Origin of the sequence: Alkaliphilus metalliredigens QYMF (assembly GCF_000016985.1) — a bacterium.
GTDB classification, from domain to species: domain Bacteria; phylum Bacillota; class Clostridia; order Peptostreptococcales; family Natronincolaceae; genus Alkaliphilus_A; species Alkaliphilus_A metalliredigens.
The window spans coordinates 1614800-1730142 of sequence record NC_009633.1; the positions used below are offsets into that span (position 1 = coordinate 1614800).

Annotated in this window: 102 protein-coding genes, 3 tRNA genes, 2 pseudogenes, 1 riboswitch and 2 other annotated features (1 of these 110 cut by a window edge); of the genes and pseudogenes, 75 read left to right on the plus strand and 32 right to left on the minus strand. The window is 35.6% G+C overall.

Annotated features, from left to right (window positions below):
- The first annotated feature begins 59 nt into the window (after window positions 1-59).
- Window positions 60-209, plus strand: a complete 150-nt coding sequence (locus tag AMET_RS25660) for a hypothetical protein (RefSeq protein WP_330368718.1) — start codon at window positions 60-62, stop codon at window positions 207-209.
- A gap of 293 nt (window positions 210-502) precedes the next feature.
- Here the strand turns inward: AMET_RS25660 and AMET_RS07615 are convergent, their stop codons facing one another.
- Window positions 503-994 carry a hypothetical protein gene (locus tag AMET_RS07615; RefSeq protein WP_012062767.1) on the minus strand — a complete coding sequence of 164 codons (492 nt, stop codon included), beginning with the start codon at window positions 992-994 and terminating at the stop codon, window positions 503-505.
- Window positions 995-1882: 888 nt separating this feature from the next.
- Here AMET_RS07615 and AMET_RS24225 point away from each other — a divergent pair.
- A complete protein-coding gene (locus AMET_RS24225) occupies window positions 1883-3790 on the plus strand; it encodes a CPBP family glutamic-type intramembrane protease (protein WP_012062768.1) in 1908 nt (635 codons plus the stop codon).
- Window positions 3791-4080: 290 nt separating this feature from the next.
- Complete coding sequence (locus tag AMET_RS07625) at window positions 4081-4884, plus strand: ABC transporter ATP-binding protein (RefSeq protein ID WP_012062769.1); 804 nt, start codon at window positions 4081-4083, stop codon at window positions 4882-4884.
- 116 nt (window positions 4885-5000) lie between these two features.
- Here the strand turns inward: AMET_RS07625 and AMET_RS26205 are convergent, their stop codons facing one another.
- Together AMET_RS26205 and pdxR are read right to left on the minus strand one after the other, a co-directional pair.
- On the minus strand, window positions 5001-5210 hold the full coding sequence (locus tag AMET_RS26205) for a nitroreductase family protein (RefSeq protein WP_041720497.1): 210 nt from the start codon (window positions 5208-5210) through the stop codon (window positions 5001-5003).
- Between the two features lie 43 nt (window positions 5211-5253).
- On the minus strand, window positions 5254-6651 hold the full coding sequence (gene pdxR, locus AMET_RS07635; RefSeq protein WP_012062771.1) for a MocR-like pyridoxine biosynthesis transcription factor PdxR: 1398 nt from the start codon (window positions 6649-6651) through the stop codon (window positions 5254-5256).
- Between the two features lie 155 nt (window positions 6652-6806).
- Here pdxR and AMET_RS07640 point away from each other — a divergent pair, with 155 nt between their 5' ends.
- The 3 genes from AMET_RS07640 (at window position 6807) to AMET_RS07650 (ending at window position 7835) form a co-directional block, all read left to right on the plus strand.
- Window positions 6807-7217, plus strand: a complete 411-nt coding sequence (locus AMET_RS07640) for a DUF2000 domain-containing protein (protein WP_012062772.1) — start codon at window positions 6807-6809, stop codon at window positions 7215-7217.
- A gap of 71 nt (window positions 7218-7288) precedes the next feature.
- Window positions 7289-7501: an amino acid permease gene (locus AMET_RS07645; RefSeq protein ID WP_198135410.1), complete on the plus strand. Its 213-nt coding sequence runs from the start codon at window positions 7289-7291 to the stop codon at window positions 7499-7501.
- A gap of 127 nt (window positions 7502-7628) precedes the next feature.
- Window positions 7629-7835: a hypothetical protein gene (locus tag AMET_RS07650; RefSeq protein WP_198135411.1), complete on the plus strand. Its 207-nt coding sequence runs from the start codon at window positions 7629-7631 to the stop codon at window positions 7833-7835.
- Window positions 7836-8033: 198 nt separating this feature from the next.
- Here AMET_RS07650 and AMET_RS07655 read toward each other — a convergent pair whose 3' ends face one another.
- The 6 genes from AMET_RS07655 to AMET_RS07680 form a co-directional block, all read right to left on the minus strand.
- A complete protein-coding gene (locus AMET_RS07655; protein ID WP_012062773.1) occupies window positions 8034-9995 on the minus strand; it encodes a flavocytochrome c in 1962 nt (653 codons plus the stop codon).
- 126 nt (window positions 9996-10121) lie between these two features.
- Window positions 10122-10952, minus strand: a complete 831-nt coding sequence (locus AMET_RS07660) for a MerR family transcriptional regulator (protein WP_012062774.1) — start codon at window positions 10950-10952, stop codon at window positions 10122-10124.
- A 362-nt stretch (window positions 10953-11314) separates the two neighbouring features.
- On the minus strand, window positions 11315-13054 hold the full coding sequence (locus AMET_RS07665) for an ABC-F family ATP-binding cassette domain-containing protein (RefSeq protein ID WP_012062775.1): 1740 nt from the start codon (window positions 13052-13054) through the stop codon (window positions 11315-11317).
- 393 nt (window positions 13055-13447) lie between these two features.
- Window positions 13448-14659 (minus strand): ABC transporter permease, encoded by a 1212-nt coding sequence (locus AMET_RS07670; RefSeq protein ID WP_012062776.1) that lies wholly within the window; start codon window positions 14657-14659, stop codon window positions 13448-13450.
- Entirely contained in the window at window positions 14659-15351 is a 693-nt protein-coding gene (locus tag AMET_RS07675; protein WP_012062777.1) for an ABC transporter ATP-binding protein, read from the minus strand. The genes AMET_RS07670 and AMET_RS07675 overlap by 1 nt, the downstream gene beginning before the upstream one ends.
- Window positions 15344-16672, minus strand: a complete 1329-nt coding sequence (locus AMET_RS07680) for an efflux RND transporter periplasmic adaptor subunit (protein ID WP_012062778.1) — start codon at window positions 16670-16672, stop codon at window positions 15344-15346. The genes AMET_RS07675 and AMET_RS07680 overlap by 8 nt, the downstream gene beginning before the upstream one ends.
- A gap of 308 nt (window positions 16673-16980) precedes the next feature.
- Between AMET_RS07680 and AMET_RS07685 the strand changes: the two genes are divergently transcribed.
- From AMET_RS07685 to AMET_RS07710, 6 genes are all read left to right on the plus strand, one after another.
- Complete coding sequence (locus AMET_RS07685; RefSeq protein ID WP_012062779.1) at window positions 16981-17676, plus strand: histidine kinase; 696 nt, start codon at window positions 16981-16983, stop codon at window positions 17674-17676.
- A 15-nt stretch (window positions 17677-17691) separates the two neighbouring features.
- Window positions 17692-18165, plus strand: a complete 474-nt coding sequence (locus tag AMET_RS07690; RefSeq protein ID WP_012062780.1) for a sensor histidine kinase — start codon at window positions 17692-17694, stop codon at window positions 18163-18165.
- Entirely contained in the window at window positions 18152-18814 is a 663-nt protein-coding gene (locus tag AMET_RS07695; RefSeq protein ID WP_012062781.1) for a response regulator transcription factor, read from the plus strand. Before AMET_RS07690 ends, AMET_RS07695 begins: the two co-directional genes overlap by 14 nt.
- Window positions 18815-18943: 129 nt before the next feature.
- Window positions 18944-20185, plus strand: coding sequence for a DUF418 domain-containing protein (locus AMET_RS07700; RefSeq protein ID WP_012062782.1), 1242 nt, complete (start codon window positions 18944-18946; stop codon window positions 20183-20185).
- 145 nt (window positions 20186-20330) lie between these two features.
- The gene (locus tag AMET_RS07705) at window positions 20331-21464 is read left to right on the plus strand and encodes a serine hydrolase domain-containing protein (RefSeq protein WP_012062783.1); all 1134 of its coding nucleotides are present in this window, start codon (window positions 20331-20333) and stop codon (window positions 21462-21464) included.
- A gap of 223 nt (window positions 21465-21687) precedes the next feature.
- On the plus strand, window positions 21688-23043 hold the full coding sequence (locus tag AMET_RS07710) for a YjiH family protein (protein WP_012062784.1): 1356 nt from the start codon (window positions 21688-21690) through the stop codon (window positions 23041-23043).
- Window positions 23044-23577: 534 nt separating this feature from the next.
- Here AMET_RS07710 and AMET_RS27325 read toward each other — a convergent pair.
- A complete protein-coding gene (locus tag AMET_RS27325; RefSeq protein WP_157047379.1) occupies window positions 23578-23730 on the minus strand; it encodes a helix-turn-helix domain-containing protein in 153 nt (50 codons plus the stop codon).
- 266 nt (window positions 23731-23996) lie between these two features.
- Here AMET_RS27325 and AMET_RS24920 point away from each other — a divergent pair, with 266 nt between their 5' ends.
- The 3 genes from AMET_RS24920 (at window position 23997) to AMET_RS07720 (ending at window position 26132) form a co-directional block, all read left to right on the plus strand.
- On the plus strand, window positions 23997-24173 hold the full coding sequence (locus AMET_RS24920; protein ID WP_198135412.1) for a hypothetical protein: 177 nt from the start codon (window positions 23997-23999) through the stop codon (window positions 24171-24173).
- Window positions 24174-24436: 263 nt separating this feature from the next.
- Entirely contained in the window at window positions 24437-24775 is a 339-nt protein-coding gene (locus AMET_RS07715) for a PadR family transcriptional regulator (RefSeq protein WP_012062785.1), read from the plus strand.
- Window positions 24759-26132, plus strand: a complete 1374-nt coding sequence (locus AMET_RS07720; RefSeq protein WP_012062786.1) for an FtsW/RodA/SpoVE family cell cycle protein — start codon at window positions 24759-24761, stop codon at window positions 26130-26132. The genes AMET_RS07715 and AMET_RS07720 overlap by 17 nt, the downstream gene beginning before the upstream one ends.
- A 443-nt stretch (window positions 26133-26575) precedes the next feature.
- Here the strand turns inward: AMET_RS07720 and AMET_RS24230 are convergent, their stop codons facing one another.
- Together AMET_RS24230 and AMET_RS24930 are read right to left on the minus strand one after the other, a co-directional pair.
- Complete coding sequence (locus AMET_RS24230; protein ID WP_083760898.1) at window positions 26576-27097, minus strand: alpha/beta fold hydrolase; 522 nt, start codon at window positions 27095-27097, stop codon at window positions 26576-26578.
- Window positions 27098-27190: 93 nt separating this feature from the next.
- A pseudogene (locus AMET_RS24930) lies at window positions 27191-27394 on the minus strand (DUF4180 domain-containing protein); the annotation flags it as partial.
- Window positions 27395-27411: 17 nt separating this feature from the next.
- Between AMET_RS24930 and AMET_RS07735 the strand changes: the two are divergent.
- From AMET_RS07735 to AMET_RS07765, 7 genes are all read left to right on the plus strand, one after another.
- Window positions 27412-28185: a hypothetical protein gene (locus AMET_RS07735; protein WP_157047194.1), complete on the plus strand. Its 774-nt coding sequence runs from the start codon at window positions 27412-27414 to the stop codon at window positions 28183-28185.
- A 113-nt stretch (window positions 28186-28298) separates the two neighbouring features.
- Window positions 28299-30512: a catalase/peroxidase HPI gene (gene katG, locus AMET_RS07740; RefSeq protein ID WP_330368720.1), complete on the plus strand. Its 2214-nt coding sequence runs from the start codon at window positions 28299-28301 to the stop codon at window positions 30510-30512.
- Window positions 30513-30770: 258 nt separating this feature from the next.
- The gene (locus AMET_RS07745) at window positions 30771-31046 is read left to right on the plus strand and encodes a hypothetical protein (protein WP_157047196.1); all 276 of its coding nucleotides are present in this window, start codon (window positions 30771-30773) and stop codon (window positions 31044-31046) included.
- Window positions 31047-31157: 111 nt separating this feature from the next.
- On the plus strand, window positions 31158-31571 hold the full coding sequence (locus AMET_RS07750) for a TIM barrel protein (protein ID WP_083760900.1): 414 nt from the start codon (window positions 31158-31160) through the stop codon (window positions 31569-31571).
- Window positions 31572-31848: 277 nt separating this feature from the next.
- Window positions 31849-32994, plus strand: coding sequence for a GGDEF domain-containing protein (locus AMET_RS07755; RefSeq protein ID WP_012062790.1), 1146 nt, complete (start codon window positions 31849-31851; stop codon window positions 32992-32994).
- 431 nt (window positions 32995-33425) lie between these two features.
- Window positions 33426-34106 (plus strand): helix-turn-helix domain-containing protein, encoded by a 681-nt coding sequence (locus AMET_RS07760; protein WP_012062791.1) that lies wholly within the window; start codon window positions 33426-33428, stop codon window positions 34104-34106.
- Window positions 34107-34197: 91 nt separating this feature from the next.
- Window positions 34198-34283: riboswitch (cyclic di-GMP riboswitch) on the plus strand.
- A 143-nt stretch (window positions 34284-34426) separates the two neighbouring features.
- Window positions 34427-36415 carry a methyl-accepting chemotaxis protein gene (locus tag AMET_RS07765; protein WP_012062792.1) on the plus strand — a complete coding sequence of 663 codons (1989 nt, stop codon included), beginning with the start codon at window positions 34427-34429 and terminating at the stop codon, window positions 36413-36415.
- 135 nt (window positions 36416-36550) lie between these two features.
- Here the strand turns inward: AMET_RS07765 and AMET_RS07770 are convergent, their stop codons facing one another.
- The gene (locus AMET_RS07770; RefSeq protein WP_012062793.1) at window positions 36551-37549 is read right to left on the minus strand and encodes a questin oxidase family protein; all 999 of its coding nucleotides are present in this window, start codon (window positions 37547-37549) and stop codon (window positions 36551-36553) included.
- Window positions 37550-37786: 237 nt separating this feature from the next.
- On the opposite strand from AMET_RS07770, the gene AMET_RS07775 reads away from it, so the two are divergent.
- The 5 genes from AMET_RS07775 (at window position 37787) to AMET_RS07795 (ending at window position 42050) form a co-directional block, all read left to right on the plus strand.
- A complete protein-coding gene (locus AMET_RS07775; protein WP_012062794.1) occupies window positions 37787-38491 on the plus strand; it encodes a hypothetical protein in 705 nt (234 codons plus the stop codon).
- Between the two features lie 201 nt (window positions 38492-38692).
- A complete protein-coding gene (locus AMET_RS07780) occupies window positions 38693-39427 on the plus strand; it encodes a sulfite exporter TauE/SafE family protein (protein ID WP_012062795.1) in 735 nt (244 codons plus the stop codon).
- Window positions 39428-39668: 241 nt separating this feature from the next.
- Window positions 39669-40607 carry a ring-cleaving dioxygenase gene (locus AMET_RS07785; RefSeq protein ID WP_012062796.1) on the plus strand — a complete coding sequence of 313 codons (939 nt, stop codon included), beginning with the start codon at window positions 39669-39671 and terminating at the stop codon, window positions 40605-40607.
- Window positions 40608-40674: 67 nt separating this feature from the next.
- Window positions 40675-41286 carry a flavin reductase family protein gene (locus tag AMET_RS07790; protein ID WP_012062797.1) on the plus strand — a complete coding sequence of 204 codons (612 nt, stop codon included), beginning with the start codon at window positions 40675-40677 and terminating at the stop codon, window positions 41284-41286.
- A gap of 83 nt (window positions 41287-41369) precedes the next feature.
- The gene (locus tag AMET_RS07795) at window positions 41370-42050 is read left to right on the plus strand and encodes a LexA family transcriptional regulator (RefSeq protein WP_012062798.1); all 681 of its coding nucleotides are present in this window, start codon (window positions 41370-41372) and stop codon (window positions 42048-42050) included.
- Between the two features lie 235 nt (window positions 42051-42285).
- Here the strand turns inward: AMET_RS07795 and AMET_RS07800 are convergent, their stop codons facing one another.
- Window positions 42286-43635, minus strand: a complete 1350-nt coding sequence (locus tag AMET_RS07800) for an IS701 family transposase (RefSeq protein ID WP_012062799.1) — start codon at window positions 43633-43635, stop codon at window positions 42286-42288.
- Between the two features lie 103 nt (window positions 43636-43738).
- On the minus strand, window positions 43739-44323 hold the full coding sequence (locus AMET_RS07805) for a pentapeptide repeat-containing protein (protein WP_012062800.1): 585 nt from the start codon (window positions 44321-44323) through the stop codon (window positions 43739-43741).
- A gap of 295 nt (window positions 44324-44618) precedes the next feature.
- Between AMET_RS07805 and AMET_RS07810 the strand changes: the two genes are divergently transcribed.
- Together AMET_RS07810 and AMET_RS07815 are read left to right on the plus strand one after the other, a co-directional pair.
- A complete protein-coding gene (locus tag AMET_RS07810) occupies window positions 44619-45257 on the plus strand; it encodes a response regulator transcription factor (protein WP_012062801.1) in 639 nt (212 codons plus the stop codon).
- Between the two features lie 269 nt (window positions 45258-45526).
- Complete coding sequence (locus AMET_RS07815) at window positions 45527-46591, plus strand: hypothetical protein (protein WP_012062802.1); 1065 nt, start codon at window positions 45527-45529, stop codon at window positions 46589-46591.
- 154 nt (window positions 46592-46745) lie between these two features.
- On the opposite strand, the gene AMET_RS07820 is transcribed toward AMET_RS07815, so the two are convergent.
- The 3 genes from AMET_RS07820 to AMET_RS07830 are packed head-to-tail and all read right to left on the minus strand — an operon-like array spanning window position 46746 to window position 48494.
- A complete protein-coding gene (locus AMET_RS07820) occupies window positions 46746-47531 on the minus strand; it encodes an ABC transporter permease (protein ID WP_012062803.1) in 786 nt (261 codons plus the stop codon).
- Window positions 47532-47534: 3 nt separating this feature from the next.
- Window positions 47535-48170: an ABC transporter ATP-binding protein gene (locus AMET_RS07825; protein ID WP_012062804.1), complete on the minus strand. Its 636-nt coding sequence runs from the start codon at window positions 48168-48170 to the stop codon at window positions 47535-47537.
- Window positions 48171-48185: 15 nt separating this feature from the next.
- The gene (locus AMET_RS07830) at window positions 48186-48494 is read right to left on the minus strand and encodes a PadR family transcriptional regulator (RefSeq protein ID WP_012062805.1); all 309 of its coding nucleotides are present in this window, start codon (window positions 48492-48494) and stop codon (window positions 48186-48188) included.
- Window positions 48495-48672: 178 nt separating this feature from the next.
- Here AMET_RS07830 and chrA point away from each other — a divergent pair, with 178 nt between their 5' ends.
- Entirely contained in the window at window positions 48673-49872 is a 1200-nt protein-coding gene (chrA, locus tag AMET_RS07835; protein WP_012062806.1) for a chromate efflux transporter, read from the plus strand.
- A gap of 232 nt (window positions 49873-50104) precedes the next feature.
- Window positions 50105-51055 (plus strand): beta-propeller fold lactonase family protein, encoded by a 951-nt coding sequence (locus tag AMET_RS07840; RefSeq protein ID WP_012062807.1) that lies wholly within the window; start codon window positions 50105-50107, stop codon window positions 51053-51055.
- Here the strand turns inward: AMET_RS07840 and AMET_RS07845 are convergent.
- Window positions 51036-51563, minus strand: a complete 528-nt coding sequence (locus AMET_RS07845; protein ID WP_012062808.1) for a DUF4364 family protein — start codon at window positions 51561-51563, stop codon at window positions 51036-51038. The two genes, AMET_RS07840 and AMET_RS07845, sit on opposite strands and share 20 nt — an antisense overlap.
- A gap of 129 nt (window positions 51564-51692) precedes the next feature.
- Entirely contained in the window at window positions 51693-51899 is a 207-nt protein-coding gene (locus tag AMET_RS07850; RefSeq protein ID WP_012062809.1) for an alpha/beta-type small acid-soluble spore protein, read from the minus strand.
- Between the two features lie 415 nt (window positions 51900-52314).
- On the opposite strand from AMET_RS07850, the gene AMET_RS07855 reads away from it, so the two are divergent.
- From AMET_RS07855 to AMET_RS07870, 4 genes are read left to right on the plus strand one after another with little or no spacing between them, the layout of a single operon-like run.
- A complete protein-coding gene (locus tag AMET_RS07855; protein ID WP_157047198.1) occupies window positions 52315-53376 on the plus strand; it encodes a tyrosine-type recombinase/integrase in 1062 nt (353 codons plus the stop codon).
- Between the two features lie 12 nt (window positions 53377-53388).
- Window positions 53389-54846, plus strand: coding sequence for a tyrosine-type recombinase/integrase (locus AMET_RS07860; protein ID WP_012062811.1), 1458 nt, complete (start codon window positions 53389-53391; stop codon window positions 54844-54846).
- Window positions 54847-54853: 7 nt separating this feature from the next.
- Window positions 54854-56413: a tyrosine-type recombinase/integrase gene (locus AMET_RS07865; protein WP_157047200.1), complete on the plus strand. Its 1560-nt coding sequence runs from the start codon at window positions 54854-54856 to the stop codon at window positions 56411-56413.
- Window positions 56400-56864: a DUF6262 family protein gene (locus AMET_RS07870; RefSeq protein ID WP_012062813.1), complete on the plus strand. Its 465-nt coding sequence runs from the start codon at window positions 56400-56402 to the stop codon at window positions 56862-56864. The genes AMET_RS07865 and AMET_RS07870 overlap by 14 nt, the downstream gene beginning before the upstream one ends.
- A gap of 144 nt (window positions 56865-57008) precedes the next feature.
- On the opposite strand, the gene AMET_RS07875 is transcribed toward AMET_RS07870, so the two are convergent.
- Window positions 57009-57245, minus strand: a complete 237-nt coding sequence (locus AMET_RS07875; protein ID WP_049765237.1) for a helix-turn-helix domain-containing protein — start codon at window positions 57243-57245, stop codon at window positions 57009-57011.
- 120 nt (window positions 57246-57365) lie between these two features.
- Here AMET_RS07875 and AMET_RS07880 point away from each other — a divergent pair, with 120 nt between their 5' ends.
- On the plus strand, window positions 57366-59006 hold the full coding sequence (locus AMET_RS07880; protein ID WP_242661468.1) for an ATP-binding protein: 1641 nt from the start codon (window positions 57366-57368) through the stop codon (window positions 59004-59006).
- Window positions 59007-59433: 427 nt separating this feature from the next.
- Here the strand turns inward: AMET_RS07880 and AMET_RS07885 are convergent, their stop codons facing one another.
- Together AMET_RS07885 and AMET_RS07890 are read right to left on the minus strand one after the other, a co-directional pair.
- A complete protein-coding gene (locus tag AMET_RS07885; protein WP_041720509.1) occupies window positions 59434-59781 on the minus strand; it encodes an integrase core domain-containing protein in 348 nt (115 codons plus the stop codon).
- A 26-nt stretch (window positions 59782-59807) separates the two neighbouring features.
- Complete coding sequence (locus AMET_RS07890) at window positions 59808-60869, minus strand: reverse transcriptase domain-containing protein (RefSeq protein WP_242661411.1); 1062 nt, start codon at window positions 60867-60869, stop codon at window positions 59808-59810.
- A 17-nt stretch (window positions 60870-60886) separates the two neighbouring features.
- On the opposite strand from AMET_RS07890, the gene AMET_RS25665 reads away from it, so the two are divergent.
- Window positions 60887-61204 (plus strand): DUF5372 family protein, encoded by a 318-nt coding sequence (locus AMET_RS25665; RefSeq protein ID WP_157047201.1) that lies wholly within the window; start codon window positions 60887-60889, stop codon window positions 61202-61204.
- Window positions 61205-61462: 258 nt separating this feature from the next.
- The gene (locus tag AMET_RS07895; RefSeq protein WP_012062817.1) at window positions 61463-63520 is read left to right on the plus strand and encodes a recombinase family protein; all 2058 of its coding nucleotides are present in this window, start codon (window positions 61463-61465) and stop codon (window positions 63518-63520) included.
- An 8-nt stretch (window positions 63521-63528) separates the two neighbouring features.
- Here the strand turns inward: AMET_RS07895 and AMET_RS07900 are convergent, their stop codons facing one another.
- The 3 genes and pseudogenes from AMET_RS07900 to AMET_RS07910 all read right to left on the minus strand — a co-directional run.
- Window positions 63529-63978 (minus strand): reverse transcriptase N-terminal domain-containing protein, encoded by a 450-nt coding sequence (locus AMET_RS07900; protein ID WP_012062818.1) that lies wholly within the window; start codon window positions 63976-63978, stop codon window positions 63529-63531.
- A 525-nt stretch (window positions 63979-64503) separates the two neighbouring features.
- The gene (locus tag AMET_RS07905) at window positions 64504-65058 is read right to left on the minus strand and encodes a DDE-type integrase/transposase/recombinase (RefSeq protein WP_012062819.1); all 555 of its coding nucleotides are present in this window, start codon (window positions 65056-65058) and stop codon (window positions 64504-64506) included.
- A gap of 20 nt (window positions 65059-65078) precedes the next feature.
- Window positions 65079-65363 (minus strand): annotated as a pseudogene (locus tag AMET_RS07910) (transposase); the annotation flags it as partial.
- Window positions 65364-65608: 245 nt separating this feature from the next.
- Here AMET_RS07910 and AMET_RS07915 point away from each other — a divergent pair.
- The 8 genes from AMET_RS07915 to AMET_RS07950 all read left to right on the plus strand — a co-directional run bounded on the left by AMET_RS07915 (window position 65609) and on the right by AMET_RS07950 (window position 82905).
- The gene (locus AMET_RS07915) at window positions 65609-65833 is read left to right on the plus strand and encodes a TIGR04540 family protein (protein ID WP_012062821.1); all 225 of its coding nucleotides are present in this window, start codon (window positions 65609-65611) and stop codon (window positions 65831-65833) included.
- A gap of 63 nt (window positions 65834-65896) precedes the next feature.
- Complete coding sequence (locus AMET_RS07920) at window positions 65897-68473, plus strand: type I restriction-modification system subunit M (protein WP_012062822.1); 2577 nt, start codon at window positions 65897-65899, stop codon at window positions 68471-68473.
- The gene (locus AMET_RS26215) at window positions 68473-69699 is read left to right on the plus strand and encodes a restriction endonuclease subunit S (RefSeq protein ID WP_012062823.1); all 1227 of its coding nucleotides are present in this window, start codon (window positions 68473-68475) and stop codon (window positions 69697-69699) included. Before AMET_RS07920 ends, AMET_RS26215 begins: the two co-directional genes overlap by 1 nt.
- 18 nt (window positions 69700-69717) lie before the next feature.
- The gene (locus tag AMET_RS07930) at window positions 69718-72801 is read left to right on the plus strand and encodes a type I restriction endonuclease subunit R, EcoR124 family (RefSeq protein ID WP_012062824.1); all 3084 of its coding nucleotides are present in this window, start codon (window positions 69718-69720) and stop codon (window positions 72799-72801) included.
- 418 nt (window positions 72802-73219) lie between these two features.
- The gene (locus AMET_RS07935; RefSeq protein ID WP_012062825.1) at window positions 73220-78247 is read left to right on the plus strand and encodes a sacsin N-terminal ATP-binding-like domain-containing protein; all 5028 of its coding nucleotides are present in this window, start codon (window positions 73220-73222) and stop codon (window positions 78245-78247) included.
- 745 nt (window positions 78248-78992) lie between these two features.
- Window positions 78993-80993 carry a hypothetical protein gene (locus tag AMET_RS07940; protein ID WP_012062826.1) on the plus strand — a complete coding sequence of 667 codons (2001 nt, stop codon included), beginning with the start codon at window positions 78993-78995 and terminating at the stop codon, window positions 80991-80993.
- A gap of 464 nt (window positions 80994-81457) precedes the next feature.
- Window positions 81458-82678, plus strand: a complete 1221-nt coding sequence (locus AMET_RS07945; RefSeq protein ID WP_012062827.1) for an IS256 family transposase — start codon at window positions 81458-81460, stop codon at window positions 82676-82678.
- A gap of 44 nt (window positions 82679-82722) precedes the next feature.
- The gene (locus tag AMET_RS07950; RefSeq protein WP_041720511.1) at window positions 82723-82905 is read left to right on the plus strand and encodes a hypothetical protein; all 183 of its coding nucleotides are present in this window, start codon (window positions 82723-82725) and stop codon (window positions 82903-82905) included.
- Between the two features lie 204 nt (window positions 82906-83109).
- Here AMET_RS07950 and AMET_RS24940 read toward each other — a convergent pair whose 3' ends face one another.
- Window positions 83110-83349 carry an ATP-binding protein gene (locus AMET_RS24940; protein ID WP_083760904.1) on the minus strand — a complete coding sequence of 80 codons (240 nt, stop codon included), beginning with the start codon at window positions 83347-83349 and terminating at the stop codon, window positions 83110-83112.
- A gap of 719 nt (window positions 83350-84068) precedes the next feature.
- Here AMET_RS24940 and AMET_RS07955 point away from each other — a divergent pair.
- Window positions 84069-84764, plus strand: coding sequence for a 4Fe-4S double cluster binding domain-containing protein (locus AMET_RS07955; protein ID WP_012062828.1), 696 nt, complete (start codon window positions 84069-84071; stop codon window positions 84762-84764).
- 16 nt (window positions 84765-84780) lie between these two features.
- Here AMET_RS07955 and AMET_RS07960 read toward each other — a convergent pair whose 3' ends face one another.
- Window positions 84781-84969, minus strand: coding sequence for a hypothetical protein (locus AMET_RS07960; protein ID WP_041720513.1), 189 nt, complete (start codon window positions 84967-84969; stop codon window positions 84781-84783).
- A 200-nt stretch (window positions 84970-85169) separates the two neighbouring features.
- On the opposite strand from AMET_RS07960, the gene AMET_RS07965 reads away from it, so the two are divergent.
- Window positions 85170-86270: a polysaccharide deacetylase family protein gene (locus tag AMET_RS07965; protein WP_012062829.1), complete on the plus strand. Its 1101-nt coding sequence runs from the start codon at window positions 85170-85172 to the stop codon at window positions 86268-86270.
- 27 nt (window positions 86271-86297) lie between these two features.
- On the opposite strand, the gene AMET_RS07970 is transcribed toward AMET_RS07965, so the two are convergent.
- Window positions 86298-87215, minus strand: a complete 918-nt coding sequence (locus AMET_RS07970; RefSeq protein WP_157047380.1) for a Na/Pi cotransporter family protein — start codon at window positions 87213-87215, stop codon at window positions 86298-86300.
- Between the two features lie 163 nt (window positions 87216-87378).
- Complete coding sequence (locus tag AMET_RS07975; protein WP_012062831.1) at window positions 87379-88611, minus strand: LL-diaminopimelate aminotransferase; 1233 nt, start codon at window positions 88609-88611, stop codon at window positions 87379-87381.
- A 152-nt stretch (window positions 88612-88763) separates the two neighbouring features.
- On the opposite strand from AMET_RS07975, the gene AMET_RS07980 reads away from it, so the two are divergent.
- From AMET_RS07980 to AMET_RS25670, 4 genes are all read left to right on the plus strand, one after another.
- The gene (locus AMET_RS07980; protein ID WP_012062832.1) at window positions 88764-89528 is read left to right on the plus strand and encodes a polysaccharide deacetylase family protein; all 765 of its coding nucleotides are present in this window, start codon (window positions 88764-88766) and stop codon (window positions 89526-89528) included.
- Between the two features lie 116 nt (window positions 89529-89644).
- Window positions 89645-91186: a Mur ligase family protein gene (locus AMET_RS07985; protein ID WP_012062833.1), complete on the plus strand. Its 1542-nt coding sequence runs from the start codon at window positions 89645-89647 to the stop codon at window positions 91184-91186.
- A gap of 126 nt (window positions 91187-91312) precedes the next feature.
- Window positions 91313-91972 carry a single-stranded DNA-binding protein gene (locus tag AMET_RS07990; RefSeq protein ID WP_012062834.1) on the plus strand — a complete coding sequence of 220 codons (660 nt, stop codon included), beginning with the start codon at window positions 91313-91315 and terminating at the stop codon, window positions 91970-91972.
- 61 nt (window positions 91973-92033) lie between these two features.
- The gene (locus AMET_RS25670) at window positions 92034-92174 is read left to right on the plus strand and encodes a hypothetical protein (RefSeq protein ID WP_157047203.1); all 141 of its coding nucleotides are present in this window, start codon (window positions 92034-92036) and stop codon (window positions 92172-92174) included.
- 275 nt (window positions 92175-92449) lie between these two features.
- Here AMET_RS25670 and AMET_RS07995 read toward each other — a convergent pair whose 3' ends face one another.
- A complete protein-coding gene (locus tag AMET_RS07995; protein ID WP_012062835.1) occupies window positions 92450-92917 on the minus strand; it encodes a GAF domain-containing protein in 468 nt (155 codons plus the stop codon).
- 178 nt (window positions 92918-93095) lie between these two features.
- Between AMET_RS07995 and hpt the strand changes: the two genes are divergently transcribed.
- The 14 genes from hpt (at window position 93096) to thrS (ending at window position 105190) form a co-directional block, all read left to right on the plus strand.
- Complete coding sequence (hpt, locus tag AMET_RS08000; RefSeq protein WP_012062836.1) at window positions 93096-93635, plus strand: hypoxanthine phosphoribosyltransferase; 540 nt, start codon at window positions 93096-93098, stop codon at window positions 93633-93635.
- 159 nt (window positions 93636-93794) lie between these two features.
- Window positions 93795-94958 (plus strand): M20 metallopeptidase family protein, encoded by a 1164-nt coding sequence (locus AMET_RS08005; RefSeq protein ID WP_012062837.1) that lies wholly within the window; start codon window positions 93795-93797, stop codon window positions 94956-94958.
- A 20-nt stretch (window positions 94959-94978) separates the two neighbouring features.
- Window positions 94979-95983: a type II CAAX endopeptidase family protein gene (locus AMET_RS08010; protein ID WP_012062838.1), complete on the plus strand. Its 1005-nt coding sequence runs from the start codon at window positions 94979-94981 to the stop codon at window positions 95981-95983.
- A 128-nt stretch (window positions 95984-96111) separates the two neighbouring features.
- Window positions 96112-97527: a phospholipase D family protein gene (locus tag AMET_RS08015; RefSeq protein ID WP_012062839.1), complete on the plus strand. Its 1416-nt coding sequence runs from the start codon at window positions 96112-96114 to the stop codon at window positions 97525-97527.
- 267 nt (window positions 97528-97794) lie between these two features.
- Complete coding sequence (locus AMET_RS08020; RefSeq protein WP_012062840.1) at window positions 97795-97995, plus strand: small, acid-soluble spore protein, alpha/beta type; 201 nt, start codon at window positions 97795-97797, stop codon at window positions 97993-97995.
- 77 nt (window positions 97996-98072) lie between these two features.
- On the plus strand, window positions 98073-98825 hold the full coding sequence (locus AMET_RS08025) for a class I SAM-dependent DNA methyltransferase (protein WP_012062841.1): 753 nt from the start codon (window positions 98073-98075) through the stop codon (window positions 98823-98825).
- 209 nt (window positions 98826-99034) lie between these two features.
- Complete coding sequence (locus AMET_RS08030) at window positions 99035-99235, plus strand: cold-shock protein (protein WP_012062842.1); 201 nt, start codon at window positions 99035-99037, stop codon at window positions 99233-99235.
- 293 nt (window positions 99236-99528) lie between these two features.
- Entirely contained in the window at window positions 99529-100407 is an 879-nt protein-coding gene (gene hslO / locus AMET_RS08035; RefSeq protein WP_012062843.1) for an Hsp33 family molecular chaperone HslO, read from the plus strand.
- A gap of 101 nt (window positions 100408-100508) precedes the next feature.
- Window positions 100509-100584 (plus strand) — tRNA-Val (locus tag AMET_RS08040).
- Window positions 100585-100660 (plus strand) — tRNA-Phe (locus AMET_RS08045).
- A gap of 18 nt (window positions 100661-100678) precedes the next feature.
- Window positions 100679-100753 (plus strand) — tRNA-Cys (locus tag AMET_RS08050).
- A gap of 245 nt (window positions 100754-100998) precedes the next feature.
- Window positions 100999-101910 (plus strand): putative sporulation protein YtxC, encoded by a 912-nt coding sequence (gene ytxC / locus AMET_RS08055; protein ID WP_012062844.1) that lies wholly within the window; start codon window positions 100999-101001, stop codon window positions 101908-101910.
- A gap of 326 nt (window positions 101911-102236) precedes the next feature.
- On the plus strand, window positions 102237-102839 hold the full coding sequence (locus AMET_RS08060; protein ID WP_012062845.1) for a DUF445 domain-containing protein: 603 nt from the start codon (window positions 102237-102239) through the stop codon (window positions 102837-102839).
- A 138-nt stretch (window positions 102840-102977) separates the two neighbouring features.
- Window positions 102978-103195: a binding site (T-box leader), on the plus strand.
- Window positions 103196-103285: 90 nt separating this feature from the next.
- Window positions 103286-105190: a threonine--tRNA ligase gene (gene thrS / locus AMET_RS08065; protein ID WP_041721498.1), complete on the plus strand. Its 1905-nt coding sequence runs from the start codon at window positions 103286-103288 to the stop codon at window positions 105188-105190.
- 57 nt (window positions 105191-105247) lie between these two features.
- Here the strand turns inward: thrS and AMET_RS08070 are convergent, their stop codons facing one another.
- A complete protein-coding gene (locus AMET_RS08070) occupies window positions 105248-106828 on the minus strand; it encodes an ATP-dependent metallopeptidase FtsH/Yme1/Tma family protein (protein ID WP_012062847.1) in 1581 nt (526 codons plus the stop codon).
- Window positions 106829-107173: 345 nt separating this feature from the next.
- Here AMET_RS08070 and infC point away from each other — a divergent pair, with 345 nt between their 5' ends.
- The 9 genes from infC to pheT all read left to right on the plus strand — a co-directional run.
- Window positions 107174-107692 carry a translation initiation factor IF-3 gene (infC, locus tag AMET_RS08075; protein WP_083760908.1) on the plus strand — a complete coding sequence of 173 codons (519 nt, stop codon included), beginning with the start codon at window positions 107174-107176 and terminating at the stop codon, window positions 107690-107692.
- Between the two features lie 20 nt (window positions 107693-107712).
- Window positions 107713-107904: a 50S ribosomal protein L35 gene (rpmI, locus tag AMET_RS08080; RefSeq protein WP_012062849.1), complete on the plus strand. Its 192-nt coding sequence runs from the start codon at window positions 107713-107715 to the stop codon at window positions 107902-107904.
- A 32-nt stretch (window positions 107905-107936) separates the two neighbouring features.
- Window positions 107937-108296 carry a 50S ribosomal protein L20 gene (rplT, locus tag AMET_RS08085; protein ID WP_012062850.1) on the plus strand — a complete coding sequence of 120 codons (360 nt, stop codon included), beginning with the start codon at window positions 107937-107939 and terminating at the stop codon, window positions 108294-108296.
- Window positions 108297-108563: 267 nt separating this feature from the next.
- Window positions 108564-109913 (plus strand): TrkH family potassium uptake protein, encoded by a 1350-nt coding sequence (locus AMET_RS08090; RefSeq protein ID WP_012062851.1) that lies wholly within the window; start codon window positions 108564-108566, stop codon window positions 109911-109913.
- A 13-nt stretch (window positions 109914-109926) separates the two neighbouring features.
- The gene (locus tag AMET_RS08095; protein ID WP_012062852.1) at window positions 109927-110571 is read left to right on the plus strand and encodes a potassium channel family protein; all 645 of its coding nucleotides are present in this window, start codon (window positions 109927-109929) and stop codon (window positions 110569-110571) included.
- Between the two features lie 14 nt (window positions 110572-110585).
- On the plus strand, window positions 110586-111404 hold the full coding sequence (locus AMET_RS08100; RefSeq protein ID WP_012062853.1) for a TrmH family RNA methyltransferase: 819 nt from the start codon (window positions 110586-110588) through the stop codon (window positions 111402-111404).
- A 103-nt stretch (window positions 111405-111507) separates the two neighbouring features.
- Window positions 111508-111597 (plus strand): YqzL family protein, encoded by a 90-nt coding sequence (locus tag AMET_RS24945; RefSeq protein ID WP_083760910.1) that lies wholly within the window; start codon window positions 111508-111510, stop codon window positions 111595-111597.
- Between the two features lie 2 nt (window positions 111598-111599).
- Window positions 111600-111826 (plus strand) — a binding site (T-box leader).
- Window positions 111827-111981: 155 nt separating this feature from the next.
- The gene (gene pheS / locus AMET_RS08105; RefSeq protein ID WP_012062854.1) at window positions 111982-113001 is read left to right on the plus strand and encodes a phenylalanine--tRNA ligase subunit alpha; all 1020 of its coding nucleotides are present in this window, start codon (window positions 111982-111984) and stop codon (window positions 112999-113001) included.
- Between the two features lie 23 nt (window positions 113002-113024).
- Window positions 113025-115343 carry the 5' portion of a phenylalanine--tRNA ligase subunit beta gene (gene pheT, locus AMET_RS08110; protein WP_012062855.1) on the plus strand. 75 nt of this gene lie beyond the right edge of the window, so the window shows 2319 of its 2394 coding nt (coding positions 1-2319); the start codon lies at window positions 113025-113027; the stop codon falls past the right edge of the window.

A 115343-nucleotide genomic window follows, 5' to 3' on the forward strand; every position in this document is an offset into this window, starting at 1 on the left:
GGGACGGGGGTGTTGCTTTGCGAAGCAAATCATAGTAAGATGAGCTTGAGGTGATAATTATGCCAAGAACAGCTAGAAAGAAGAGTGAAACTAGAATATATCATATAATGTTGAGGGGAATAAACCGACAGAGCATATTTGGGGATGATGAATTAAGACAGATAATAAAAAAACAATTTAAGGTAGAAGCATGGACGTTACAAAAATGAATCAAAAGAAAAGAAGGAAATGATGTTAAAGAAAGCCTTAGAGATAGAAGGCGTATCAACAAGGCAGCTGGCAAGAGTTACTGGGGTATCGACGAATAGTATTTGAAAATTATAATATGTTACACAGAACCAAAGCAATAACCCCGTGCTTCCTATTAACAATGGATATCTTTTTAAAATTATCAAAAAAACACCTTTTAGAGGTGTTTTTTTGATAAGGATAAGCTTAGTTAGGTTAAGGTTAAAAAATCTGTTGATTAGTTAAGAAATAACTGTGTGATTCAAAAAATGGATTACTCTTGGTCAATTAAATTTTTATTATTATTGATATATTCCTGAATGGCCTCTGTTGTCACATCAATTAGGCCTATCCCTTTAGATTCTGCAATTTTTTCTAAGGACCTTTTTAAATTTTCTTTTACTTTAAACCCTAGTGGAACAGGATTAAGCATTTTGAGTACGGACTGGAACTCTGATTTGGATATGGTTTCTAATAGGACACATCCATTTGTACCCGTAATGTCTGAATAAGTCCATCCAATAGGATTGTATTTTGACTGCATTTCATTAAAATCTCTAGATTCAGTCCAAATATCTCCTGTTTCTTTACTTTCCAATATAAAGTGAATTGTTTTTTTGTTGGAGCCTACCTTGTTATTTTTTTCACTTGAAAAGACAGCTGTTTTCTTCAACATATTACGATCCCCCACCCTTGAAATTTTGTTAGTAATCATTACTTTATTTTCATTCAATACCCAATTAGAGGTAATGAAATGAAAAGTCATTACAGTTACCCCTGTTACTATAAATATTCAAGCCTTTTATATATTGTGCTCTTTTATATAGTATACCTTTATTCAAAAGAAAATTCCAGCTAAATAGTTTGTTAAATAACAAACTATTGCGATTGGCTTTAGTAAAGAAAGGATATTGACATGATTATAAAATTTTTAAAAGACATGGGCAAAGACATAGTGACGTTTCGAGACCACTGAAAAACGATGCAAATATTTGTAAGATTAATATATCAGACTTGCTCAAAAAAAGCAAAATCCTTCATGAGAAGCGCAGGGACGGGGTTGTTGCTTTGCGAAGAAATTCTAGTAAGATGATGAAGATAGAGAAAAGTTATTACAAGCTTTAATAAATAATAGATAAGGAATATGTACTTAAAATACTTGGTAAAGACAATGATTTAACTATTGAATTATTGATTAAATTTAACTAAGAGAATAATAATGATGAGTGCTTAGAAATCGAGAAAAAAGAAGAATATATCCGATGATGAATTAAGGTAGACAATACAAAATCAATTTAAGGTAGAAGTATGGACGTTACAAAATAAATCAAAAGAAAGGAAGAAAATGATGTTAAGGAAAGCCTTAGAGATAGAAGGAATATCAACAAGGCAGCTGGCAAGAGTTACTGGAGTCTCGGCGAATATTATTAGGAAATTATAATATGTTACATAGAACCAAAGCAACAACCCCGTCCCCGTGCTCTATATACGTGCTTTAAACCAGCAAGCCAGCTATATCCAGGCTTTGTTTGTTGATTTAAGGTGGGAAAGTTGAGGTAGTTACATTTGTAACTACTCCTATTCTACTAAACTTGATAGAATAAAGCTAAAGCCACAGAAAGTGCATCTATAAAATATTATGAGGTGATAAAAAGTGACGGATGATAAAAATAAGAAGAGACAAATCGCCAATACAAAAAAATCGGATACTCTATCACAACATTTCTCCTTTGGAATTGTTTTTGTATTTATTGCTACGATATTATTAGGGTTGGTGATTGACCTGGGAGAAGCTGTTTTGACCCAAGGAGATGATTGGCGATTAATGTTTGCTGTTAGAGGGGGGCTTGCCACACTGTTAATTTTACCTTTCTTACTGTTTGTAGAAAGGCATTTTAAATACCGGAATTGGAAAGATAACAGTTTTTCTGAGATAGAATGGCGTTTCTTGATACAGGGGGCTATGGCATGGTTTATCCCAGCCAGTGTTATGATTATTATCTCTAGGGTTCTTGGGTGGAGTATTTTTTTAGCTGATATACCCGTAATTCAACTAGTAACTCATACAGTAATCTTTGTACCACTGGTCATAGGTGCTTACATTCTTCCAGAAGAACTCATTTTTAGAGGTTATATCCAGAAGAGTCTTTCTGAGTCATTGCCTGTTTGGCCATCTATCCTCTTGCAAGCAGGGCTATTTACTCTATGGGGGCAGATTGTCAACGGATACTTTAACGGTGTAGGTGCCCTTTTTATTTATGGGGTGTTCCTTGGACTGTTAAGAAACATGACTGGAAATGTATGGGCAGGCATAGGATTGAGATTAGCAATTAGTACTGCTTTCAGTCTTTTAGGGTACATGGGATATGAGATGATTGGTAGCATGGCCGGATTTTTGAATACTGGCATTGAAATTCTACCGCTTTTTGCAACCTATTTTGTCATTTCTCGGTTATCCAGACAGAAAAGTAATCAACTATTAAATGGAGAGTTGCTAAAACAAGTCAGTTCCCACCATGGGACAAAGAAGATAAACAATGATAAAGGCTTAACACAGAAGGGAATTTCCTATGACGTAGGGACAAGCTATGTTCCTGGGCAGAGTTCTCGCCCAACTTGGTACCCAGAAGTTATGCGCCGCGAGATCCAAGTGATCCGAGATGAATTAAATTGCAACTCAATTATAATCTTTGGCAACGATCTTAAGCGTTTAGTGGAATGTGCAGAGGAAGCCTTGAAGAGTGGCCTGTATGTATGGTTGCAGCCTCGTTTGATGAATTCGCAACAAACAGAAATGATATCCAATTTAAATGAGGTGTCCAAAGCAGCAGAAAAGTTGAGACAGAAATATCAAAACATAGGCTTAAACGTCGGATGTGAGTTTAGCTTTTTCACTGCCGGAAGTATTCCAGGACGAGACTTCTCGCAACGAGCAAAAATTCTCGGTTTCCTAGCACCCCTTCTTCCCTTATTTAATTGGAGACTAAATAAACTATTGAGAAAAGCTGTGGCTGTTGCTCGCCCCCATTTTAATGGACCTATCTCCTATGGAGCTGGTACATGGGAAGATGTAGATTGGAGTCAATTCGACATGATCGGATTAAATTATTATCTTGATTCCACAAATCACGCCAATTATATCACTGGTTTACGGAGATTTAATAAATATGACAAGCCTATTGTTATCACTGAATTTGGCTGTTGTGCATATGAAGGGGCAGCGTTCAAAGGAGGCTCTGGGGCCGATATTCAAGATTGGAAGGATATTAATCATAGAAAACTTGATGCCATATATACGAGGAATGAACAGGTACAGGCAGATTATATTGGCAGTCTCATCAATCTATACGAAGAAGAAGGACTATATGGTGCATTTGTCTGTATGTTTATAGAAGGAGATGCACCATATTCTGAAGAGCCTCTTTATGATTTAGATATGGCAAGTTTCGGAATCGTTAAGCCTTATCCATTGGAATCTGGTAAATCGGCTGATGAGGGGCACTGGCAACGGAAACAAGCTTTTTATGAGATTGCTCAACGTTATGGTTCTACAGATCAATAAACGATTAGATCTATTAGCAATTAGCTGTCAACTACTGTGTGTAATTAGAACAGCTCTAGACCCGATAAAAGATTTTTAGGCATTATAAATTTGGAAGAATTTTTATCAGAGTTTATGAGAATTATTTCGGATACTTATAAGGAGGATCAATATTTTGAAAGTAAAGATGTTTTACGCTATGACCGAAAAAGGCTTAGAAGATAAAGCAAATAATATTTGAAGATGAAGAAGATAGGGAAAAGTATTTACACAAATCAGCAGTTTTTATTTCTCTTTTGAGTGTAGAGCGTATGAAAGAGTTGGAAAACACAAAAATTCAACAAGGCAAGGAAAATATGTTAAATCAGGGATTTGACATAGTGTTCCAAGATGTGAATTTTTCTTACAATCACAATGAATCAGTACTAAATGGTGTATCCTTCGTTGCCAAGCAGGGTGAAGTAACTGCCTTAGTAGGCCCATCAGGCGGTGGAAAATCCACGGCTCTTAAGGTAGCGGCCCGTTTTGGGGACATTGACAGCGGAAAAATCACCATAGGAGGAGAGGATATCTCCAAAATTGATCCTGAGACGTTGTTAAAAGAGGTATCTATTGTTTTCCAAGACGTGACCCTTTTTAATAATACAGTTTTAGAGAATATTCGCATAGGGAAAAAAGATGCTACAGACGAAGAAGTTTTTTTTGCAGCTAAAGCCGCAAAATGCCATGACTTTATTATGGAAATGTCAAATGGTTATAATACTTTAATTGGTGAGAATGGATCTTATCTTTCTGGTGGAGAGAGACAGCGATTATCTATAGTAAGAGCTTTATTAAAAAATGCACCGATTGTTCTACTGGATGAAGCGACTTCATCTTTAGACATTCAGAATGAAACAGTTGTACAGCAGGCTATCAGCCGATTAACGAAGAATAAAACCGTAATTGTTGTAGCTCATCGAATGAGAACGATTGCTAATGCTGATAAGATAGTTTTGCTAAAAGAAGGCAAAGTTCATCAGATTGGAACTCACAAGGAGCTTATAAGCCATCCAGGTGAATATGCTAATATGATTACCCTACAGTCACAAAGTGCAAACTGGAAATTATCATAAATTAGAAATTGTCAATTGATTAAAAGTATATACTTTATTGGAAATGAAAAGATATATTAAATCGCGGAGTTATATGATTTCGTCAGTGTACTCAGCTATCGAATTTAATGATGCTTTTAGTAATAGGGTTCTAGGTGTCGATATGTTGCAATAATATCATCATGTGGAGTATGGCGTCTTGATTGAGAAGACATAGGTTGTTTATCCTTTGGATTTAACCATGAATATATTTCGTTATTTGAATAAAAAACATCACAAATCCAAAGAGTGCCTAATCCCAAGCCTTGTGCAGCCAAAATCATCGTTTGTACCTCAGCACCAATCAACTTTGATTATTTTCATATGCATCCTCCAAAATATAATTAAGCTTTAGTTTAAAACACATTTTAATCTGCAGATCCCTTCTGTAATTTCTTCTTCTTTTAGGTTTCCATAACCTAGGATAATTTTATTAAGATGCCTCTTTTTTTGAATAGTATGGAGCCCCACAGGATAAACCTTTACTTTTTGTTTATTAATTTGTTCTATTATCCTAGGAGTAAATTCTATATTAGCAAATTCTGCAATAAGATGTAAACCTGTAGAATCTCCCGTTATTTTAACCGATTGGCCAAATTGATTAATTAAACAGTTTCTTAATACCTCACGTCGCTTTTTATATATTTTCCTCATTTTACTGATATGGTGTTCTAGATATCCTGTCTCAATAAAACGACCAAGTACCATTTGATTTAGTGACGGCGTATGGAGATCATGAAACCACTTAATATTTTTACATTGTTCGGTTAAAGAAGGAGGGAGTATCACATATCCCAGTCGTAAAGCAGGGGATAGAATTTTGCTAAAGGTGCCAATATAAATAACCTTATCTGGATCTAGTCCTTGCAAAGAACTAATAGGTTCACCATCATAACGAAACTCACTATCATAATCATCTTCAACAATATAACAATTAGCTGATCTAGCAAATTCAATCAGTTGAATGCGACGTTGAATAGGTAATATACCTCCTAGAGGGAATTGATGTGATGGCGTTACAAAAACAAAGCTTGGCTTTTTATTAGAAGGAATAAGATCTGTCCTTAAACCGTGTTCATCAACTGGTATAGGATTCAGCACTGCTCCTGTTGATGTGAATATTGTTTGAATTTCATGGGTTATAGGATCCTCAATAATGACTCTATCCTGGGGTGATAATAAAAGCTGTGTGATAAGCGAAAGAGCTTGGGTTGCTCCAGATGTAATCACAAGCTGGTTGGGATGAAAAACCACCCCTCTTGTTCGTCTTAGATAGCCTGCAAGAACATGCCTCAATTCAAAACGTCCTTCTGGATGATCATATCCGAAGGCCGATTTAGGAGCTTCCATACACACCTCTTTTGTCAATCTCCCCCAGTCTTTTCTTGGAAATAAGTCTAAGGCAGGAATTCCAGAACGAAAATCAATAACATCTTTTTCTCCTTCATTTTCTTCTTGTAAATCAAACAATAATAGGTTCTCTTCTTTGACTCCCTGGGCTAAAAAGGCACCTTGGGCTACAAAAGTACCTGAGCCTTGTTGGCCTTCGATAAACCCTTCAGCAAATAGCTGTTCATATGCCTCGATGACGACATTTCGTGAAATTCCCAATTGTGAAGCCAATTGACGAGTGGCTGGAAGTCTTTTACCTGCTTCGAGTTCTCCATGTAAAATTAGTTTGCGGATCTGTTCATATACTTGTTTTTTAAGGGATATATTTAAAGTTCTATCGATTGAAATCCAAAGCATAGCCTCTCCTCCTGAAAATTGGTACTTAAAAAATAAGGCGAAATTGGTTCTTTTGAAAACCATTTTACCATGATAACCTAAATAAGTAAAACAACGGCTGTTAAATTATAAGATTTCATCATGATGAGAAAGTAAATTTGAGGAGGATTAAAATTATGGAAAAGAAATGTGTTATTGTAATTGATTCTGAATTACCTACAGGTCTAATAGCGAATACAGCGGCTGTACTTGCTTTAACATTAGGAAATAGAATTAAAGATATTATCGGTCCTAATGTAATTGACGGAGATGGTAACATCCATGAAGGTATTACCACCATTCCATTTCCAATTCTAAAAAGTAAGGAAGTAAATATAAAGGAATTAAGAAATATAATTGGTTCTGAATATCCTGATTTATATCTTGTTGATTTTTCTAATGCTGCTCAAACGACTAAAAACTATGACGACTACACTCATAAAATAGCACAGTATACAACAAATGAACTTAAATATTTAGGGATTGCTGTTTATGGGGATAAAAAGAAAATTAATAAATTGACCGGTAACCTTCCTTTATTACGTTGATAAGGAATGTGTTTTTTAACTATTTGCTTTTTGTAAGATATTATTGACGGAAAGGATACTATGAAATAGATATGGTTTCAGGTTGGAAGGAGGCTACATTTCTTGGAATAGGAGCCATGGTAGGGGCGGGTATATTTGTTCTTAGTGGAGTAGCAGCAAGCAAAGCAGGACCAGCAGTTATAGTTTGTTTTTTCTTAGCTGCTACTTTAGCTATGTTACTAGGATCGTGCTATGCTGAATTACCTCACGTTATCCTCGTGCTGAAGGAGCTTATGAATATCTAAAAGAAACTATGGGTCAGCCTCAGCCGATCCATTTTGTCCAGATGGATCAATTTCTCAATCAGTAAAGAGTGCTATGATTGCTAGCCTTGAGGATGGATCTGTAACTCACTATACCAGATCAATTGGTATGGATGATCTACGTTTAGCTATAACTGAAAGGATAAAGGAAAGAACAGGTCTACAGCTTCATCAAGACAGGAATGTTCTAGTGACTCTATCAAAGTTGGGTTCTTCTCATGAGATAGTATCATATCTTTTGAGAGAGGCTGATGTTGCTGTTAATGAAGGTAGTCATTATGGTTGCTATGGAGAGGGTTATATCCGCATTGTGTAGGGCTCTTTTAAGGAGGATGAAGCTGCTATTGAGGTGTTTTAATCGCATAAAGGTTTCTTTAACAAAGCTAGCTAAGAATAAGGATATTATCACAAAATAAATATGTTAGTCCTATAACTTCCTATAGTTTTGCACAAATAAAGCCCCCAGTACGCATATCGTACTGGGGGCTTTAAAGGAAATAATAAACCTATTAATTTAGTTTTTTGCTGCGGCACTGGCACCAGCGATACGGCCAAAAACGATGATATCAGTTATGGCATTACCCCCTAGTCGGTTGCCAGCATGGAGACCGCCAGTAACCTCTCCTGCTGCATAAAATCCTGGGATGATATTCCCAGATTTGTCCAGTACTCGGGTGTGCTCATCAATGGACAACCCTCCCATAGTATGATGGACGGAAGGAGACCTAGGGGTGGCGTAAAATGGAGCTACTCCTACTTTAGGTCCAAAACTCTTCTTACCAAATTCTGGGTCATCTTGTTTTTCAATATAGTCGTTGTATTTTTCTATCTCTGCAACTAGTACTGCTGGATCCATTTCTAATTGTAGTGCTAAGTCCTCTAATGTATCAGCTTTGTAGATACTTTTTGTTTCAATGAGGGTGTCGATACTATCTCCCCATATATTGGTACCACCCAACTGTGGGTCTCCTGAGGTGATTTGGTCACCAATGATGTAAAAGAGAGCGTCCTCTTGTACTAATGCAGCAGATGCAAGAACGTCACGACCTGAGTATTCGTTAACGAATCGTTTACCTTCCTTATTCACAAAAACCTGAGCCTCGGCACTACCCCATACACCGCCAGAAAGGGCTCCTGTTTCGGGATGAGAGCTAGGCATCAGTTGAACAAAACCCATTCCTTCTAGGCCAGCATCTACTCCTTCACCCATGATGATCCCGTCACCAGTAGCGTCATTGGTATTGGTAGTGGGCATAGATAAAGGCATTTCTGGCCAATAGGTGTTATAGCTTGCTCTCATTTCTGGATTGGCTCCGTAACCGCCAGTAGCCATGACCACTCCATTGTTGGCCTTTAAAATGACAGTGGTACCATCTGATTTTTCAGCATGAATACCAATTACACGGTCATTTTCGACAATCAGTTCTATACCTTTGGTGTCGGTCATAATCTCAACCCCCAGATCCTTTGCAGCTTCTGCTAGGGTATTAATATATCCGCTTCCAATGGGTTGCGTATTACTATGGGTTCTTGGCCATAAAGCGCCTAGTACGGTGGAAATATTATCGGTCCATTCCAGTCCTAAACCTTCCAACCACTCAATTGCAGATAAAGCATTAGCTGCAAAGACTTCAACTAAAGCTACTTTACCAGTGATCTCTGTGCCGTCTAGAGCTTGGCGTTTACCACCTGTATAGGTATGTATAGCATGGAGTTCAGGTGAATCAAAAAGTTTAGTTGTATCTCCTGATGCTAGATACTCATTAATTTGTTCTTTTAAAATAACTAGGATGGGAGCAAATTCTCCATAATCAGCTTCATCTTCATCAAGAATATCTTTTAATTGTTCTAAAAGTATTGGAGTCATTTCTACAGCAGCCTGGCGATTTGGATCAGCTGAGTTGTATACACCTCCAGAACGAAGGGTGTTCCCCCCCAAAGCGGTTGCTTTTTCGATAAGAATAACAGAGGCACCATTTTCTGCTGCAGATGCTGCTGCTGCCAAACCAGCACCACCACCCCCAACCACTACAACATCTGTGGTTTTTTCAATGGTTTCTGAACTACTTTGCTTAACTTTCTTAATCTTTAGGGCTTCCACATCTCCTCCAGCCTGTGTGACACAGTCTTCCACAGCTGCCAGTACTGCATTACTGGTGTTGGTGGCTCCAGAAATCGTGTCAATGGCTAGTGTTTGGTCATTAACAATCTTCTGGGAAAGGCTTGTGAATACTGGTTCAGCAATAGTGGGTGTTTCTATATGCTCATCAATTTCCACCTGGGTAATGGCTGTGTCACTAAAGGTAACGGATACTGTTACGTCACCGTAATTCCCCATGGCGGAGGCCGTATAGGTACCAGCCTGGTAAAGTACTTCACCGGAAGTAGTTGTGGGACCACTGCTGCAGGCGGTGATGAGCACCATTAGCAGGCAGAGAGTAAGGCAAAGAATTGATTTAGATACAGATTTTTTCATGAAATTCCTCCTTTTGAATAATAAGTTACATTAGTTTGTTAAATAACAAACCAATGTAACTTATTATAAACCCTATAGTATATACAAGGTCAAGAGTATGAGGTTATCAATTCATGAATGGGAATGCTAGTCATTCTTATCCGTCTTTGGTTTTACTGGTACCCAGACGGCAAAATATGTGACAGTACTGTCCTGGCTACTTTGGTTGATGATGGTGCCAAAGACATCTCCCGCCACTGTCATATGACGATTCTCAATATATTGCAAAAGAGGGTCAAAGCGAGCTTTGACCTTTAGATCTTCATTGACCGATTTTAAAACAGTAAACACCGTTGTTTGTTTAGGGTGTTTAACTGTATAGGGTAGATTGGTAATCAAGTTAGAATGTAGATCCCTTTGATGGTCATCTGTTTGCAGGGCATATCCCCAGTGAATAAGACCTGCTGTTTGTATCTGCTGCTGAGGAATGTGGAAAGCTACCATAGATTGGGGCATGGCATTAACCCAGGTTTGTGTATGCTCTTTTTCCACTTCATCTGAATCAAAAATTCTGTTATTTTGATTGGAATAAAACATATAGCCGGGAAGTTCCTCTACTAAATATTGGTCCACCATGATATCAGCCCGGTGATATAAATTTTTTTGGAATGCTAAGCGTTCTAAAATCAATTGATACTTTATGATTTTTTCTGCCACTTGTTCCTCCTGTTGTTCCATTTTGAGTTTAGCCTCTTTGTTAGATAAGCGTTGGATGAGGTTGATGGAGTCTTCCATAGAAAAGTCAAGGGACCGAAAAAATATGTACGCTACAATACGGTTTACATCTCGACCATCGTAGTAACGGTAATTGTTTTCCACATCTCGCTTAGGAACCACAACTCCTTTTTTATCAAAAAAGCGCAAGGTTTCTGCACAAACACCAAGAATTTTTTTTACGCCACCAATGCGGAATATCATATTTTCACCAGCCTTCTGATTGTAGTTATAAGAGTAAGACTCTATTTTAAAGACCCTTACTTATGACATAAGTGATTTCTTCTTTCCCTAACCATCTATTTCATAACATCGATTATATAAAATGCGATAAACTAAGTCAAACCTAAGCAGGAAAAGCAAGAAGGGGGTATGAGATGAAAGAATTAAAAAGAGAATTGAAGATATACTAAGAGAAACATCAAAGGCGATGATGTTTCTTTATGGTATTCAAAATATCATTATTCTTTATGAACATAAAATATCCCCTCATGCATTCAGATTTTTATGCCTAAATCTGTAAACTTAAAGGGGACTATAACTTATTGCTGTTAAAAATACACAATTTAAAGTGACTTAATCAGTTTTTCTAACTCTTCAGACAAAACTTTTGCAAGTTCAAAATTAGTATCTTGTAAAGCCAATTCAATATTCGTTTCAAGTGATTTTTTCTTTTGTTCAATTTCTAAATAGTCTCTATCAAAATGATTTGCATAAATCATCTTTCTAAATTTCGGCATACTGATTTTTCTAATCGCCTTATCTTCAATGAGTAAAACAAAATCCATACAGTTTACGATAAAATAGAAATCATGAGAAACCATTAGAATCGCACCTTTATAATTTTTTATAGCTTTTTCCAGTGCTATTTGTGAATAGGTGTCTAAATGACTTGTCGGCTCATCAAGAAGTAACATGTTTGCTTTACCAACAGAAAACTTCGCCAATTGAAGTGTGTTTTTTTCTCCGCCAGATAAAGATCCTATTTTTTGATTAATGACTTCTTTGCCAAAACCATAGTTTGAGATATATGATTTAATCTCTTCATAAGTTTTGAACCCTGCATCGAAGAACTCTTCAAGTATAGTATGAGACTCATTTAGTAGCTCATTTTGAAGTTGAGATAAATAAGCTACATCAATGTCTTTATTTATTTCAATAGAAGGGTGATCGTTTTTAAAGATTTCTCGGAGTAAAGTCGTTTTACCGGTACCATTTGAACCAATAAGGACTACTTTATCAGTAGATTTAATCTCAAAGTTAATATTTTCTAGAAGTATATCATCAAAGGCAACACTGTAATCAGTAACTTTCAAAGCAACGGTTTCTTCGATTTCATGATCAGAAACTAAATGGATAACTGGTTGTTTAATATCTACAAATGGCGCTTTAATTCTACGCGTTTCTAATCTTTCTTGAACTTTAACTCTAGCTTTTAGTGTTTTCCCTCTAGAAGCTTCAGAATTATTAGTGGCTATAAATCTTAGTTTATCGATTAAGATATTATTTCTCATAATTTCATCAGTATCAGCAATAGCCAGCTCTTGTGTCTCAATTTTACTTTGAAGTAATGAGAGGTTGTAGTCAATATATCTTCCATCAAACTCCTGGAGCTCCTTGTTTTCAAGGTGTATAATTTTATTAAAACAATGATTCAATAGATATCTGTTGTGTGTAATAATTAACAATGTGCCTTTGTATGAGTTAATTAGATTTTTAAGAGCATTAAGGTTTTCAAAGTCTAAAAACACATCGGGTTCATCCATAATAATTAAATCTGGACTTTTAAGCATTTCCTTAATGACCTGAATAAGTTTAAATTCCCCACCACTAAGTTCAGATACCATTTGGTTTTCCTGCTTGTTTAGGTTTGCTAGATGTAGCTTCTTATTAATATTGCTTTCGAAATCAGCTCCACCAATGGCATCAAATACATCTAAAGCTTGTTGGTACTTTTCTAGTAAAGTATCAATATTCGAAGATGTTTCCATTTCAGTACAAATAGATGCGATCTCATGTTGTAACTTAATAAATTCTTCTGCTATATATTCGAAAACTGTAGTTTTGTTTGTTTTGTCGAGTTGTGAGAACTGACTTACATATCCAATTCTACAATTTGGATCAATCTCTAATATTCCATCGAACATATATCTTTCTGAATCCATAATGATATCTACCAGTGTACTTTTTCCACTGCCACTTGATCCGATAAAAGCACAATGTTGACCATCGTCTAATGTAAATGAAATCTGATTATATAGATCCTTCTGCGGAAATGAGTAGGATAAGTTATCAACTTTTATCATATTATTACCTCTCTATATCATTAAAAAAGAGCCTTTAAGAATATACTCTTTATTATATAATATTCCCATTCAATTTATTATTATGTAGTAAAGACATTCGTTTAGTTTACCGTTGGTAGCATAACACTTTTTACAACTAATTTCAATCATTTTATAATAAAGCTTTTCGTGACATCGGTAAAACAACAATAGAAAGAACACGATATGATTTTGCTGAGGTGGTAAAATATGCCGAAGTAGGCACGGAAGAAGAGTAACGCAGGAATTTATCATACAATGGAAGAGGAATTAATCGTCAAAATATATTTCAAGAATATGGTTGAAAAGAAAGGAGGAACAGACAAGTCCCTGTCCCCCCCCCGTCTGTTATTTAATCTTCATTTTGCACCTATCTTACTCGTATCTAAGTGCATCGATAGGGTCAGCCTTTGCTGCCCTCCTTGCGGGGTAAAGTCCGAAAAAAATGCCTACCATTGCAGAAAAAACAACAGCTGTTATAACCACCTGGGGCTTAACAATGGCACTGATCCCAAAGGCCATGCTGCCTATTGCGACAATACTTGTTCCAAGTATCGTACCTATAATTCCCCCTGCTGCTGAAATTATGGCAGATTCCACAAGAAACTGAAGAAGAATATCCTCCATTCTTGCTCCAAGTGCTTTTCTAATGCCGATTTCCCTCGTTCTTTCGGTAACGGAAACAAGCATAATATTCATAATCCCTATGCCTCCAACCACAAGGGAGATCGCTGCAATGGCTCCTACAACAAGGGAAAGTGTGCTCATCATACCATCAATGGATTTCATTTCTTCCTCGGCGGTATAGTATCTTATATTTTCAGGCTTTATTCCCTTTGACCTGCTCACATAGTTTATAAACTTTGCTTTAAATTCCTCAACGCTTATCTCTTTTGAAGAACTTATCTCAATGCTCCAAAATAAGTCATCTTTTTCTGTTATAACTGTTTCAGGAACATAGGTTACAGCTTTTGTTTCACTGCCACCCAAAAGTTTCATAAGGGCCGAATCATTGTTTTTATAAATTCCCGTAACTGTAAACTCCAAAAGATTCTCGTTAACCTGAATTCTCAAAATTTTACCTACAGCGTTTGTTGTTCCGAAGATTTCCTCGGCTGTTTTATCTTCGATAATGATATAGGGTCTTGAATTTTTAATATCATTATTGGAAAACATCTTTCCGTGTATAACATCCAACTGCTTGTACACCTCGGGGTTTTCTGCCAATCCTCCAAGGGTTGCATCCTTAATAACTCTCCCGTTTTGAATTTTTCCAGAAGCTTGCGATCCAGCGCTTATATATTCCACCTGATCTCCAAAAGCCTCTTTTATATTCTCTATATCCTCATAAGTGTAGGTCTCGTTGGAAGTATAATAGTCGCTTTCAGACATAATATAGCTATAGGCCAGAGTTGTACCTATATTTTCAAATTCATCAGCAATGACGCTTCTCATCGTATCCCCTAGAGAAACGATTGAAATAACAGAGCTTATTCCTATAATCATTCCAAGCATTGTAAGAAAGGAGCGCATTTTATTTACTCTGATAGAAGAAAAGGCTAGACTTATATTTTCAAAAATAAGCATTATTCAGTCTCCCTCCTTCTGTCCTCAATAATTTGCCCGTCACGAAACCGTATAATTCTTTTGGTGTATTCGGCGATGCTATCCTCGTGGGTAACAACGATTACAGTTGCTCCATCATTGTTAAGCTCCGTAAAAATATTCATAATTTCCTCAGAAGAAGAAGTGTCCAAATTTCCCGTGGGCTCGTCAGCTAAAATAATTGCTGGCTTATTGGCAAGAGCCCTTGCAATGGCTATCCTTTGCTTCTGTCCTCCTGAAATTTCATTGGGCATATGATGAAGTCTTTCTCCTAAGCCTACCTTTTCCAGCAGTTCTATGGATCTTTCCAGCCTTTCCTTCTTTCCTATCTTTGCATATATCATAGGCAGTTCAACGTTTTTAAGGGAAGATGTTCGGGGAATTAGGTTAAAGGATTGGAAAACAAAACCTATTTTTTTGTTTCTTATAGAAGAAAGCTCACTGCTTTCCCTTTTAGAAATATTAATTCCATCCAGCTCATAAACTCCCTTTGTGGGCTTATCAAGACAGCCAAGAATATTCATAAGTGTTGATTTTCCAGAGCCTGATTGACCCATTATGGCAACAAAATCTCCTTCTTCTATGGAAAGGCTCACATCTCGTAATGCATGAACCTGAACAGCGCCTGTATCATATACTTTGCTGAGATCTTCAATTCTTATTATACTACTCATTCACAATCACGCTCATTCCATCTGTCATAGAGACATGAGGGTTCAGCACAACCTTATCTCCCTCTTTAAGTTCGTCGCATATGACCTGAACCTCCAACACATCCTCCACTCCCAGCAACACATTTAATTTTTCAATGGTTCTGTCTTCTCTAAGAACAAAAATGCTGTATGTATCGTCCCCATTATCTATAAGTGCCTCAAAGGGAATAACCAGTGCATTTTGAGCAATAGCGGTTTCAACCTTGGCCAAAGCGTTAATTCCCGCAATAAGCCCCTTGGTGTCGCCAGTCACATCAATTTGAACAGGAATTATTCTCTCGTTTGACCCCTGTTTTTGCTCTCCTGTAGGACTTATCCGTGAAACAATGCCGTCAACTTCATCACCATTTAAAATATCTGCGCTTATTTTAACCTTTTGTCCTATTTCCATCTTCCCTATATCATATTCACTTACATTTGCTACCATTTTAAGGGTGTCGATATTTTCAATTACAAACATAGGATTTTTGTCGTCTATCTCGTCAGCAAAACGACCCACCTTTGCATTGACCCTGGTTATGGTTCCTTGTATAGAACTTTTAACCTTACAGTCATCAAGCTCTTTTTGTTTTCTTTTAAGTTCCTTCTTGGCTATTTCTATGCTTTTTACCTCTGAAGCATTGTTCGAAGACTTTTTTGCATTCCTTATCTCTGATAACTGTGCATCAGTGGCCTGGACCTTCCCGTCCACCACATTAAAGGCGTCGACCTTTCTTTTGGCCTCATTAAGAGCATTTTCCTTGTCCGTAAGCTCCCACTTACTTCCCATTCCTGAATCGTATAATACCGCTGTACTTTCGTATCTACTTTTAGCGATGCTATACATTTCCAATGCAGACTCGTAGCTCCTTTGGCTGCCTTCCAGCTCCTCCTTAAGCCTTTGCTCTGCCAAGGTCGTCGAAGTGTCCTTGCTGCTTTTTCCTTCCGTATTCTGAATCTGCAAAAGCTCAACATTGTCCTTAAGTTTCTCAATTTCCTCTTCAAGATGGCCTGCATCAAGCACAGCAAGTACCTGATCTTTTTCCACTTTGTCTCCTTCCTTAACATCAATGGAAAGTATTTCATAGTGAAGCCTTGACACCACTTCAACACTCTCGGTTCCTTCAAGCGGTGCCCTAAGACTTAAAGTAGACTTTATGTCTTTTTTAACAACATCGGAAACATTTATAGCTACCCCACTGTTAGCAGTAGATTTAAGCTTAGCATTTACACTAACCGCCCCTAAAATAAGAGCAAAAGCTACAACTCCTATAATAATCTTTTTTTTCCTTGAAAATTTCATGTTGATCCCCCTTATAAATAATCAGTTCATTAATTTCATTTATATTATACATTATAATTATTAAAAAACAACAACGACATCCTTAATAATTCCTTAAAAATCAACCAGTATTCTTAGATATTAATTTACTAAGTAAATTAAAAAATCATCATTAAATTACTTAAAGGGTCCCCCGTTGAGAGGTGATGTCTTTCATGATATTTCCAATGCTTTTCTGACAATTTTTATATTTTGGAAAAATATTTTGAAGGATTTTACAATTTATATTTGAATTAAATAAGAGACGAAAATTATTAAGAGGTGTTTCTATGGATAAAAGAACAAAATTCATTTTCGATATTTTAACTCTGATCACCATAACAGTGGTCTGCTTAATTAGCGTTCTAGGTAATCATGAAAAGCAGATAAATATTTTAACATTATCAATTGTTCTTGTGGCCTCCTTTTTATTTCGAACGTTTATCGTATATGAAAAAAAGAGCTATGATAAATTTAAGGTACCCTCAATTCTTATGGAGCTACTCATCGTACTACTTATATTGAGCCATGATACGACAAATGTATCTCAAATTTACTTAATTATACTAATTGTAGATGCAGTCTTCTACTATTCCCTTAGATTTAGTATCATTTTTACCTTAATTGGCTATCTATTTTTTGCATGGCGAAATTTTTATCATTATCATTTTATCTTTGAGAATACCAGTGATTTTTTATTAACCGTCTTTATCAATGGATTGGGATTCACATTTCTTTTTTCTGTTATTTACTTTTTAAAACTGCAAATTCAGCAAAAACAACTACTTGCTGAAACAATGAAGGAATTAGAGTATAAAAATAATAAACTCAAAGAAACATCCAAGGCCCTGGAAGAAGTAGCTCTTATCAAAGAAAGAAATAGAATTGCCCACGAAATTCATGATACAGTAGGACATACATTGACCACTGTACTGATAGAAATGGAGGCTTGTAAAAGGCTAATAGACGTAGACCGTGAGTTGTAAAAGGAAAAATTATCCATGGCCCAGAGTCAAGTAAGAAAAGGATTAAATGATATTAGAACATCTGTCAGATCAATTAAAAATCATGAGGATATAATAGATTTTCCAGGGGCAATTAGGAATATCATAATCGAAACCCAAAAACATACAGGGGTGAATATAGAACATGAAATTTTCTTAGGGGATGAGATTTCTCCTGTATACAAAAAGATACTATTAAGGGCTTTGCAGGAAGGCTTAACCAATGGCATTAAGCATGGTAACAGTACTGATTTTAACTTCCTTTTAACTCAAAACCAAGAAGGCTTAACCTTTATACTCAAGGATCATGGATGTGGAACAGACAAGATAAACCTAGGCTTTGCTCTTCAAGCAATGAAGGAAAGAGTCGATGAGTTTCAAGGTGAATTTAAAGTAACCTCATCAAGGGATAATGGTTTTATCATCGAAATAGAATTACCAATAAGGGGTGGTGTATATGCAGAAAATTAAGGTGTTAATTGTTGATGACCAAAGCCTGATGCGGGATGGTTTAAAAACCATCATTGACTTAGAGCCTGATATGGAAGTATTGGGAACCTGTGAAAATGGTAGGGTGGCCATAGAAAAATCTAAAATACTTAATCCTGATGTAATTCTTATGGATATTAGAATGCCCGAAGTAAATGGGGTTGAGGCAACAAAGATTATAAAGAAGCATGCTCCCCATATGAAAATTATTATACTGACTACCTTTGATGATGATGAATATATCATTGATGCCCTATCCCATGGGGCCAGTGGATATTTATTAAAGGACATTGACGGGGATAAGCTAATTAATTCGATTCGGGATGCCTATGATGGGACTTTACTTATGCCAGGAACCATTGCAGCTAAATTAGTGGCTAAACTAAACCAGGCTAATAGATCTTCAAATAATGTGAGCGTAGCTGTAAATAACCACTATTATGAAAAACTATCGGAAAGAGAAATTGAAATAGCAAAGCTTATGCTAGAGGGATTGAATAATAAAGAAATTGCTTCAGAGCTCTTTATCACCCAAGGTACAGCAAAAAATTATATTAGTAGTATATACAGCAAAATAGGTGTAAGGGATAGAACCAATGCAGTGTTATTTTTTAGAAGCCATGGTTTCTAAAAAATATGACTCCTGTCACCGATCAATATGACTATAGATACTAATCATATGACTCCTTTATTTCGTATAATAATAACGAATAAAGGAGTTTTTTATTTGAGTCTATAAATTGTCAAGGAGGAAATTTTTATGAATACTAGTGTGAAAACTGATAAATCAATTAACCATCAGCCTGTTAAAGCGGCAAGTAGAATCAAGGAGATTGACATTGTAAGGGGCTTCGCTCTATTTGGGGTTTTATTAGTGAATGTCGTTTATTTTAGCAGCATAACCCTTGAAAGCTTAACTGGTGGCGTAACGCCCCTGTCAAATCCGCTAATGCTAACATCTTCTCTAGATAGAATTTTTGCTATCATCATACAACTCTTTGGAGAGGGTAAATTCTATACGATATTTTCTTTTTTATTTGGCCTAGGGTTTTATATCTTTATTCAACGGGCAGAGGAAAAGGGGCTTTCCGCAAAACATCTATTTAAAAGAAGGCTTTTTATACTTTTAATATTTGGTCTTTTGAATCTGTTTCTTGTTTGGTATGGTGATATTCTACACGCATATGCCCTGGGTGGTTTTATCCTATTAGGATTTAGAAACAAGTCAATAAAACATATTAAACGCTGGATCATTATATTATTAATTATCTCAACAGTAATCGCTACCTTAATGACTGCATCTCCTATAGCAATTGACACACACTTTCATTATGAAAGCTATTTTTCCTATAACGAAGGTGTGACCAATTCATTTAATATATATGGAAGTGGCACTTACTTTGAAATAATTAAATACAGAGCAGTAAATGAAATTCCCTATGTTTTAATATATCTTTTATTTGTGATACCTAAAACACTTGCTATGTTCCTATTGGGTATGATCTGTGGAAAGTTAAATATTTTCAATAAACTAGATGAAAGTGATACATTCATAAAGAAGGGGTGGAAAATAACAGGAGCTGTAGGCCTTTCCACTACAATAATATGTATTATATTTGGCTATTTTTATTTACCTAGCCTGATGGTTTCATCTTTAGTATTTGGATTATTTTATGAAGTAGGGACTGTATTTTTATCCTTGTTCTATATTACATCCCTGCTACTATTAATGAAAAGGGAAGTTTATTCTAAAATATTGAGCCCTCTTCAAAGCGTTGGTAGGATGGCACTTACGAACTATCTTGTCCAATGTATTTTATGCTCCTTAATTTTTTATGGTCATGGCCTAGGCCTTATAGGTAGAATCGGGATATTTGAAGGTGTCGTTTTTACTCTGGCTTTGTTTAATCTGCAAATTGTCACCAGTAATATTTGGTTTAAGTATTATCATTTTGGACCCTTTGAATGGGTATGGAGAAAGCTCACATATGCAAGCAGCTAGGTTAAGTAAAAATACAGGCATCAAACGGTGTATTCCCTTTGGTGCCTTAACAAAACCACACTTGCTTTTAAGGTAAGGCTCTGGGTCATGGCGTGTTTTTTAAGAGCGTAATTTAAATATGTTTTGAATGAAGGGAGAGAAATTAATGGGCAAATTTAGAAAAAGAAAAATAATTACAGTGATTTTACTAATATTGATTACAATTGTAGCAATGACTCAGGTTAGGGGTTATATGACTTGGCGCAATATGGATACATTTCAACGGTTTGCAATAAGTGTGGGAGGATCGGTTGATGATAAAAAAGTTTTGGGTTCCGTAGTGAAGATAGAATCAAAGGATAAAACATTACAATATGAAGCTGCAGAGGGTAATTTATCTACCGATGATATATTTTGCATAGCAAGTACAACAAAAATGTTTACAGCCACAATTATTTTCCAATTAGTTGATGAAGGTTTGATGCAATTAACAGATACTCTTGATATGTATCTTACACAGGATGAATTAGAAGGACTGCACTACTATAATGGTCATAATTATGCTCAATCCATTACAATTGAACAATTAATTTCTCAAACAACTGGGTTGCCAGATCACTATTTGGAAGAAGTAGATAACAAATCAATTTTTGAAGAAATAGTAGAAGAAGATAGAACCTATGAATTTGAAGATTTTCTGCAAAGAGTCAAAATGCTGGAACCTCACTTTGTGAATGGTACAGAAGGAAAAGCTTATTATGCTGATATAAACTTTGATATCTTAGGCCTTATAGCGGAGCGTTTGACAAAGAAGGGTTTAGAAGCGTTATATCACGAAAGAATTTTTGATCCTTTGAGGTTAGAAAATACAAGCTTGGCAACAGTAAATAGTCAGTTCGCACCAATATACCTAAATGAAGAAATCTTCGAAGTCGCTTTAGCCAAATCAAGCATGGGGGCTAGTGGAGGTCTTATCTCAAATGTTAATGATCTGATGATATTCTTAAGAGGATTTATGGAGGGGGAATTATTTTCTAGTTCTCATATTGATAGAGGAGATTGGAATGAAATTCAATTTGATTACCATCAGTACAGGAATGGGTTGATGCGTTTTGAATTGACAGGAGTATGGTCTTTATTTGGAAGCTATGAACTCATAGGTCATTCAGGATCAACAGGAGGGTTTGCTTTTTATTCTCCAGAAAAAGAAGTTTATATCGTTGGTACGACAAATCAAGCCACGGATCCTTCGATACAATATAGATTGATGAATCAATTAATTGGGAGTATAGGTGATTAAAATTTTTTTCGAAATATAGAACTAAGTTCCTAAGAAATTATTGGGAAAAAGCTTATTACTAAGTAATATTTATGCATATCTATTGATTGAGGTTAATATATATTAAATTGAATATATATACAAAATATAGACAAAATATGCAAAAATCTATTGAAACACTTTTGGGCATATGTTACTCTAGAAAATGTGCACCGTAGTTAAGACAAAATGGGGGTTTGTAATTATGATAAATAAGTTGAAGTTTGTATTGTTATCTATTTTTGGATTTATTTTTTTTCTAATGCCTTTTAGTATTAATGGAGAAAGTAAAATTGCTATATCTCACATAGTAAATTTTGTTACAGGTAATATGCTTGATTCATTTATGGGTTTCACTATTATTTGCGCATGGATTGTATTAATTGCAACTATGGTTTTTATTTTTTACTCTTCAAAAAATGAGTTTGTTAATTCTGTATTCAAAGCATCACCTTTAAATGTTGTATTAAGGGTAGTTGGCTCATTTTTATACCTTATGGTGATTAATAATTGGTTTCAAAACCATGCGTTTGCAGGTATGATTTTAGATGGCGATACTGGCGGGCTGATGGCAGGAGATGGTGGTCTTTTAACCACACTTTATATAACATTCTTTGTAGGTATTATTGCCCTTCCTTTATTAACACATTTTGGTATTGTTGAATTTATAGGGATTTTACTAGGTCCCATAGTTAAAAAGTTGTTTAAAGTACCAGGCTATTCAACTATCGATGCCATTGCATCCTTTGTTGGTGATGGTACAATTGGTATTGTGGTAACGGACAACCAATATCAAAGAGGATACTATAATAGAAGAGAAGCTTATATAATTGCAACCAGTTTTTCTATTGTAGGTATCGCATTTGCTTCTGCAGTAGCTGAAGAACTAGGGTTTGGGCATATTTTCCCAATATTTTATGGATCTATCGCATTAGTAACTGTTATATTGGCTTTTATTACATCTAGAATGTCACTTAAGAAATTTCCACCAACTTACTATGAAGGGGTAACTCCTAATAGAATTGAGATTCCAAAAAATAAAACTGTTTTACAGCATTCATATGAATCTGCAATAAAGCAGGCAGGAGATGCGAAAATTGGAGAAGTAATGATTCAGGCGTTAAAAAATGTTGTTAACATATACGTTGGCTTCTTACCTATCATTATGGCGGTTGGAACATTATCCTTGGTAGTAGCAGAATATACCCAGTTTTTTAATATCATTAGTGCACCACTGGTACCTTTATATACTTCAATAGGATACAGCAAAGAAGTAGCAGGAGCCATGGCACCAGCATCGGTTGCTGGGTTTGCTGATATGTATTTACCGGCCTTGTTTATAAGTGGATCGGCTTCTGAAGCTTCAAGATTTTTTATTGGTGTATTAGCATTTACCCAGTTAGTATTTATGTCTGAAACTGGAATGATTTTAGTTAAAAGTAAAATTGGTTTGAGCTTTTGGGATGTAACTAAAGTATTTCTTTTTAGAACTATGATGTCTATACCGATATTAATAGTGATAACAAATATTTTAGCTACTTTAGGTGTAATATCGTTTTAATGAATAACGTTCTTTATATTTTGTTTTGGATAAGTTCGTTTTAGTGCGTTGCACTGGAAGGAGCTTATTTTTATGTAATAGGAAAGCACTGCTTTCCTATTATATAAAAACGAGGGGGTGTAGGGGATGAAATCCCCCGCTCGATTTAGCAAGGTGCTCAGGCTGCAAAACAGCCGTCGAAGGAAATCTAGGGTTTCCTATAAGCGATCAACACAATTTAGTTTACTAAATTGTGTTGATCGCTTAGTTATTATATCCAACGAAAGCGTCGAAGACGCACTTTCTATAAATTTCATTTAATTTGTATCTTTACTGGAATTATAATTCACATGCATTTCCTATTTCATTAATTCCACCGATATTCATTGCAAAGCTGTTCAATAGAATTATGAAAAATGAAGGTGGAAATCGAAAATTGGAAGAAACCCATAAAATATAAATTAGGAACATGGTGAAATACCTCTTACAATGACGGCAATGGTAGCGTTTATCACCTTCGCCGGTGGTGTTTCATTAATAGAGATATCAAAATATTTAATTCAACATATACAGAATCCTTATTGAATAATTTAACTGAAAGGTATTTTCTCCATCTTTTAAATCCATTCCTAAGATATCTTCAATTTCTTGAATTCTATAACCCATAGTATTTCTGTGAATAAAAAGTTTTTCAGCAGTTAAATTTATATTAAGGTATCATAGGCATTAACTTAACCCATGTTATTCCAAGGTAAAAATTACATTTCAAAAAAAACATGAAAAATAGGAATCTCAAAGTGACCATCACATCACAAAGGAGAGATTCCCATGAAGATATCTTCATCACTTATTATACAATTTATTCGGTTGTTTGATAACAATAAAATTATGGAAACACGGCTATCGCACGAAATGCACTAAAAGATGGATGGAAACCAAATGATGAGAGATTTAAAAATGATCTAGAAAGGCATATGGACTTTTTAAATACCTATAATATGCTGCCCACTGATTCTAAAGAACTCGTTGAGACCACTTGGTTTTTTATTGAGGATGACTTTCGCAGAGATATGTTAGAAAGTCAACAAACAGGACTTAGTTATTACTTTTATACAGTAGCAGAAATGTATGCATTAAAAAAAGATGAATAAACACCAATTACTATCACCACACACGTTGAAGCCGTAATACTACCTATGAAGTAAGTCGTGTTACAGTTTCAACAAAGTTTTCCCAAGAGAAGCAAAGCTACGATTGCTAGAAAACGACTGCTGAGTGTATTGCATTGATAGAGAGAAAATAGGTTGAGAAGAGTGATTTGGAAGATTTTACATAAAAAAAACCATTTACAAAAGCTAGATATTGACGTACTATATACATAGATGTTCGATGCATTTATAAAGGAGGTATATTTATGAAAATAAACAAAGATCTTATGAAGGGGAGTACATCAATGCTGATACTTAATTTACTGAGCACCGAAAATATGTATGGTTATCAGATGGTTAAGGAACTTGAAAAGCGTTCAGACAATACCTTCACCCTAAAGGAAGGTACAATGTACCCAATCCTACACACTTTAGAAAGCGAGGGAATGGTTGAATCCTATTGGGATGAAGGAACCACGGCACGTAAGCGAAAATATTATCAGATTACCGGTAAAGGAAAAAAACTATTACTAGAGAAGAAAAAAGAATGGGAGCTTTACAGCAGTACAGTTAATAAGGTGATAGGTGGTGTCTGCTTTGAATAAAAATATTAATGAATTTCTAAATATGGTTTGCAAACAAATAAAATTTAAAGGTGTTCATAATAATATTAATGAAGAGTTAAGATGCCACATTGATGAATTAGCAGATGGATATATGGAGAGTGGTATAGAGGAAGAAAAAGCAATTGATAAGGCCATAGAGCAAATGGGAGATCCTATTGAAATCGGTAAGGAGCTTAACAATACCCATAAGCCAAAAACTGAATGGTTAATCATTTCATTAATTGCCACAATGGTCCTAATTGGTGGGATAGCACTATTCTCTATAACTACTGACAAAGCATCAAGTTTAAGCTATGAGTTATTTTTCAAGTCCTACATAATGTACACATTAATTGGTGTTAGTGTATTTGCTGCTTGCTATTACACGGATTATACAAAACTTGAAAAGTATTCACAACACGTATTTATTGGAACAATGGTTTTCTTATTTTTCAGTGCCAGAAGCAGTATCTATGTAGATGGAGCACCCTATGTAAGAATTGGTGGTTCTAGCTTTGCTTTTGCCCCTGTATCCATAGCCCTGCCCCTACTAATAATCGCTTTTGCTGGTCTGGTTAATAGATGGGCAACTGGTAGTATAAAGGATATGGCAAAATTATTAGGTTTAGCTTCTTCAGCTGCAGTTTTAACGCTTATAGTTCAACCGTCCCTTGCAAGTGCGCTTCTATTGACAGGTGGATTTCTAGTACTCATCACGATCGCTATTATAGGAAAAAACTTTAAAGGAAATAAAAAAGCATTTATATGCTCAATTTATGGTGGGGGAACATTAGCCTTAACATTATTACTAATAAAATATGTATCTCCTTATAGTTATAGATTGAACAGGCTAAGGGTGTTTTTGAACCCCAAGCTAGACCCAGAGGGATATGGCTATGTTAACACGCTACTATCGAGACTTATGTCAGATGCAAAAATTTGGGGTAGTAGTGATTCTCTTTACTTTATCCAACAAGGCGTTAGTAGAATAGCACTGCCTGAGGCAAATACAGATTTCATTTTTGCATATATCGTTGCAGCTTTTGGATGGGCTGTTGGGATTATTACAATTATGGTTATAGTCTTGACGATATTCCGTATGCTATCAGCAACAAGAAAAATTAATCATCAATACGGAAGACTACTAGCAAGCTCTATCGTGGCTGTATTTACGTTGCAATCATTAGCAAATCTCTTAATGAATACAGGAAAATTTCCATTGATGGGATACACTCTACCCTTCATCTCCTATGGAGGAACGAATTTTATTACTAATATGGCACTGGTGGGGTTTTTGTTAGGTATCTACCGAAGAAAGGATTTAGTAATGATAAAGCATAATCATTCCAGAGCATAGCTTGAGAATATGAAAGAGAGAGTTTGACAATTAAGTCAGTCTCTCTTTTTTAACACAAACTAAAGGGCTGTAGGATAGACATTTCATGACGAGTCGATTACTTAGCAAGGCAGATTTAAAAGAAGCTATAATTCTAATGATATATTGTGGCTAGGGCGGGTTCATAGGCTTATTATCTTTTAATAAAATTCATAATCTCTTCATTGACGGCTTTTGGATTATCTAGGTTTGTGGCATGATGTGCATTTTTAATTGTTCTTAGAGTGGAATTTTTAATGCATTCATGCATATGGGGTTGATGTTTGTTCGTCATAGTATCATGATCACCAATTAGAAGTAAAGTAGGACAGTTTACTTTATGAAGATCATTTTGCTTTCCATTCTAGTAACAGCATCCCAAACACGAACCCAGTTGTCTTTAGTAATCATTGAAAATGCATTCACTATATAGTCATAATTTTCAGGATTGAATTTTGAGAGCATTTTTGACGTTCTTGGTTTAAAGTGTTTGTGTTTGACCCCATTTTCCTAAAAGTGAAAAAAAGATTGCCTTCCATAAAAAAAATAGCTTTTTCAGGTGCAAGTCCTCCAGGACAAAGCAAAACCAAATTATTAACCTTGTCAGGATATGTGGTAGCGAAATTTAATGCCATCCAGCCACCTAATGACATGGCCATAATTGAACAAGTATTTAGTCCAAGTGCGTCTATTGTTTCATTTAACCATAGAGGATAGGCACCACTTTCGTAGCTTGGGCGGCTTGGCGCTGATAAGCCAGCTTCACCAATGATGTCTATAGCGTAGACTCGGTGTGTTTTACTAAGTGAAGCCACGTCACCGTACCATGTGAAAGAATTTGATACACTCCCATGAAGTAGGAGCAGTGGAGGATTGTCCCTTGATCCAGACTCTATTACAAACGTATGTCCAAAACTTGTCTCAACCGTGTATTGCTTACTTGGCACAGGCTAGCTGACAAGTATTTCGCGGTATTTTCCCAAAACCTCTTCTTTGCCTGCTTCTGTTTTATATATTTCTTTCATTATCCATCATCCTTTCTATTCCAGCAGCCATTTCTCGGCTTCTTCTTTATTCTCATACATTCTGAAATGATTACCTTTGTTTATTTCCATGGACATCTCTCTAAATCTGCCTTTTAGGGTGAGCTCCTGAGGAATCACAGTAGCCACTTTTATATGATAGTTTATAAACTTTTGAATGATATTACCTGCTACTCTCGTCTTAAGTTTGAAGAAATATTGAGATAAGGCGCCCTGTGTTGACTATTGGATTTATTTTCATACTGGCATTTATCATTGGCGCATTTTTTATGCCTCGCAGTGTTACCCTGTCCCTACTGGGGCCAGCTCTTGGGATCATCATTGGGTTAGTGCTTAGATACATTATAAAGAAAAAGACAACTGACAAAAAGGACGACGTGTTATATGTCACGCTTAGCATCATGTTTGTAGTCTTTTCATTAGCCATTGCGAATTCACTGCTCCAAAATAGACCTGTAAATAATACCTACAGGGAAGATTCTATACCAGAGGGCTATCCCATAGTTACCGTGGTGGAGCTATTAGAGGGATCACAACAGGGGAGTCTAGCCAGTAGGGAGTTTAATCCTGGTATGAGTCCCGTTACCCCTAAGCATTATAATTACTGGGAAACTAGGGATGTAAATGGTAAAACAGAGGGCATACGGGTTAATTACTATCGGACCATACATCCATACTTTGCTGAAGTAATATTTAATGGAGTAACGGAGGAATTAAGAAGGGGAATAAAGTGGAGAGATATGTATCTATTCACAAAAATGATTATTACAGATAATGAGATGAAGACTTTATGGGATGTAGATAATCTTGCATTGACAGAGGCTAGGGATGAAATTATAGTCCAAAAAGGAAATGTAGTGGTGCATCTGTTAGGGGATATAAAGAAAACCACCGGTTCTACCGGGGGGCAAAAGGAGACTCTTATTTTATATATTTACAAGTATTCGTATACCTCCAAATCACTTATCAGGTCGCTTTATAGGTGTTCATAATACCGTTTAGAACAATGTCTAGTCCATCATTAAATTGCTTTTCAAAATCAAAATCTAATAGTTACATTGGCTATATGGGGGGTAATAGTATAATAGTTTGATAATTCAATAATTTGATTAAAGGGGGATTATTTATGCAGGAAAAAGGAAAATGTCCAGTAACAGGTATGACTAAGCACAAGACTAGTGGTGGCACGACAAATCAGGACTGGTGGCCAAATCAGTTGAATCTTAAGATGCTTCACCAGAACCCTACTATGAGAAATCCCATGGGTGAAAGATTCAATTATGCTGAAGAATTCAAGAAACTCGATTTTGAGGCATTGAAAAATGACTTATACGCATTAATGACAGATTCACAGGAATGGTGGCCTGCAGATTACGGGCATTATGGACCACTTTTCATCCGTATGGCTTGGCATAGTGCTGGCACATATCGTATGGGAGATGGTCGTGGCGGGGCGGGGACGGGTAATCAACGCTTTGCGCCTCTAAATAGTTGGCCAGATAATGTGAATCTTGATAAGGCACGCCGTTTGCTTTGGCCTATTAAGCAGAAATACGGTAAAAAGATTTCCTGGGCGGATCTTATGATTCTTGCAGGTAATTGCGCTTTGGAGTCAATGGGATTCAAAACCTTCGGTTTTGCCGGTGGTCGAGAGGATATCTGGGAGCCTGAAGAGGATATTTACTGGGGTCAAGAGAATGAGTGGCTTGGTGATAAGCGTTATTCTGGTGATAGGGAATTGGAGAATCCTCTTGCAGCGGTGCAAATGGGTCTGATTTATGTAAATCCAGAAGGGCCCAATGGTCAACCCAGTGCACTGGCTTCTGGTAAAGACATTCGTGACACTTTTGCCCGGATGGCCATGAACGACGAGGAGACTGTTGCACTGGTTGCAGGGGGGCATACCTTCGGTAAATGCCACGGCGCAGGTTCTGCCACCCATGTCGGCCCAGAGCCCGAGGCTGCAAACATTGAAGAACAGGGACTTGGCTGGAAAAACAGCATGGGTAGTGGAAAAGGTATCCATACCATCTCAAGTGGCATCGAAGGAGCTTGGACCCCCACACCGATAAAATGGGACAACAGCTATTTAGACACCCTGTTTAATTACGATTGGGATCTCGTTAAGAGTCCTGCTGGTGCTTGGCAATGGGTTCCAACTGATCCTACTGCTGCAGACTCTGTACCAGATGCCCACGACCCTTCAAAAAGGCACGCACCAATGATGACCACCGCCGACCTTGCCTTGAGGATGGATCCCATTTATGGGCCCATAGCCAAAGGGTTTCGGGAGAACCCAGAGGCCTTTGCAGATGCTTTTGGTCGGGCATGGTTCAAGCTGACTCACCGAGATATGGGTCCCCGCACCCGCTTTCTTGGTCCAGAGGTTCCGACTGAAGAGCTGATCTGGCAAGATCCAGTACCTGCAGTGGATTTTGAACTGATTGATGAAGATGATATCACAGGTCTTAAGGGTAAAATTATTGACTCAGGTTTGTCCCTTTCTGAACTGGTCTCCACAGCATGGGCATCAGCTTCGAGCTTCAGAGGCTCCGATAAACGGGGTGGGGCAAATGGGGCTCGTATTCGACTGGCACCGCAGAAAGATTGGGAAGTTAACCAACCAGAACAATTGCAAACTGTACTACAGGCTCTTGAAAAAATCCAAGACACCTTCAACAGTGCACAGTCAGGCAAAAAGAGGATTTCCCTTGCTGATTTGATTGTTTTAGCTGGATGCGCAGGTGTTGAGCAGGCAGCTAAGAATGCTGGTTTTGATGTGTGTGTTCCTTTTACCCCAGGTCGCACAGATGCGTCACAAGAACAAACCGAGGTAGAGTCATTTTCGGTACTTGAACCGATGGCAGATGGGTTCCGCAACTATAGTAAAGGCAAATATACCATTTCTGCTGAAAAACTACTTGTCGATCGTACACAATTGTTAGGGTTGACTGCCCCAGAGATGACGGTTCTAGTTGGTGGCATGCGGGTATTAAACGCTAATTACAACAAGTCTCAGCAGGGAGTATTGACAAAGAGACCCGAAAATCTTACAAATGACTTTTTTGTAAATCTATTGGATATGGACACCGCATGGAAAGTGACCGCTGAAGGCGGTGATATGTTTGAGGGGATAGATCGTAAGACTGGTGAACTCAAATGGACTGGTACTGGCGTTGACCTGGTATTCGGTTCAAATTCTGAGCTTAGGGCAATCGCAGAGGTGTATGCAAGTGACGATGCAAAACAAAAGTTCGTTGAGGATTTTGTAACGGCATGGAATAAGGTGATGAACGCAGACCGTTTCGACCTTGCTTAACAAAGACCCTTAAAGGGAACAGATCAAACAGTATGATATTTTGTGATTGAAAAATGGGAATTTTTAAAAATAGGAACGATCTATCACAAATGTGATAGGTCGTTCTTGTTTTTAAGGATGTTTCCCATTAAGAGATTAAAGAATTCCGAAATATTTTAATATTATAATTAGAGGAAATGAACAAACCATAAAGAAATACCCAGCCGATGGGCCAAAGAGGATTTATTATGAACTGAAATCCCAAGGTCTTAGAATGTGATGGATGATTTTAATGAATTTTTGGTCAAAGAGTTTTATAACAAAATTGGGATGAATAAAACTATTGACTCTTTTCCTAAGATTGAAAGGGCATTTCACAAGTTTCTAAGGAATTACAATTTTTCTAGGACCATTTCAAATGGTTGTAATGCGGGAAAAATACCAGCAGAAGTTATCCTTGAAAGAGCAGCTAAAAATGGTATGGATTTTGACACTTTGCTCCTTTGGATTTTAGCCTTGCTAAATCAACTTAAAGGAGTTGATACCAATGAATAAGCTGGAACATAGGGTTGTGGTGATTGGGGCTGGACTTGTTATAGCAGCAGGTTAAAAAAAAGGCTATGGTAATGCTACTGTTTTTGAAAGGGAGAATGGGGTAGGTGGTAAATTGCATATGCTGAGGAATGTCAAGTGGATTTTGCTATAGAGCCAGCTGTGCATCACATTATCTATGACATTAAAACCATAGCCAAATTGATTGATGACCTTGAGTCCAAACGTGTGAAAGTTATTTTTGATCCAGTGAATTTGATGACACAAGAGCTGGCAATGGATCAAAGGCGGTTTTTTGAAACCTTTTTTGAGACTTTTGAAACCCGGATCAATATGGTTCATGTGAAGGATTTTACATATTTTGGCCAGGAGAAGCAGGTGCTCACCTCAGGTCAAGGTGAACTTGATTATGGCTATTTACATCAAATGATAAAACAATCCCATCAGTCTATGGATGTCATGCTTGAAGGGGTTTCACCTGAACTGATGTTAAGTGCCATTGGAAACATGAAACAACTAGATTTTTAGCTAAAGGATCGGTATGTTAGACTTAATATCATATGATACAATTTGGGAAAATACATAATAATGAATTATCGAATTGAAGAAAAAGAGACATTTCGAATAAGAAGTTTTGAGTACAGTAATAATGTATAGTTATAATTTTCTTTAATTTTCCAAATTCCTATAGTATAATTAACTTTAGTAACGAGCAATGGGAGGCTGAATGGTATATGTAAGAATGATAAAATTGCATCTGTACTTTAATAAAGAGGTTTATTAGTAAACTGGGGGTTATTTATTAATGGAAAAGACCAGAAAGTATGACATATCCTTTTTTGGTGAATTTGAGGACCAGGCTCTTGAAAGAGAATTTCGTGATTATGACATGAGGCGTTATGCCAAAGTCATAGGGCCTGTTGTACTTATATTTGGAGTAATATATATGATGTTTGTCATAGCAGATTACTTTGTCATAGCAGACCCCTTTTCGTTTATGATTATATTAATCGTTAGAGCATTGTTTCTAGTTGTGTCGGTGGTTGTATGCTTATCTGTAAAGAAGATCAATAACTACACCTACCTAGTTTATATGATAACAGCATATGAGATTTTGGCTATCGTCGGCTTCTTACTGATTATGGACCAGTATAAATCCCTTACTTTATTATCATTTTTCAGTGTAATGGTTATAACTTTAGCAGTTTATATTACGCCTAATAAACTTACTTGTGTACAATTGATATCTACTTTCCTTAGCCTGTCTTTTTTCATATTTCATGCTAAACATATAGAGGGAATGGAAACTTCTGTGTTTTTGAAACTTGTTTTATATAATCTTATTATAATTATCTATTGTAATATAGGTGCTTATATGACCGGCTTTTATAAAAGAAAACAGTTTGTAGACAGTAGAGAGCTTTTAAGAGTGTCTATAACTGACCCTTTGACAGGTATATACAATAGGGGAAAATTTAATGAGGAACTGAATCGATGGATTGATTATTGTAACAGGTATGAGAACGCCCTTTCTTTCGTTATGCTTGATATAGACGATTTTAAAAGGGTCAATGATGGTTATGGCCATCTTATTGGTGACCGTGTGATACAAAATATAGTGTTAACAATAAAGAAGGGAATCCGGAATACTGATATTTTTGCTAGGTGGGGTGGGGAAGAATTTGTAATACTTCTTCCTAATACAGATACTGATCAGGCCATGGAAATGATGGAACGGATGAGGGTATGCATCCAAAATACTAAACATGATAAAGTAGAAAATATTACTTGTAGTTTTGGACTGGTAGCACTAAGAAAAAGTGAAAACGCAGAATCCTTGCTACAAAGAGCGGATAAACTTCTTTATGATGCTAAGAATTGTGGTAAGAACGCTGTTATATGTGAGGCTGGTGGAGTAGGGGAACGAATTACGCCAACTCATATGGCATAGGATAAATGAATCATGGGAATAGATTTCCTTTTGAAGATATATGATTGAAGTCACTAGATTTCAAAATATAAAAATGAGAAGCTCCTGAATTTAATTCAGGAGCTTCTATCTGATTCTAAAACCATTTTATTTTATCAAAGATGTATGCATCTTTAAATTTTTAAGGTCTTTTTCATTCTGTGAAAAGTCTCTGTTTTTTTGAGAAGAGACTACTTAGTGTAGAGAGATGATTATAAAAGCAACGAGTAGTAAAAATAAAAAATCCATTACATAGTATGAAAAGCAGTATAGGAGAATGATATAGACAAAATACGACATCTTGAGAGTTGAAATGTAAAAAAAGATCGAAAATTGGCAAATCGTGTTGCATCAATACACAACATGGGATATGATGGTTAATAAGATAAAAGAATAACAAATAAGGTGATTAAATGAATGATTTTGGAAAATATTTGAAGGAAATTAGAAAAGGACGCATGACCCAAAGAGAGCTGGCTAAAAGGATAGGCGTAGGATATCCATACATCAGTAAAATCGAGAATAATGTTGAACCACCTCCAAGTGATGATGTACTAATCAAGCTTGCTCAGGCTTTGGAAGTTGACGTTGATGAACTGTTTGTCCAGGCTAATAAAATACCTAAAGAATTAAAGGAAATAATCATGAAGCAACCTAAAGTGTTAAGGCTAGTAAGGTCTATAAAAGAAAATGACATAACAGATTTTCTATTAGAGGGTTTTGAAAAATTGATTATAGAAAAAGAAAAGATGTATTGGCATTTTTTTTATGCAAGTAGTGAGAAGATTCTACTAATTGATCCTGATACTGCTAAAATTGCCAATGCAAATGCCCCAGCTGTTGAGTTTTACAACTATCCTCTGGAACTGTTAAAAAAGATGACCATAAGCGATATTAATACATTATCAAAAGAAGAGATATTTGAAAAAATGAAAAAAGCAAGACTTGAACTAACAAATCACTTTGATTTCAAACACAGACTAAACCATGGGAAAATTGTATCAGTTCAAGTAAAAAGTGTACCTATCGATATAGGTAGTAAAACATATCTACACTCAATTATATACGAGAGTATAAATCCTATATGTAGATAAAATAGCATTTAATTTAGAGTAATTATTTCATCGGTAGTAATGGTCTTGGTAATACATTGAAGCTGAGGAAGTATATATGTTCAAAAAAATAGAATACAGAGGGCAAACTTATCGAAAGGTAAGGACGCAAAGCCATGGGCCTACATTCTAAACAGAAGATGGTAGCCGGTTGCAGAACTAGGATTTCAAAGCCTTTTGTTTTCGATTTTTTGAAAATACAGAGGTTTTTTATTTGGAAAAAAATGAGAGGGAGATAAAGTATTTAGTAAAATTAAGACAATTGTGAGGCATTAATAAGAGAGACTAAAAGGGGGATTAAAATGAAAAGCATCAAAAGTAAATTGGTAATCGTTTTTTCTATCATTATTTTAATATCATCTATGGCAATCGGATTTATTTCTATATATAGGGCAGAAATGTCACTCACAGAAGAAGCTGAAAAAGCACTTGAGGCATTAACGTTTGAAGGAGCGAAGCTGGTAGAGAGTAGAATTGACACACAGGAAAGAACATTGCAAATGATTGCCGGTAGGACGGATGTAGAAAGTATGGACTGGGAAGCACAACAACCTGTATTACAAAGCCAAGTAGAGAGAACAAACTTTCTATCCATAGCAGTGGTTGACCTCAATGGGAGTGCTATATTTAATGATGGTGCAGTGGCACAAGTGGCAGATAGAGAATATTTCCAAATGGCTTTAAATGGTACTACAAATGTTTCGGATGTACTTATCAGTAGATTAACCAATGAACCAGAAATCGTGTATGCCACACCAATAGAAAGAAATGGTCAAATTGTAGGGGTGTTGATTGGGCGACGGGATGGATATGCATTAAGTAGCATTACCGATGATGCTGGGTTTGGTGAAACGGGGTATGCTTATATGATTAATAAAGAAGGTATCGTTGTTGCCCATAATGATCGAGAAAGAGTGAAAAATCAATTTAATCCAATAGAGGATGCAAAGAGTGATATAAGCTTACAATCAGTAGCGTCTGTATTTAATACCATAATTGAAGAGCAGAGAGGTGTAAGTAATTATTCTTTTCAAGGACAGAGTTTATATGCTGGATATGCACCTGTACAAGACTCTAATTGGACTTTAGTGATTACCGCAAATGAAGATGAAGTATTAGGGGCAATACCAGCAATGCGAAACATGATTTTCTTAGTCACAAGTGTTGTTTTATTGTTAAGTGTTGTGATTACATATGTTATCGGGAGTTCGATTGCAAAGCCGATTATTAAAGTTAAGGAAAATGCAGAAAAGTTAGCGAATCTAGATATCACCCAGGATGTTGATCACGGACTTCTTCAAATGAAGGATGAAATTGGGGTTCTAGCCAATTCCATCCAAATGGTCATTACAAACCTGCGGGGAATTGTAAAAGAAATCAATGAATCCTCTAATCAAGTGGCTGCATCATCAGAGGAACTAACAGCTAGTTCTCAACAATCATCAATTGCAGTGGATGAAGTTTCAAGAACAATTGAAGAAGTCGCTAGAGGGGCCTCTGAGCAAGCACAAAACACAGAAGCAGGAGCACTGAAGGCCTCTGATTTAGGCGTGATCATAGAGAAGGATCAAGGCTATATGAAGAATTTAAACATGGCATCGCAACGAGTGGTAAGTGTGGTAAAAGAAGGGTTAACAGAAGTAGATAATCTATCAAAAATTACTAATGAAAGCAGTTCATCTATTCAAGAAATATACGGAGTCATATTAAAGACAAATGAAAGTTCTGATAAAATTGGACAGGCCAGCAGTGTCATTGCATCTATAGCTGACCAAACAAATCTATTGGCATTAAATGCTGCCATTGAAGCTGCAAGGGCTGGCGATGCAGGCAAAGGTTTTGCTGTGGTAGCGGATGAGATCAGAAAGTTAGCAGAGCAGTCCACTACCTCCACTCATTCAATTGATGAAGTGGTTAATGAGCTGCAAGATAATTCAAGAAATGCTGTGAAAACAATAGAGCGGGTATCAATCATATCTCAGGAACAGGGGATGAGTGTGAGTAATAGCAAAGACAAATATGTACAAATTGCTGAAGCCATGAAGGAAGCAGAAGAAGCAGTTGGAAAACTCAATGTTTCAGGAGATGAAATGGAAATAATGAAGAGTGATATTTTAGATACACTACAGAATTTATCAGCCATTGCAGAGGAAAACTCAGCCTCTACCCAACAGGTTGCATCTTCTATGGAAGAGCAAACGGCTGCTATTGAGGAAATATCCAGTGCCAGTGAAGGACTTTCTAAACTTGCCCAGGACCTACATTCAATTATATTAAAGTTCAAAATCTAAAATCATTGATGGCTTTACTCATGTCCAGAAAAGCCAGATGATTGTATGAGTTGATATCTATTATCAGACAAGAACATTCCTGGGGTTGGAGTGCTCTTGTCTTTTATTATGAGTTTTTAAATTTAATGATTTGCTCTACTTTCTAATCTGACTAAGTGCAGCTCCCTTTAATCCTTCAATGGCGTAGCGCTTATAGAGCTCATGGCAAGAATAAGTGAATTTAATGGTATGCACATCTAAAGACTCAGTCCCTTTTTTGATGATGTCATTCCATGAGAGGGCTACAGGTTGAACATTTTGATTGGATAGGTCAATTGCACCAAGGGTTAATTGATGGGTAATAGAGCAGGTTGTGAAAATATTCAGGGCTTCCTCGAAATCATTAAAGTAGTCCTTTAGAACCAAAAGACTATGTAGACCTGTGATACAGTGAAGCACAACGATACTGCTGGTATTATTAAAGGCAGATATAAATAAACCAAGCAATGCCCGAACTTTGTCTTCTTCATTTCCTTCTATTAAAAACCCACTTTCAAGATATTCTGGATCTCTGTAAAGGGTCTTCATAATCTGTCCCATGGAATAACTTGAAGAGATCACAGGATTGAAACGTGAGTCACTCATTAAGCGGTTCATTTCTTCGATGACATGTGAGCTTTGAACTTTTCGATTAAACTGAGAACCTCCTCGATAGGCAGTCACATAATAGGCTAAAGCTCGTTTCGCTTCTTCCAGCAAAGCGTCTTCAAGCTGGACACCTTCAATGGCATAGGCAAGACGGATAATCACATGAAAGAGGCCTGAGGACATACCAAGAGGATAAGTATTTAAGATTTCATGAGTCACCTCATTCATACCTCGGGCTTCAACTTCCCCATCAATTAAGGCTAGGCAAGATTCATATAACTCTCTCTTGCCAAGACAGGCTTCGATTGAATCTATTCTTGGGTATTTAGCCTTCACCGCGTTTACATTAAAACTGTTTTGGAAGTACTCTGAATAGGATTTAACCACTTGAAGATCATTAGTCATTTGATAAAGAGCCAACTGGCCCATGGGCAGATGGTTGATGAGTCCCTTCATATAAGGAGCATGTCTTTTTCCATAGTCGTTGATGAGTTCGCTAAGCTTCATAGGCTTACCCTCCTGCTTTTATTTGGACATTACTTCATTCTTTTATATTTTTATCCCTACCCTTCAGATTTAAACTCATAGATCATGAAATATACCTATATTTATGAAAAAAAATTTTTATTTCAATGAATTGGTACCCATAATTGACTATGTGGTATAATATGTAAGTTGAGTTAGAGAATCGCAAGTCACGCAAAAAAGATATATATAAGATAATACTGATAAGGGGGATGTAAGATGAGTATAAGAAAAAGAGTGATATTATCAATTATAGGTCTAATAAGTGCTTTTATAATGATGGGCTACAGTAATCACAATACAATACCACTGTTAGAGCGTATTTTAGTTCCTATAGAAATGGGAAATAGTACGTTTTATTATGCCATGCTGATTCCAGTTGTGGTGATTTATTTTAGCTTTAAGAATATTATAATTGCACTTAACCTTGAGGACCGCAACCTGAGGATGAGGGCATTCATACTCACTATTTTATGTATTGTAGGATATTCATCAATGTTGGGGCGGAGCGAAAAAGTATATAGGAGCTACGCCAATGATTTGAATGCGATATACTATCATCGTGGGGATGCTAATCGGTTGGGACTTAATGGTGGGGAAGAAGTGATAACGGTGAATGGAACCATTAGACTCGAGAACCTTGGGGATGAGTCTCAAGACTTTTACATCAAATTACAGGTTCCTGCACATTTCACAGAGGTAATGGAGGAATCAGAATTAATGGCAATAGACCAGAGAACTGGGGAATCGGAAAAGTTCAGCATCGATGGAAAAACCGAGGTTGTTTTAAGACCGTATTTCATAGGAACAACAGCTGGTGAAGTGAGGGAAAGATCAGGAGGTTGGGGCCGTTCAACAAGGCAATTTAATTTTGTCATATATAATGAGGCTGAGGAAATTTCATTTACAGAAAAATATGAGTAAAAATAGTCTTGATAAAATAGCAATACTGAAATGAAGCCACAGGGTGTGAGGACTCATTCTGTGGTCTTTTCATATCTTATGGTATAATATTTAAGGAACTAGAACAAAGAGATATTTTCAATAGATAAAGTTTACCAAGACTCAATTCTATAAATTGAGTCTCGGTTGAAATTCATACTATTTGAATTGGAGGATGCAAATATGGAAGACATAATGGTGCAGATTGTTTTTGGTGCACTGGTTATTTTTTTTGCAGCAATGACACAGGGAATCACGAGTTTTGGATTTTCATTAATTTCACTACCGCTTTTAGGCTTATTTTTACCTTTGAAAATTGTGGTTCCGGTATTAGTGATCTATAGTCTACTCTTAAATAGCATCATCCTATATCATATAAAAGAATTTATTGAAATAAAAAGAATCTCTATTTTAGTCATGGCCGGGATCATTGGTACACCCTTTGGTGTTTACCTATTAAAGATTTCAGATGAGAGTACACTAAAATTACTAATTGGGATCATTATCACCATTGCAGCAATTGTAAATTTTTCTGGATATAAAATTAAAGTAAAAAATGAGAAACGATCCTATATACCGGTAGGCTTGGCTAGTGGGTTGTTAAATGGAAGTGTTTCTTTAGGAGGACCGCCAGTGGTTCTTTTTCTAACCAATCAAGCTGTAGAAAAACAAATATTTAGAGCAAATTTAACTTTATACTTTTGGATACTTAACATCACCACAATTCCCACCTATTTCTTCGGTGGATTGATTACAGGTGAAGTTATTCAATATACCGCCTATTTATCTCCAGGATTGATTGTGGGCACATTACTAGGAATCAGTCTAGGCAATAAAGTGGATGAAAATCTATTTAAAAAGCTTACATTGAGTTTAATTATGTGTATGGGTGTATTATCAATTATGTCTGGGATTTAATAATAGGAATTCACCGGAAACACAATGATACAGGAGGACAGTTCATGTCTGAAATAGACAACAGAACTGTCCCCTTTTAGTTATTTATATAAAAAAATTAAGAAATCTATAGGTGACTCTACTGTCTGACAAACAAAAGTACTGCCTTAATTTGAATATGCAGAAAACCGATTAGAACAACTCAAGAAAGGGTATTCTGAACCTAAGAACACTTAATAAGAGATGGAAGGTGAATATAAAAGTGACAAAAAAAACAATGGGAATTCATCATATTACGGCGATTGTTGGCAACCCTCAGGAAAATGTAGATTTTTATGCTGGGGTATTAGGATTACGATTAGTTAAGAAAACAGTGAACTTTGATGATCCTGGGACCTATCATCTGTACTTTAGCGATAATGGAGGGAATCCGGGTACGGTAATCACATTTTTCCCGCGGTCAGGTGCACAACCAGGTAAAATAGGCAGTGGACAAGTAGGGATCAGTTCCTTTGCAGTTCCTAGGGGGTCCTTGGTGTTTTGGAAGGAAAGACTAAAAGAATTTAACGTGACCTATGTTCTTAAGGAACGATTTAGTGAACAGTATATTGCATTTGATGATCCACATGGTTTGCAATTAGAAATTGTGGAACGAGAGGCTGGGGAAAATAACCAGTGGTCTTTTGGTGGGATAACACCTAATGTAGCCATTAAAGGAATTGCAGGGGTGACTTTATTTTCTAACAAACCGGAAAGCACTGCAATATTATTAGAAGATATTATGGGTTTTGAAAGGGTAGGAGAAGAAGAGGGCCTTGTTCGATTCAAGTCCATTGGTGATATTGGGAATATAATTGACTTAAAGCGTACCCCAATGGCTGGAGGGACAACAGGAGTCGGTACGGTTCATCACGTTGCATTAAGAGCAATCGATGATGAAGATCAATTTGCTTGGAAAAGTCATGTGGAAAGCTATGGGTACCATGTCACTTCGGAACAGGATAGAAATTATTTTAAGGCTATTTATTTTAAAGAAAAAGGGGGAGTTCTCTTCGAAATTGCAACGGATCCTCCAGGGTTTGCCCATGATGAATCACATCAAACCATGGGAAAAAATCTTATGCTACCTGAAAGATATGAGTCCCAAAGAGAGAAGCTTGAGAAGTTGTTGGAGCCAATAGAAGTCAGGGAATTAAAATAAAATCATTTGTTTGGTGATAAAGTAAGTGATTAGGTATGAAGCATATATGTAGCGAGGAGGAATGACAATGCAATCAATTAACCCCATGGAGCTGTCTGCAAAAGAGAACTACTACATTTTAACTGGAAGTATTATTCCAAGACCTGTGGCATTTGTGACAACCCTTTCTAAGGAGGGTGTCATTAATGGGGCACCATTTAGTTATTTTAGTATAGTGGCCTCGGATCCACCTATGGTCTCTATTTCAGTGCAACGTTCAGATGGTAATATGAAGGATACCGCGAGAAATGCAATAGACATGAAGGAATTTGTCGTTCATATATCTGATGAATCCTATATACATAAGATCAATGAGACGGCTAAAGAACTACCTTACAATGAGAGTGAAATAGAATATACTGGATTGACCTCTGTGCCTAGCACGGTTGTTGCTGTTCCAGGTGTCAAAGAAGCAAGTATTCGAATGGAATGTGTCATGGAGAAATATATTCCCCTAGGTGCGACTGAAGAAAATCCAGCCTGTGAGCTACTGATAGGTCGTATTGTACAATATCACATCCATGATGAATTATTTCAAGAGGGCAGAATAGATCCCAAAAAGTTATTGCCTGTCAGTAGATTGGCTGGCAATAATTATGAAAAGCTGGGTGAAATATTCGAACTCAAACGACCGAAGTGATTGGATTAGATTAACATCAAGGTTTCGCAGTTGAAAAATTTGACATAAAACGATAGAATCTAAACTGAAATGGGGATGAATACATGAATCGTATGGCAGTCAAAATAAAGGAAGCAAGACTGAAAGCAAAGATGAGTGAAAAAGTATTGGCGAAGAAATGTGGCTTGGCAGAAAGCTATATTGTACAAGTGGAATCAGGTAAAAAAGTAATCAATGAAAACGCAGCTGAAAAGATTTTGGAAAAACTAGGAGCAAAGGTAGCGTTTGTAACTGAGCAAGAAGAGCCGGTACAAAAAAGTCAGAATTCTAAAGAAACAAGGGTAAATAAGCAGGAAGAAACATTTTTTAATGTACAGCCCACTGAACAATGGTCTGATGCATTGGCCAATATTATCAAAAAATTCCCTGTATATCAACTGGATACAAATAAAATCACACAATACAAAGAGCTACCCATTCTAAATAAGAAAGTAGAAGGTTATACATGGGATAAAATTCTCTTTGTACAATCAAGCAATAACGAAATGCAGGCCCTACGTATTAAAAAGGATGATATTGTGATGATTAGTTTAACCAATGAAATACAGAATAATAATATTTACTTATTTGAAATAGACAACAGAAAGATGCTCAGACAGCTTAGGAAAGAAGCTAATAATAAAGTGACTCTGTCTACGGGAAACAAAGGAGAGATTCCAATTCAGACCGATGTGAAACAGATTAAAATCATTGGGAAATGTGTTAAGGTGGAGTTTGTACTTTAGAAAAACATTAAGGAAACTTTCGCTGATTAAGACTCGCTGTGCTCAAACATACAGATTGCTTAAGGTCTTTCTCATCTATAAGATAAGTGATAAAAAATTAAAATTATGGGATTAAAAAGGGAATGAAGGTGCTACTACTTTTGTAGACACATTCATTCCCTTTAATTTGTTGATTTCACTAATACTACTATAGTTTTGCACAAATAAAGCCTTTATAAAATTAACTTTGGTACTGTTATGAAGCAATAGTAAGTATTGCATCTTTCACTGATATATTTTTATCTGTTCCTTGATCTAATGCGGTTTCGGGTAAAACAAGTTTTCCCAAGGAAAATCTTCTCAGACAGATACGAAGCTTTTTAAAGCTAAGTTCTGATGTCCAAGGGGTGTCCCCTTGATAATCTTGTGCTTGAAGCCAACTACTATTTGGATGCTTTAGCAGTGCCATCTTCCCAACACTATAGGACACAGCTGCCAGGTGAATAAACCTGAATGTAGGTAATAAAGATTGATGCTGGTAATCACCTAAACCTAAATGCTGCTTCATATCTCGGATTGCTGTTTCGATAGAAAAGCGAGCACCATAAATTTCAATAATCGCAGCTGGAGTTAATGATATATCTGTACTGATCAATGCTGTTACATTACTACCAACTTTTGTGACCACGATTCGCACTTTACGGTCAAGCCCTAATACCCATAAATCTTTTACCACAACTTCAACGGTTCTTGTTTCACCATATAGGCGTACAGATATCAATTGAATAGGTTCAGTTTTAAAAAGGGTCAATATTTTTACCTTCTGTCCTCTTTTTCTTGGTCTACCTTGTTTCTTTATTTGAGGTTTCTCGGGGTCTAAATATCCTATTGCATTACTTTTTAATTTTGTAATGACATGGATCGGGTTTTTTCCACTCAAAAGTGGTTGTATAAATGACTTATTACTAAAATATGCATCTGCCACTACCCTAACGGGGTGTTTACTGGCCCAATCTGTAAATTGAAATAATGCAGCATGAGCATTGTCCCAGCAGTTCATAGAGGTTGCTATGCCCTCGGCATCAGACATCCATTGAGAGGGGTTTAACCTACCGGATATCAGGCGAAAAATCAGTGGGAAACATAAGAATCTATTGGAAAGAAAAGAACCAACAATACCCAAAGCACCCCAGTGGTGACCTACAATGTATTTGCCTTTGTCTGCATTGCCACTGTGGTTATTCCACTTTTGAATACCAGGTATTTTCTTAGAATTCTTTGCTATAAGTGTCGTATCATAAGCCACCAGAAGCGATCCATGAATCATAAAATTCTTTGGAAATAACTCTAAACGCTTATGAAGTAGTTGTTCCATAATAGCCATGCAGTCCCACTGGTTCTTGCTTAAAAACCGTTCCCAACTTGCAATATGCTTCTTGTAAAAGAAACAATATCTATATATATTTCTGGTAGTCTTTCGACCTTCAGTTACTAAAAGACACCAAATAAAACCAACAAAATATTTATAATTTGGTATTGATAACAGTTCCTTAGGAAATAATAACAACTGTAACAATTCTTGAGGAATATAAATGTACACAAGCATCGCTCCTTGTCGGGGGTATTGTGTTCATATATTCCTCATTTATTTTGCAAATTATTACGTCAGTTTTTGGTAATTATTTAAAAAGTGCAAAACTATAGTAATACTATTTAATGACAAGATCGAAATGCTTTAATAGGGATATCGCATCAGGTAAGGTGACAATGGTCTTCTTTGTTTTATTATTCAAGAGATGGATGTCATAATCCGTAGCAAAGGAAAAATCCGCCTTCGATAAATCTGAATCATAAAACTTCGTTCCAGTCAGTATTGAATATGTAAAATCACTTCCGATTAATATCGTACTGATAAAGTCACTCTCCAGTATTCTACACTGCTGAAACATGGTTTTTCTTAAATTGAGATTGGAAAAGTTGCAATTTTGAACTAAACACTCATTGAAACTCAATTCAATAATAAAGGAATCAATTTTGCTAAAGTTGATTCCCATTAGTTTGCAGGTTTCAAATTTAACATTTCTTAATTTTGAATCATTAAATTGTACTAAGCTTAAATTACACTCATTAAAGATACAATCCTCAAAGAATGCAAAGGAGAAGTCAGATTGTGAAAAATCACAGCCTTTAAATTGACAATTAATAAATGTTTTGTTAGTGAAGCTTTCACTGCTTGCCAGTACCTTTGTAAAAATCACATCTTCATGTTCACTGTGTTTTAAAATATCTATCATTTTGACTCTCCCTTTTATATGCAAAGTAAACTCATATTGGTTTTATAGGACTATCATAACATAACACATATAAAATAACATTGTTGAATTAAAGGAGCTTCGTGTAAGAAAAAAATAAAAAGTGATAGAAATGAAGCATATGCTCTGTGGCGAAGTAATATGATTAAATGCACAAAACATTTTGAATTGTACGATATGTTATAATAATATACAATAATGTATCTATGGATATAGGAAATCAACTTTGTCATTTAAAGTCCATATATAAGTACTATTCCATGGGAGGAATGAAAAAATGGAGAAGAAGAGTGTTACTATTTTGTTAGTAGATGATCATGCTATTGTTCGCTATGGCATCAGATCATTAATAGAGAGAAATGATGGACTGAAGGTCTGTGGAGAAGCAGGGACTTTACAGGAGGCTTATCACAAGGTATCTGATCTTAAACCTGATATTGTACTATTAGATATCAAACTTCCTGATGGCGATGGCGCAGCAGGCTGTAGAGAAATCAAAAAAAGAGTTCCCGATGTAAAGGTGATTATTTTAACAGCTTATGCAGAGGACTCTATCATATTGGAAGCTGTAAAAGCTGGTGCTGAAGGGTACTTATTGAAGGATATTGATAGTAAAAATATTATTACTGCCATTAGAAATGTTGTTGGAGGTAAAACTTCATTAGCTAACGAAGCAATCAGTAAAGTATTGAATGAAGTAAAACAGAATTGCTCAGGAGAGGATGACTTGACATCCCAGGATAAAAGTATTCTTGAACTCATCAGTCAAGGGAAATCAAATAAAGATATAGCTAAAGAGATTTATGTTTCTGAAAAAACAGTAAGAAATAACGCCAGTAGAATTTTTAAGAAAATCAATGCCGGGAATCGTACAGAAGCGGCGATTTATTGGTCAAAACGAAAAATACTAAAGTAATTTAGCCATATTCCTTAATGAATAAAAGGTGGGACCTGTAGAACTTCTAGGTCGCATTTTTTGTTATATTCACGACAATGAAAACGATTCTTTACTAAAAGATATTCATTATCACTTAGGGACAAATGTCCTTAAATGTTGAAATACAAGCATTTGCATTGAAATTGTATATTTTTTATCATATAATGATTGTGTAGAATATAATAAATGATAATTGCGAAATAAAAATTATCAAACAATAATTACTTAAATTAAGGGGGACGAAATTCATGAAAAAGTTTTTAGCTTTATCAGCAGCACTATTATTATCGGTAACACTTGTTGGGTGCTCAGAGGAAGCGCCAGTAGAGGTATCTCAACCAATTGAAGAAAGTGTTGCTTCACTTGAAGGTCGATATGTTGGGTACTCATGGAATGGAGAAGCAAATGGAACTTCTCTTGAAGATACCAACCAATATATTGAAACAATTCTTGAGTTAGACCAAGACGGAATCATCCAAGATGCAAAATTGAGTTTCTTTGTACAAAGAGATGGATACTGGACAATGCGTCAAAGTGGAAATGCCTATGTTGATGTAGATTTCTCCGTAGATCCGACACCTGCTGAAGGTGGAGCAGACTATGTAGCAGGAAATTCTATGTTTACTGTACATACAGCAGACATGATGGCATTTTATGCTTTTGCTGTGGATAACTCAGGTGATACAGCGGTTGTGATGGTAGATCCAATTACGAGATATCAGTTTGAGATGAAGATTCCTCAAGACTTTGATTTTGATACACCTGTTGGAGAAATGACAATCGGAAGTGGATTGACAGTGCCAACAGTTAGAACCAGCGGTAATCGTGCAGCTGAGTGGGATGAACTAGCTGATAACAACATTTTTAATGTAAGTGGATGGTCTCATGTGGTGAACGATGTTGGTGTGTTAGCAGACATTGATGAATCATCTACAGTACAAGTGTTTCTTGAAGCACTAGGAGTAGAATTTGACGGTGGACAGCCTCAGTCTAGAGCGGTTGAATACGGATACTTTGGTAAAGGTGGATGGGAAGGTAACCATAACGCCATCGCACAATCATTAATTGGTCAAAATGCAACGGAAATGACTTCCTTAGTTGATTGGTCAAATGAGCGTTATGCGGCTAATATCAATGAGCAAAATCAATTCGGCCTTGATACTGAATCAGGAGCAACAAGAACAGTACAAGATTCTATTAATACGATTTCAGGTGCAACAGTTAGGATTACAAGAGAAGCAACATCTTATCAACGTGCATTAGTGAACGCTGGGATATTAAGCGAAGAAGACGTGATTATTGGTCGATTCTAAAAAGCGTTTAAGATAAACACATGGTAATGTTTTGATAACGAAGATGAGAACCCCTATGAAGTCATAGGGGTTCTTTTTAAACTTATTATAAAAACACGAATAAGTTGAATACATAGATGGGGGTGAGTACATAGTACTTATAACAAATGACTTTCTACTGATCAATGATTAATTGGCTTTCTTCATTAAAGAAGGTTTTATATCCTAATTGAACAAATAGTATGACGGATAATGCAACACTCCCAAGAATACCAAGCATAATTGCGATTTGATAGTGGATAGCGGTAACAGGAGAGGTGCCAGATAAAATTTGCCCTGTCATCATTCCTGGTAAAAATACGATACCCATTCCTACCATGGAATTTATTGTTGGAAGAATTGCAGAATCAAATGCATTGTCTACGATTTCTTTTGCGGCCATTTTAGGTGTTGCTCCAAGCATTAATGAAGATTCAACAAGATGTCTTTGAGAATGCATACCATCTACAAGTCGTGCAACACCAAGGGAGATACCTGTCATAGAATTACCAATCAGCATTCCTGCAATGGGTATAAAATATCTAGGATCATACCAAGGGGAGACATTAATAACCACAAATATGAAATATATCAGACTTGATAAAGTACCAAATAGCATGGAGATCGCAATAATCTTCTTAAGTGATTTCGAAAGTTTTGTTTTTGTCCTTTTGAATATATTATAAATAGCAAATATCTCCATAAGAACGATGACGATAATTGTGTATAACGGATTGATATTGTCAAACAGATAAACGAGTATATAACCCGTTAATATGAGTTGTATTGTCATCCTGACTGTTGAGATGAGAATTTCTTTTTCTCTTGAAATGCCCCTAGCCCTTACAATAAATAATAAAATAATAATAAAAACATAGGATGCAGCAATTTGCCATAATTGAAGTGTGATAACGTCATCCATCCTTTACATCCCCTCCTTGAATAACATACCTTTTTTAATCTCAATGACTTCATCAGCAAAATGATTTGCAATTTTCTTAGAATGGGTGACCATAATAAGTGTCTTGTTGTTATCTTTTGTATAATTCACTAGGGCCTCAATAATCGTATGTTCTGTCTCTTCATCTAGTGCAGATGATGGCTCATCTAACAAAAGAACCTCTGGATCCATGAGAATGACCCTGGCAAGGGCTACTCTTTGTTTTTCCCCACCGGATAGTCTTTCAGCATATTCATCTAATTTTTTATTTAATTTCACCACTTTTAATACTTCAGATAGTTTATCATCCGAGACCAGTTGTTTTTCAGAAAACTTCAGTCCGATTAGTAGATTATCTTTTATACTTCCACTAAAAATAGCAGGAGATTGGGGAAGCATAACAACATTTCTTCTTAGCTCCACAGAATTGATAGCCGATAGAGATTGTTCCTGATAAAGGATTTCACCACTATCACAACTAATTAGCTTATTTAATAGTCTTAATAATGTGGTTTTTCCACTCCCACTTTCCCCAACAATACAAGTCACCTGATGATTTTTGATAGTAAGGGCTTTAATATTAAGAATGTCTTTGTATTTTACTTCCTTGAATAAAAACATAGAAATCCCTCCTGGTTACTCTTTTATTTCTTTAAACAATTCATAGGCCTTTCCTCGGGCTTCTTGTAATACTTCGTCCCCTAGTTCGGTTATACTATAATACTTTCTGATTTTACCGGATATTGTTCTTTCTTCTTTTCTCAGAAGTCCCTTAGACTCCATACTGTGAAGTAAGGGGTATAGGGTTCCGGGACTCATATCATATCCGTGCTCTTTAAGTTCTTCCATCATCCAGACACCATAGAATGGCTCCTTCTTTGCATGATGAAGTATATGGATTTGTATAAAACCCAGGAATAATTTTCTTAAAATCTGGTTTTGCATTTGTACTCACCTCAATATATAATTTAGTTATACAAGATTGATATTGAAATGCGATATTGCAGTACGATATCGGAATGTGGTATAATTATATCATGGAATGATGGTATTCTCAACCATGTTCTATTGAAAATTTATGGTATTAAAAATATAGAGAGTAAAGTGGAAAGGGGGATTTTTTATGAATAAAGAAATAAACTTGGAAAGTGAAAGAAAGCTAACAAGGGGAACATTCTTGAAGGATGTATTCATTTGTTCTTTAGGAGCTTATGGAGGACCTGAAGCTCATTACGGTGTTTTTACAGAGCAAATGGTAGTCAAGAAAAAGTATTTAAATGAAGAAGAACTGGTTGAACTGATTGCTTTGTGTAGTATTCTACCGGGTCCAAGCAGTACACAAACCATTGTAGCCATTGGTCATAAAACAGGAGGACCGCTATTAGCATTTCTAACCATGTTAGTATGGGCTTTGCCAGTACTTACGGTGATGACCTTGCTTTCCTTCGTATATCAATTTTTAGATAGTATTAATGTAGCTCAGGATGGACTTCGTTATATTGGCCCAATGGCCGTTGGTTTTATTATTGTGGCTGCCTATCGGATTGGACGTAAAGTCGTAACAGACAATATGACCCTATTGTTATTGCTATTAGGAGGGGTTACCACTTACTTTATTCGAGCACCTTGGATTTTTCCATTGGTTTTAATCCTAGGTGGAATTGTCAGTATTATGACCTCAAAAGAGAAGGATTTATGGAATCGTGTAAAATTAAACCCTCCTTGGCCATACTTAATAGCTTTTGGAGTTATTACGGTTGGAGCTATCCTTCTCGCCTTTGTATTAGACAATCGAATCATTCATTTATTTGAAAGTTTTTATCGCTATGGATACTTGGTTTTTGGTGGGGGACAGGTGGTGGTACCTGTCATGCATAGTGAATTAGTGGAAGTGAATCGATTTATGACAAATCAAGAGTTTTTGACTGGCTATGGACTTGTACAAGGACTACCGGGACCCATGTTTAGTTTTAGTGCTTATGCGGGCGGATTGGCAGCCCGTGGGGGCAGTGCATTTACACAAGTCTTAGGCTCTATTGTAGGTGGAATCGGAATCTTTTTGCCAGGACTCCTTTTAATTTATTTTATCTATCCAATATGGGAGAATTTAAAGAAAATTAAGGGCATAAAGGTTTCTCTAAAGGGTATTAATGCAGTTGCTGGTGGGTTAATTGCTGTAGCTGCGGTAATTCTGATGCAAAATAGTGGATTTATGATTGATAATATTGTTGTGACACTTTTGACAGTGGGACTGTTATTGACGAAGAAAATCCCAGCACCATTGATCGTACTAGTGGTTCTAATTGCAGGATTTACGATGTAAAGAATTCAAATAGAAAAAATTAAAAAATACGTTGCTTTTATATAGAAATCACTTCGTTTATCTATTGACTTTTATCTGATAAACACCTCTTTATCTCTTGAATTTTTTTATCATTTCAGCATGATCAGCTCCCTTGGCACTCACATATATTCCAGTAAAACATAAGATAGATATATAAGTGATTGAGCGGATTAGAATCTAATGTTTTGATGATTGATAAAGGGGTGAAGGAATGGGCAGACTAGCATCTGCAACTTTGATTGTTTCTAACTTTGCAGAAGATTCGATTTCTCTGATTGATGTAGCACAACAAAAAGAAGTACAAAGAATCTATTTGCAAGAGGGCAAAGGATTATTTCCTCCACGTCCATTGGGACCCCACCACATCGCATTGGATTGGAATCAAAAATATTTATATGTGCCTAATTCCCATCAAAACTCAGTAACGATCTTGGATTTGTTATTAGGTAAAATGATTGATACCGTCTATGTAGGGGGCTGTCCCACCCAGATTGTTTTGTGCAAAAAATATGGGTGTTTATATGTTGCAAATAGCGACTCAAATAGCATATTTGTTTTGAATGTAAACACATTAGAGTCCATGATTCAGATTCCCACTGGTGAAATGCCCCATGGAATGGTTTTAACCAAGGATCAAGAACGGGTTTTGGTGGCTAACAAAGGAACAAAGTCCATTACTGAAATTCAGACAAGAACAAATGAACAAAGTGAAGTATACGAAGTAGAATGTCACCCTTGGCATTTGCGATTAAGCTATGATGGAAGGTTTATTTTTGTTGTGGATCACAGCTTTGACTTTGAAAAACAAGGAAAAATTTGTGTTTACCAGCTGTCGGATATGAAGCTAATGCAAGTGATTCACATTGGGAAAATGCCAGTAGAGGTAATCTGTGATAAGAAAAACAATTATTTATATGTGGCAGATTCTGATTTAGATTGTATTCATGTGTTTAATTTAAAAAAGAATCAATATTGTCAAAAGATTAATGTCAGTCATATGCCCCATGGACTGGAAATCGATCAAGATGAAATGTATTTGTTTGCAACCAGCATTTCAGATAATGTGGTGGATATCATTGATATTAGACTCAGAAAATGTATTGGCTCCATTCCTACTGGAATAGAGCCAACAAGTGTACTGTTTACTCAATTAATAAATTGATAATTTGACCATACAACTCCTGTGCATCGGAGCGCCACTTTTCACACATGTCCTTGGCTTGTTTGACATTACCAACACTTAACTTTAAATTGAAGATTGGTGTTCCTTGTTCAATAACTGATAATTTAACTAAATACTCATTATCTGTTAGTTTTTCATATTCACCTTTTATTTCTGTATTACGCACGAATTCTTCTTTTTTGATATTAAGCAAATGATCAATTTTCAAACGTTTTTCCTCTGGAATGCGACTAATAAAATACGTTAGGGTTTTTTTACCTTGATCGGTTATCATAAAAAGCTGTCCAGTGTCCTTTTCTTGTTCCATAATGAAGGATGATTCTTTTAGCTCACCTATGAACTGCTGAAGCATAAAATAATTCATAATATCATTTTCCATTATAAACTGTGTGAGTTGTATATTGGCTAATGGAAATTGTACTCGATCAAATATGTATAACAGCACAAGCTTGTTTTCGGCTAATTGTTCTGATGTATTAAAAAACATGTATCCACCTTCCTTATAAATAGATATAATATCATATTAATGTATTTAAGGAAAATTTGAAAGAGAAAGTAACAAAAAAGGAGATGCGAATTTAATTCGCATCTCCTTTTTTTACTTAAATTAATTAAATTATTTACCAGCCATACTTCTTTCAGCTTGCTCGATTAATCTTTTTACCATATATCCACCAACATATCCATTTTGTCTAGCAGTTAAATTTCCTTTATCAATTGAGTCATAGTTTGAAAGACCTAATTCATTAGCAATTTCAGTCTTCATTTGATTAAGAGCTTGTCGAGCTTCTGGTACAACAACACGATTTCCTCTAGAAGCCATATAATTCTCCTCCTCGGTTAAATTAATATTACAACATCATATGATGTTGTAATATTAATTTAACCAAATAGAAAGTAAGATATCCTAGAAAATTTTTATTGAATTGAATATTTATGGGAAATATCTATTGATGAATAAGCTCGAAAAATTTGTTATAATGAAGGTAAGGGGGAATAGTCATGTTATGTTTAGTTAGAAGTGTACAATAAGTACATATACTTCTGACTTTTTTTATTACTTAAATTTGATAAAAATATGATGAAAAAATAGTGTATTTATAGTTTAATAAGAAGTAGATAAAGCATTAGCTATTGAATAAAAGATAACTAGAGTAGATGGACTTAAGTTGCTACAAAAAATATGAAATAGGAGAAGAGTGGTACGATTGCAATTATTCATTAACTATAAAAGAGATATGGAAAACAATATAGAAAAATTAGACAGAGTTGTACTTTTAGACAGTGAGATGAGAATAGTAGATCCAGTATATAATTACTTAAAATATCAAAAATCAAAAGGGAGATCAGATAATACATTATTAGCCCAAGCAAGAGATTTAAAATTGTATTGGGAGTTTCTAGAAACAAATAGATATACATTTGATCAAATAACACCTTACATAATAGGTCATTTTATTGAGTTTTTAAGAAATGATGAGCACGGGAAAAATATTATTCACATAAAAGTGAGTAGCGTTAGAGCAGGTAAGACTATTAATCGAATACTGACTACAATACATAATTTATATATATATATTGTTAATACAATGGAAATTAGAAACCCAATTTTGATGGAAGAAATTAAAAGGCCTCCAAATATGTTTAAAGATTTACTTCATCATACTAGAAGTAATAATAAAACTCATAGGTCGATATTTAAAGTTAAAGAAGTAAATAGAGCTGTGAGACTAATAACAAATGATGAAGCAGATACCTTTGTTGAAAATTTGGTTAGATGGAGGGATAGGCTCATTTTTAAAATAATGTACATATCAGGGGCTAGGATACAAGAAGTGTTAGATCTAAAGATAGAACAAATACCAACTCCTGATCCTACTTCTATGGTTGCGGTATTAGAAAATATTAAAAGCAAGGGCAAGAATAGAGATTTATATATGCCAATGTATTTACTTGAGGAAATAGATAATTTTATCATGGAAGAGAGAAATCAGGTTGATACAGTGAATAGCTTTATTTTTGTATCATATCAGACTCAATATTTAGGCAAGAAACTTACTTATAGAGGAATATATGAAGTGTTTAATAGAGTTAAGAAAAAAACAGGGATATACTTTAACTTCCATGATTTAAGACATACATGTGTGACTAATTTTGTTGAATCTGGATTAGATATATCTGTAGTTCAAAAAATTGCTGGACACAAACATGTTACCACAACAGAAAACTATACACATTTATCCAAGAAGCATATAAATAAAGTAATATCAAAGTATTGGAATGATAGTTCAATGTGTTGAAGGGAGAAAAAATTGATAAAAAACTTACCGAACAACGATAATTGGAAATTGATGGATAAGGATAATGATTCTCAATACTATGAAAAGTCTTTCAATTTTGATTTTTCTTCTATTCATAGTAATGATATAAAGAAAATCGTAAAGCTTTATGTTTGGAGAAATTATATTGAAGAAAACAAAACTTTATCTAAGCTATACTACGATGTTAAGAGATTTAAGTATTTCAATACATTTGTCATTTCTAGAAGAATATTTAATTTGAAAGATCTGACAAATAATGATATTGATATGTTTATGGTATATTTAAATACTTTGGTGTCAGAGAAGACGAATAAGCCATTAGCTTATTCTTTTAGAAAGTTGTGCTTAGACGTGGTTAAAGCCATTATTCGTTGGGGACAGATATATATGCCTCAGGACTTTCCTAGGGAAGAAATTTTTACAGGAAGAGAGTATACAGGAGTTAATAAAAAAATTAAAACAGACTTTATTCCAGATCAAGTTATAAAAAGAATAAATAAAGCACTTCTTTTAGAAGATAATCTTTATATACGGTGTAGCATAGTTATTTTAAAAGCTACAGGAATGAGAAGTGGTGATCTACTAAATCTAAAGGTTGGATGCATGAAGCCTCATCTTATATCAGGACATACAATGACTTGGTTTAACCACAAAAGCCGAAGGTGGATGCAGGATATTCCTATAAATAGTGAGTGTGCAGTAGCAATAAATGAACTTATTATACATACAGTTGAACTAAGAAGAGATGCTCCTGAAAATATCAACGAATATATATTCATACATAAGATTTCAGCAGGTAAGGCAAAAGGAGAGGTAAGGCAAATTAATAGCCAAGCACTCTCTGCATGGCTAAATGGAGAATTCAAGAATAATAAAATGATACGAAAAGGATTTATTCAACGACATAATATAACAGATGAAAGTGGATCGTTTTACAATATTAATTCACGTCTTTTTAGAAGGACTTTGGCAACAGATATGTTTTCAAAAGGGGTTGATCTAGTAGTTATAAAAGAAATGTTAGGTCATTCTAATCCTCAGGTTACCAAGAGACATTATGCAGACGTTAAGGATAAAGAGAGGTCGAAAGTATGGCAAGAAATTGGCATCATAGGCAATATTAATGATATAGATAAAAGTATCATACCAAATGAAGAAGAATTACTATGGTTTGAAGAAAATAAAGGTGAAAGTGCTAGAATGTGCGATGGATATTGCACCAAACCAATTGTTAATGGAGAGATATGTGATAGATTAAAAAAAAGAAAAAAATGTTACACTTGCGTAAGATATATTACTACTCCTGAGTATTTAGAAGCACATAGAATGCATTTAAGAGATTTAGAAAATCAACTAGAGGACAATATTTATGGTGATCATTTTGCAGAACATATAGCACCTACAATAGAAATTTTGAAAGAGATTATCAATAGATTGGAGCGACTATAGTGTGTCTATGAATAAATTAGAAGAACAAGAAACTGGTCAATTGTATGCTAAGAGTATAAACTATAATGAAATAATTATTGGTAATTCAAGATTTTGCGATGATATATGGGATTTAACACCTCTTATGGAAAGTACAAATATTCACCCTTGTAGAAAAAAGATAAAATTTTTAAATATTGAAAGTGAGGATATGAAATTTACAGCTAAACAATATACTTACTATAAACTAGGACAAATATCTCCCAGAACAGTGCTAGAAAAAATTCGTACATGCTTATCAACCTTTATTAAATTTGCTAAGTTAAAAAAATTTAATAGTTTTGCTCAGGTAGATAAGGTAGTATTTTATGAGTATGTCGATTGGCTACAAAACTCCTATCGAATTCAAACTGGAAAAAATAATGGCATGCAATTATCTAGATCAACAGGCTATAAAAAATCACAGTGTATAGAAGAAATAATTAAAGTTGGTCAAATAAAAGGTTGGAACGTATGTCATTTTAATTTTACTCAAATGAATTCATGGGAACAATGGAAACCTGACGAAGGAAAAAGAGATAGAAAATACAAACCTATCCCTGAAAATGTATTTAATAGAATATTAGATTGTGCAATAAATAAAGAAAAGAATATTATAACTAAAGCAGCAATCATTATCCAGAGTCAAACTGGTTTAAGAATTTCTGAAGTATTGTCTATCAAAGAAAATTGTATTCAATCAACTGATAATAATTCTTACTATTTAGAAGTTCAAATCAGTAAGACGGTGAAAGGTGAGCCTGAAAATCATAAAGTTTTCGTAAATGAATTAGTGGTAAATGCTGTAAGAGAACTTGAGGAATCTACAAAAGAATTAAGACGAAATAGTGGATTGAGAGAACTATTTATATTTAAAAGATATGGAATAGTTGTTGTAAATCCAGAAAAATTCACAAATGATCATCTATCAAGATTCATTAAAAGGTGGAATATTATAGATGATGAAGGTAAATTATACGGACTTAGATCACATCAGTTTAGGGCGACTCTTGTTAGAGAACTTATAAAAAAACAAATTCCATTAGCGTATATAATGAAACATTTTAATCATGTAAGTATTGAAATGACAGCTCACTATCTAACATTAAGTCAAAAAGAAATTAAAGAAATGTATGCAGACATGATTCTTCGGCCACAGAGTAAATTAGGTGGAATTAAAGCAAATGAGTTAAAAACCTCTTTACAAAAAGAATTCAAGGGTAAGACAGTCAAAGAAGTAAATGAAATTATTGAAAAATTATCTAACTCTATGAATTTTAATCCGCTGCCTACTGGTGTGTGCTTGTATGATTTTAGAAGAGGTAATTGTACTGATGGGGATGGGTGTTTTATATACAATTGCCCGAACTATATAACTGAAGTGAGATTTTATCCTGTTTTGAAGATGGAACTAGAACTTATAGAGAAGGAGATGGATAAACTTAAAAGCTTAGGACGTGAAAGGGATTGGCAGAGAGTTTATATTAAATGGGAGTGTTTAAAGCCTCTTGTTGATGAGTTGGAGGAACAATATCATGAAAGGAAGTAAACATATCAGAAATACAAAAAGCATTGTAAAAATGAAAAAAGCAGAAAATGAGCAAACTATTAAAGATGTTAATTTGGTTATTGATAATATGAAATGTCAGAGAAGATCCATAAACTTTGCTACTGTTGCAGAGCAAGCAAATGTTTCTAGGGGGACTTTGTATAATAACGATATATTAAAAGAACGTATAATTAGTTTAAGGACTATGGAGAGAGCTACTAAAAAAGGCTGTTCGATAGAAGATATAATAATTAAACCAAGCAACAGGGTATTAGAGCAAGATAAAAAAATAAAAGCACTGTGTGAGGAAATCAGAGAGCTTAAGCAGAAACAGGAAAAATTAATTTTTCAACTAGTAGAGATGAAAGAAATAAAGGCTGAGAATAAATGGCTAGGAGAAAGAATTAAGGAATTGGAGTATATTGAAAAAAGTGTTTCATCTCTTAAATAATAATATTTCTAAAAGTTGATTAACATGTAAGTATGATAAGATATACTTTCTTTCAAAAGAGAAAACTTTTCATAAGAAAAAAAGTAATATTTTATCTTACTCAAACGTAGCATACATAGGCTTGAAAGTAGTGGTAACGTTATATTAATGGTGACTATTCGTACCTTCAAATAAATCATTAATACTTACACCAAGTGCTTTAGCGATACCCAATATCTCATAATCTAATAAACTTCTAGTCTGACTTTCTATTCTAGAAATCATAGGTCTGTCTACTTCTATCCCCTGGATATTTAATCTCGCAGCTAGCTGTTCTTGAGTGATGAACTTTAATTCTCTTAACCGTTTTATGTTTTTGCCAATAATATTCCTATTCCCCATTAAGATCATCCTAATAAATAAAATTTTATGTATTAATTTTAATGGAAAGAAAATACTATTATGTGTGATAATCACACATGGCGGTATTTTCTTTCCATTAATTATTAATTTAAAAGGTTGGTGAAGGACTTGAGGATATGTAAACCAGAAGTAAAAGAAATATCATTATTCAGAGAAGTAGCGAAAAACATTGTGAATCCTTTAGAAGTTATAAGAGAAGGGATTAGTAATTCGCACGATGCAGATGCAAAGCATATATCTATTGTAATTTATAGAAACAAGAGTGGTAAGTTTGTACTAGAAATGCAGGATGACGGAAAAGGAATGAACTTTAACAATATACAAAGTTTCTTTAACTTAGGAGATTCTAATAAAGATAATGTTGGTATTGGAGAAAAGGGGTTAGGGACTAAAATATATTTTAAGAGTGAAAAAATTATACTTTATACACAAGTCAGAGAAGGTGAAGCTTATAAAGCAACTATGGATAAGCCATGGGAAGCGCTTATGAGCAATATGATGCCAGAATACATAGTTGAAAAAATAAAACCTAGCCCTGGGAAAATTGGTACTACTATATGTATAGAGGGCTATATTATAGATAATCCTGAAAAGTATTTTAACTTTGATACTGTACTCGATTATATTCTTTGGTTTACAGCAGCAGGGAGTTTTAAAACATTTTTTGCAAACTATCCAGAGTTGCATAAATATGTATATAATCTACAAGTAGCACCAAGAGTATTTATAGATGATAAGATTAATTGCATAAACGAGGAAATCGCAGGAACACATCAATTCCATCCTCCTCAGGAAAAGCCTAAAGAAGATCCTTACGAGGTAATATATAAAAAGTCAGTAAACTATTGCCGACACTTTGGACCTTACCATAGGGCTACTAATATTAATGGAGAATATGTTTCTTTTCAACTATATGGTACAGTTTCGGGAACTAATTGCAGAAAAAAAATTAGCAAACTGAGGCAAGGAAAATCGTTAAAATCAAGATTTGGTATCTATTTGGCAAAGGACTTTATACCAATTACAAAAGCAACAGGATTAATTTTGGAACCAAATCAACATCATTTTCACTTACTATTAAACTCTCAGTCCTTTGAATTAACAGCAGATAGAAATAATATTACAAACTTTGATGATCCAAAAGTTAAGTGGGTACTAGAAGAGGCTAAAAAGATCATTAATGAAGACATTGTATCATTAGCTGAAGAAGGATATTTTATGTTAAGGAAGCAAGAAGAGATAGAACATTCTTTACAAGATAAGAGAAGGAGCTTATATACACGATTAGCGAAGTTTGACAAAATTGCTGAATTAGGCATGGATGAAATACCTATATTAAAAAGTCCTGATAATGAAGCGCAGGTAGCATTGATTTTTTCTGCATTGATGGCTAATAAAATAAGTCGAAAAAAAATAAAGCATATAAACAAGATTGGTCATTATTCTTACCAATCAGCAACAGATATGGTGTGTGTAAATCAGAATAATGAAAAAATCTTAGTGGAAGTAGAATATAAACTTAGCAACTTATTTAAACATGATCATCCTTATGAAACATTTGATTGTGTAGTATGTTGGAGGGTTGATCTAGATGTAAATGAGAAGAAAAAGATGAAAGATGGTAATATCATGAATCTTGTTTATGAGGATGGAGAGTGGCTTTTAAAATATGGAACGAAGAAAATGATCCCTGTAATAGAGTTAAGCTCAATTGTTGATAGTTTGAAAAACTGGAAATAGACATATAATTGTGGAGATATTAGGACAACTTGTGAAGTGAGATAAGAGGTACACCGCTGACAGTATAAAATAGGGAAAATATTTAGAACGTAGTCTTTAAATTAAACCCCTAACTATATAATTGCATAATATGCTGAACCAGAGAATATTACTCACGCAATGGTGGAAGTAGTAAGAGAGCTAAAGAATATAGGTATAGAAATAAGTTTTGAAAATATACGTACTGATACCCCACAACGCCCCAAAACAGCGGAATTTAGTGGGGTTTAGTTCATTTTTGGTGTTTAAAGATAGTAACGAAATATAGCAGAATTAAAAATATTTTTCAAACAATTTTTATTGCTCGGAAAGGCCCCTATAATGTGCACGCTTGTCAAGACACAAAATCGAATTTTTTAAGATAAATCCTCCCTTCGTGTATTTTGACTTAAGCTTCAAGCATCTGATGACTGTAATAAACTTCTGATGGAGTTTTATAGTCATAGCTTTGATGCCCTCGTTTGTAGGGGTACTTTGTTATATATTCCTTTGTCATTGCCTTTACTTCTGCCACAGTTTCAGGGTACAACAAATACAAGCGTTCCCATTTATATGATCGGAAAATCCTTTCAATTGCAATATTATCTGTGGCACGACCTTTGCCGTCCATACTGATTTTACTTGTTTTATAGCTTTTTATTAAGTCAATGTAGCTTAATGATGTGAACTCGACTAAAGAAAAGGGATTACTCCCTCTTCCTCGTCTAAGAACCGTACGTGAGAGTTTCCCGCTCATACGGCTCAAGCATTTCTTTACCTTATTCAGGCGGCATTAAGCATGCGGAGTTTAATTCTTCTCTTCAAGTAGTAATGTCTATCCAAGAGGGGTGTTTTTGAAATTTGAAGCTTCGGATGTCTAATTATCTTTATCTTCCTAAGGTTGATAAGAGTGTAATCATCAGTCATAAATACCCACGGTTTTCCATCTTTCACGTGCCAATATCGATGAAGTCGCCACCATTGGTTTTTGTTTGGATGGCGATGTTTAACCCATCGCTGCAGTAATAGGTATAGTATATTGTTGATGTACGAAAAGGCATGACTCGCTACAGCGTGTTTGTGATAGTTCGTCCATCCTTTAAGTACTAGGTTTAGTCTTCGTATTAATTCTGATTGTGTACTTGCTTTTCCTTCTTTTAAAATTATGATTGAGCATTTCCTAATCAAGCTTTTGATTGAATCCTTTGAGGGTTTTACAATGAGTTTTCCCTTAAATTTTCTAAATGACCATCCAAGGAAGTCGAATCCATCGTCTATATGTGTTATCATGGTTTTTTCTTCTGATAACATCAATCCTCTTGTTTCGAGGAATGAGCTGACAACCTTTTTGAGTTCTTCAGCAGTTTCTTTTGAATTCGCTGTGATAATAAAATCATCAGCATATCGTACTAGGTTGACTTTCGTTTTAGCTCGGTAGTGGTTAGTTATCCTTCCTCTAGAGTTTCGATGGTATTTATCTTGAATGACTTTTTGAAGGCCATCTAAAGTCATGTTTGCATAGAGACTTGAGATAGCTCCACCTTGCGGTGATCCAGTTTCTGTTGGAAATAGTTCTCCTCTGTAGATGAAGCCTGATTTTAGGAACTGTTTCATAATCCTTTTATCCATAGGAATGTTGGATTGTAACCAGTCATGATTGATGTTGTCGAAGCAACCTTTAATGTCTCCTTCAAGAATCCATTTCGGGGAGCAATCTCTAGCAAGTACGCAAAATACTTGCTCACATGCGTCTTTTGCACTGCGTCCTCTACGAAAACCAAAGGAGATAGTATCCGCGTTGGTTTCTGCAATGGGTTCTAGTGCGAGTGCGTATAGGGTTTGCATAGCTCTATCGTACATGGTTGGCAGGGTCAGCACGAATTACACAAAAACTCAATCCCCTTTTAGGAAGTCTTACAATTACTCATCCATTTCATCCTTTATGTGGACAAAATTATGACATCCTTGAAGTAAAAAAATTCAACGGTTTGCAAAGATATTCTTTGCGTACGGATTCTGGTGTCATATGTGTCCCTGAGTCTTGGACGGATCGGCAAATACACAAGCTGGATTTTCACATGACTCACTTTGATGCATTCACCCTAAAAGAATTAGCTCAACTTCTTCAAAGCTTAGAAGTATCCGTAAATCTTTTTGACAAATCTAAGCAAGAGGAATAAATCTTACTATGCCTACTAATGCTATTAATGAATTGAAAATACTTCCACCTTAGAGTTCAAAGAGGGTACGTCACAAATACTACACTCCTTGTCCTCAATAAATACTGTGATTTGTAGAAAGGATGCTTATGATGTCTAGTTCAACATTAATAGCTTTAGTAGGGAATGATGTTTGTAGGGCAGACGAACTTGTTACTATTGTTGCAAATTTAGTTCGTTCTTGTCTGGCTGCAATGCATAAGGAGGAACAAGAACATAATGATATCAACATCGAAAGTGAGAGCAGAACACTTGAATCGAATGGCGATTGTTTATATCAGACAATCAACTTTGACCCAAGTTCGTTACAATCAAGAGAGCACCCAACGCCAATATGCGCTTCAGGAGAAAGCTCTAAGCCTTGGGTGGACCCAGGAACAAATTCAGATCATCGACGAAGACCTTGGAATTTCAGGGTCGGGGCGTTCCCTTCGACAGGGATTTCAGCAACTCGTCGCACAAGTCTCTTTGGGTCAAGTTGGAGCCATTTTTGGTCTCGAGATTTCCCGACTAGCACGCTCCTGTGCAGATCTCCTGAGGCTTTTGGAACTCTGTGCGCTATCCAACACAATTGTAGTGGATGAAGACGGCATCTATGATCTTAGCGATTTTAACGACCGTCTCATTCTTGGATTCAAAGGGACAATGAGCGAAGCTGAACTGCATTTTCTTCGTTCCCGCATGCTCGGTGGGAAGAAGAATAAAGCTAAAAAGGGTACACTGCGTTTTCCGCTACCTGTTGGTTATGTCTACGATATTGATGGTCAAACAGCTCTAGATCCTGACGAAGAGGTCCAAATTGCTGTGCGCAATGTCTTCCACGCTTTTCAAGCCAGTGGCAGTGCTTATGGTGTCGTCAAGTATTTTGCTAAAAACACGCTTCGTTTTCCTAAACGAGCTTATGGAGGCGCATGGGCTGGGAAACTTGTTTGGGGAACTCTTACTCACAGCCGAGTTCTCGGAATTTTGTATAATCCAAGCTATGCTGGAGCCTATGTATATGGGCGCTATCATGATCAAAAGAGTGTAGATCCTCAGGGGCTATTTATCCACCATACCATTCGTCTACCTATGGAACAATGGGAAGTCCTTATCCCTAACCATCATCCAGCCTATATTACATGGGAAAACTACGAAAAAAATCTCCAGCAGCTGCAGAATAATCGTACCAATCTTGAGAAAAGTGGTCCAGCTCGAGAAGGTACTGCTCTACTTCAGGGTGTGGTGCTGTGTGGGAAATGTGGCCGGCGCATGACTGTTCGCTATACGGGCAATGGTGGTATTTATCCTGTATATGAATGTAAAGGAAGGTGGGAGCATGGTCTTCGAGCTACATGCACCACAGTTCCAGCTACAATAATCGATCAAGTTGTCACAACCAGGCTTATGCAAATCATTCAACCAGCAGAATTGGACCTTGCCCTTAAAGTCACCGATAAACTGTTAAAAGGAGAAGATGATGCCGATAAAGGATGGTCTTTGTCTTTGGAACGTGCAAAGTATGAAGCTAACCGTGCGGAACGCCAGTACCAGCAGGTAGAGCCTGAAAATCGTTTAGTTGCACGCAGCCTCGAAGCTCGATGGAACGAAAAACTTACAGAGTTAGCGCAAATTCAAGAGCAATATGCACAATACAAATCTCGTCAAAGTTGGCAACCTACTGAAGAAGATAAAGCTCAAATTCTTTCTTTGGCAAAAGAATTGCCTCGTATTTGGTATGCAGCTACTACTACAGCTAAAGATCGAAAACGTATATTGCGGATGCTCCTTGAAGATATCACTATATTTGCAGAAGCAAGACAATCAGATATTCGGCTGGGTCTACGATGGAGAAATCAATCTCATGAAGAAATTAATGCTACAAAACCTCTGCCGAAATCAATGGCTCGCAAACACACGTCAGAAACGGTAGAACAGGTCCGAAAATTATCTGATACAATGACTGACAGTCAAATTGCAGATTACTTCAACGAATCCGGCCACCATACACCAGAAGGAAAATTGTTTACAGTCGATTCCATCAAGTGGATTCGATATTCACACAAGATAAAAAGGCTTTCTATGCAACAGCAAGGGTTATCTGTAAAAGATGTAGCCGAACAATTCAATGTCGCACCTGGTGTCGTCTATTACTGGATTAAACATGGTATTTTAGAGGCAAAAAAATTCGCTCCAGGTTGGCCTTGGAATATTCAATTAGATAAACAAAAAGAAATAGAATTGAGAGAATGGGTTCAAAAGTCGGGACACTTGTCAAAAATGACACAGGGTCTCTGAAGAACTTTTTAAAAACCAAAAACAGTCTTGGGAGGTGTGCAGTATGAATTCACCGTGGGTATTCCTAATGGACGTTTCTTGTTTTTGCCCTTTTTAGCGATATAGACACGCCTAAGTGGCTTTGCTCTGTAATGCTTATCTGTTACGGCAAGTACTGCTTTCATTTTAGACGCAGACGTTGACCATAGTTTCTTGTCTACACCTGAGGTGTTTTTACCTTTATTAGTTGTTACCTTTCTTACTGCATAAGCTTTGGCTGAAAAAGAGTGGGTAAGTAGGTATTGTAGCCGTTTTGCTTTGTTTCTGTTTCCGCTTGCAGTTGCCTTGGCGATTCGGGTTTGTAGCCTATTAACTTCGTGTTCGACTTTAGACCAGTCAATGGATTCCCATTGACTGGCAAGCGAATTTGTGTCTTTTAGACTCTCGGTTTTATCCGTCGTTGAGTTGCTAAAATTCATAGGTTTGCAATCCTTTCTTGTCAAGAAATACCATTGGATAAGTCTGCACCCTTTCGGGTTAGGGCAAAGTTTGAACCCTTATCCGACTTCATTACAAAATCGGCATTCGCTTTCTATCGATTTCGTCTGCCCTCTATGCTATCTCATCCCCTTACGGTTAGATACCTCTGTCGAGAGGAGCATATAGGGTTTACCAAGTTCCACATAATATATAATTATGAATGCCTTAGGAGCCACCTTTAAACCGGGAGTACTTTATCCATTCGCATTGGTTTACCAGATCGCCTTTGCTTGACTCCGTACCTTTTGGTTAAAGCGTATCAGCTTATTTCGCTTTTTCCGCGTAACGATTTCTACAGTGATTCACTTTACGTTCTCCATAGCATTCTTACCCTAGCAGTTGTTCCAGTTCTAAGCTACTCGAACTTCCACATTGTCTCGTGAGCTTTCTAACCCGGACGTTACCATCCACGCTAGTCACGATAGGGTTACCCCGAATGGATAGGGTAGTCTTACGACAATATATTATGCGACTTCTTGTCGCACCTGGCTTCCTTGATCACTATTTATAATTTCAGGGACTCCATAACTTTTTACGGCATCCTTTATGACACGAGTTACCATGTCTGTTTGCAGAGTGTCACTGATGCCATAGCCTACAATATAGCGTGAATACCAGTCAATTAGGGCTGTTAAGTACACAAATCCAGTTGGCGTTCCAATGTAAGTTATATCAATAGACCACACTTGATTTGGGCGATTAATATTTAAGTGCCTTAGAAGATAGGGATACGTTTTAGACTGCTTTGCTCTCTTACTTAGGTTTGGTCCAGGGTAGAAGCAAACAATCCCCATTTCCTCCATATAACGCTTTACAAGCCTCCTTCCAACATGGGTAAAGCTATTATTGTGTAGTTCATTTTTGATCCTTCTGACACCATAAGATGGCTCTTCAAAGTGAATACGGTCTATGGCATTCTTAATATTGATCTCATCTTGGGAAGGAGGCACATCAACAGGCTTATGGTATGCTGTTGACCTAGGAAGATCTATTAACTCACACTGTTTTTTTACTGTCACAGGTGAGTTTTCCCACTCAATCAACGATCTTTTTTCTTCATTTGTGAGATCTGACTTTGTTTTTTTAAAAGCCAATCAACATCCAGAGTTAGCTCACCTATTTTCTTTACGAGGTGCTCCTTTTCTTCCTCGTGCTCTTGTTTTAGCTTGTCTACATCTTCATTCTTCTTGTTGAAGACTGCAGGCATATTGGCGATAAACTCTGCCTTCCAACGGCTTAATAGTTGCTGAGATACATCATGTTTTTTTGATATCTCAGCCAATGTATTTTCTTCTCTGAGGATTTCCAGCACAATAATTGCTTTTTCCTCCGGGGTTCAAGTTCTTCTTTTTCTACTCATACTTATAGTTTATCTTATTTATTAGATTTTGTGTCCAACTCTATGTGTACATTTTAGTGTTTGGGGATTTTTTTGATATTCAGTTTAAAAAACTATAATATCATTTGAAGAATTTAAATTAGTACAAATGGAGTACGAAAATGATTTGATTTAGTTGTAGCATGAGTAAAAACAAAGTACAATAGGAATAGAGCGAATGGAGGTGCTTTATGATTACATATTTTAAGAGTCAAAAAGATCTTGCAAATGCACTTATTAACCTAATAGATTCATATTGGTGCTCTGAAATTAATGAACAATTGTTTTTGGAACGAATTAACGAAATTGTATCAAAAAATAATGAAAAGGTTTACCGTGAAGAAGATTATACAAGCGTTATAAGACAACGCTTAGGTAAGAGACGAATAGAATTACTAGATAAAGTTTTGAAATAAAAAAAATCAAGTATTAACTAAGTTAAGATAAACTGCTAAATCAGACCGACAGGGAGGAATATCATGATTACATCAGAAGAAATAAAAAGAAGGCTGTGGGAAGGTGCTAATGAGTTAAGAGGCTCTATGGATGCCAGTCGCTATAAAGATTATATGTTGGGGCTAATGTTTTATAAGTTTTTGAGTGATAAAACATTAGAAACCTTTAGAATAACAGCAGGAGTTGAAAAGGTAACTGAAAAAGAATTGGTTGAAGAATACATCAAAGCTAAAAAGGAATATGGTGAAGCCCTTGAGAAGATGATTCAAGATGTTCTTGGTTACTATGTATCACCAGAATACTTGTATCAGATTTGGTTAAAAGATATCAATGATGGAAATTTTGAAGTTCAAAAGGTTGCAGATAGTTTAAATAACTTTGAAAGGTCAATAGTAAGTTCTGGGGAAGTTAATGATTTTAAAGGTCTTTTTTCAAGTTCGACCTTGGATTTAACTGACACTGCCCTTGGAAGCAATCTTCACGAGCGAAGTAATAATATAAAAGCATTGATATTGTTGTTTTCAGATTTAAATATGGTTGCACTCCAAAAAGGTGATATTTTGGGAGATGCTTACGAATATTTAATTGGTCAGTTTGCTATGGAATCAGGAAAAAAAGCAGGTGAGTTCTACACGCCACATCGAGTGAGTGAAGTCATGGCACAAATTGTTGCCAAAACAACTGAGATAAAATCAATTTATGACCCGACAGTAGGATCTGGTTCATTGTTATTAACTGTAAAGAAACATTTGAGTAAAGACCGACAAAAAGATTTGTCTTATTATGGACAAGAAAAAAATACAGCAACGTATAACTTAACACGAATGAATTTATTGTTACATGGTGTGAGACCTGAAAAGATGACAATAAAAAATGGAGATACACTAGGGAATGATTGGCCAGAAGATCCTGAGAATCCTAATGAAGGTGTGCAATTTGATGCCGTTGTTATGAATCCACCATATTCAGCCCAAAATTGGAATAAGGCAGGACTCAAGGTCAGTGACCCGCGATTTGAAATCGGAGGTACTTTACCACCGGATTCAAAAGGGGATTATGCGTTCTTATTACATGGTTTATATCATTTAGGTACAAAAGGTACAATGGGGATTGTATTACCACATGGTGTACTGTTCAGAGGTTCATCTGAAGGAGAAATCAGAAAGAAATTAATTGATAAGAATCAAATAGATGCTGTTATTGGGCTCCCTAGCAATCTATTTACAAATACTGGAATACCAGTTGCAATTATTATTTTAAAGAAAAACCGAAATATATCAGACCCTGTGTTAATGATTGATGCTTCGAATAACTTTATAAAAGTTGGTAAGCAAAATGTATTACAGGAAAGAGACATCGCTCAAATAGTAGATGTATATATTAGTAAAGATGAGATTGCTGGCTTTAGTCATCTTGCTTGTCTCAAAGAAATTATTCAAAATGAGTATAATATGAATATACCAAGATATGTACAATCCCTTGAAGAAGACATAGCCCATGATGTTGATGCACATTTATTTGGTGGTATTCCAGCAGAAAATATTAATGAACTAAAGATACTGCATGAATTAGTACCAGAAGTATTAGAGCAAAGTATTGAAGAAATTCGTCCTGGATATGTAAGGCTGAAAAACTCAATAAAGGAAATGACAGATACAGTATTAAAACATGAAAGTATATTATCATTATCTAAAGAATTAAAAGTTGAAATCACTGAGTATATCTCTAAATTTTGGAATGAGTTAAAAGGTGTAACAATAGAATCTAACTTAGTAAAATTAGAAGATAGAATGCTTAATGAGATAAAGCAAATTTTATCTAGATTTGATCATATTGATGTGTATACTGGATATCAAATTATTGCTGAAATATGGAAAAATTCATTGATTCATGATACAGAGCTAATAGCAATTGAAGGATTTTATAATGTTGGACGGATGAGAATACCAAGCATTGTTACGAAAGGAACGGGTAAAAGCAAGCGTGAGGAACAAGATGGTTGGAATGGCAGTATAATACCGAATGCATTAATTGCCCAGCTTCTTTATAGAGAAGAGCAGGAAGAATTAGACAATAAACGTAACAAAATTCAGGAATTAGAAATGGAACTTACGGATTTAGTAGAAGCTGCAAAAGTGGAAGACAGTGAAGAAAATGATGCACTAGTAGAAGTTATTAAAAAGAATAAAGATGACGAATTAAGCGATTCGTTTGATAAGAGTGCTCTGAAATCAGAATTAAAAATTACAAAAAAAGAGTCAGATAAATATAAGTTGTTGAAAAAGGTAGACCGTTTGATTGCTGACAGTGGATCACTATCAAAAGAATTAAAAAATGAAGAAAAAGAGCTTGGGGATGCAGTACAAGAGAGAATACTAAAACTGACTGATGATGAAATAGATAAGTTGGTATATCATAAGTGGTTTGGAAAAACGGTAAATGATATTGTTGATTTAATACATGTATCAGTGAAAAGCGAGTTAAATATTTTGCAAAAGTTAGAAGATCGATACTCTGATACACTGGATGAAATTGATGAGCAAATTGAAAGTTTGTTGCTTGATTTCGAAACACTAAAAGATGATTTGGTGGTGGGATAATGGCTGAAACAAAAAAACTAATACCAAAGAGAAGGTTTAAAGAATTTCAAAATGCTGAAGCTTGGGAACCGTGTAAGCTTTCAGATCTGACAGAATACAAAAATGGAAAAGGTCATGAGGATAAGCAATCTACAAGTGGAAAGTATGAGTTAGTAAACCTTAATTCTATTTCGATTGACGGTGGTTTAAAGCACTCAGGAAAATTTGTTGATGATACAACAGATACACTTTTCAAAAATGATTTAGTTATGGTGTTAAGCGATGTCGGCCATGGTGATTTACTTGGTCGAGTGGCTTTAATACCAGAAAACGACCGCTTTGTATTAAATCAACGAGTGGCTTTACTAAGACCGAATAGAGCTGCTGATCCACAATTTTTATTTTCTTATATCAATGCTCATCAACGGTATTTTAAGGCGCAGGGAGCAGGTATGTCGCAGTTAAATATATCAAAAGGAAGTGTTGAAAGTTTTACTTCATTTATACCAGACAAAGAAGAACAAGTTAAAATTGGGAAGCACTTTAAACAGTTAGACAACCTTATCACCCTTCACCAGCGTAAGTTAGACAAAATAAAATCTATGAAGAAAGCATATCTTTATGAAATGTTTCCTGTAGAAGGTGAAAGTAGGCCAAAACGTAGGTTTAAGGGTTTTACAGACGCTTGGGAACAGCGTAAGTTAACAGATGAAGTTGAATTATTCAGTGGGTTGACATATTCACCGAATGATATTGTTAAAGATAATGGAACTTTTGTGCTTCGTTCATCTAATGTGAAAAATGGTGAAGTGGTTGATGCAGATAATGTATATGTGAATTCAGAAGTTGTCAATTCATGTAATGTAAAAAATGGTGATATTATTGTTGTTGTTCGTAATGGATCACGTTCATTGATAGGAAAACATGCTCAAATCAAGGGTGACAAGGATAAAACTGTTATTGGTGCATTTATGACTGGGTTACGATCAAATCATTCGGATTTCGTAAATGCATTATTAGATACACCTTTGTTTAAAAGTGAAATTGATAAAAATCTAGGTGCAACAATTAACCAAATTACAAATGGAATGTTTCATCAAATGAAGTTTATGATACCGAATCCTGAGGAGCAAGATCGGATTGGAAAATTATTTACTGGATTAGACAACCTTATCACCCTTCACCAGCATAAGTTAGAAAAATTGAAGAATCTAAAAAAAGCCTATCTGAATGAAATGTTTATTTAGGAAAGGGGAAGAAATTATATGAGCAATGCACCTAAAAATGCTTCTGAGAGAGCTTTTCAAGAAAATTTTGTAAACGAATTAAAAAAATATAAGTGGGAATCTCCAGAATGTTTAAATGGTAATATCAAAAAGGTTACAGTAAGGGATTTGATAAATCATTGGAGAACTGAGTTAAATCGAATAAATGCAGACCAACTTGAAGGCGTTGAATTAACTAATAATGAATTTAAACAAGTAATGTCTAAGGTAAATCAAATAAACAACAGTTTTGAAGCGACTAAAGTTCTTTCAATGGAAGGAAATAAAGGGAAAATTGATGGGATTTTTAGAGATGACCATCCTGAAATTACACGTAAACAAATTACCCTAACAATATTGAAGAAAGCAGAGGTAAGTGGTGGTGACTCAAGTTATCGAGTAGCTAGAGAAGTTGAAACAGATAATGGAAATCGCTTTGATATTGTGTTGTTAATTAATGGCTTGCCTCTCATTAATATTGAACAAAAACGTACAGATAAATCCTTAGATGAGGCCTTTGGACAGTTCATTAGATATTATAGAGATGGTGAGTATTGTAACAATTTCATGTCTTTTTCTCAAATGATGGTAATAACTACTGAGATTGAAACACGTTACTTTGCGACTCCTAAGTCCGTGGATGACTTTAACACTGTGTTTGTATTTAACTGGGCGGATAAAGAAAATAAACCAATAAATGATTGGAAGAAAGTAATTGGAAGTTTTTTAATGATTCCAATGGCACATCAAATGGTTGGTGATTATTTAGTTATTGATGAAGCTAAAGATGAAGAAAATCGTAAACATATGTTAATGAGACCTTATCAGGTTTATGCGTTACAAGCTGTAGAAGGTGCTGCATTTGGTTTTGATAATAAAGAGCGTATTCCTCATGGGGGATTTGTTTGGCATACCACTGGAAGTGGAAAAACGATTACAAGCTTTAAAACTGCGCTCTTTTTGGCAACACGTGCAGGGTTTGACAAAGTTGTATTCTTAGTTGATCGACGTGAATTAGATAGTAGAACAAGTGAAAATTTCAAAGCCTATGCAGCTTATGAACCAGTAACAGTAGATGATACTAAACATACATACCAGTTGAGAAAAAAGTTAAAGTTAGTTAAGCCTGGTATCATTGTAACAACAACTTTTAAACTCAACATGCTTGTAAAAGAATTAGTTGAGGCAAAAGATGTCTCTTTAGCAGAAAAGAAAATTGTATTTATTGTAGATGAAGCCCATCGTACCACCATGGGAGATATGATGGTGGAAATAAAAAAATACTTTAGAAAAAAAGGTTTATTCTATGGTTTTACAGGAACTCCGTTATTCGATGAAAACAATGTTAAAGGAAAGATAAATGAAAAAAGTGAAGTGATTGATACAACAGAAAAACTATTTGGACCTAAACTTCATGAATATACAATTGATCAGGCTATAGCAGATGGCAATGTACTAGGCTTTTATGTAGACTATATTAATACAGGTGAATTTAAAAGCCATGATGATTTAAGAGATCAATTATGTGACAAGATAAAAGAAGATAATCCTGCACTTTCGGATAGAGAAATCGAAAGAAAAGTGCAATCATATTCTTTAGCTGAATTAGAACGACAAGCAAAAAAACATGATATATTAGTTTATCAAGATGAAACCCATATACCAAGAGTCGTTACTTCAATACTCGATAATTGGGGAAATCAATCTAACGGAAGAGAGTTTAATGCTATTTTAACAGCTGAGTATAAAAAGCGTGTCATAACTTATTATGATGAGTTTAAAAAACAATTAAAAGAGCGTGACATGAAGTTAAACATAGCAATGACATTTAGTTTTGGCAATGAGAATGATCCAGAGAAAATTCCAGTAGATTTAGTGAAAAGGATGTTTAAAGATTATGCTGAGTTTACAGGGATTGAGTTTATTGCTGGCGATAGAAAACATGGTGAAATGGCTTATTTTGAAGATATTGTAGAAAGAACAACACGAGGAGGTAGTGGAAGGAATAAGAAAAACATTGACCTTGTTATCGTAGCTAAACAACTGTTAACAGGCTACGATTCAAAAAGATTAAATACCTTGTATGTAGATAGATCTTTAAAACTTCAAGATTTAATTCAGGCTTATTCTAGAACCAATCGAGTTTATGGTAGAGAAAAAGAATTTGGTTCAATTATCAATTTCCAATACCCAGAGATTACGAGAGAAATAGTAGATATTGCACTAAAATTATATGGTAGTGGTGGAAGCAGTAGTAAGGCAATTGTTGACACGTATGAAAACTCTGTAAAAAAGTTCGGTTTGAATATTGATGAAATGATTCCAACTTTACCAGATCCATCAGATTGGCAATCTTTAAAGACTGATGCAGAAGCATTGGAAAAATTCCTTCTTACATTTAGAGACGCAGCGGAACAACTAAATTTTGTTCAACAGTACTATGAGTATAAATGGGATGATGAGTCATTTGGCATGGATGAACATACTTGGCTTAAATATGTTGGTGCTTATAAAAATCTAACTAAAACTGACGGTCCCGGATCTGATCCAGTTGTAATCAGATCCTTAGTTGGTAGAACAAAACTAGCTGGTACACAAGTAATTGATGCTAATCATATTCTTGGATTAATTGGTGCGAAAGTCAGCAATGTTAATGGTGTTCAAACAGTTGACGATGAGACTTTAAGAATTATTCATGAGCAAATACAAGAATTGAGTGATATGGGTGAAGATACTAAAGCAAATATGTTAAGAGAATTTGTTGATACTGAATTAGTTCAGGGAAAACTAGAATACGGTATCCATTTTGATGATGCTTTTGATAATTGGAAACTTAATAAACTTAAAGATGAAGTAGAACATATTTCTGAAAAATGGGGGTTATGTAGAGAATGGCTATTAAAATCAGTTAATTCTTTTATAACATCTAAGCCAACAACAATTCCTTATATTGACGAAATAACTAAGAGTGTAGATTATGAAAAGGCAAGTGACAAATCAGCTGGTAATAAGCTGGAGCATATCATGACTATGACTACGGTATTGCCGGAGAGAATCATGGAGCTTAAGCTTAAGTATGAATAAATAATAATACAGAACTAAGTTTTGTGAGAAGTATGAGAGGTTATTTTACAGCAATCATATTGTTTGTAAGAAGCACCTAGATTCTTTACACGTAGAATCTAGGTATTAATAAGCTTATTTCTAGGCATTCGCATTTTGATGGGCAACTGGAAATGGCAAATCTAATGCAGTTAGTGGAATTTCGAATGCTATTGCCAATAAAGGGTTTATAGTGCGCGAATTTTAGTGATTGATCTTTAGATGAGTATAACAGTAATTTTAAATAGGCAAAATATCAAAATTTCAAAACACTGTTGTTAAAATCTTATATTCAAAGATCCTAAGTAAAGGAGAAATTCATGAGAATGAACATAATTTAAACCATAGAAAAAATAGATGATTCGATATTGTATCGTTTGATATTTCAAAGGAGGACGAAATGAGCCTGAAATTAGAAGTAGAAAAAATTTTCAAAGAAAATGCAAACTACAGTATTCCCGGTCATGCAGTAAATCAAGCAAGTTCAATTAATGCACTTTCAAGTGATTTGTATACAGATTCAAAGCGTTTTATATATGAACTTTTGCAAAATGCAGATGATTCTTATCTGGACGATCATGACGTTAAGGTATGGATAAAAATCTTTGGTGAGAAACTTGTTGTTGCTCATTCAGGAAAACCATTTAATTCGCGTGATCTTCGAGGCATTTGTAACATTGCAAATGGTACAAAAAAGTCCGATATAACTAAAACAGGTTACAAAGGTATAGGGTTCAAATCAGTCTTTGGCCAATCTGATAAAGTCACTATATTTTCAAAAAAAGAATATTTTAGATTTGATTCATCATATCCATTTAAATGGATATGGGATGATTCAAAGGTAAATTGGGAAAATGCAAACGACAGGGAATTTCAATTTCCATGGCAAATAATACCAATACATACAGATGTTAATGAGATTGATGAGTCTATAAATAAATTCCTAGAAGATAATCAGGTTAATGTTGCAACAATAATTCAAATGAAAAATGTAAATGAGACAAGGAAAGCTGTTCAAGAGCTATCTCAGAATCTAAATATGTTTTTGTTTCTTAAAAAGATATCAGAGATTAACTTTGATGTAATGGACTCGGTTACTATTAAGATAAATAGAACTGAAAAAGATAAAATCACATTAAAGAATGGTAGAGATTTAAAATTTGTTTGGTTGATTAATACAATTAGTCTAACTGTACCAACAGCCTTGAAGAAAGAACTTCAAAGTGAACGAAATATTCCAGAAAAATTATTAGGAACTGATATTATTGAATTAACTCTTGCTGCTAAAGTTGGTAGTGATGGCATAACAAGACTTTCTGAACAAGAGACGATGTTATATTCATATTTACCAACAGATGAACGAAACTACTCGTTACCAATACTTATTAACACAAGCTTTCTAACCACTTCTAATCGTGAGTCACTACACTCAGACTCAAAATGGAATCAATGGCTTTTTAAAACTATTGCTATTGAAATATTTCACTGGATTTCTACACTAGTAACTACTGAGTATAGTTTTCAAGCATATCGATTAATACCTAAAGATATCCGCAAGGATGATCTGGGGAATAAATTTAATGAGGGGATTAAAGAAGCTTTACGAGATATCCCCTTTATAATTACGAGAGAAGGAAATTTGGCTAAAATCGAAGATACAATAGTTGATTTCACACACCTATCTGAAAAAACATTCGTAGGTGAAGAGCCTATTGAGAAGTTTATCGAAAAACAGACCGGTCGTTCTAAACAATTTGTTTCTAATGCCTTATTTTTTCGTGAATTCAAAAATCTAGGTTTCTCATTTTTTGAATGGAAACAATTAAAAGACTTGCTCACGTCAAAGTGTTTTACCAGTACGCATACAATAGCTAACAATGTTGAACTCATAAAGTATTTTAAAAAAATTTGTGAAACAGGTGAGGTTAAAGAAATTTCACATGAAGCATTAATGAAGGTACCATTTATATGGGATCACAAAAATCACATTAATTATCCTAATAAAGTATGTTTTCCAACAGCAGATGATCAAAACTGGGATAATCCTAACAGTGAGTTATCTTTTTTGCATAAGGATTTGCAGATTTGGCTGCACAATGATTCTGAGATCAGACATTGGTTAGAGACCCTAGGGGTGAAGGAAAAGACTGATATTACTTACGTTACTCAAATTATTTTACCGAAAATAGAAAGTTTTATAACGTCGGAGAATGCATTACAAACTATTCGTGATTTATTTAGTCTATATAAAAAAGGGGACTTGATAGAAGATTTAATTGGACAACTGTCGAGAATTAAACTTATAACTCAAAAAGGTTCTTTATGTTCTGCAAAGGACTGTTTTCTTTCGGATTATTATAAACCAAGACTAGAAATTGAGAAGCTTGTAGAAAATGATTTTTTCGTAAGCGAAAAATACTGTGTTGATGCCCTTGAGAAGGATGAATGGAAACGCTTTTTTAGAATGCTTGGGGTTTGTGAAGGGATTAAAACTTTGACATATAGTGAAAAAAATTCCAAACATGAGTTGGGTTGCAAGGGGATTAAGGGTGAATATTTTGATTATATTGTAGAAAAAACAAGACTCCCTTATCAAGGTTTTAGTATAAATGCGTTAGGTAGGATAATTACATTGAAGTATATTCAATATATAGAGAATAATATTGAATTCGCTTTTAAATTTTGGAGTGATTGTTTAGAGACAATCACTCCAGATGAAATAAGCGCATCAGCTAAGGCTTATTGGGGATATTCAGGAATGGATGGGCAGACAAATGGGTATACCGTCGAAAACTATGTTCCGTGGTTTATCATGAATATAAAATGTATTCCAACCGTATCAGAAAAATGTGAAATTACATCTTCTGTACTTCTAAATACTCCAGAGATAAAAGATATTGCTGGGAAATATTTGCCTGTTTTCAATGGCCCCGAATTAGTAGCTGATTGGAAAGCTTTCTTTAATTTTAGAACAAGTTTAGATTTGCAAGATTACTTAGACTTACTTAGTAAAATTTCTGTGGATGTTGACAAAAAGGGAAACATCAAGAATGATAATTCCAAAAGAATTCAATCTATTTACTCGGCACTATTAGTTCAATGTGTTAATTGGAGTAGTGAAGAGATTGAAAAAGTCGAAGTATGGGCTACTACTGGACATTTATTAAATACCAAAAATCAATTTACGAAATGTAACTCTCTCAAATATTTTTTAGATGGAAACGAAGCTATTTTTCAAGAACAGTATTGTTTTATAAAGCTTAGTGCAGAGTATAAAAATAATCCAAATCTCGAAAGATTCTTAACCTGCTTTAAAGTACAGTTGTTAAGACAGAGTGAATTTGAGCTAATCCACACTCAAGAAGAATTGTGTTCACCATTGATGAATAAATTGAAGAGTGTTGCTCCATATTTTAAAATATGGATTACGAGTGAAAATGGTGAAGATAGTATAAGAGACAACTTAGAAAACCTAGAGAGTAAAATCGAAGTATTAATGGTACTTCAAGCTGAAGAACTTAAAATTTCTTATAGTGGTATTGACTTCATTAAGAATGTAAATATTCACTTTAATGAGACGAGCCTTTATGTAACGGATCCTTGGAATTCCAACAGCGTCTTATTAAAGTTATCTGATGTTTTATGTAGGTATTTTCAGCTTGCTGGACATGAAAAAAAATTAGATTTTTTACTGAGGTCTACTGATGTGGAGATTCAAAAGTACTTCCTGCAGGAGGAAATTTACATTCCAGAAGAAATTCTTGAAATACGATTTAAACTTGATACTGATGTTGATAAAACAAATGTAAATTCATTTGCTGATATTGAAACAGCAATTAATAATAAAAAGATATCAGCAGAATTTTATCATATGTCAAAGCATGATTATGGTCGGCGAGAGTATATACAAGAACGTATTCCAAGAGCCGTAACTAATGTAATACAACACCTCAAGCAATTACCTGAATACGATTGTTCAAATATTGATGGAATTGCAAAGAGTGTTATTAGCGGTATAACTAAAAATGGGAATGAAATAACTGTTGTAGCAAGACCGTCAGATGATGATAAAGTGTTGATTTATTATGCCTCTGAATTCGATGTTCTTGAATATGTAGACGCTGAACTTTGGTGTGAAGATGGAATCACACCTCCTAAACAAATTACATTGGGGCAACTGCTGAAAATAACTGGCATTAATAGAATTCCTATAAAAAATATTGATGTCAAAGACACAGAACTACAAAGTTTGTTGATCAAACCTAAATCTGAAGCGCTGGATTTTAATGCTATTCCATATGGCGCTCAAAAAATTGCTAAAATTATCTCGTCTTTTGCTAATACGAGTGGTGGTACATTGATTTTCGGGTTGAAAGAAATCTCACCGGCTTCTAATAAGATAGTTGGACTTAGTTCGGATTTTCATATTGATAATACTACAAAGAAGGCAATTTCCATGCTTGTACCGATACCAACTGTGACTCATGGCTGGGTAAACGGTGGAGAAAAGTCTATTTACATTATCAAAACTGAAAAATCGGATAAGGACATATTGCTAGAGAACCAAAAGTATATTAGGGGCGAAACTAATAGTGTATTGGACAAAAATATATCTGAAGTTAACACTAAATTAAACATTACGAGTTACAGAAAGACTATTGCGATTATTATTGCAATAGAAAACTATGCAACTAGAGAAGAAAATCAAGTGCAAAAGGTAAAATATGCGAGTAATGATGCGTTAAAATTCAAAGAAATGCTAATAAACTCAATGTGTGTCGATGAAAATGATATTCATATGTATGTGGATGATGATGCATTAAAAAGTAGTTTGGAGTATAATTTCATGGGTTTATTCCATTCTTTAGCTGAAGATGATCGTCTCGTGTTTTATTATGTGGGTCATGGTTTTCATAATGGCACTACTAATTTTTTATCTACGTTTGATATGCATCCACTTCATATAGCAGAAACTTCGGTATCGTTACGTAAAATTTTGATTGATCCTTTACTTAAATCAAAATGTAAAAATGTACTAATTTTTATTGATGCTTGTGCTCAAAGCTTCAAGGAAGAGAATGTACGAAGACATATTAAGGATATTGATGATGAAGAAATATTAATGTTGACTAATGATTTCCCGTATTATGCTACATTTTTATCTTGCCAGCCTGGACAGAGCTCGTATTCAAGTGACGTTTTGAATAATGGAATATGGACTCATCATTTAGTTAAAGCAATAAATGGTGATGAGCCCGCAGTTATATACGACAATAAATATATTACTGACATATCATTAATGGAATATCTATCAAGTAGTGTAGCGGACTATACAAAACAAGAACTTGGGTTTGACCAAAATCCAAAAGCAATTTTAGATTCAAGTTTTGAAAATGTTATTACTAAAATAAGAAAAGAAAATGTTTAGAAACATTACTATTCCCTAATTAAATTCAAATACAAGAAGAGCACTACTGTGAGACCCCCATGGATTATATAAACATAAATTTAGTTTGCTAATGAAGCGCAAATGATCGAACATATGGTTATTTTGTATTGTATAAAATCTCTCATAAGAGTACAATAGGAATAATTATACGGTTGATATTATTAGTCATATTTGGAGGTAAGAAAATGTCCGCACTAAAGAATTGGCGGATATCTCGAAAGCTGAATTTTTTAAATTTTTACCCGAAGAAATATTCTTGGTTCGTGACTTATTCAAAAGCTATGAATGTAACCGAATATCTCGCAGTGATAGATTGCTGTAAACGCTACTGAATTATTGTAGCAAATAAGGCATGAACGCTACTGAAAATTTGTGCCACTTAAGGAACATGGTCACCCTTTACATTGAGCCTCTGAAGCCATGTTTTGGAGTGATAAGTGGATGTTCTAAATCTTTCTATCCCTTGCCCTATAAGGCTAATATAGCTCCCACTCAATATAAAGGGTCTTCGCTATGTTTCGATGAATGACCATTAAGTGGTACGAAAATTAGTTAGCGTAAGTGGCACAAAAATTCAGCAGCAAGTGGTACAAATTTTCAATATCATTCGCAATTGCTTCTTGGCACCTTATTTCTAATTATATTAAAATGGATGATATGTGTATTGCTCCTATGGAAAAGGCATCATCGGGACAACTAAGATACAGGATTGAGGAGGAGAATAATGAAGCACTTTTCGATTAACATGGTAGGAAGAATTAAAAATTTTAATTTACCTAAGAATAAGCCCTTATTACCTTTGTTTGAAGCCATTGTAAATTCTATTCATTCTATTGAAGAGCGAAAACAATCTGACCATTGTTTCAAAGAAGGGATAATTACTATCAAATCTGTTAGGGATAATCAAGTTGTGTTACCTGTAGTGGAAGATAGCTTACAAGAGATCGTGGGATTTGTTATTGAAGATAATGGAATGGGATTTAATGAGAGAAATCTTAATTCATTTATGGAATCAGATTCAACATATAAGGCTGACAAAGGTGGTAAAGGTGTAGGTAGGTTTTCTTGGTTGAAGGCTTTTGAAAAGGCTTCAATATGCAGTGTATATTTGGAGGATGGAAAATATGTAAAACGAAGTTTTGAGTTTTCGGAATACAATCCTGAAATTGACGACTCTTTAGAAGATTATCAAGATGCAAATGGGAATTTGACTACAGTTTCTTTAGGAAATTACAAAACTGAATATAGGCAAAATTTAAATAAAAATGGAGAAACTATTGCAATTAAAATTATTCAACACTGTTTGGTTTATTTTTTATATAAAGATTGCCCTAAAATATATTTTGATGACGATGGAGAAAGATTTTTCCTAAATAAAATATTTAACGAAACAATAAAAACGGATGAAAACCAACAAAATTTTAGTATCAACGGAAAAGTATTTACTTTGTTAAATGTGAAGATGGAGGAAGCATCTCTAAATGGAAGTAAGCTCTTTCTTTGTGCTAATAATCGTGTTGTTGATGAAAAAGAATTATCTAAGTCAATTATTGACTTAGATAAGCAAATTTTTAAAAAACACCAGTTTTACTATGTGGGAATACTAACATCTGAATACTTAGACAACAATGTCGACATGAATAGACTTTCCTTCAATATCCCTGATAAAGGAAATGATTTATTTAGTGATGTTTCTCTAGAGCAGATTATGGAAATAAGCTGCATCAAAATAGAAGAATATCTAAAAGATTACTTAGATCCAATAAAGGAAGCGAAACAACTACGAATCCGAAGATATGTTTCAGAAGAGGCCCCACAGTTTAGACATCTTCTTAAATATATGCCAGACGAAATTAACAAAATAAAGCCAAGTTTAAGTGATGATAAATTGGATGATGAATTGCATCAGATTAAAAGGAAATTTGATAAAAGCGTAAAAACTGACAATAAAAAACTTCTGGAAAAGATTGAAAAGGGATTTGATAGTGATTACGAGTATAAACAATTGTTTGAAAAGCAAATAAGTAAGATTAGTGAGGCTAATAGAGCCGAACTTGCTAATTATGTATCTCATAGAAAGATTATTATAAGTTTGCTTGAAAACGGAATCAGAAAAAATGATAGCGAAAAGTTTAACAAAGAAAGCTATGTTCATAACTTAATATATCCCATGAGAACAACGTCTGATGATATCGACTATGAAAACCATAACCTGTGGCTAATTGATGAAAAATTAGCTTATTGTAGCTTCATTTCTTCTGATGTCCCTTTTAACAATGATAATAAAGAAGAGCGCACTGACATTATGATTTTAGATAATCCGGTAGCTGTTTCAGATGATGAAAATGATGGAAATGAATTTGATACTATAGTGCTATTTGAATTAAAAAGACCAATGAGAGATGATTATTCATCTTCTGAAAACCCTATTACTCAACTATATGATTATGTTGAGAAAATAAAAGCAGGAAAGGCAAAGGATAAATATGGAAGGATTATCAAAGTAGGAATTGGAACAAAGTTTTATTTATATGCTATATGTGACATTACTCCAAGCTTGGAAAAAACGATACGCTTTAATAATTTTAAACATACAACAGATAATATGGGATATTATCTGTTCAATGATACTTATAATGCTTACGTGGAAATTCTGTCGTTCAACAAAATTATTAAAGATTCGAAAAAACGAAATAGAATACTATTTGATAAGCTTGGAATTTAGAAGCTGTTATTGTTAAAGAAGGATGATTTACCAGCAAGGTTTGCTGATTATTGTGAAGGTCAATGAACTTTTGGGCCACGTGATACTGAAATAGTTTACTACTAAGTGGTTTAATAATGGGAAATACCTTAGTAGGCATCTCCCTAATATAGATTAATCTCAAGTGATATTGGTTCATGAATATGTAGCAGTACGTATAGAAGTGAATAGAAGCAGATGATCTACTGTACCCTATCCCTAGCGGGAAGTTTTTTTACTGACAATATCCTTTTGAAAGTTCACTTTGATAGGAAGGGCCATTCATATTAAGCACATGAGATCGAAACGTCAGACGATCAACCAAAGCTGCTACCATTGTTTCGTTTTCAAATGGTAGTGTAAAATAATCTGTGCTTAAGTGAAAATAAATACTCCTTTCTGGTAATAATTAACAAATAAAACCAAACCAGGACGGAGTATTTTTTATGAGTACAGTATCGAAGAAAGTATTGAGAGAAATGATTACCGGAGGTGATTTAAAAACTGCAGGAGATCTACAGTCATATTTGAAAGAGCTATTCAAAGATACCCTACAGGAAATGTTAGAAGCAGAGATAGAATCTGACTTAGGTTACGAGAAAGGTGATAGAAAGAACAAGAATACACAGAATCGTAGGAATGGGTATAGCGAAAAGACAGTTAAAAGTAAGTTTGGAGAAATGGAAATAGAAGTTCCAAGGGATCGAAATGGAGAATTTGAGCCTGTAGTTGTCCCAAAGAACAAAAGAGACATCTCGGGCATTGAAGAAAAGGTCATATCCCTTTATGCAAGGGGGATGTCTACAAGAGATATACATGATCAAATACAGGATATCTACGGAATAGAGATCTCAGCTGAAATGGTTAGCAAGATAACAGATAAGGTTATACCCCAGGTCAAAGAGTGGCAAAATAGAGCCCTAGAAGCCATATATCCATTCGTATTTATGGATGCAATACACTACAAGGTTCGTGAAGATGGCCAAATTAAGAGTAAAGCAGCCTATGTTGTTCTAGGGATCGCCATGGACGGTATGAAGGATATTCTAGGCATCTGGATAGGTGAAAGTGAGTCTTCAAAGTTCTGGCTAGGGATATTAAACGACCTTAAGAATCGAGGGGTTAACGATGTATTAATCTTTAGTGTAGATGGCTTAGCAGGAATGAAGGAGGCAATCCAGGCATCCTTTCCTAAGTCAGAGATTCAAAGGTGCGTAATCCATCAACTTAGATACTCATTCAAATATGTAAATTACAAGGATAGAAAGGAATTTGCTAAGGACTTTAAAGAAGTATATACCGCAGTTAATGAAAAAGCAGGGCATGAAAAGCTCATGGAACTAGAAAATAAATGGGGAAAGAAATATCCATATGCCATTAAAAGCTGGGACGCTAACTGGGATGTATTATCGCCCTTCTTCAAGTTTCCATCGGAAGTAAGAAAGATTATGTACACCACAAATATGATCGAAGGGCTTCATCGCCAATTCAGAAAAGTAACAAAGACAAAGTCCATTTTCCCGTCTGATCAAGCTTTAGAAAAAATGCTTTTCTTAGCCAGTCAAAACATCATGAAAAAATGGACCTTAAGCCACAGAAATTGGGACATCGTTCTTAATCAGCTAATGATTTTCTTTGAAGATAGATTAACAGCCCAAGCAAAGTAATTGTAGTATAGTAGTTTCTAATAGCTAAGAATGGAGGTTTACCGATGGTCCTTACGGAGAAATATTTAAAAACATATTTAAAAAATCACAGAATATCTATGTCAGATAGCTTAAAAGAAGATTTACTAAATGACTATGGTTCTAGTGTAGTGGACGATCAAGGACGTTTACGCGAATATACAGAACAAGATATTTGTGAGCAAATAAGAAAAATAGTCTTAAAATAAAATTTGCACTAGAAATCCAAGGGGAGTTACGATTATCGATTCGGATTAAGGTCGAAATTCCCCCATTATAAAAATTATTGCCAAAACTATGCGATTTTATGTATAAAATCTATAATCTTGGCAATAATATAAGTAACAATATAATCTATTCTTAACAGTTATCTCTTGTCAGAAAGGATACTACTCTTTTCTTTAGACACAGATTTATTTACACCCTCTTTCAAATAGGGTGGTCCACTCCGAGAACTTTAAGTTAGTAGATACAATAACACTCATTTTCTCAGCACGGTCAGCTACTACTTTGAATGATAGTTCTGATTGATGCCGGTTAAATGTTAGATGAGATATTTCACTATGATCAATAAATCTTTCTGCATATTTCGGTGTGGCGGAAGAACCTACGGATGCGCATATTATGTACTGTCTTGGCAAGTTGTTTTTCAAACTTTAGAATACGTTTGTATTCTATGGCTTCAATCAGCTCATTAGATAGGTTGACTGCTGAATTGAATATTGTGTGGATTAAAACCATCTGTGTACTTTTTTAGCACATCGTGGTTCTCAAAAATAAGTAGGGTGGTTCTATTCGATCATATTATTCATTCTGATGAATTTTCTGCAACTCTGCAACTCAAAATACAAAAAAATTATATAGAAGATTAAATATTAGCTAACCAAGAAAGTCACCGCCTTTTTGGAGAAGGTAATCATAGAATGGCTTATAAGGAAATTATTGGGATGTTAGAAGGAAGGCTTAAAGAAATAAATCTACTGCAACAATGATAGTAAGAATTACTTTTTATTAAAAAGATTCGACGTTAATTGAAATTATTTTTTCTATGAAATATAAAACATATGGAAGAGAATGACTATATACTTGAAATAGTAATAGAATCATTCTTTTTTTATTCTCTAAAATATTAACATTTATTCTTAACAAAGCTAAAAATATTACTAAGGAAGAAGTGTTTAATACTTCTACAAAGGTGATGAGAATATAATAATCAATCCTAGTAATTCACAGCTGATAAAAAATGTATGTTATAATATTAAAAAATATAAGTTTTATACTTACTAAACATAATAAAATATAGAACAAGTAAGGAGGGGACACTTTATCAGGGGTGTATACTTGTTATACATTATTTGGATAAAGATAAGGGATGAATCAACAAGAAAGCTTAACAAAAACATTGCTAGAGTTAGGTGTGGCAAAGGTAGGCTATAGTCACTTAGAAGACGTACTCCCAGATGAATTCAAGCACTTGAAAAGTGGTGTTACCATTGCCATTAGGCTATCTGATCAAATTATTAGCGATATAAACATAGAAACAGGACCAACCCACACTTATTTTCATCATTATCGTACTGCAAATGCATTTATCGACCAAGTCACCTTTAAAATAATGACAATTCTTCAGCAGTGGGAACATTTGGCTATGGCAATTCCGGCTTCACAATCCATTAATATAGAAGGATGGCATTTTAAGAGTTTATTTCCTCATCGAACTGCTGCCACCAGATCTGGAATGGGCTGGATTGGAAAGAACAGTTGTCTGGTAACGGAAGAATTTGGCCCCAGGGTAAGACTAGGCACGGTCTTAACAAATATGGAATTTCAGTATGATGAACCGATAAAAGACTCTCAATGTGGTGATTGTGATCTCTGTGTGAGAAACTGTCCTGCCTTGGCATTAAAGGGCACTCTATGGAAGCCGGGCTTATCAAGGGAAGAAATGTTTGACGCCAATAAATGTAGCAAGCATATGAAGAGTGAATATAAACATATAGGTAGAGGCGCTGTTTGTGGAATTTGTATCAAATCCTGTCCTAAAGGAAATGCTGTATTAAAAACATAGGGTAGAGAAAACTACCCTATGTTAATCTTCGATCTAGAGGAGACTTTACGTCCTTTCTCCCGCCATGGCTATGTGCACTTTCAAGTTGTGCCTTTTGCGACTTAGATTCTCGGTGAAAATGGCGTTCTTCAAATTTATAGGTTTTAGAGGCCTCTTCTACACGATGACCATTCACTAAAGTCCATTGGCTTTTACGAATTGACATTTGTAAACACCTCTTTTCGAAGTTGGAATGAAAAATCATTCCCTAATAGTTTCACCATTCGTTAAAAAAGAATGCCAGTTACAAAATGGAAAATACATATGGTATTTTAAAAGCTTCGGAAAGAAAATAGCGAGTTAAAATAAATCATGATAGTAAGCAATCATTCTATTAAGATACTTTAACAACAAAGGAGGACAAAAATGAAAAAATCAATCAAGTTTACAATCATTCTTTTTTTAAGTGTTTTTTTAATCGGCTGCATGACAGTAGATTCAAATGAAGATCCAACAGAAAACGTCAGTGGACAAGAGGATCAGATTCAAGAGGACAACGAAGATGAGGCCCTAGAAGATCAAGAAGAAATAGAAGAAATTAAAGAAATTGATTTACAAGTGGTACAACCAAATGAAGCAGGGCAAATTATGGTGTTAATGTATCATCATATTCGAGAGCCTGAGGGAGAATGGTCTAGAACTCCCGATAACTTTAGAAAGGATTTACTGGTGCTCTATGAAGAAGGATATCGACCTATCAGTCTTGAGGACTATGCCACAGGAAATATTACAACCGAGGCAGGCTATACACCTGTTGTCCTTACCTTTGACGATGGAAATGATAATAATTTTAATATGATTGAAGATGGAGATGGCCAGTGGGTGATAGATCCTAATAGTGCAGTGGCTATCTTAGTAGATTTTCATGAGCAGTATCCAGACTTTCCATTAGAAGCCACCTTCTTTATTAATGGTGGGAGCCCCTTTGGACAAAGTGAGTTTGTTGAATACAAATTAAATTATATTGTAGAAAAAGGCATGGATATTGGGAATCATACAAATACCCACATCAACTTTACCAATGCCAATGCTGAAAAAATCCAAGAGGAGCTCGGACGAATTAATGAAATGGTTAACAACATTATACCTGATTATGAGGTGAATACCTTAGCATTGCCATTTGGTTCAAAACCAAAGGATGAAGCGCTGAGAAAGTATTTAGTAGAGGGAACGTACCAAGGGAACCCATATAAGCATGTGGCAGTTTTAGAGGTGGGATGGGACCCATACCATTCACCCTACCATGAAAGCTTTAATGGAGCGACAATTCATCGGATAAGAGCCAGTGAAACAAAGGTTGATGGTGTTGGAATGTATGATTGGATGAAAGCCCTGGACCAAGGGGGAAGACTTCGTTATATTAGTGATGGAGACCCTAATGTTGTGACAGTGCCTAAGGCATATGAAGATCGCATATCCCATGAATTAGAAGGAAAAGAGATAAGAATATATGAATTAAATGAGTAAAAGATAAGCGTCCCAACCAGGGACGCTTTACTTTTTGATCACAATATTGGAGAGGCTAACAAAAAAAGAACTAAAGGGTAAAAACAATAAAGTACAAAGGATATTAAAGAGACTGTGGGCGTTAGCGATTTGTCTAGCAGGATGAATGGGGGACAGTTCCATTGAAAAATAGGCCAGCCAATCAATCAGTGGGAAAAAGATAATCACCCCTAACAGATTATAGAAAAAGTGAATAAAGGCAGCCCGTCTGGCAGAAACGCTCAGGGGGAGACTGGCTAAAATGGTGGTGACACATGTACCGACATTTTGACCCAATAAAATAGTGATAGCAGATTTTATTGTAATCACATGGTTAACTGCCAAGGACTGTAAAATGGCAATACCCGTACTGCTACTTTGAATAATTGCAGTAGTAGAAAAGCCCATTAAAACCCCTAAAACTGGTTTTTCTCCTAGGGTAGCTAAGATTTGTTGAAATCTTAAATAATCCTTGAGGGGTTGAAGGGTGTCACTAAGAAAGGTAATACCAATAAAGATTAAGGCAAATCCCACGGCGGACTGGCCCACCACAATAGCCCTTCTGTTTTTAAATAGGGTTAAAATGATGCCAATAATAAAAATGATAGGAGCATATTGTCCAAGGTTGAAGGCAATCAATTGTGCAGTGAGGGTGCTTCCCACATTGGACCCCATAATCATGGGTGCCACTTGATGCAGTGTTAGTAAGCGTGCCTCCACTAGACCCACAAAAATAATGGTGGCACCGCTACTGGATTGTAAAAGACCGGTGATCAGGGCGCCGATTAATACACCCACTACGGGATGGATTTTAATGTTTTGTATCAGACTCTTGACCCTTGTTGAGGTCAGATGATTGAGTCCCTTTGTTAGAAACTGCATGCCAAGCAAAAAAAGGCCCAGGCCGGTTAATGAACCCAATATCATTGTATGCAAAGAAAACACCTCCCTGTAGAATATACGCATAGGAAGGTGAAACTAAAACAATAAGATGCAGAAAAGTTAGCTAAGATATCGGAAAGAAAATAACAAGCCAATGTAGCCTCTCATATAGACCCATTATTTTCTTGAAGATGCCTAAGAATGCAGGCTAAAAGACAAGTTCCAGGGAGAGTAATCTTCTTTTAAGCTCCTCAAGTAGTTCTTTTTCTGACTCCAGATCCTTGGCCTCAAAGGTAACTGAAAGACGTAAATAAGAGCCAACATCATCCCAAGGGACTGTAGAAATCAGTGCATGCTCAAGAATATGGGTAGCGACCTCTTCAGCATTTGTAAAACGGATACCAGATTTTGTTCCCTTTGGAATGGGAACATAGCAGTAGAAGGTTCCTTGGGGCTTAGTGGCTTTAAAGCCAACCTCCTGTAAGATTTCTATTAAAAAATCCATTCGTCTCGAATATCGCTGGCAATTGGCTTCTATAATATCTATATGCTGTAGAGCAAATGCACCAGCCTTTTGAATTGCCCTGAATTGCCCTGAGTCTGTAGTGTCCTTGATGGCACTGTAGGCTTTAATCATTTCAGGTGAGCCAAGGGCAAAGGCAAGACGCCATCCTGTCATATTGAAGGCCTTTGAAAGGGAATGAAGTTCAATTCCCACATGGGAGGCATCGGGAACAGAAAACAAACTAATGGGACGATGATCATCAAAGGTAATAGGTCCATAGGCGGCATCGGAAACAATGACAATCCCATATTGCAAAGCAATGGAAACTGCTTCTTGATAAAAATCATAGGTTGCCACTTGTCCAGTGGGATTGTTTGGATAATTTAGATAGAGTAGCTTTGCTTTATTCAAAATACTTTTGGGGATAGCAGTGAAATCAGGATAAAAGCTATTTTCCTCATGTAAGGGCAATGGATAAATTTCGCCACCAAAATATTGGGTATTGCTGCTTAGAATAGGGTACCCTGGTATTGTTGTTAGAACCACGTCGCCGGGATTAATAAAACATGCTGGAAGCATGGCTAACATGGACTTTGTACCAATGCCATGTAGAATGTTTTCATTAGGGTCAAGGCCCTTCAGACCATATACTTTATTGAGATACTGAACTGCTGCTTCTTGAAATTCAAGGATGCCGTTGTCAGCGTACCAACGATTTTCAGGTTTGCCAGCCTCCTTGGAAAGAATTGAAACGACCCGCTCATCCGCCGCTAAATCCGGTTCCCCAACGCCTAAATCAATCAAAGAAATAAAGGGATATTTTTTGATTGCTTCCTCCTTTGTTTTTTTTATTTTCCGAAACTTATATTCCTTAGAAACCTTACCAAAGCTTTTTCCTCCTAGCCGTTGAGCGATCTTATCCTCTAAAAAGTACATACTCATCCTCCTTATTGCAATAGAATATACATTATAATATTGTGTGATTTCTAATTTGGTGACATGTAAGGGATTCAAGAATATAGGTTCTGTCATAAAGAAGTGTGGAGGAGAATAAACTAGAATAGAATACTTTGTACAGGAGGAATGAGATGAAGGTATTGATTTGGTCCAAAAAAGTTGTCGCATTAATCGCAATTTGTATTGTGGGGGCCACAGGATTATTACTGTATCAAATAAACTTTCGTGGAGATGTGATAGCAGTGTTTTCTCCCCAAAGAAGGCTACCCATATACAGTGTTGAAACCCAGGAAAAAAAGATCGCAATCAGCTTTGATGCTGCTTGGGGTGATGAGTTTACCGATGATATTTTAGATACTTTAGATAAATTTAACGTCAAAACAACTTTCTTTCTAGTAGGATTTTGGGTTGATAAGCATCCGGATATGGTGCAAAAAATTCATGAAAGAGGACACGAGGTTGGCAACCATTCTTCTACCCATCCACACATGTCTAAGCTGTCTAGTGAACAAATTGCTAAAGAATTGAAGACAACAGGAGATAAAATCCAAGCAATTACTGGAATTCAGCCCACGGTTTTTAGGCCTCCCTTTGGAGACTATAATAATGTACTCATTGAGACAGCTGAAGAAGTTGGATACTATACAATACAATGGGATGTAGATTCTCTAGATTGGAAGGAACTAGGAGTGCAACCAGTGGTAGATCGCATCACAAAAAACATTAAAAATGGATCCATTGTACTGTTTCATAACAATGCAAAGCATGTGAGTGCGTTTTTACCTTTGGTCCTAGAAGAAGTTCAAGCAGCAGGCTATGAAATCGTTCCAGTCTCAGAACTCATCCATAAGGGTGAATTTACAATTGATCATACCGGAAGACAACAAAAAAAATAGTGGTTACGTAATCGCTCCAAATGTCTCTGGTTAACCAGGGGCATTTTTGCGTTTGAGATTTTTGTTTTTTGAAGCATAGCTCATAAAGAAATCAGTGTATATAATCATCTCTTCAAATGCAAAATAACATAACAATAGCAATTGAGACTGCTAAAGCACAAGGAGATGAGAAGATGAACATTGATGGAGTAGAAGTTCAAGGCGTGACTTCAGATTCGCGAAAAGTAAAGACGGGATATGTTTTTGTAGCCATAAAAGGAGCAGAATCTGATGGGAACAACTATATAGGAGAAGCCATTCAAAGAGGTGCAGTCATCATCTATACAGAACATAGGATTACAGCCCTAGGAGTGATGATTAAAATATGCTCCAATGCCCGAAAAACTTTGGCAGATTTATGCAATGCTTTTTATGATCATCCCTCAGAAAAAATAAGAGTAATTGGCATAACAGGGACTAATGGGAAAACCACTACCAGCCATATTATTTATCATGCCTTAAAGGAGTCAGGCGTTTCGGTGGGATTAATTGGAACATTAGATATTAAAATCAACAATCAAACCCATTTTACTGAACTCACAACACCAAGTGCTGAAGATATCTATTATTACTTAAATAAAATGGTACAACAAAAAGTTCAGGTAGTTGTCATGGAAGTATCTTCCCATGGATTGAAGTCTGAACGTGTACACGGAATTAAATTTGATATTGCCATACATACTAATATAGAAAGGGATCACTTAAACTATCATAAAAATATGGGGGACTATATTCGTTCTAAGAAAAAATTATTTGATTGTTTATCTCCAGGAAAAGTGGCATTACTTAACCTAGATGATAATCATAGTTTAGAGCTTTTAACTGGCAATAATGGATTAATTGTTGTCACCTATGGGTTAAATGTAAGGGCCACTGTGACGGCTTCTAGTATAGATACAGAACTTAATACTACATTTCATTTCTGTTTGCAAAGGGGTATGACAACTTTAGCAGGTTTGGAAGTGGAACCGTTTGAATATCCTTTCTCCATTAATTTATTGGGAAAACATAATATTTACAACTCATTGGCAGCGATTACTTGCTGTTTACTTCTGGATCTATCCTGTGAAGAAATAGCTAAAAATATTAAAAGTTTTACAGGTGTAACAAGGAGGTTAGAGGTCATATATAAAAAAGGCTACACGGTTATCGATGATTTCAGTCATAATCCAGCTAGTTATGGAGCTGTATTTGAAAGCATGCAGAATTTAGAGTATAAAAATCTACATGTGATTAATGCAATTAGAGGGAGCCGAGGAGCTGATATCAATCAAGAGAATGCAGATGTGCTGAAAATTTGGTATGAACTATTGGGAATGAAAACATTGATGATTACATCAAGTAAAGATAAAACAGGTAAGCTAGATGAAGTACAAGTAGAAGAAATAGGAGCGTTTTTTAAGGTATTAAGTGAGGGCAGTGTTAATTTTGAATATGTAGATCATTTATCCGATGCCATAGAAACCATAATTCCCCGAATTGAAGAAGGTGATTTACTGCTGTTATTAGGAGCCCAAGGGATGGATAAAGGGAAAGAAATTTTTTTAAAGGATATAGGTGAAGAATACATGAAGCTTGGTAATGAGTATAAGTCAAATGATTGTATACAAATAAATTGAAGCGTACACAATAGAATAATTAAATTTTATTATTATTTTAAAACATAATTCCATCCCTTCTCGAATAAACATGTTTATAGATTGGCCCTTAAATAAACATAAGAATAGAAGGGAGAGTGGGGTTGAATGACAGATCGCGTAATTGATACAAATATTGTTACCATAGTGGGGAAAGTTGTTGACGAAAAGAGATTTAGCCATGAAATTTATGGGGAGGGTTTCTATACCTATAATATAGAGATCCCAAGACTTAGTGATGCCTGTGATAGGTTGAGTCTGACTGTATCGGAACGTCTTTTAGTTGATATGGAATTAAATCCGGAAGATATGGTGAGAGTAGAAGGACAACTAAGGTCTTATAACAAATTTATTGATGGTAGCAATCGTTTGGTTTTAACGGTGTTTGCAAGAGATATTGTACTTTTGGATAAAGAAGAAGAAATTAAAAATCCAAATCAAATTTATTTAGAAGGGTTTGTATGTAAGCCACCCATATACAGAGAGACTCCCTTCGGCAGAGAAATTTCGGATTTACTTGTAGCTGTTAATCGTCCTTATAACAAATCGGACTACATACCCTCTATTGCATGGGGGAGAAATGCTAGGTTTTCAGCAAAGTTAAACGTGGGAGATCACATTCGACTTTGGGGTAGGATTCAGAGTCGGGAGTATCAAAAAAAGTTATATGATGGGACGATACTCAATAAAGTGGCATATGAGGTGTCAGTTTCAAAAATGGAAAAGGCTGATGAAGAAGCGATGCAGGAAAATGAGGGTCAAGAGTAGAAGTTATTCCGTGGATGCAAAGGATCCACGGAATTATTTTTTTATAAAGGAGGAATGTGTTGTGCTTAGTTTAGAACATTTTATTTTACCAATGATCGCTATTTTTTTTATCGTCTTGATTTCGATTCAGTACTCTATTAATAAGATCTTAATGGTATTAAAGGAGATTAAAGAAATTTTACATCGTTCGAATCGTGATTAACGGATAGGTGGGTCGATTATGAAAGTTAAAGGAGAGGTGAAACAATTAAAGGAAATGTTAACAACAAGAAAAAATTGAAATGTCAGTAGAAGAAGCCATGAAGCTAAAGCAAATAGGGGACGAGGACTCCATGGTGAAATATGGAAGAAATTCAAGTAATTAATGAGTACATCTACCATATTTATGGATTGACTCCTGAAGAAATTGAGCTAGTAGAGAGACATATGCAGTAGCTCCTATAAAAAGTATCATTAGACTTCTACTTATAAGTACCCTTAGAGTCTTTCTGCTAGTTTGGCACAAATGGATTCTAAGAGATGCTGATCTAAGCTATCAAAAGCAGAGGGTTCATGGCTGTCAATGTCAATCTCACCTAGCACGTCATCTCCCTTTAAAATAGGAACCACAATTTCAGAAGCTGTTTCAAAGCTACAGGCTAAGTAATTGGTTTCTTTGGTTACATCATCAACAATAAATGTTTCTTTTCTATCAGCAGCCTGCCCACAGATACCTTGACCGATTTGAATATGTGTATGATCGGTATGGGCCCCTAGGTAGTGACCTAATACCAATTCTCCATTTTCGATCATATAAAATCCAGTCCAATTATAGTAAGGAATGTTATTGTCTAATAATTCTACAATTCCTTGATAAACATTGTCCAGCTGCTCTTCTTTTGAGATTAATGCAAATGCTTTTTTTTCTAGACGTAAAAAAAGTTCTTTTTTAGTTTGCTGATCCATTTCATATCGTCTCCTTGGTTTTATTATTTAGATATATTTTAACATAGTGAGATAAAACAGACAATCGATTAAATTGTTTGAAATTAAAGATAAATGACACAAAGATACAGGGTTTGACAAGGTCTGAAATATCAATTATTATATTAATAATACATTGATTGATAATGGAGGGATTTTAGTGGATATAGAAAAAAAAGTTTGGGAAGTACTGTGTTCTGAAGAAGACATTGAAAATAGGCTGAAAGAACTTGGTGAACAGCTTTCAATTGAATATAAAGGTAAAAAGCTTTATGTTATTTCGCTATTAAAAGGAAGTTTTGTTTTCACCGCAGACTTAGTGCGACAACTTACCATACCAGTCAAAATAAATTTTATGACAACATCAAGCTATGGACATGATGAGAAAAGCAGTGGGCATGTGAAGATTGTAACAGATGTACAAGAGGATTTAACTGGGTATGATGTTTTGGTTGCTGATGACATTACAGATTCAGGATTAACCATGAAGGAAGTCATGGATCACTTGAAATCTAAAAACCCATCAAGCGTCAAAAGTTGTGTATTATTGGATAAGCCAGATAGAAGAAAAGTGGATCTAGAGCCAGACTATGTTGGGTTTACCATTCCAGACAAGTTTGTTGTGGGTTATGGATTAAATTTTGGAGACTACTATCGAAATATACCCTATGTTTTTGTTGTAACAGATCAAGATCGTTAATAGTTGTCTCAGCCTTGGCTGAGGCAATTTTTATCTTCAGTGGAAAAAAGGACCCCCTTAAAATTAAGTCTTCTTCAATAAGGAGTCATTAATGGGTATATTAAAAGAGAAGCATGAAATGATAAATAAAAAGTAATAATGTGTCCGGAGGGATTATTTATGAAGTTAGAAAGTCAAATAGAGAACTTGCAAGTGGAATTGAATCATATACGAAGAGAATTGCATCGTATCCCAGAGTTAGCCTTTGAGGAAGTTGAAACTGCTCAATATATTATGAGGTATTTAGATGATTTAGGGATATTCTATGAAAAAGGTATTGCGGGGACAGGTGTTGTGGCCTATATCCCTGGTAGTCTAGGGAAAAAAACCTATTGTTTTCGTGCGGATATGGACGCATTAAGTGTGGTTGAGGAAAATGAAATCGATTTTAGATCTATGAGTGAAGGAAGGATGCATGCCTGCGGTCACGATGGACATATGACGATATTATTAGGGGTAGCAAAATATTTATCATTAAACAAAGAGAAGATAAAAGAGAATGTTCTTCTATTGTTTCAGCCTGCTGAAGAAGGACCTGGAGGCGCATTGCCTGTCATTGAATCAGGAATATTGGAAAAATATAATGTAGATGAAATTTATGGCTTGCATATTTTCCCTGGCATTGAAGAGGGGAAGATTGGTCTGAAATCTGGACCTATGATGTCTCAAACAGGGGAATTTGATGTGGCGGTCAAAGGGAGAAGTGGACATGGAGCCATGCCTCATACGGCTATAGATAGTGTGGTGATTGCCAGTGAAATGGTTCTAGCCATGCAATCTATTGTGAGTCGAACCATCAATCCAATTGACCCGGCTGTTGTGACCATGGGTAGAATAGAAGGTGGTGAACGAAGAAATATCATTGCAAAGGAGGTAACCCTAGAAGGAACAATTAGGGCCTTTAGTCAAGAAAACTATGATACGATTAAGGAAAGAATTCTTGAAATAAAGGAAGGGCTATCAAAGGCCCACAGATGTGAAATTGAAGTGATATTTCGAGACATGTATCCAGCGGTGTATAATGATGAAGCCTTAACTGAAGCCCTGATTTCAGCCCAAGAAAAAGGAACAGTTGAGTTGATTCCTCCCATCATGTTGGCTGAGGATTTTGCTTATTACCAAAGGGAGATCCCTGGGGTGTTCTTTTTCCTAGGAAGTGGAAATTTTGATAAAGGGTTCATCCATCCACTCCACCATGGGTGCTTTAATTTTGATGAACAAATTTTAGGTTACGGAGTACAATGCTTTGTGAATATACTAAAGCAACGAGGCGTAACTACGTAACTGAAAGGAGTGAAAAGGTTATGGACAATAAATTAAAAGTTTTAGATGCCAATATTTTGTATATAATTGGGGCCTTTCTTTTTATTACCTTAGGATCCTATTTTCAAGGAAGAAGTTTGCTTTCAGGGCTAATCATCACCCAATACATACTGATCCTCTTACCACCATTGATTTACTTAAAAGGAAAAGCGTTTTCCATTAAAAAAACCATGAGATTTAATCGGATTTCCTTTAAACACGGCATGCTGGTTACCCTGATTACGCTGTTAATGTATCCTACTGCCATTTTTGCAAATGCCTTAATGATGACATTAATGAGCTTCGTAGGGAACTTAAATATCCCAGCTTTGCCAACTGCAACTAGCGGGGGAGAATATATTGTGTTAATGGTGATTATTTCAGTATCTGCTGGGATTTGTGAAGAAGTGTTCTTTAGAGGATTTATTCTTTCTGGATATGAAAGGTTAGGCCAGCGTAAAGCCATTATTATTTCTGCTGTGTTGTTTGGGCTTTTTCATTTGAATCTATATAATTTAGCAGGACCCATTGTACTGGGATTAGTCTTTGGGTATTTAGTGATTTTGACGGATTCTATTTATGCGGGTATCATTGGACATACTGTAAACAATGGTTTTGCCGTGACGTTGGGATTTGCAATCAATAGGTTGATTGAGAGGACGCCAAATGTGGTAGATTCTGAACCAGAGATAATCTCTACTACCACAGCATTATTATTTAATGTGATGTTTTTTGGTATCATTGCCATTGCAACAGGTTATGTAGCTCTTCGATTGGTCCGGATTATCAAAAAAGATTTGAATCTTGGAAAAGAAGGAATATCAGAAACCCTGGTAGTACATAAGAAAGAAGGACTCATCAAAACTGAGGAATTAATGGTAGATGAACAATTGACTTTAAAGACAGAAGTGACAGAATGGTGGGAGTTTGCACCGCTAGCTTTATTTATTCCGCTCTTCCTGTTTGTGGCATTTCATCAGTTGAGGGAAATTATTTTATTGGGATAAACAAAATATCAACTTAACAATACTGTATAAAAGGATGATTGAATCATCCTTTTTATATTGAGAAGTCACACATCGTGTAGATGTATATTTTCAAATAAGCAATTAAAGTAGAGAAAGGTTGTGTTGTTTTGAAGCGATTGAGAAAGCGTTATTTTTTATATGTTATTTTTTCAGTAGCTTTTTTAACAAGCATATTTCATTTAGTAAAACCGCTGCCTGAAGATATCTCTTTTAATGGAGCATTCCACGCCGTCACCGACGTAGAATTTCTTAGTGACATAACCTATGTAATGGAAGATGGAAATGGAATACAAGAACAGGCGATTTTTAAACGAATACATGAATCAATTGATGCAGCAGAAGATTACATTGTCATAGATATGTTTTTATTTAATGATGATTATGATAGAGCGTATTCGTATCCAGAATTGAGCATGGAATTATCTAATGCTTTGGTTCAAAAAAGAAAAGAACAACCAGATGTGGAAATTGTTTTTATTACGGATAGGATTAATTCTGTATATGGTACTTATACGATTGAACAACTGGAAAAAATGAAAGCCCAAGGAATAGAAGTTATTGAAACTGATATGAGAAAACTCAGAGATTCTAATCCGTTATATTCTGGCTTTTGGCGTGCTTATATACAGTGGTTTGGTACGGATGGATTCGATTGGTTGCCCAATCCATTTGGAACGGAGTCACCTTCTGTAAATGTACGTTCTTATCTCGAACTTTTAAATTTCAAAGCGAATCACCGTAAAGTAGTCTTGACAGAAAAAGAAGCGATTATTAGTTCTGGAAACCCACACGATGCAAGTGCTTTTCACTCAAATATAGCGTTTGTATTAAAAGGGGATATTGTAGGTGATTTTTTGACTACTGAAAAAACAGTGGCTAGTATTTCAGGGAGTAACATTGAATTTGAATATATTGAAAGTGATATGAAGACAAATGCAGATATAAATGTAAAAGTAATAACTGAAGGACAAATTAAGAAGGAATTATTAGATTCTATTAATAGTACGGAAAATGGCGATGAAATTAGAATGGGTATGTTTTATCTATCGGATAGGGACATTGTTACTGCTCTTAAAAATGCTGCCAATAGTGGCGTTGACATCAAGCTTGTATTAGACCCGAATAAAGATGCCTTTGGTATGGAGAAAAGTGGAATTCCAAATAGGCAGGTGGCAAGTGAACTGACAAACAATAGTCCGGTTGAGGTACGTTGGTATGATACCCAAGGGGAACAATATCATTCAAAAATAACACTCATAAAAAAAGAGAAAGAATCTATCATTATTGGTGGTTCTGCCAATTTAACCAAGCGTAATATTGGTGATTTAAATTTAGAAACAAATGTAATGATCGTTGCAGATAATGATAAAGAAATTAGCAGCGAAGTTTATAATTATTTTGAAACAATATGGAATAACGTAGAGGGCGTATATACAACTGACTATGTTATCTATCAAGATGATTCTGTGATGAAAAAAGTATTGTACCGAATTCAAGAATGGACTGGATTATCTACATTTTAAACGAATGCTTTTATGCGAATATCAAGTAAAAGAACAGATGAAAAAAGGACTGAGGGGACAGTCCTTTTTCTTCTTCAATATATATTCATATATTAAAGGGGGAATGAGAAAATAGTATTGTTATTACAACAACAATTTACCACTCTTTTAGACATAAATCAACAAGTTACATCAATTGTTACGTTTATTTAAATAAGTTATTGAATTTGCTTAATGAAGTATAACATTTCTCTTCTTACTCAATAATAAGAAGAGGGAGGGGTGCTTATGTCAAAGGAATTAAGGGAGAAAGAATTTACTCCTGAGTTGATGATGAAGTATGAAATCGCAGAGGAACTAGGTCTGCTTGAAAAAGTTAAATCTTTTGGTTGGGGAGGATTAACCGCCAAGGAAACGGGACGAATCGGTGGCTTAATAACAGTAAGAAAAAAGAAAAATCAAAATAGAGATCAAAACAAGGGAGAATAGATGGATCCATCTATTCTTGTTTTTTTGGTTAAAATGAAGGATAATGAAAGAAATATATGATGAATAGGAGTTATTTTATGTCTGAACAGTATGGTGAATTTGCTTACCTGTATGACCGATTAATGGAGGATGTCAACTATCCCCAATGGATTGATTATATTGAAGAAATTTTTAAACGAGAGAACTTGACAGAAAAAGAAGTACTTGAGCTTGCCTGTGGAACAGGAAATATCACGATGCCCCTAGCTAAAAGGGGATATCGCATAACAGCATCAGATCTGTCTCAGGATATGTTAACTGTGGCACATGAAAAATCCTTGGAGAATCACGTTGATGTGGTGTTTGTGAATCAAAATATGGCGGAGATAGAATTTCATAGGCAGTTTCCATGTATACTGTGTTTATGTGATGGCATTAACTATGTCATTGAACCTGAAGATTTAATGGATACTTATCAGGGAATTTATGAGCATCTTCAAGAGGGTGGGCTTTTTATCTTCGACATTAGCTCGTATTATAAATTGAAGTATGTTCTAGGGGAGCATACCTTTGGCGAAAATTTAGATGACCTGGTGTATTTGTGGGAGAATTCATTTGATGAAGAAGATGAAATCATCGAGATGAATTTAACATTTTTCACCCAAGGGAAAGACAAGGGTCAATGCTATGAAAAATTTGAAGAAACACATTTTCAAAAGGCCTATCAGGCAACTCATCTTGTACAAATGTTAAAAGCTGTTGGATTTAGCCAAATTTCCACCCAAGAAGCATTTACATTTGAGTCGGTGAAGGAACAAACTGAAAGGATCTTTTTTATATGTAAAAAGTAAAATAAAATATTGGGTAAATATTGATACAATTTAGATGATTTTATTGTATAAAATAACCAAACAGGGAAACAATATAGTAAGATTACCATGTAGCCTATGGTTTATTAATAAGAAAATCTTGACAGTGTATTATGCCTATGATACACTTAAGGTGAATTTAGGTACATAGTATCTGAGTCAAATATTTGTTCTATAGGAGGAATTTTTTAATGGAAAAAGGTACAGTTAAATGGTTTAACTCTGAAAAAGGGTATGGATTTATCACAAGAGAAAACGGGGACGATGTATTCGTACATTTCTCAGCGATCACAATGGATGGGTTCAAAACTTTAGAAGAAGGTCAAGCAGTTCAATTTGAAATTATTCAAGGCGACAAAGGACCTCAAGCTACAAACGTAGAAAGAGCTTAGTTTTAAAACGAGCTTAATCTTAGGAAATCATCGATTCTGAATATAATCCATTTGGATAGAAATAATATATGTAGTTTAGAACGATTGAGCCGAAGGAAGCAAGTTGGGAAACCAACTTGTTTCTTTTTTGATTGTTTACAAATGAAAAGTAAAAAATTTGTTATAATAGAGTAATAGGTGGACAAGTATTGATTTTGTGAGATTGAATCATAGAAAGTACGAAGTGGAAATCACAAATGTATTTTATGTGAGTGATAGATACGCCATGGTATGTAAAGGAGAGGAGCAAAAAAATGAGCAGTAGAATCATTAGAGCCACTGCAGCAAACAGTAGTATTAGAGCCTTTGTGGCCAACACAACAAACTTAGTTGAGAAAGCAAGAGGATTTCATCAGACAAGCCCTGTTGCCAGCGCAGCCCTTGGACGAACATTGACAGCCACTTCAATGATGGGAGTCATGTTGAAGGGAGAAAAACAAAAAATTACAACAAAAATTAATGGCGGTGGGCCATTGGGCGTTATTTTAGTTGTTGGAGATTCTGAGGGAAATGTAAAGGGGTATGTGGGGAATCCACAGGTTGAAAGCACAAATATTCGTCCGGGAAAACTGGATGTAGGCGCAGCTGTAGGGAGTGATGGTGAGATTACCGTTATCAAGGACCTGGGAATGAAAAAACCTTATGTTGGCACAGCGCCACTGGTGTCAGGAGAAATCGGAGAGGATTTTGCTACCTATTTTTTAAATTCAGAGCAACAACCATCAGCTGTATCATTAGGTGTATTGATAGATATAGATTATCGTATCAAAGCTTCGGGAGGCTTTATCATACAAGTATTACCTAATGTACAAGAAGCGGTGTTGGCAAAGCTGGAGTCTCGTATTGGTCAACTGGAATCGATTACAGTAATGATGGAGCAGGGAATGAATGAAGTGGATATTTTAAATCATGTATTAGAGGGAATGGATCCTAAAATTGTTGAAACATATGAAGTGGATTTTGAATGTGATTGTAATGTAGCGAGATTCGAAAAAGGCTTGATTAGTATTGGAAGACAAGAGATTAGGGAAATGATTGAGGAAGACGAAAATACAGAATTGGTTTGTCATTTCTGTAATAAAAAATATCATTTTAATAAAGAACAACTACAGGGACTCTTAGATGAAATGTAAGGATAGAAACTAAAAAAGTTAACGATGGCAGGAGAGTCATCATACTGAAATGACTTGACAAAAGTGATAAAAGTAGGTATAATCAAACTTGTGATTGTTGTGGGCACATAGCTCAGCTGGGAGAGCACCTGCCTTACAAGCAGGGGGTCACAGGTTCGAGCCCTGTTGCGCCCACCAGCCCAGATAGCTCAGTCGGTAGAGCAGGGGACTGAAAATCCCCGTGTCGGTGGTTCGATTCCGCCTCTGGGCACCATTTACATTAAAACATTAAGGCGGCATAGCCAAGTGGTAAGGCAGAGGTCTGCAAAACCTCTATTCCCCAGTTCAAATCTGGGTGCCGCCTCCATTAATTAATTAGCTGAGAATAACATATGAGCTACAATCCAGATGAATCTAATAGATTCATCTTTTTTAATTGCCAAAACATATCTATTAGACGTAGATTGGATCTAATTGAGAAAATTTTTTTAGGGTATATAATGAATAGCAATAGAGAATTGGGTTTATTTCAATTTAATGCTACTGGGCTCATAGAATATGATTATAGATAAAACATATACTACTAGTACAGCAGAAAGGAGTGATATCTATATGAATTTGCTGGCAATTTCAATGAGAGGAAGCGTCGAAAAATTACAATCAAACCTGTCGAAGCAAATTGAATCCTTCAAGGGAGAAGGAATTTTAATTAATGAAAAAGTGACCGAAGAAGGTCATCACCATATAATCCAATACAATGTTAATATTCAGAGCATTAAAAACTATCCGATTAGTGATTTTATTAATATATTTAAATATTGCACAGCTAACGCAATCAGCGAGTATATTTTAGGTTATGAAGAACCGCGGTTTATTGGTCGAATTATCTCTGAAGATTATGCTTACTTTGAAATCAAAGAGAAGCTAGAGCTACAGAAAAAAGCCTTTGACTTACTAGATGATGAAAGTAATACCTTATTATTATCAGAAGGTGAGTTTCGTAATCGGAAAACATTTATCTTGGAAAAAATTGTAGATTACTTTAATAACAATACGCAAATTGACTTAATGGGTTTTGTCACATTCAGATTGAAGGATTACTTGATGGAGCTAAATGAAGTGGTTGAAAGAGCTGCTGAAGACTTATTGGTTAATAAAGAATATAGTGAATTTATTAAGCTCTTGAAATATTTTGTAGATATTCAGGAGCCTAAGGTGGATTTAGTCCATGTGGTGCTGAATCGAGAAAATAGCTATGAGTTATATGATAAAAATAATAATGTGATTGAAAATGAATACTTAAAGGATGTGGCCACAGAAATTAAGGATCGAAACATTAATTATGAGGATATTCTCATTAGTTCATTGATCACAATTGCCCCAAGTGAAATTTTCATCCATCAGGTGTCCAATACAAAAAATCATGAGATGATTAAAACCATAGGTGGGATATTTATTGACAAGGTGAAAACGTGTGAGGGATGTGAGTGGTGCACCTTAAAGCTAGAGGTGAAAAAGGAATAAAAATTCGTCTTACGCTATCGCGACGACTCATGGCGCACTTAAATTTAAAACGAGCGTTGTTTTAAATTTCAAGTGCTTAAGAATTCGTCTGATGCTGTCGCATCGACTCATAGCGCACTTAAATTTAAAACGGGCGTTATTTTAAATTTCAAGTGCTTAAAAAACAAAGCCCTGGATTGAAAATCCAGGCTTTTATAGTATCGGGGACTATTCTATGTCGATCTTAGAAAGCAAATGATAGGAATACTGGAAAACTGGTGTTTTGACAAAAACAGTGATATAATTTTCAAAGATGTCTAACAAGCAACAAAAGATGAGGTGGAGAAATGGTTTTTTTGACTTTGGCTATTTTAGCTGGTATAGGAGCACTGATTGGATGGGTAACAAATCTATTGGCCGTTAAACTCTTATTTAGACCCTTCGAACCTGTGAGGATTCCTATCATTAATGTCAGTATTCAAGGGCTGATTCCTAAACGGAGGAGTGAAATTGCCAGAAGTATAGGAAAAACCGTCGAAGAGGAACTTTTATCAGTTGATGAAATACTCTATCGATTGATGGAAACCCAAGATAAAAAAGAGATATTACAGATATTGAAGATAAAAATACAGGCAATTGTGGAGGAACGACTTCCTTCCCTAATTCCTTCTGCTTTTAGAGGTATGATTGGGAAATATATCGAAGATGTAATTGAGCGAGAAGGGGAAACGATGTTAGCGGAAGTGATGGCAAGTGTGGTAAAAAAGGCAACGGAAAACATTAATATTGGTCAAATGGTTGAAGAAAAGGTGAATGACTTTGAATTAGAAGGACTAGAATCTATGGTATTAACCATTGCACAAAAAGAATTAAAACATATTGAGATATTAGGTGGCGTACTGGGATTTATGATTGGCTTATTTCAAGGAATAATTATTTTATTATTGTAAAAAATAATGTAGAATTACTTGACAAAAGAATGCAAAATCAATATAATTATGTAAATATACAATTTCATACAATGAAATTATATTGAGGCTTTTTGTAGAGGCTCATTGAATTTTAAAAACATAATAACTGATTTAAACGAAAAGGCGTTGAAGAGGAAAAGTAAGTTAAACCCAGTATTTAGAGAGGGCATGCCGTGGCTGAAAGCATATCCATATATGGATAACTGAAAACTACCTTGGAGCTGTTTCTTAGTAACCTTAGGTGAAAGGAAAAACGGTGACTCGTTATCGTCATTTGAGATGGATTACATATCAAATTAGGTGGAACCGCGGGAACTCAACCTCTCGTCCTATATACTTTTATAGGATGATGGGTTTTTTTTGTATCAATTTTTAAGGATGAATGTTGTCGATACTGAATATATGAAGGAGGAAAAAATATGGAAATGGTAAAAGTTGCATTAAAAGATGGTTCGGTACGAGAAGTAGAAAAAGGGACAAGTATTTTAGATGTTGCAAAGGAAATTAGCCAGGGATTAGCTAGAGTTGCAATAGGAGCAGAGCTGGATGGGAAAAAAATTGACTTATTCGCCCCAATAGAGGGGGATTGTCAGCTGAGTATCCTTAGATTTGAAGATGAAGGTGGAGAAGAGTTTTTAAGACACACCAGTGCCCATCTTCTTGCTCAAGCAGTATTGAGACTTTTCCCAAATACAAAATTAGCAATTGGTCCAGCCATTGATAATGGATTTTATTATGATTTTGATACAGAGCATAGATTTATACCAGAGGACTTAGAGAAAATCGAAGCAGAAATGCAAAAAATTGTTAAAGAAGATTTACATGTAGAGCGCTTTGAATTATCAAGAGATAAGGCAATCGAGCTTGTAAAGGAGCAAGGAGAAGACTACAAGTTAGAATTAATCCAAGATTTGCCTGAAGATGCGGTGATTTCATTTTACAAGCAAGGGGAATTTACAGACCTTTGTGCTGGACCCCATGTCTTGTCCACAGGTAAAATCAAAGCATTTAAACTACTCTCCATTGCTGGAGCCTATTGGCGTGGAGATGAAAAAAACAAAATGCTCCAAAGAATCTACGGGACATCCTTTACGAAGAAGGCGGATCTAGAGGCGCATTTAGAAAGATTAGAAGAAGCTAAAAAACGTGACCATCGAAAAATCGGTAAAGAATTAGACCTATTTAGTTTAAATGAAGAAGGACCTGGATTCCCATTTTTCCATCCAAATGGAATGATCGTCCGAAATGAGTTGGAAAACTTCTGGAGAAGAGAGCATACCAAGCGTGGGTATGAAGAAATCAAAACACCGATTATTTTGAATGAGCAGCTCTGGAAACAATCTGGACATTGGGATCATTATCAAGAAAACATGTATTTTACAAATATTGATGATGCAAATTATGCAGTGAAGCCCATGAATTGCCCAGGATCAATTTTAATGTATAAACGAAAAATGCATAGTTATCGAGATCTACCAATTAGAATGGGAGAGCTTGGTCTAGTCCATCGACATGAGCTATCTGGTGCATTGCACGGATTAATGCGTGTGAGATGCTTTACCCAAGACGATGCCCATATCTTTATGCTACCTGAGCAGATCAAAGATGAAATCCTTGGCGTTATGAATTTCGTAGATTATTTCTATAAGGTCTTCGGGTTTAAGTACCATATTGAATTATCAACAAGACCAAAGGACTCAATGGGAACCGACGAAGAGTGGGATTTAGCAATTAATTCTCTAAGAGAAGCGCTAGAGGAGAATAATGTAAAGTATAAACTCAATGAAGGAGACGGCGCCTTCTATGGTCCCAAAATTGACTTTCATTTAGAGGATGCCATTGGACGAACATGGCAGTGTGGAACAATACAATTGGACTTCCAGATGCCTCAGCGTTTTGACATCAATTATGTGGGAGCAGATGGAGAGAAACATAGACCGATTATGATTCACCGTGTTATTTTCGGAAGTATCGAAAGATTTATTGGTATTTTAATTGAGCATTATGCAGGTAAATTCCCCGCATGGCTGGCCCCGGTTCAAGCAAAGATTTTACCGATTACAGATAATCATTTAGAATATGCCAGAAAACTACAGCAGCAAATGCTTGAAAAGGATATTCGTGTAGTGATAGATGAGCGCAGTGAAAAAATTGGTTTCAAAATTAGAGAAGCCCGTTTGGAAAGAGTACCTTATATGCTTGTTATTGGAGATAAAGAAGTAGAATCAGAAACAGTCGCTGTCAGGGCAAGAGAAGAGGGCGAATTAGGTGCCGTTGATGCTTCAAAATTTATTGGAGATCTTGTAAAAGAAATTGCTGATAAGGCGTAAATAAAATAAAGTTGTTGCAAAAAAATAAAAAGCACTGGCAGTAGCCAGTGCTTTTTATTATACTGCTTCTAATTCTTCCTTGGTTTTAACTGGGGCTTGCTTGAAGTCTCCTAAGAGTTCCTCCAGCTCATCGCCATTTAATGTTTCTCGATCTAGCAATGCTTTGGCGATGTCATTTAATTGTTTTTCATAGGTTTTCAGTTGATGAATGGTTTTCTCAAAGCAACCTTTAACAATATGGTTCATCTCTTTATTTAAGTCATTACTCATGGCATGAATCATATTGGCTTCATTATAAACATAGCCTAAATCACTCATACCATAGTCACATACCATTTGCATCCCTAACTCAGTGGCTTTTTTTAAGTCATCCTTAGCACCTGTAGACAAATGATTGAAAATCAATTGTTCTGCAGCCCTGCCACCAAGCATCACCATGATTTTATGATAAAGCTCTTGCTGTGTATAGATATAGCGATCATCTTCAGGCATTTGGAGTACATAGCCCAGGGCCTGTCCCCGTGGAATAATAGATACTTTTTGTACCATGTCTGTTCCTAAAATTTTACCCACTAAGGCGTGTCCAGCCTCATGGAAGGCAACGATTTCCTTTTCTTTTTGAAGCACGGTGGGATTTCTGACTTGAAGTCCTGCGATCACTCGCTCGATGGCTTGATCAAAATGGTCTAAACTGATGACTTCAGCATCTTCCCGAACGGCGATAATGGCAGCTTCGTTAGAGATATTTGCTAAGTGGGCACCACTCATGCCATGGGTTTTTCGAGCTAAATTTTTGATTTCAATTTTGGGACAGAGGGGCTTGTTTTTCGTATGAACCTTTAGGATTTCTTCTCTGGCCCGTACATTTGGATTGCTAATATACATGTGACGGTCAAAGCGACCGGGACGTAGAAGCGCTTCATCTAATAGATCCATTCGGTTGGTGGCTGCGATGACCACCACTGTTTGGTCGGTATTGAAGCCATCTAACTCTACAAGAAGTTGATTGAGGGTTTGGTCCTTTTCATTATTACTATCTAAATGTCTTTTGGCACCAATGGCATCAACCTCATCAATGAAAATCACGCTAGGCGCTTCTTTTTTCGCCTTTTCAAATAGTGTACGGATACGTTTAGCGCCTACACCTACATACTTTTCCACAAACTCTGAACCACTTGCTGAAAAAAAGGTTGATTTTGTTTCCCCAGCCACTGCAGAAGCAAGTAATGTCTTGCCGGTTCCAGGGGGGCCATGGAAAAGAATTCCCTTGGGTATCTTGGCTCCCATTTTCTTATATTTTTCTGATTGATTAATGAAGTCAATGACCTCTGCTAGTTCTTCCTTTACCTCGTCTAATCCTGCTACATCCTCGAATGTTGTTTTAGGTTTTGTAAAGGTTTCTTTAGTGTTTGTATCTTTTTCCTTTTTCTCGGTTTTAATGGTTGCATGAGCTAACTGTGCGGGTCTATCTAATTTCATATAATATATAAAGAGAATAGAAGTGATCCCGATAATTAATAAGCGATCGCCTCCTGTAAACTGGGGACCTACACTATTATTACTCCATACAGTATAACTTGAAATGACTGTAAGGATAATAAATATAAAAAGCAGAATAATAATAATCCTTTTTTTCACCTAATCACCACCTTTGATTTCTTTTGCCTTTAGCATACCCAAAAGAGAACGCAAACATAAGATGTCATTGCAAATTAAAAAGAGGAAAAAATTTGAAGAAGAATCAAAAGAGTAAAGAAAGAATCAAAAAAGTAAAGAAAAAAACTTGACAAATAATGAACTACTTGATACTATGTATAGGTAAAAGAAAGCAGAAGACTTCCGCTTCTCACCTTACAACAACGTTCGTAGGGTTAATAGATCAATGAGTTACTATAGGTTTATTTTATATAGTGATAGAATTGAAGCGGATAGTTTAGGCTATACGCTTTTTTTAGTGTAAAAAATTACAGGAGGTGTCATGTTATTAGAGATAACCAAGAAGCCCAAATTAATGAAGAAATTAGGGACAAGGAAGTAAGACTGATTGATGCTAACGGCGATCAACTAGGTGTTGTGCCTGGTAGAGAAGCACTACAGATCGCAAGTGAAAAAAATCTAGATCTAGTGAAAATTTCACCTCAGGCTAAACCACCGGTATGTAAAATCATGGATTATGGTAAGTTCAAGTATGAATTAGCCAAGAAAGACAAAGAAGCCAAGAAGAAGCAAAAAGTGGTGACAGTTAAAGAGGTTCGATTAAGTCCAAATATTGAAGCACATGATGTTGAGGTAAAATGTAAGCGAGCTCTGAAATTTCTAGAAAGCGGAGATAAAGTCAAAGTGACTCTACGATTCAGAGGTAGAGAACTAGGTAATATCGAAGCGGGAAGAAAAGTGATTAACCAATTTAAAGATATGCTCACTGAGGTTAGTACAGTTGAGAAGTATCCAAAAATGGAAGGTCGACAAATGATAATGGTTTTAGCTCCAAAAAACGCGTAGCTTGAAGGGAGGAAATTAACATGCCAAAAATGAAAACACATAGAGGCGCAGCAAAAAGATTTAAGAAGACAAAAACAGGTCTGTTAAAGAGAATGAAAGCCTATAAGAGTCATATCTTAACTAAAAAGTCTTCAAAGAGAAAGAGAAACCTTAGAAAAGCAACAGTAGTTTCTAAAGGAGATTTCAAGAGAATTAAACAATTATTACCATAGATCGATAAACGATAGAAACGGAGGTTGTCATAATGGCTAGAGTTAAAAAGGGTGTTACAGCCCGTAAAAGACATAAAAAAGTATTAAAATTGGCTAAAGGATTTAGAGGAGCAAGAAGTAAACTCTTTAGACCAGCAAACCAATTCGTTATGAAAGCATTAAGACATGCTTATGTAGGACGAAAGTTAAGAAAAAGAGATTTTAGAAGGTTATGGATTACAAGAATTAATGCAGCAACTAGAATAAATGGATTATCTTATTCTAAATTCATTAGTGGATTAAAATTATCTGGTATCGAAATGAACAGAAAAGTGTTATCAGAAATGGCAATTCATGATAAAGAAGGCTTTGCTCAATTAGTTGAGACTGCTAAACAAAAACTAAACGCATAATCCAGGGTCCTTATTTATAAGGACTTTTTTCATATCATAGGAAAGTACTACTTTCCTATGATATGAAAAAAGGGGTTGAAAGGGGAAGTTAAATTCTCAAGGTATACAAAAGAAGTCGCCTGGTCAATAATCTCTAAATAGGTTGGACCATAGACCTTGAGTCTGCATAAAATGGGTGAAAATCAACATACATAGAATTATTATCATGATATCAGGAACATACAATAAGTGGATGTTAATGAAAGATAACCAGTAGGTGGTGTAAAAATGAAAGACAAGATTGGGCACCCAAAGATAGATCCTACCCAAGTGTTGGTAATGGGATTTGCCTCTGTTATAATGATTGGTGCATTGCTTTTAAACCTACCCATTGCAGCGCAGGATGGTCGAAGCATAGGTTTTTTAAATGCCCTATTCACTTCCACATCAGCGGTCTGTGTAACTGGATTGGTTGTTGTGGATACGGGAACATACTGGACTATTTTTGGTAAAACAATTATTTTAATACTGATTCAGATTGGTGGACTTGGGTTTATGACCATGGCAACAATGTTTGCCATACTTTTAGGAAAGAAAATTTCCCTTAAGGAAAGACTCATTATACAAGAGTCTCTTAATCAAAATACATTAACGGGGCTAGTGCGCTTTACAAAATACATTATACTGGGTACATTCGCCATTGAAGCGATTGGTGCATTTTTCTTGGCCTTTCGGTTTGTACCAGAACTAGGCTGGGCTAAGGGGATTGCTTATTCCATATTTCACTCAATATCTGCCTTTTGCAATGCTGGATTTGATATTATTGGTAACGGTGTGGGGTTAACACCCTATGTCAATGACCCCATTGTCAATGTCACCCTATGGGCCATGGTTATTTTGGGTGGTATTGGATTTTCAGTCATGGTAGATGTTGTGAATCAACGAAAATTCAAGAAATTTACACTACATACAAAAATGGTATTAATAATTACGGGAGCCTTATTAGGACTTGGATTTGTTGGATTTCTAATTTTAGAGTGGAATAACCCTGAAACACTGGGAAGTCTCAATTTTGGTGGGAAATTGATGGCGGCCTTCTTCCAATCAATGACCACAAGAACGGCGGGCTTTAATACCATTGCCTCGGACCAAATGACAAATGCATCTAAGTTTTTATCCATCCTATGGATGTATATTGGAGGCTCACCTGCATCTACAGCAGGGGGGATTAAAACGGCTACATTGGGAGTCCTTGTGTTTACTGTGATTTCAGTTGTTAAAGGTCGAGAAGAGACAGAGCTCTATGGGAGAAGAATCCCTAGGACCATTGTCAACAGAGCCTTGACCGTGGCAAGTATTGGACTGGTTCTAATTGTGTTTGTGACAATGATCCTATCCATTACAGAAACAGGATTCTCCTTTATGGACATTTTATTTGAAACGACTTCAGCCTTTGGAACAGTCGGTCTTTCTCTAGGAGTGACACCAGAATTAAGTGTAATTGGTAGAATTGTGATTATTTTTATGATGTTTGCAGGACGTGTAGGACCATTAACAATTGCCTATGCATTGGCAACACAACAGCGCAAGAACAAAGGTATGATCAGATATCCTGAGGAAAAAATAATAGTGGGCTAGAAGGGGTGAAGAAATGAAACAATATATTGTAATTGGATGTGGACGGTTTGGTAGTAGCGTTGCTAAGACCCTGTATAAAATGGGACATGATGTACTTGCCATAGATGGAAATGAAGAAATCGTACAACATATTTCAGATGAGGTTACCCATGCTGTTCAGGCAGATGCCACAGATGAACATGCTTTACGTACTTTGGGAATTAGAAACTTTGATGTGGCTGTCATCACCATCGGCTCTAACATACAAGCCTCCATCATGGCGACATTAATTGTCAAAGACCTAGGGGTCAAATATGTTGTAGCTAAGGCACAAAACGACATGCATGCCAAGGTATTGTACAAAATAGGAGCTGACCGTGTTGTGTTCCCTGAACGTGATATGGGAACTCGTGTAGCCCACAATCTTGTTTCTACTAATATACTGGATTATATTGAATTGGCGCCGGACTATAGTATTATGGAGATTAGCGCACTGGAAGCTTGGAGTGGTAAAACACTTTTAGAGATTAATGTGAGAGCAAAATATGGAGTCAACATCATGGCCATTAAACAAGGAGATCTTATCAATGTGTCGCCTAATGCAAAGGATCGCATTAGCCGAGGAGATGTACTTGTGGTAATCGGTCATAATAATGATCTAAAGAAGATTCAAGAGTAAGGTAGGTGAATATTATGATGGAGCAGCAAATCATTACCAGTGATAAAAATGCAGTGTTGAAGCATATAAAAGGACTCAGTCTCAGGAAGAATCGAATAAAACATCAACAGTTCACCATTGAAGGATTACGAATTGTTGAAGAATGTTTTTTGCATGGGGGACCCATTGACCATATTCTATATTGTGACCATATTCATCAGGTTCAAGGAGGTCCACATCTACTAGAAAAACTTAAAGAAAAATATCCATGCCATCAAACAATGGACTCACTTTTTTTAAAAATAGCAGATACAGAAACCCCTCAAGGAATCATTGCAGTGGTTGAAATGAAAAACCATCAATTAGAGAGCTTAGATCTAGAGAAAAAAGAGAATCCATTTATTGTGGTTTTAGATGAGATTCAAGATCCAGGTAACCTAGGAACAATCATTCGAACAGCAGAAGGCGCAAAAACAGATGCTATTATCCTAACTAAGGGATGTGTGGATCCATATAATAGTAAGAGTATTCGAGCTACCATGGGAGCCATATTTCATTTGCCTATTATACAAAGTAATAATAATGAAGAGTGGATTTATTATTTGAAAGCAAATGCTGTGAAGCTTGTTGCCAGTACATTAGAAACAGATAAGAATCATTTTCAGCTGGATTATAATAATCCAATTGCGATGATTATTGGTAATGAGGCGAGAGGCATTCACCCAGATATTCTTGCCCAAGTAGATGAACGGGTAAAGATACCTATATTAGGAAAAATCGAGTCATTAAATGCCTCGGTAGCAGCTGGAATACTGATATACCAAGGAATACAGGGAAGATTTCTAAAAGATTAGAATTTTTAAAAAATTTAATAACTCCTTCAGAAATCCCATTGTTTTACAAGAAAACCTATGCTATAATAGGGCTATAATGGGTTAAAGAAAGGAGTGTGGTCCCATGAAGACCGCAGAACTTTTTTGGAAAATTTTCGAAATGACGGGCTCGGTGACGGCCTATCTGATGTATAAAGAGTTAGTGATGAATTAGATGAAAAAGCGAAGAAAGAGAAAAGTATGCTATAGACTGTTTTAAAGAGAGCAAGTGCCTAAGGCTGAGAGTACTTGTAGATAAGTGTAGCAGAAGTTCCCTCTGGAGCTGTAGGCTGAAAAAAAGCAGTAAGTCTTACCGAGTGGGCTCGTTAGCGCCTTTAAGTGATAGGCTTACTTTAGGTGCCTATTATGAGGGTGGTACCGCGGAGCAAGCCTTCGTCCCTTTTGGGATGAGGGTTTTTTTGTATTTTTAAGCACTTGAAATTTTCAACAAAGAGGAGTTGAAAATTGAGTGCGCCATGAGTCGATGCGATAGCATCAGACGAATTTTAAGCACTTGAAATTTCAGTTATCTACTTAATTTGACGAGAGGAGTTTAGACATGGAAGCAAAACTAAAGCAATTAGAAGAAAAGGCAAAACAAGATATCCAAGCATCAACATCTACAGATTCTCTAGAAAAAGTAAGGGTAAAATACTTAGGTAAAAAAGGAGAACTGACAGAGGTTTTAAGAGGAATGGGTAGCTTGAGCAAAGAGGAACGTCCTTTAGTTGGGAAGATTGCCAATCTTGTTAGAGAGCAGATTGAAGAAGCACTAGAGCTGGCAAAGGGAGCCGTAAAAGATAAAGAATTAGAGTCTAAGCTAAAAATGGAATCTTTAGATGTCACCATGCCAGGAAAAACAAGAGAAATTGGAAAAAGACATCCATTGATCCAGGCTATGGATGAACTGAAGAGCATTTTCATTGGTATGGGATTTAAAGTAGCTGAGGGACCGGAAGTGGAAACGGTACATTATAACTTTGATGCCCTAAATGCAGCACCAAATCATCCATCAAGGGATATGAGTGATACATTCTACATTAATGACCATATAATTTTAAGAACACAGACTTCTCCTGTTCAAGTTAGAACCATGGAACTGCAGAAGCCACCCATTCGAATCATTTCTCCAGGTCGGTGCTTTCGAAATGATACACCTGATGCAACCCATACACCGATGTTTCATCAGTTAGAGGGATTAGTAGTAGACAAAGGAATTACATTAGGAGACCTAAAGGGAACCCTAGAAGTCTTTATCAAACAGTTTTTTGGAAACGATACGAAAGTGAAGTTTAGACCACATCATTTCCCATTCACAGAGCCTAGCGCCGAAGTTGATGTGACATGCTTCAAATGTGCTGGTCATGGATGTAGCATGTGTAAAGGCGAGGGGTGGATCGAATTATTAGGTGCAGGAATGGTCCATCCAAATGTATTAAGAAATTGTGGGATTGATCCAGAGATATACAGTGGATTTGCCTTTGGAATGGGAATTGATCGATTGACGATGGCAAAATATGAAATTGATGATATTCGTCTATTATTTGAGAATGATATGCGTTTTATCAATCAATTTTAATCAGATGTCAGGAGGGTATAAAAATGAATGTTTCAATTAATTGGCTAAAAGAGTATGTGAAAATAGATGAATCAATTAAAGTCTTTGCTGATCAAATGACGATGTCAGGATCAAAGGTAGAGATGGTGGAAGAGGTTGCAAAGGATATGAAGGGGATTGTTGTGGGACATATTGAAAAGATCCTACCCCATCCAAATGCCGACAAACTTGTGATTGTAAAGGTCAATATTGGAGACGAAATGCTGCAAATTGTCACAGGTGCCACCAATATTAACGAAGGAGACTATGTTCCTGTGGCCGTGCATGGAGCCCAGTTGGCAGGAGATCTGAAGATTAAAAAAGGAAAGCTTCGTGGAGAGGTTTCCGAGGGGATGCTATGTTCTCTTGATGAGCTTGGCTTTGGGAAGTCTGTTATCCCTGAAGAGGTGAAGGACGGCATTTGGATTTTAGACCAGGCCTATCCACTAGGATCAGATGCATTGGAAGTACTAAGCTTAACAGATCAGGTTGCAGAATTTGAAATCACTTCCAATCGTCCAGACTGCTTGAGCATGATGGGAATGGCAAGGGAAGCCGCTGCCACATTTAGAAAAGAATTAAACTATCCAAATATCAACTTGACAGAAACAAAAGAAAAAAGCGGGGATTATGTTCAAGTGAAGATTGAAAATAACGAAAAATGTCCACGATATTTGGCAAGGGTGATCAAAAATGTTAAGATAGGGCCTTCACCAATTTGGTTACAATTAAAGTTAATGAAGTCTGGGGTCAGACCCATTAATAATATTGTGGATGTCACCAATTATGTGATGCTTGAATATGGGCAACCACTACATGCATTTGACATAGATGCCGTAGCTGGAGATGAAATCATCATTCGAAATGCCACTTCAGGGGAGGAAATGAAAACATTAGACGGTGTTCAAAGAAAACTAAATGAATCCATGCTGATGATCACTGATAAAGAAAAGCTCTTAGCCATTGCCGGTGTCATGGGTGGAGAAGAATCAGAGATCACCCCTAAAACCACAACGGTATTACTGGAGTCTGCAAATTTCGAGGCCGATGGGATCCGAAAGACTTCTAAGACTTTAGGATTAAGAACTGAAGCATCCTCTAAATATGAAAAAGGACTGGATCCTAATCTAGTTCAAATAGCAGCAGAGCGGGCTTGTCAATTGATTGCAGAGCTTGGTGCAGGAGAAATATTAATGGGTGCTGTAGATGTTTATATCACGCCCAAGGGCAACCGTCAGCTGAATGTTTCCGTAGAGAAAATTAATGGACTATTAGGAACCCAGGTGAGCCCTGAAGAGATGATAGCGCTATTAAAGCCTTTGGAAATAAAGGCTGAAAATATGAATGGACGTCTTGAATTGACAATTCCAACATTTAGAGATGATTTAGTTGAAGAGGCAGACATCGCTGAAGAAATCGCTCGAATGTATGGATATGATAAAATTATATCTACCATGGCAAAGGGAAACATTGTGGCTGGGGGCAAAACCAATGGACAAAAAATTGAGGATTTTACAAAAGACATATTAAATGCCATGGGCTTTAATGAGATTCTGACTTTCTCATTTGTGAGTCCAAAGAGTGTGGATAAAATCGAACTCAGGGAAGATAGTCTTAAGCGACGTTTTGTGAAACTGCTCAATCCATTAGGAGATGAAACCAGTGTCATGAGAACCACATTGCTTCCCAACATGTTAGAGGTCTTATCTAGAAATATCAATCGTAATGTAAAGTTTGTCCGGGCCTTTGAAATGGGGAACATCTTTTTACCAAAGGATGAAGCCTTAGAAATCTTGCCTTCGGAGATACCTAACTTAGTGATGGGGATGTATGGAGAAGAAGACTTCTTTACTTTAAAGGGAGCCATTGAAGCATTACTTGAGCAACTTGGTATAGAGGACATTCAAGTAGAAGTGGAAAATTATCATCCAACCTTCCACCCAGGAAGATGTGCCAGCATCCTAGTGGGTCAGCATACAATTGGTACCTTCGGTGAGATTCATCCTAAGGTATTAGAAAACTATGACATAGATGAACGATGCTATTGTGCAGAGATAGACTTTAGCGTGCTATTAGAATTAAGTCGTATGGAACGTTTATATGAGCCATTACCGAAATATCCTGCCATTACCAGGGATTTTGCTGTGGTGCTTAAAAATGACATCACAGTGAAACAAATAGAGGGTATTATTAAAGATAATGGTGGCAATATTCTAGAAAGCTTTACGTTATTTGATATTTATCAAGGAAGTCAAATTCCCGAAGGACATAAAAGTGTTGCCTATTCCATTACCTACCGAGATAAAGAACGGACCTTGACCGAT

Bases quoted from the DNA above. Each gene is read 5' to 3' on its own strand.
- rplT (WP_012062850.1), top strand. From the start codon at position 107,937: ATGGCTAGAGTTAAAAAGGGTGTTACAGCCCGTAAAAGACATAAAAAA.
- AMET_RS07855 (WP_157047198.1), top strand. From the start codon at position 52,315: ATGGAAAACAATATAGAAAAATTAGACAGAGTTGTACTTTTAGACAGT.
- ytxC (WP_012062844.1), top strand. From the start codon at position 100,999: ATGAATTTGCTGGCAATTTCAATGAGAGGAAGCGTCGAAAAATTACAA.
- AMET_RS07985 (WP_012062833.1), top strand. From the start codon at position 89,645: ATGCAAAATAACATAACAATAGCAATTGAGACTGCTAAAGCACAAGGA.
- AMET_RS07770 (WP_012062793.1), bottom strand. From the start codon at position 37,549: ATGAAGCTTAGCGAACTCATCAACGACTATGGAAAAAGACATGCTCCT.
- AMET_RS26215 (WP_012062823.1), top strand. From the start codon at position 68,473: ATGGCTGAAACAAAAAAACTAATACCAAAGAGAAGGTTTAAAGAATTT.
- rpmI (WP_012062849.1), top strand. From the start codon at position 107,713: ATGCCAAAAATGAAAACACATAGAGGCGCAGCAAAAAGATTTAAGAAG.
- AMET_RS07675 (WP_012062777.1), bottom strand. From the start codon at position 15,351: ATGAGTAGTATAATAAGAATTGAAGATCTCAGCAAAGTATATGATACA.
- AMET_RS07700 (WP_012062782.1), top strand. From the start codon at position 18,944: ATGAATACTAGTGTGAAAACTGATAAATCAATTAACCATCAGCCTGTT.
- AMET_RS08100 (WP_012062853.1), top strand. From the start codon at position 110,586: ATGATGGAGCAGCAAATCATTACCAGTGATAAAAATGCAGTGTTGAAG.
- AMET_RS08060 (WP_012062845.1), top strand. From the start codon at position 102,237: ATGGTTTTTTTGACTTTGGCTATTTTAGCTGGTATAGGAGCACTGATT.
- AMET_RS07790 (WP_012062797.1), top strand. From the start codon at position 40,675: ATGCAATCAATTAACCCCATGGAGCTGTCTGCAAAAGAGAACTACTAC.
- AMET_RS07965 (WP_012062829.1), top strand. From the start codon at position 85,170: ATGAAAAAATCAATCAAGTTTACAATCATTCTTTTTTTAAGTGTTTTT.
- pdxR (WP_012062771.1), bottom strand. From the start codon at position 6,651: ATGCTTTGGATTTCAATCGATAGAACTTTAAATATATCCCTTAAAAAA.
- AMET_RS07940 (WP_012062826.1), top strand. From the start codon at position 78,993: ATGAAGCACTTTTCGATTAACATGGTAGGAAGAATTAAAAATTTTAAT.
- AMET_RS08025 (WP_012062841.1), top strand. From the start codon at position 98,073: ATGTCTGAACAGTATGGTGAATTTGCTTACCTGTATGACCGATTAATG.
- AMET_RS07780 (WP_012062795.1), top strand. From the start codon at position 38,693: ATGGAAGACATAATGGTGCAGATTGTTTTTGGTGCACTGGTTATTTTT.
- hslO (WP_012062843.1), top strand. From the start codon at position 99,529: ATGAGCAGTAGAATCATTAGAGCCACTGCAGCAAACAGTAGTATTAGA.
- AMET_RS07800 (WP_012062799.1), bottom strand. From the start codon at position 43,635: ATGCTTGTGTACATTTATATTCCTCAAGAATTGTTACAGTTGTTATTA.
- AMET_RS07900 (WP_012062818.1), bottom strand. From the start codon at position 63,978: ATGAATTTTAGCAACTCAACGACGGATAAAACCGAGAGTCTAAAAGAC.
- AMET_RS07685 (WP_012062779.1), top strand. From the start codon at position 16,981: ATGGATAAAAGAACAAAATTCATTTTCGATATTTTAACTCTGATCACC.
- AMET_RS08005 (WP_012062837.1), top strand. From the start codon at position 93,795: ATGAAGTTAGAAAGTCAAATAGAGAACTTGCAAGTGGAATTGAATCAT.
- pheS (WP_012062854.1), top strand. From the start codon at position 111,982: ATGGAAGCAAAACTAAAGCAATTAGAAGAAAAGGCAAAACAAGATATC.
- AMET_RS07710 (WP_012062784.1), top strand. From the start codon at position 21,688: ATGATAAATAAGTTGAAGTTTGTATTGTTATCTATTTTTGGATTTATT.
- AMET_RS07960 (WP_041720513.1), bottom strand. From the start codon at position 84,969: ATGTCAATTCGTAAAAGCCAATGGACTTTAGTGAATGGTCATCGTGTA.
- AMET_RS07810 (WP_012062801.1), top strand. From the start codon at position 44,619: ATGGAGAAGAAGAGTGTTACTATTTTGTTAGTAGATGATCATGCTATT.
- AMET_RS07865 (WP_157047200.1), top strand. From the start codon at position 54,854: ATGAATAAATTAGAAGAACAAGAAACTGGTCAATTGTATGCTAAGAGT.
- AMET_RS07655 (WP_012062773.1), bottom strand. From the start codon at position 9,995: ATGAAAAAATCTGTATCTAAATCAATTCTTTGCCTTACTCTCTGCCTG.
- AMET_RS07615 (WP_012062767.1), bottom strand. From the start codon at position 994: ATGACTTTTCATTTCATTACCTCTAATTGGGTATTGAATGAAAATAAA.
- AMET_RS07970 (WP_157047380.1), bottom strand. From the start codon at position 87,215: ATGATATTGGGTTCATTAACCGGCCTGGGCCTTTTTTTGCTTGGCATG.
- AMET_RS25660 (WP_330368718.1), top strand. From the start codon at position 60: ATGCCAAGAACAGCTAGAAAGAAGAGTGAAACTAGAATATATCATATA.
- AMET_RS07990 (WP_012062834.1), top strand. From the start codon at position 91,313: ATGACAGATCGCGTAATTGATACAAATATTGTTACCATAGTGGGGAAA.
- AMET_RS07755 (WP_012062790.1), top strand. From the start codon at position 31,849: ATGGAAAAGACCAGAAAGTATGACATATCCTTTTTTGGTGAATTTGAG.
- AMET_RS07645 (WP_198135410.1), top strand. From the start codon at position 7,289: ATGGTTTCAGGTTGGAAGGAGGCTACATTTCTTGGAATAGGAGCCATG.
- AMET_RS08090 (WP_012062851.1), top strand. From the start codon at position 108,564: ATGAAAGACAAGATTGGGCACCCAAAGATAGATCCTACCCAAGTGTTG.
- AMET_RS07825 (WP_012062804.1), bottom strand. From the start codon at position 48,170: ATGTTTTTATTCAAGGAAGTAAAATACAAAGACATTCTTAATATTAAA.
- AMET_RS07895 (WP_012062817.1), top strand. From the start codon at position 61,463: ATGATATCAACATCGAAAGTGAGAGCAGAACACTTGAATCGAATGGCG.
- AMET_RS07815 (WP_012062802.1), top strand. From the start codon at position 45,527: ATGAAAAAGTTTTTAGCTTTATCAGCAGCACTATTATTATCGGTAACA.
- AMET_RS07920 (WP_012062822.1), top strand. From the start codon at position 65,897: ATGATTACATCAGAAGAAATAAAAAGAAGGCTGTGGGAAGGTGCTAAT.
- AMET_RS08030 (WP_012062842.1), top strand. From the start codon at position 99,035: ATGGAAAAAGGTACAGTTAAATGGTTTAACTCTGAAAAAGGGTATGGA.
- AMET_RS07875 (WP_049765237.1), bottom strand. From the start codon at position 57,245: ATGGGGAATAGGAATATTATTGGCAAAAACATAAAACGGTTAAGAGAA.
- AMET_RS08010 (WP_012062838.1), top strand. From the start codon at position 94,979: ATGGACAATAAATTAAAAGTTTTAGATGCCAATATTTTGTATATAATT.
- AMET_RS08020 (WP_012062840.1), top strand. From the start codon at position 97,795: ATGTCAAAGGAATTAAGGGAGAAAGAATTTACTCCTGAGTTGATGATG.
- AMET_RS07950 (WP_041720511.1), top strand. From the start codon at position 82,723: ATGGTCCTTACGGAGAAATATTTAAAAACATATTTAAAAAATCACAGA.
- AMET_RS07975 (WP_012062831.1), bottom strand. From the start codon at position 88,611: ATGTACTTTTTAGAGGATAAGATCGCTCAACGGCTAGGAGGAAAAAGC.
- chrA (WP_012062806.1), top strand. From the start codon at position 48,673: ATGAATAAAGAAATAAACTTGGAAAGTGAAAGAAAGCTAACAAGGGGA.
- thrS (WP_041721498.1), top strand. From the start codon at position 103,286: ATGGTAAAAGTTGCATTAAAAGATGGTTCGGTACGAGAAGTAGAAAAA.
- AMET_RS07640 (WP_012062772.1), top strand. From the start codon at position 6,807: ATGGAAAAGAAATGTGTTATTGTAATTGATTCTGAATTACCTACAGGT.
- AMET_RS07870 (WP_012062813.1), top strand. From the start codon at position 56,400: ATGAAAGGAAGTAAACATATCAGAAATACAAAAAGCATTGTAAAAATG.
- AMET_RS07915 (WP_012062821.1), top strand. From the start codon at position 65,609: ATGATTACATATTTTAAGAGTCAAAAAGATCTTGCAAATGCACTTATT.
- AMET_RS07690 (WP_012062780.1), top strand. From the start codon at position 17,692: ATGGCCCAGAGTCAAGTAAGAAAAGGATTAAATGATATTAGAACATCT.
- AMET_RS07830 (WP_012062805.1), bottom strand. From the start codon at position 48,494: ATGCAAAACCAGATTTTAAGAAAATTATTCCTGGGTTTTATACAAATC.
- AMET_RS07670 (WP_012062776.1), bottom strand. From the start codon at position 14,659: ATGCTTATTTTTGAAAATATAAGTCTAGCCTTTTCTTCTATCAGAGTA.
- AMET_RS07945 (WP_012062827.1), top strand. From the start codon at position 81,458: ATGAGTACAGTATCGAAGAAAGTATTGAGAGAAATGATTACCGGAGGT.
- AMET_RS07850 (WP_012062809.1), bottom strand. From the start codon at position 51,899: ATGGCTTCTAGAGGAAATCGTGTTGTTGTACCAGAAGCTCGACAAGCT.
- AMET_RS24945 (WP_083760910.1), top strand. From the start codon at position 111,508: ATGAAGACCGCAGAACTTTTTTGGAAAATTTTCGAAATGACGGGCTCG.
- AMET_RS24920 (WP_198135412.1), top strand. From the start codon at position 23,997: ATGGACTTTTTAAATACCTATAATATGCTGCCCACTGATTCTAAAGAA.
- AMET_RS07650 (WP_198135411.1), top strand. From the start codon at position 7,629: ATGGATGATCTACGTTTAGCTATAACTGAAAGGATAAAGGAAAGAACA.
- AMET_RS07765 (WP_012062792.1), top strand. From the start codon at position 34,427: ATGAAAAGCATCAAAAGTAAATTGGTAATCGTTTTTTCTATCATTATT.
- AMET_RS07930 (WP_012062824.1), top strand. From the start codon at position 69,718: ATGAGCAATGCACCTAAAAATGCTTCTGAGAGAGCTTTTCAAGAAAAT.
- AMET_RS07820 (WP_012062803.1), bottom strand. From the start codon at position 47,531: ATGGATGACGTTATCACACTTCAATTATGGCAAATTGCTGCATCCTAT.
- AMET_RS07890 (WP_242661411.1), bottom strand. From the start codon at position 60,869: ATGCAAACCCTATACGCACTCGCACTAGAACCCATTGCAGAAACCAAC.
- AMET_RS07840 (WP_012062807.1), top strand. From the start codon at position 50,105: ATGGGCAGACTAGCATCTGCAACTTTGATTGTTTCTAACTTTGCAGAA.
- AMET_RS07715 (WP_012062785.1), top strand. From the start codon at position 24,437: ATGAAAATAAACAAAGATCTTATGAAGGGGAGTACATCAATGCTGATA.
- AMET_RS07625 (WP_012062769.1), top strand. From the start codon at position 4,081: ATGAAAGAGTTGGAAAACACAAAAATTCAACAAGGCAAGGAAAATATG.
- AMET_RS07775 (WP_012062794.1), top strand. From the start codon at position 37,787: ATGAGTATAAGAAAAAGAGTGATATTATCAATTATAGGTCTAATAAGT.
- AMET_RS08095 (WP_012062852.1), top strand. From the start codon at position 109,927: ATGAAACAATATATTGTAATTGGATGTGGACGGTTTGGTAGTAGCGTT.
- AMET_RS07955 (WP_012062828.1), top strand. From the start codon at position 84,069: ATGAATCAACAAGAAAGCTTAACAAAAACATTGCTAGAGTTAGGTGTG.
- AMET_RS07680 (WP_012062778.1), bottom strand. From the start codon at position 16,672: ATGAAATTTTCAAGGAAAAAAAAGATTATTATAGGAGTTGTAGCTTTT.
- AMET_RS07705 (WP_012062783.1), top strand. From the start codon at position 20,331: ATGGGCAAATTTAGAAAAAGAAAAATAATTACAGTGATTTTACTAATA.
- AMET_RS07845 (WP_012062808.1), bottom strand. From the start codon at position 51,563: ATGTTTTTTAATACATCAGAACAATTAGCCGAAAACAAGCTTGTGCTG.
- AMET_RS07660 (WP_012062774.1), bottom strand. From the start codon at position 10,952: ATGATATTCCGCATTGGTGGCGTAAAAAAAATTCTTGGTGTTTGTGCA.
- AMET_RS07695 (WP_012062781.1), top strand. From the start codon at position 18,152: ATGCAGAAAATTAAGGTGTTAATTGTTGATGACCAAAGCCTGATGCGG.
- AMET_RS07745 (WP_157047196.1), top strand. From the start codon at position 30,771: ATGGATGATTTTAATGAATTTTTGGTCAAAGAGTTTTATAACAAAATT.
- AMET_RS07980 (WP_012062832.1), top strand. From the start codon at position 88,764: ATGAAGGTATTGATTTGGTCCAAAAAAGTTGTCGCATTAATCGCAATT.
- AMET_RS07935 (WP_012062825.1), top strand. From the start codon at position 73,220: ATGAGCCTGAAATTAGAAGTAGAAAAAATTTTCAAAGAAAATGCAAAC.
- AMET_RS07760 (WP_012062791.1), top strand. From the start codon at position 33,426: ATGAATGATTTTGGAAAATATTTGAAGGAAATTAGAAAAGGACGCATG.
- AMET_RS07795 (WP_012062798.1), top strand. From the start codon at position 41,370: ATGAATCGTATGGCAGTCAAAATAAAGGAAGCAAGACTGAAAGCAAAG.
- AMET_RS07995 (WP_012062835.1), bottom strand. From the start codon at position 92,917: ATGGATCAGCAAACTAAAAAAGAACTTTTTTTACGTCTAGAAAAAAAA.
- AMET_RS07805 (WP_012062800.1), bottom strand. From the start codon at position 44,323: ATGATAGATATTTTAAAACACAGTGAACATGAAGATGTGATTTTTACA.
- AMET_RS07665 (WP_012062775.1), bottom strand. From the start codon at position 13,054: ATGATAAAAGTTGATAACTTATCCTACTCATTTCCGCAGAAGGATCTA.
- AMET_RS07885 (WP_041720509.1), bottom strand. From the start codon at position 59,781: ATGAGCGGGAAACTCTCACGTACGGTTCTTAGACGAGGAAGAGGGAGT.